Below are 110,873 nucleotides of genomic sequence, written 5' to 3'. Positions count from 1 at the left end.
AAATGCCGATGAAGCTCGCACCTCGTTTTCTCGCTGTCGCCTTGGGTCTTGGTCTCGCCGGCCAGGTACTCGCCACCGAACTCAAACACTGGCCGGCGGAACAGGCCAGGGCACTGGACGCGATGATCGCGGCCAACGCCAACAAGGGTAATTACGCGGTGTTCGACATGGACAACACCAGTTACCGCTATGACCTTGAAGAGTCGTTGTTGCCGTTCATGGAAAACAAGGGCCTCATCACCCGGGAAACCCTGGATCCCTCCCTGAAGCTGATGCCATTCAAGGACACGGCCGATCACAAGGAAAGCCTGTTCAGTTACTACTACCGCCTGTGCGAAGTGGACGACATGGTTTGCTATCCGTGGGTCGCCCAGGTGTTTTCCGGCTTCACCCTCAAGGAACTCAAGGGCTACGTCGACGAGCTCATGGCCTCCGGCAAGCCCGTCCCGACGACGTATTACGACGGCGACAAGGTGGTCAACTACAACGTCAACCCGCCAAAGATCTTCACCGGCCAGACCGAGCTCTACCAGAAGCTGATGGAAAACGGCATCGAGGTCTATGTCATGACCGCGGCGTCGGAAGAGCTGGTGCGCATGGTCGCCTCCGATCCCAAATACGGCTACAACCTCAAGCCGCAGAACGTCATCGGCGTGACCACCTTGCTCAAGGACCGCAAGACCGGCGAATTGACCACCGCGCGCAAGCAGATCACCGCCGGCAAGTATGACGAAAAGGCCAACCTCGGCCTGGAGTACACGCCCTATCTGTGGACCCCAGCGACCTGGATGGCCGGAAAGCACGCGGCAATCCTGACGTACATCGACGAATGGAAGAAGCCGGTGCTGGTAGCCGGTGATACCCCCAGCAGCGACGGCTACATGCTGTTCCATGACGTGGACGTGGCCAAGGGGGGGATTCACCTGTGGGTCAATCGCAAGGACAAGTACATGACCCAGATAAACGGCATGATGGCCAAGCACGCTGCCGCCCAGGCCAAGGAAGGCCTGCCGGTCACGGCGGACAAGAACTGGGTGATCGTCAAGCCGGAAGATATCCAGTAAGGCCAGGTAAACCGCCACGCGACTGTGGGAGCGAGCGGGTTCGCTCCCACAGTTGATAACCGTTTTATCACGCAATACCAGACAAAAAAATGCCCCGCACCTGGCGGGGCATTCTTGTTGCACGAGGGATGTTTATAGCCCGTCGAGCATCGCCTTGTTGCGCACCGCGCCCTTGTCGGCGCTGGTGGCGAGCAGGGCATAGGCCTTGAGCGCAGTGGTCACCTTGCGGGGACGCAGCTCCACCGGTTTCCAGCCTTTCTTGTCCTGCTCGACGCGGCGTTCGGCCAGTTCTTCGTCGCTGATCAACAGGTTGATCGAGCGGTTCGGAATATCGATCAGGATCTTGTCGCCGTCCCGTACCAGGCCAATGGCACCGCCTGCGGCGGCTTCCGGCGAGGCGTGGCCGATGGACAGGCCCGAAGTGCCGCCGGAAAAACGGCCATCGGTCAGCAGGGCACAGGCCTTGCCCAGTCCTTTGGATTTCAGGTAGGAGGTGGGGTAGAGCATTTCCTGCATGCCCGGACCGCCTTTCGGACCTTCGTAGCGAATGATCACGATGTCGCCGGCCTTCACCTCGTCAGCGAGGATCCCGCGCACGGCGCTGTCCTGGCTCTCGAAGATCTTCGCGTTGCCTTCGAAGACATGGATCGACTCGTCGACGCCAGCGGTTTTCACCACGCAGCCGTCCAGGGCGATGTTGCCATAGAGTACCGCCAGGCCACCTTCCTTGGAGTAAGCGTGCTCGACGCTGCGGATGCAGCCGTTTTCGCGGTCGTCGTCCAGGGTTTCCCAACGGGTCGACTGGCTGAATGCCGTCTGGGTCGGAATGCCTGCCGGGCCGGCCTTGAAGAAATGGTGCACGGCTTCGTCGTCGGTCTGGGTGATGTCCCATTTGGCGATGGCTTCGGCCATGGTCTTGCTGTGCACGGTCGGCAGGTCGGTGTGCAACAGGCCGCCACGGGCCAGGGAGCCCAGGATGCTGATGATCCCGCCGGCACGGTGCACGTCTTCCATGTGGTACTTCTGGATGTTCGGCGCGACCTTGCACAGTTGCGGCACGTTGCGGGACAGGCGATCGATGTCGCGCAGGTCGAAATCGACCTCGGCTTCCTGGGCGGCGGCCAGCAGGTGCAGGATGGTGTTGGTGGAACCGCCCATGGCGATGTCCAGGGTCATGGCGTTCTCGAACGCCTTGAAGTTGGCGATGTTGCGAGGCAATACCGATTCGTCGTTGTCGGAGTAGTAACGCTTGCACAGCTCGACGATGGTGCGACCCGCCTGCAGGAACAGCTGTTCGCGATCGCTGTGGGTGGCAAGGGTCGAGCCGTTGCCCGGCAAGGCCAGGCCCAGGGCCTCGGTCAGGCAGTTCATGGAGTTGGCGGTGAACATGCCGGAGCACGAACCGCAGGTGGGACAGGCGCTGCGCTCGTACTCGGCGACCTTCTCGTCAGAGGCGCTGGAGTCGGCGGCGATCACCATGGCGTCAACCAGGTCCAGGCCGTGGCTGGCCAGTTTGGTCTTGCCGGCTTCCATCGGACCGCCGGACACGAAGATGACCGGGATATTCAGGCGCAGCGCAGCCATGAGCATGCCGGGGGTGATCTTGTCACAGTTGGAAATGCACACGATGGCGTCGGCGCAGTGAGCATTGACCATGTATTCGACGGAGTCGGCGATGATCTCGCGGCTCGGCAGCGAATAGAGCATGCCGTCGTGGCCCATGGCGATGCCGTCATCCACCGCGATGGTATTGAATTCCTTGGCGACGCCACCGGCGCGTTCGATTTCGCGGGCGACCAGTTGGCCCAGGTCCTTGAGGTGAACGTGACCGGGGACGAACTGGGTGAAGGAGTTGGCAATGGCGATGATCGGCTTCTTGAAGTCGTCATCCTTCATCCCCGTGGCGCGCCACAGAGCGCGGGCGCCGGCCATGTTGCGGCCATGGGTGGATGTTTTCGAGCGGTATTCGGGCATGGAGCACTCCGGGCGGCTAATCAGTACTAATCAGGTATCAATGGGAAGTGAGCTTCTGTTGACGTCTGGAACACTCGGGAGTGGCTGTGTGTCCGGAAGCGGCCGATGACTTTGCAGGATCACTGCTTGCCTCAGCTTGAGCTCATAAACCCGCCGGGGATGAATGGCGATGAATGCCCCGATTCTACACCGCTGGCGTCAGGATGAAATGACGCAAAGCGCCGATTGGACGCCAATGTGGCGCCCGGGATGACGACTGGCGGCATTCAACCGGTCAGCAACCCCCTGTGGCGATGCCGGATCAGCCCATTGAGTGCCAGCCCCAGGAGGCTGAGCAGTACCAGGCACAGGGCCAGGGTGGTTTGCAGGCCCAGCGGGGTGAGGCTGATCACGGCACTGGTCAGTCCGCCGACGACGAAGATCAACACGCTGCCGGCCGAGGCCGACGTACCCGCCTGCTCGGGAAACCGGTTCATCGCCCGGGTGTGGGCCGCCGCCCGGGCAATGGTGGTTCCGGCAGTGCAGACGATCATGGGCAGCAAGAGGGTGGTGATCGACAGGCCCAGGTGGCTGGAGAGCCCGAGCATCATCACCCCTGCCGTCAGGATCAGGCCCAGGCCAGTGAAGATTTGCGTCTGGGAGTCGATTCGGTTGCTCAATACCGTCGCCAGCGCTCCGCCGCCGATATAGGCCAGCCCGTAGCCCAGCAGGGCCAGTGAAAACGCCTCGGGTGACAGCCCCAATTGGTCGATGAAGACCAGTGGCGAGATGACGATGAAGGAAAAGTGGCAGGAAAAGGCCAACGCAGAAGTCAGCCAATAGGCCATGAAGCTGAAGTCGCCGCAGACCTTTCGATAGGCGCTGATAAAGCTCAGGCGCTGCGGATGGGAGGTTGCCGCAGAAGACGGCAGCAAAAGGCAAGCGCCTGTAAATACCGCTATTGCCAGGGCGATGAACACCAGGAAGCTGCCCTGCCAGCCCATCCAGGCTTGCAACCCGGTGCCAGCCAGCGGGGATACGGAAATGAAGACACCGCCGCAGGTCACCAGGAATATGCGCAATCGTTGCTGTTCCTGCCCGGTAAAGAGATCCTGGATCAAGGCCTGGGAGAGGACGAAACAACCGCACCCCAATGCCTGGACGACTCGGGAAAACAGAAAGAGCCCGTAGTCGTCAGCGATGACGCACCCGGTTGCGCCAATGGCCGCGACCGTGATGCCAACCAGCAACAGGGCCTTTCGGCCCAGGGCGTCGGAGAGAGGACCCACCAGCAGTTGCGAGAGGGCGATGCCCACCGCGAACAGGCTGACGGACAGGGCGATGTCCGAGGACGAACGCTGGAAGTGCTCCGACAGCGCAGGGAACGAGGGCAGTACCACATCGATGGGAAACACGCCCAGCAGGGTCAGTGTGAGCAATAGAGCCACAGTGGCTGGCTTGCGGGTGTGGCGTGGGGACCTGGCGTCAACCATCGATAAACCCCGCCTGGCTGAACAGCTGCCGGTAATGGCCGTTGTCGAAGAAGCCCGCGTCGCTCATGGCCGCGAATGTCGACACCGCACCGCAACGGACACGCCGGGCGTGGGCGCCTGGCAGCAGTAGGCCGGAAACGATCTGGCGCGAGCTTTGGTTATCGAAGCCGACACTGGCGAGGCTGCGCAGCAGCCAGGAGTCATCGGGCTCGAAATAGAGCCCGATGATATGCAGCAGCATCCCGGCGGCGAGGTCGCGCTGCGTGGAATCGAGGACGGACCACAGGTACTGGAACACCTCGCTGAAGTAGCGACTGTGCCGTGCCTCGTCCTCGAGGTGGTTCCTGAGCATCCGGTACACCGTGCAGACCAGGGTGTTGCGGGTGATGGCGAGCAGTTCCCGGGCAATGATGGTTTCGGAAACGAACCCCAGCAGCAGCCAGGCCAGGGGGCGATCCATCGGCGAAGCGGCGTCGATCGTGCTCAGCAAACGGTTGATGCGCCTGGGCGGCTGGCGGTCGTCGATGCCATAGAGGTTCGCGATCTGCTCGGCCACTTCGTTGGAAAAAAGCGCGTGGTAGCCCTCATCGGTGTAGAGCTGCAGGGCCGCGGTTTTCATTCTTCGGGGGATCGGTACGGCCAGTTCGCCATGGATGATGGTTTCTACCGAGCGATTGACGACCCGGTGTTCGAGCATCGTGGTGTAGTCGAGGAAATACAGGAGGTGGTTGGCAGCCAGGCGCTGGGCAACGGCGCGGCCTGCCTGGCGGACCAGCGGATGTTCGACATAGGGGATGAAGGCCGGTGGAAACCAGTCCCGGCTGGAAAGCTGCTGCTCCAGGTCGTCGGGCAATCGATAGTGGTCCCTGCGGGTACGCACTGCGGCCTTGTTGTCCCAATCGCCAAGGGTGTAGCGGGGCGACTGCCCAAAGGAAATGTTGGTCATGACACAGCGTCCTGGCGTTCGATCAGGGCTGTCAGCTCTTTGCAATGCACCTGCCCGTCGCCATGGCCGCAGCCGACAAAAAACAGCGGTTGCTCACAGGAGTCCTCAAGCCCCAGCAACCGTTCGACCTCACGATCGCTCAACGCGCCGGTCAACCAGGTATCGAGGCCGAGCGCCGTGGCGACCATCAGGAATGTCTGGGAAACGTGGCCCGTTTCGACGAATGCCATGCGGTAGGCGCGGGAGTGTGCGTATTTCCACCAGAGCTTGTCGAAGCGTGAGGTGATGAACAGCCCGAACGGCAAAGGGTTGATGAAATGCTGGCCGCACAGCAGCCGACCCAGGGGAGCCTCCGGCAGGGAGGCGGTCAGGCTCAGGGCATGTTCGTCCGGAAGATAGGCGTAGAGGCCTGGCGCGAGGCCTGTCACGTCGCGTACGTAAAGATAACCTTCGCAGGCATTCAGGCCGCCGCCTGACGGGCTGCTGCGTCTTGCGCCCAGTGATTCGGGGCCGGCTGCCCCATGGATGTCCCGGCGTTCGTTCAGGTAGCCCAGGGACAGGTAAAGCAGTGTGCTGACCTGCTCGATCGAGATGGGCTGGTCGCGAAATGAACGGGACGTGCTGCGGCCGACCAGGGTTTGGATCAGCGAAGCGTCCTGCAAGTCGGTGAGCAGGGGGCGGGCCAGGGCGATCCGGTCGGCTTGAGGGTTGCTGATCCTGGCTGAGGGCATGGGTGAAGCGAGCACCTCGTTGCAGTGTTGCAGATACAAAGCTGCCCACTCATTTACATCTTGGGGGATATCGGCGCACGGAATGTTCTTGGTGCCGATATGAAATATTCTGGATAGCTCATCCCATTCCCATTTGGTGGGGGTTCTTGCTTCCTTGATAAGGATTTCTGCGTCCAGCAGGTCGGCGTCAATGGGATAATTGATATCAAACGTGGATGGGTCTTGTATAAGTTGCGCCAATCGTGTCGAGTAGCGAAGTTCCAGTTCGAACTGGGTATGGCGCTCGTAGTTCCAAACGACCTGATGCGGCGGGCGGGCAAGTATGAACAGGCACGGATTTATATGCATGAGGGTGGGTTCCGCTGGTGTGACGAGCCAGGGCAGGGCCGGGGTGCCGGCATTCCCCGGCCCTGGTTACTTCTTACTTACTTGGTGGCGGCTTTTGGAACAACCAGGCCGGCCAGGTTTGCGATTTTGTCAGCTTCCAGATTGATTGCTTTCATGATACAGCTCCTTTGTTTTGAATAAGTGTGTTTGAACAAGTTGTGTTTTCTAGTGCAGGTCACTTTTGAAGTGACTGTTCAATCATAGTTTTTAATGAATGCTTGGCAAGCGGAGATTGAGTAGGAAAGCTCCAGTAATAATGTGGGAGAGTTCATACAGAATTTAACTGTGTCGTTATTAACTTCGGTATGAGGTAACTTTTCAGACATGCAAATAAAAATCGCAGCCCAAGGCTGCGATTTTTATTTAACCAATGCGGGCCGAAGCGCCGACCGCGCCGGGGGAACTCAGCTGTTAGGCAGCAGCCGGCAGATGATGCTCTTGATGTAGCGGGTTTCGGCAATGGCCGGATGCACCGGGTGGTCGGGTCCCTGGCCGCCGCGTTCAAGCAACTGGATGTTGCGATCCAGATGACGGGCACTGGTCAACAGGATGTTCTGCAGGTCATCTTCGGGCAGGTGCATCGAGCACGAGGCACTGACCAGGATGCCGTCCTTGGTCAGCAGGCGCATGGCCTGTTCGTTGAGGCGACGATAGGCGCCTTCGCCGTTCTTCAGGTCTTTCTTGCGTTTGATGAAGGCCGGAGGGTCGGCGACGATCACGTCGAAACGTTCTTCGCTGGCCTTGAGCTCCTTGAGGGCTTCGAACACGTCGCCTTCGATGCAGGTCAGCTTTTCAGCGAAGCCATTCAACGCTGCGTTGCGTTCGACACCGTCGAGGGCAAAGCTCGAAGCGTCCACGCAAAACACTTCGCTGGCGCCGAATGCCGCGGCTTGCACGCCCCAGCCGCCAATGTAGCTGAACAGGTCGAGCACGCGCTTGCCTTTGGCATAGGGTGCCAGGCGTGCACGGTTCATGCGGTGATCGTAGAACCAGCCGGTCTTCTGGCCTTCCATGACCGGCGCTTCGAACTTCACGCCGTTCTCTTCCAGGGCGACCCATTCCGGCACCAGGCCGAACACGGTTTCGACATAGCGTTCCAGCCCTTCGGCATCGCGGGCGGCGGAATCGTTCTTGAACAGGATGCCGCTGGGCTTGAGCACCTGGGTCAGGGCGGCGATCACATCGTCCTTATGGGCTTCCATGGTGGCAGATGCGATCTGCACCACCAGGATGTCGCCGAAGCGGTCGACCACCAGGCCTGGCAACAGGTCGGAATCGCCATAGACCAGGCGATAGAACGGTTTGTCGAACAGTCGTTCACGCAGCGACAGCGCCACGTTCAGACGGTGTACCAGCAGGGATTTGTCCAGCGGCAGCTTCGCGTCGCGGGACAGCAGCCGGGCGCAGATGAGGTTGTTCGGGCTCAGCGCGACCACGCCCAGCGGCTTGCCACCGGCGGCTTCGAGGATTGCCTGGTCGCCGGCCTTGAAACCGTGCAGCGGGGTGGCGGCCACGTCGATTTCGTTACTGTAGACCCACAGATGACCGGCGCGCAGGCGGCGGTCGGCATTGGCTTTGAGGCGCAGGCTGGGCAGGGACATGACGTCGCTCCGGAAAAAAGAGCGGGAGTATACCGTGTCGGAGCGAGCGGCGGGCCAGGTGGGCGATGAAACGCGGGGCGCCTGGTGGGCGCGCCTTGCCCGGATAAAGGACGGGGCCCGCGAGCCGTGGTGTAAAAAACTCCTCAAGCTGATTGGGTTGGCTGCCGACCTAGGCCTGTATCTGAATGAAAGTTTCGTCGATCGACCCCGGCGGTGTGTCGAGCCCGTCCTGAAGGGGTAGAATCCTCGCCTGTCCCAGAGTGTGTGCAGCCATGTCCAAAGAGCTTTCCGCCGAACAGATCCAACAATCCCTGCAAGGCATCAGCGTCCCGCCCCAACCGCAGATCATGGTGGATCTGCAGATGGAGCAGTACATGCCTGACCCGGATCTGGAGACCATCGCCAAACTGATCTCCCAGGACCCCGGTCTGTCGGGAGCCTTGCTTAAAATCGTCAATTCGCCGTATTACGGCCTGCGCAACAAGATCACCTCGATCCAGCGCGCCGTGAACCTGCTGGGCAGCCGCTCGATCATCAACCTGATCAATGCGCAGTCGATCAAGGGCGAACTGCACGACGATACCATCGTCACCCTCAACCGATTCTGGGATACGGCCCAGGACGTGGCGATGACCTGCCTGACCCTGGCCAAGCGTGTCGGCCTGGAGAATGGCGACGAGGCCTATGCCCTGGGCCTGTTCCATGACTGCGGCGTGCCGCTGATGCTCAAGCAGTTCCCCAACTACATGAGTGTGCTGGAGCAGGCGTATGCCAGCGCCAGTGCCGAATGCCGGGTGGTGGACACTGAAAACCGCCTGTTCAATACCAATCACGCGGTGGTCGGTTACTACACGTCCAAGTCCTGGCGCCTGCCGGACCATGTCAGCCAGGCCATTGCCAACCACCACAACGCCCTGGCGATCTTCAGCGACGAATCCTCGCGCAACAACAGTCAGTTGAAGAATCTGCTGGCGATCCTGAAAATGGCCGAGCACATCTGCGCTTCCTATCGGGTACTGGGTAACCAGGCCGAGGACCACGAATGGGCCTGTGTCGGTGATCTGGTGCTCGATTACATCGGCCTGTCGGAATACGATTTCCAGACCCAGAAGCAGGAAATCCGCGATCTTGCCACCCGCTGAGGCCCGATAGCGCCGTACCATCGTCCATTCGAGAAATCCATGCCAGAACTGCCCGAAGTCGAAACCACCCGCCGCGGAATTGCCCCGCACCTGGAAGGGCAGCGGGTCAGCCGCGTGATCGTGCGCGATCGTCGCCTGCGCTGGCCGATTCCGGAAGATCTGGATGTGCGGCTCTCGGGCCAGCGGATCGTGCAGGTGGAGCGGCGCGCCAAGTACCTGCTGATCAATGCCGAGGTGGGCACGTTGATCAGCCATCTGGGCATGTCCGGTAATCTGCGTCTGGTGGAAGTGGGCATGCCTGCCGCCAGGCATGAGCATGTGGATATCGAACTGGAGTCCGGCCTGGCCTTGCGCTACACCGATCCTCGGCGTTTCGGCGCGATGCTGTGGAGCCTCGACCCGCTCAACCATGAACTGCTGATTCGCCTCGGGCCGGAACCGTTGACCGATCTCTTCGACGGTGAGCGCCTGTTCCAGCTCTCCCGTGGGCGCTCCATGGCAGTCAAGCCGTTCATCATGGACAACGCCGTGGTGGTGGGCGTGGGCAATATCTATGCGACCGAAGCGCTGTTCGCCGCCGGGATCGACCCGCGTCGAGAGGCCGGGGGCATCTCCCGGGCGCGTTATCTGAAACTGGCGATCGAGATCAAACGCATCCTCGCCCATGCCATCGAACGCGGCGGTACCACGCTGCGTGACTTCATCGGTGGCGATGGCCAGCCCGGCTATTTCCAGCAGGAACTGTTCGTGTACGGCCGGGGTGGGGAGCTGTGCAAGGTCTGTGGAACCGGGCTGAGGGAAATCCGCCTGGGGCAGCGTGCGAGTGTCTGGTGCCCGCGCTGTCAGAGATGATCCGTCCCCAGGGTCTATAGTCAGTAGTCATATTGGCTAGCCGAAGGACCGCCCCCATGAATCTGCTTCGCCCCGTCGTTCTTGCGTTGCTGCTGAGTGTCGGTTTGCCTGCCCTGGCGAACACCGGCAGCGGTGATCCGCGCTACACCATCCAGAACCCGCCCGCCTACGCCATGATCGGCGACTTGCTGATCGCTCGCCCGCTGTTGCTCGCCGCCACAGTGATCGGCGCCGGGGCATTCGTGGTGTCGTTGCCCTTTACCGCGCTGGGCGGTGGGGTTGGCGATGCAGGAAAGGCATTGGTGGTAGACCCGGCGAAAGCCACGTTCGTGCGCTGCCTGGGCTGTGTCGGGGAGGGGTTCGAGAGTCAGGACTGAGGCGCGACCGGGTTGCCGCGCCGTGGCTGATGGCCTTGTCGCCAGGCGCGGCTGGCGCCCTGTGGGCGTGAGCCTGCTCGGGCACGGATGCTACGAGCCTCCAGCTCAAGCCTTGCCGGTGATCCTGCGGTACTTGGCCATCAACTGTTCTTCGGTTTCCGGATGGGCTTCGTCCAGCGGGATGCAATCCACCGGGCAGACCTGCTGGCACTGGGGCTCGTCGTAATGGCCGACGCATTGGGTGCACAGGTTCGGATCGATGACGTAGATCTCTTCGCCTTGGGAGATGGCCTCATTCGGGCATTCGGGTTCGCAGACGTCGCAGTTGATGCAATCGTCGGTGATGATCAGGGACATGCAAGCTCCTGCCGGGGCGCTGGGCCCGGGCATCTGAAAACGGATGTGCGCAATTGTGCCGCATTGACGAGCTCAGTGCACGCGGCCGCGATGGACTGCACTGTCACCCAAGGCGAGGCTGCGAGGCGAGTCGCAGCCAGGGGCTTACTTCTTGAAGCGCTCGGTCAGCGCATCGGCCACGACCGGGTGGACGAACTTGCTGATATCGCCGCCCAGGGCTGCGATTTCCCGCACCAGGGTCGATGAAATGAAGGAGTAGCGCTCCGAGGGTGTCAGGAAAAGACTTTCCACGTCAGGTGCCAGCTGACGGTTCATGTTGGCCAGCTGGAATTCGTATTCGAAATCCGAGACGGCCCGCAGGCCACGCAGGAACACGTTGGCATTCTTTTCCTTGGCAAATTGCGCCAGCAGCGTCGAGAAACCGACCACTTCCACGTTGGGCAGATGCCGGGTCACCTCGCGGGCCAGCTCCACGCGTTGCTCCAGGGAGAACAGCGGGTTTTTCTTCGGGCTGGCGGCGACGGCAATGATCACATGGTCGAACAGGCGCGAGGCGCGTTCGACCAGATCGCCATGGCCCTTGGTAATCGGGTCGAAGGTACCTGGGTACAACACTCGGTTCATCGCGTCGTCCTGGCGGGAGTCCGTTGGGGAGTCGGATGGTATCGCAGCCGACTCGGTCGGCCAAGTCGCCTGTAGGATAAGACAGCACTATAGACGTCGCGAATAATCCGGATCTTCATGGGTTTTTCAGGCGTTCGGCCAGGGAATTCGCCAGTTTCGCCGTCAGCCCGTACACCGACAATTGTGGGTTGGCACCGATACTGGTGGGAAACAGGGAGCCATCGTGGACCGACAGGTTGCTCAGTTGGTGATGACGACCGAGGCTGTCGGTGACGGCGGTTTTCGGGTCCTCCCCCATGGCGCAGCCGCCCATGACATGGGCGCTGCCCAGGCGCGTACGGAACAGGGCAAGGTCCAGGCCGTCGATCAGCGTCCGGGCTTCGGCCAGGGTCTTCACATAGCGGGCATCGCCGTGCATCGGCATGACCGCCCGGGCGCCGCCGGCGAACTGAATCTCGGCCATGCTGTGGAAAGCCCGGCGCAAGCCATCCCAGGTGTAGGCGGATACCGGATAGTCGAGTACTGGCGTGCCGTCGCCGCGCAATTCCACGCTGCCGCCGGGGCTGTCCGGGTGAAAACCGTCCCGTAGCAACGCCAGCATCGCGTGGGTGTAGGGCAGTTGGGCCATGTGCCGGGCATTCTCCGGGCCGTAGCCGCCCAGCAACGTGGCGGCAAGGGCGGGGTGCAGGGGTGGAACTTCGAGTTTGTAGGACATTTTGCCAGTGACGCCGTCCTGCCATTGGAAGTGATCCGAGTAAATCGATTGCGGTGCTCCGTAGAACGGGTTGATGACCTCATCGAACTGGCCGGCCGACATATTCACCAGGTGCAGGAAGGTACGCTTGCCCAGGCGCTCGTGGGGGTCCGGCGCATCGGAGCGCAGCAGCAAGGCCGGGCTGTTGATCGCGCCGCCGGCCAGTACGTAGTGTCGCGCCTTGACCGTGATGCGCCGTCCGGTCGGAGCCACGCACCGCTCATCCATCGCCACGCATTGCAGATCGATGACCGTATCGTTGCGCAGGGTCAGGCGTTCGGCCCGCGCCAGGTAAAGCAGCGCGCCACCCTGGTCCAGGGCGGCCGGAATGCTGGTTACCAGCATCGACTGCTTGGCGTTGGTGGGGCAGCCCATGCCGCAATAACCCAGGTTCCAGCAGCCACGCACATTGCGCGGGATCACGTGCCAGCTGTACCCCAGCCGTTCACAGCCCTTGCGAATCACGTCGTTGTTGGCATTGGGCGGCATCAGCCACGGCGCCACGCCCAGGCGCTGCTCCATGCGTTCGAACCATGGGGCCATGTCGGCGGGACCATGCCCCTTGACGTCGTGCTCCGAGGCCCAGTGTTCCAGCGTCTGTTCCGGTGTGCGGAAGCAGGAAGTCCAGTTGATCAGTGTCGTGCCGCCCACCGCCCGGCCTTGGAGGATGGTGATGGCGCCGTCCTTGCTCATCCGTCCGAGGCCTTCCTGGTACAGGCTGGTGTAGGCCTGGTCTTCGAGCAGCTTGAAGTCGTTACTGGTCTTGAGCGGGCCTTCCTCGATCAACAGGACCTTGTAGCCCGCGGCGCTGAGGATTTCCGCGGTGGTGGCGCCCCCGGCGCCGCTGCCGATGATTGCCACGTCGGCGTCCAGGGTCAGGTCCTGGGTCAGTTCGGCACCGTTGTAGGTGGTCCAGCCACGGGCAAGGCCTTCGCGAAAAGGATCGGGTACGGGCATGTCGGGCTCTCTCTTGTTGTCATGAAACTGCGATGAAGGTCCCCGTGGCGCGGCCTTCGAGTGGCTTCAGACAGCGGGAGGGCCCGGATAGCCACAGTTCGCCCAGGCCTCGGCCCGGCTGTACCACGCCATCATCACCATTTGCAGCAACGAACAATGGCCTTGGCGCAGGAGGTCCAGCGAACTGTTTTCCCACCGCTGGAGAAAGTGTCGGATTTCATCGGCGCTGGCGTTTTCCCACGCACCCCAGACACCGGTCAGCGGCCCTCGGGTAATGCCCAGCGTAAGCACGTCGAACAGCTGACGGGCGAGCCTGAGCGTGGCCGGGGAAAGATGAGCCAGGCCGGTGTCCAGGCTTTGCAGGGTGGCGGTCGTGGCGGTCGGGAGCGCCTCGACGCTCACGGCGTCCTCCAGCATGACCGGAATCACCGCACGCAGAAACGGCAGGTCGCTGTCGCGCAGCGCCGCCAGGCCGTTTCCTGGGTGGCCGGGTGAACACGCGCCCAGGCTGACGGTGCTCAGGAAGAGACTGGCACCGAGGCTGAATTTCAGCAGGCCGCGCCGGGACAGCGCGGGTGTATCGGTCAGGCTTGGGTTCATTGTTGTTTTTATCCGGCAAGGCGCTGTCAACGGACAAACAGCTTCTGGATCAGTTTCTGAAGCGGCTTGCCATAAGGCGGGTAGATCAGTTTTGCGGCGTTGAAGCGCTGCTTGGTCAGCACGCCCTTGGCCTTGCTGAACGTCAGGAAACCTTCGTGCCCGTGGTAATGCCCCATTCCCGAGGGGCCGATGCCACCGAATGGCAGGTCATCCTGGGCCACATGCAACAGCGTGTCGTTCAGGCAGACGCCACCGGAATGGGTTTCGTCGAGCACGCGCTTGTGTTCGGCCTTGTTGTAGCCGAAATAGTAGAGCGCCAAAGGGCGAGGGCGCTGGTTGACGTAGGCAAGTGCCTGGTCAAGCGTCTCATACGGCACGATAGGCAGCAGCGGGCCGAAGATTTCGTCCTGCATGACCGTCATGTCGTCACTGACGTTGAGCAACAGGCTATGGGCCATGCGTCGCCCCTGGCCCTGGTCGAACAGCTCGATCAGCAACCCGCCCTTGCTCGTGGCATCGCTGATGTAGCCATTGAGCCGCGCCAGTTGTCGTTCGTTGATGATTGCGGTGTAGTCCGGGTTGTCTGCCAGTGTCGGATAAAACCCGCGAACCGCTTCGCGATACGCTTCGACGAATCCGCCGACTCGATTTTGCGGGACCAGTACGTAGTCTGGCGCAACACAGGTTTGCCCGGCGTTGAGCATCTTGCCGAAGGCTATTCGCTCGGCGGCGTCCTTCAGGGGCACGTCGGTGGACACGATGGCCGGTGATTTTCCGCCGAGTTCCAGGGTGACGGGGGTCAGGTTCTCCGCCGCGGCCCGCATCACGTGCCTGCCGATACTGGTGGCGCCGGTGAACAGCAGGTGGTCGAAGGGCAACCTGGAAAACGCCACACCAACGTCGGCCTCGCCCAGCACGACGCAAACCAGGTCCTCGGGAAAGATACGGGCCAGCAGCTGCTTGAGCAGCAATCCGGTGGCCGGGGTCGATTCGCTGAGCTTGAGCATCACCCGATTGCCCGCCGACAACGCCCCGACCAACGGTCCGATGGCCAGGAACAACGGATAGTTCCAAGGCACGATGACCCCGACCACGCCCAGCGGCTGGTAGACCACTTTGGCCGAAGCTGGCTGGAAAGCCATGCCTACCTTGCGCCTCGACGGTTTCATCCATCCCGGCAGGTGTCGGCTGGCGTAGTGGATGCCATGCAGGCTCGGCATCAGCTCGGCCAGTAGCGTTTCATCGGCGCTGCGGTGACTGAAATCCTGGCTGATGGCTTCGATCAAGGCTTGTCGTTCGTCGCTCAATACCTCACGCAGCGCCTTGAGCCACTGTCGGCGCTGGGCTGCCGGAGGCAACGGATGGGCGGCGTAGGCCCGACGCTGTGCCTCGAAGAGCGACCGCAGCTCATCCAGGTTCTGTTGGGATTCGTGCAGATAAGCGATGTCGGCAGGCATTGGCAGGCCCTGATTATTATGGGAGTGAGTGTTTTTAGAGTTTATGCTCTAAAAAGTCAAATGACATCCGGTGCGGCTATGGGTTTGTCCCGAAGACGATAGATCGTAAGATGCCGATCAATGCCTTCGTCGAAGTAAAGCCCAAGCCATGGCCCCACGAATGAAAACCAGCGAGCGCATCGTTCAAAACAGCCTCGAGCTGTTCAACCAGCAGGGCGAGCGCAGCGTCAGCACCAACCATATCGCTGCCCACATGGACATGTCCCCGGGCAACCTGTACTACCACTTCCCCAACAAGCAGGCGATCATCGCCGTGCTGTTCAGTGAATACGAAAACCTGGTGGACAGCTTCCTGCGCCCGCCCCAGGGCCGGGCTGCCACAGTGGAAGACAAGCGTTTCTATCTGCAGGAACTGCTGTCGGCGATGTGGAGCTATCGTTTCCTGCACCGGGACCTGGAGCACCTGCTGGACAGCGATCCAGACCTCGCGGCCCGTTATCGACGTTTTTCCCAGCGCTGCCTGATCCACGGCACTGCCATCTACGAAGGCTTCGTCGCGGCCGGCATCCTGAAGATGGACCGTGTGCAGATCGAATCCCTGACCCTCAACGCCTGGATCATCCTGACGTCCTGGGTGCGATTTCTGTGCACCACGAGGGAAAATTCCAGTCATTTGAGCGAGCAGGCCATCAAGCGCGGGGTGTACCAGGTGCTGGTGCTGGAGGCCGGCTTCGTGACCGACGAGGCGCGTGAGGCGGTGGATGCACTGTTCAAAGAGTATTACGTCCCGCTGGCCCAGACCCTGGAGGAAGGGCAGTAGGATTCGGACCTCGATTCAGCCATAGGAGCTTCAGCATGCCCATCGCGCAAGTCATCAGCCCTCAAGCCCTGGAGCAGAGGAGGTCGCAGCCCGGGCTGGTGATCCTCGATTGCCGCTTTGCCCTGGAAGACCCCGATTACGGCCAACGTAGTTACGCGGAGGGGCATATCGCCGGGGCTTCGTTCGCGGACCTCGAACGGGACCTGAGCGGGCCGGTGATCAAGGGTATGACCGGGCGCCATCCATTGCCGGAGCCTGAAGCCTTGATCGAGCGCTTCCGGGCCTGGGGCATCGATCATGACAGCGACATCGTGCTGTATGACGATGGCCCCGGAGCCTATGCCGCCCGGGCCTGGTGGCTGCTGGTCTGGCTGGGCAAGCGCGATGGTCTCTACATCCTCGATGGCGGGCTCAAGGCCTGGCATGCCGCCGGTCTGCCCTTGAGCCTCGATCCACCGGCAGCGGGACGCGGATCCTTCAGCGGTTCGCCGGATATGACCTTGCTGCTTGGCGCCCAAGAGCTGGAAAAACGCCTGGGCCAGCCGGAGATGACCTTGCTGGATGCCCGGGCCTTGCCGCGATTCAAGGGCGAAGTCGAGCCGATCGACCCGGTGGCCGGCCATATCCCGGGGGCTCAGTGTGCTGCGTTCACCGACAACCTGGACGCGCAGGGACGTTTCCTGCCCGCCGGTCGGCTCAAGCAGCGTTTCGCCGATCAACTGGGCGAGCGATCGCCCGCCGGGCTGGTGGCCTACTGTGGCTCCGGCGTAACGGCGTGCCACAACCTGTTCGCCTTGTGCCTGGCGGGTTATCCGTTGGGCAGGTTGTACGCCGGCTCCTGGAGCGAATGGATCAATGATCCGCAGCGAGGCGTGGCCAAGGGCGAGTGACTCGCCTGCCGCAAGATTGAAAGGGAATCGGCAGAGGGCCCGGGCCGCGACGGATCATGTCTGGCCCAGACTCGCCAGCCAATGAGGAATGCGTCGTTCCAGATAGTATCCGGGACGCCGCAAGGTTCCGTCGACGAACCCTACGTGTCCGCCCTGGGCGTGCAGTTCAAGGCGGGTGGAAGCTGACAGCTCGCCGGGCTCGGGCAGGCTGTGGGGAAATACGAAGGGATCGTCGGCGGCCTGGATCACCAGGGTTCGCGTACGAATCCCGCCCAGGAAATAGCGACTGGAAGCACGACGGTAATAATCGGAGGCGTCGGAAAAACCATGCAGTGGTGCCGTCACCCGTCCGTCAAAATCCCAGAAGGTGCGCATGTTTTCCAACGGGCCCAGCGCCGACAGGGCCGCCAGCCCCTCATGATGTCCGTCGTGCTTGAAGCGGCGTTCCTTGTTGCGCACATAGGCCACCATTTCACGCATGAAATGCGCCTGGTAAAACCTGGAGAACCCCTGGCCGATGCGGTCTGCGCACTGGTCAAGGCGAAACGGCACCGAAACCGCCACCGCTCCCAGCAACTGGCTGTCGTTGCCGGTTTCCCCCAGATGCTTGAGCAGTACGTTGCCGCCCAGGGAGTAGCCTACCGCGAAGAGGGGCGCCAGGGGACGTCGGGTTCGCAAGTGGGTGATGGCGGCGGCCAGGTCTTCGCTGACACCGGAATGATAACTGCGGGGCAGCAGGTTCGGTTCCCCCGAGCAGCCGCGCCAGTTCAGCGCGACACTGGCCCATCCCTGTTGGCCGAGAGCGTGTTGCAAGCCGGCTACGTAAGGCGAATTGGAGGAGCCGGTCAGCCCGTGAAGCACCAGCACCAAGGGTGCCTTGGCACTGTGGGGGCCATGCCAGTCCAGGTCGAGAAAATCGCCGTCCTCGAGCCAAAGGCGTTCGCGCTCGCGCTGGATGGGGACGCTCTTGCGCCATAGTGGTCCCCACAAGGTCTGCAAGTGCGGATTGCCCAGGCCCCGGGCGGGCATGAAACGTTCGGATGCGGCGGACACGATCATTCTCGATACACGGGCCAGCCGTTCAGCCAACGGCGGCTGCCATACGTTGCCACAATGCGTAAAACACCCGTCCGGACTTCTGTTCGCGATGCAAGCGCCAGTTGGCTGGTAAGCCCAGGGTTGAAGGGGCGGTCTCGCTTTCAGTGTAGACCCAGGCATCCTCGGCCAGCCATTGGCGTTCTTCGAGCAGGGCACACACGCTCGGCAGCAGGTTCTGGTTGAACGGCGGATCGAGGAATACCAGGTCGAATGGCGTGGCCGGTTGGCTCTCCAGGTAACGCAATGCATCGGCCGTCTGCACCTGGCCGACGGTGCAGCGCAGGGTGCCCAGGTGTTCCTTGAGGCTGGAGACGGCCAGGCTGCTGGCGTCCAGCGCCTGGCCCATGGCCGCGCCACGGGACAGCGCTTCGAGGAACAAGGCGCCGCTGCCGGCGAACGGATCGAGCACCCGGGCTCCCGGCACATAGGGTGCCAGCCAGTTGAACAGGGTTTCGCGTACCCGGTCCGGCGTCGGGCGCAAGCCTGGCGCGTCGGGAAAGCTCAAGCGGCGGCTGCGCCACTCGCCGCCGATGATGCGTAGCTGGTTGATCCCGTTATGAACGGGTTTCTTGCTGGAATTCGATGGGCGGGCCATTAGTGCTCCGGAACCCCGAGCGGCTGCTCGGCGGGTTTGTCATTGGGGGCTGGCAGCGGCTTTTGCGGCACGGTCGGGCCGGCGGTGACGATGACCATTTTGTCGATGCTCAGGTGTCTGTTCAACGCGGCCTTGACCTCTTCGACCGTCAACGCCTGGGTCTGGCGCATGAAGTCCTCGAGGTAACTCAATGGCAAGTCATAGAAGCCCATGGCGCCGAGCTGACCGACGATATCCTCGTTGCTGGCGGTAGACAGCGGAAAACTGCCGGCCAGCTCGCGCTTGGCATCGTCGAGTTCTTTCTGCGTCGGGCCGTTCCTGAGGTAGTCGGCGAACACGTCCTGCACCAGTTTCAGCGTACCTTCGCTCATCTCGGCACGGGTCTGCAGGTTGATCATGAACGGACCGCGAGCCTGCATGGGAGTAAAACCGGAATACACGCCATAGGTCAGGCCGCGCTTTTCCCGGACCTCAGTCATCAACCGGGTGCCGAAACCGCCGCCACCAAGGATCTGGTTGCCCAGGGACACGGCCGCGAAGTCCGGATCGTCCCGGTCGATGCCCAGTTGCGCCAGCATCAGGTTGGTTTGCTTGGACGGAAATTCGATGTGCCCGAGGCTCGCTTTCGGCTCCACTGGTGGCGGCGTTTTCGCCAGGGCCGGGCCCTTGGGCAATGCGGCGGACACCTGGTTGGCAATCGCCTCGGCCTCGGCGCGGGACAGGTCCCCCACCAGGGCGATCACCGCGTTGCCGGCTGCATAGGCCCTGGCGTGAAAGGCGCGGGCCTGGGCCAGGGTGATGGACGGAATGCTTTGGGCGGTGCCATCGCTGGAATGGGCATATGGATGATCGCCATAGAGTCGTTTCATCAGTTCCAGGCCCGCCAGTTTGCCCGGATTCTGTTTCTGATACTCGAAGCCGGCCAGCAGTTGGTTCTTGATGCGTTCGAAAGAGTCGGCTGGGAAGGTCGGTTTGCCGACGACTTCGGCGAACAGCTTCAGCGCCGGCTCTCGCTTGTCCAGCGCACTGAGACTGCGCAGCGACACCAGGGCCATGTCCCGGTGGGCGCCATTGCCGAAGTCCGCGCCCAGGCTTTCGAAGCCTTGGGCAATGGCACTGACATCCTTGCCGGCCACGCCTTCGTTGAGCATGGCGTTGGTCAGCGTCGCCAGGCCAGGCGCATCGCCATCCTGGCCGCTGCCGGCAGCGAACGTCACGCGCAGGTCGAACATCGGCAATTCCCGGGCTTCGACGAACAATACCTTGGCGCCGTCGGCGGTTTTCCAGGTCTGTACGTCAAGCTGACGGCGGCTGGGTGCCTTGTCATCGAGTTCGGACAGCGATTGCAGTTTGTTACCGGACCTGGCCTTGTCCAATGCCTGGCTGGCGTCCGTACTGCTCGATGGTGACAGATAAAAGGCCAGGGCGCCGACCAGGGCGATCGACACCAGGCCGATCAGCAGCAGGCGGGATGGTTTGCGCTCACTCATGAGCTTTCTCCTCGGGCAGGACGTGCGCGACGCTCAGGCGCGAGCGGGTGAAATACAGCTGGGCTGCCTTCTGGATATCTTGCGGGGTCACGCTTTGCAGTTCGGCAAGTTCGGTGTCCATCAGCTTCCAGGACAGGCCGACGGTTTCCAGCTGGCCGATGGCGGTCGCCTGGCTGGTGATCGAGTCGCGCTCATACACCAGGCCGGCGATGACCTGGGCACGGACGCGCTCCAGTTCGTCGGCGGTCGGCGCGGTGGTTTTCAGTTGTTCAAGCAAGCGCCACAGACCCGCTTCGGCCTGGGCCAGGGTCTTGTTCTTCTGGGTATTGGGTGTGGCCGACAGGGTGAACAGCGTGTCGCCCCGGGTGTAGGCGTCGTAGCTCGACGAGCCTCCGGACACCAGCTCCTCGCCGCGCTCCAGTTGGGTCGGGATCCGACCGCTGTAGCCGCCGTCCAACAGGGCCGAGATCAGACGCAACGCATTGACCGAACGTTTGTCCGTCGCGGTGGCGATGCTGGGCACATTGAAGGCCATCATCACGCTGGGCAGTTGGGTCTGCACATGCAGGGTGATCTGGCGCTCGCCGGGTTCGCCCAGCTCCAGGGGGATTTTCGCCACAGGGACGTCGCGTCGTGCAATCGGGCCGAAATAACGCTGGGCCAGTGACTTGACCTCATCCGGTGTCACGTCGCCGACCACCACCAGGGTCGCGTTGTTCGGGGCGTACCAGGATCGGTACCAGTGTCGCAGTTCCTCGACCTTCATCCGGTCCAGATCGGCCATCCAGCCGATGGTCGGCGTGTGGTAGCCGCTGGCCGGGTAAGCCATGGCCTTGAAGCGCTCATAAGCCTTGGACATCGGCTTGTCGTCGGTGCGCATGCGACGTTCTTCCTTGATGACCTCGATCTCGCGGCTGAACTCCTCCGGTGGCAGGCGCAGGCTGGCCATGCGGTCGGCTTCCAGCTCGAAGGCCACGCCCAGGCGGTCCCGGGCCAACACCTGGTAGTACGCGGTGAAGTCGTCGCTGGTGAAGGCGTTCTCTTCGGCGCCCAGGTCCCGCAGGATCAGGGAGGCTTCGCCCGGGCCGACTTTTTCGCTGCCTTTGAACATCATGTGTTCCAGGGCATGGGACAGGCCGGTCTGGCCCGGTGTCTCGTAACTGGAGCCGACCTTGTACCAGACCTGGGACACCACCACCGGAGCCCGGTGATCTTCGCGCACCACGACCTTGAGGCCGTTGTCGAGCATGAATTCATGAGTGGGTTGTGGATCGGCAGCCAAGGCTGAAAAGGGCAGGCAGACTGCGCTGAGCAGCAGGCCTGCGGCGCGGCGGGCGAGAGCATTCATTCGTGTTTAAACCTGTTGGGTTGCCCGCCATGTCTTAGCGTCGGCGGGCGAGAGGGTGCTAGGATACTGGTCCGTTTTACTGGCGGCCACGCCTATTGGGCCTTTTGTCGGGTGGACGTACCGACGAAGTGTCGGGTTTGATCGTTGATCGCAGCGTTTTCGCCGACGATGCCTTGCCAGTCCTTCGAAAAAATCAAGGTCGAGGTGTTCCGGGAACACTTGGACAAAATGTTGCGCGTGAACAAGCTGGACGAAACACAGTCTGTTCAGCATCGAATATTTATCACCGAGGCGCCCTCGTGGCGCGTCGCTACCGTGAGATAGCCGTCCTCCATGTTTGGTTCCAACGACGACAAGAAGACCCCAGCTGCGGCTGGCGAGAAAAAAGGCCTGTTCGGATGGCTGCGCAAGAAGCCGCAGGAAACCGTCGTCGAACAGCCACAACCCGAGCCTGCCGCCGAAGCCGTGGCCGAGGAAGCCGCGCCCATTGTTCTGCCATTGGCCGAGCCGGTACTGCAACCGGTCGAGACTGAGCCTGAGCCCGTCGCCGAGCCGGTGGCCGAGCAGCCACTGGCGCCACCTGCCGGACAAACCCCCTGGTTGACCTTGCCGGTGGCCGAAGAGCCGGTAGGGCTGGTGGAGGATGTACAGGCTCCGCACGTCACGCCGCCGATCCCCGCGCCAGTCGCCGCGACCCCGGTCGTGGCACCGGTTCCCGAAGTTGCCGAGGTTGCGGTAGTCGCCCCAGCGCCCGCTGTCGCCCAGCCTGTTCCTGAGCCGGTACCCGCTCCGGCTGAAGCGCCGGTTCTCGTCGAGCCGGCACCCGTCACCGAGCAGAGCAAGGTCGGCTTTTTCGCCCGCCTCAAGCAAGGCCTGTCCAAGACCAGCGCCAGTATCGGCGAAGGCATGGCCAGCCTGTTCCTGGGCAAGAAGGTCATCGATGACGATTTGCTGGACGATATCGAGACCCGCCTGTTGACCGCCGACGTGGGCGTCGAGGCGACGTCGGTGATCATCCAGAGCCTGACCCAGAAGGTCGCCCGCAAGCAGTTGACCGATGCCGACGCGTTGTACAAGTCCTTGCAAGGCGAGCTGGCCAACCTGCTCAAACCGGTGGAACAGCCGCTGGTGATCGCTTCGCAGAACAAGCCGTTCGTGATCCTGGTGGTGGGCGTCAACGGCGCCGGCAAGACCACCACCATCGGCAAGCTGGCCAAGAAGCTGCAGCTGGAGGGCAAGAAGGTAATGCTCGCCGCCGGCGATACCTTCCGCGCCGCTGCGGTCGAACAGCTGCAGGTCTGGGGCGAACGCAACAGGATCCCGGTGATTGCCCAGCACACCGGTGCCGATTCCGCTTCGGTGATCTTCGATGCCGTGCAGGCCGCCAAGGCTCGTGGCATCGATGTACTGATCGCCGACACCGCCGGTCGCCTGCACACCAAAGACAATCTGATGGAAGAATTGAAGAAGGTTCGCCGGGTGATCGGCAAGCTCGATGCCGACGCGCCCCATGAAGTGCTGCTGGTACTGGACGCCGGTACTGGCCAGAACGCAATCAGCCAGGCCAGGCAGTTCAACCAGACCGTCGAGCTGACCGGGCTGGCGCTGACCAAGCTGGACGGCACCGCCAAGGGCGGGGTGATCTTTGCCCTGGCCAAGCAGTTCGGCTTGCCCATCCGCTACATCGGTGTGGGTGAAGGCATCGATGACTTGCGCACCTTTGAAGCCGAGCCCTTTGTCCAGGCGCTGTTTGCCGAGCGGGAGCATTCATGATTCGTTTCGAACAGGTCGGTAAACGCTATCCGAACGGTCACGTCGGCCTGCATGAGCTGAGCTTTCGGGTACGTCGAGGCGAGTTTCTGTTTGTCACCGGCCATTCCGGCGCCGGTAAAAGTACCCTGCTGCGCCTGTTGCTGGCGATGGAGCGGCCCACCAGCGGCAAGTTGTTGCTGGCCGGCCAGGACCTGAGCACCATCAGCAATGCCCAGATTCCGTTCCTGCGGCGGCAGATCGGCGTGGTATTCCAGAACCACCAGTTGCTGTTCGATCGCACTGTATTCAACAACGTTGCGTTGCCGTTGCAGATCCTGGGCCTGTCCAAGGCCGAAATCAGCAAGCGCGTGGATTCGGCCCTGGAGCGCGTGGCCCTGTCGGACAAGGCCGAGTTGTATCCCGGCGACCTGTCCACCGGCCAGCAACAGCGCGTCGGCATTGCCCGCGCCATCGTTCACCGTCCGGCGTTGCTGCTGGCGGACGAACCCACCGGTAACCTCGACCCGCGACTGGCGGCGGAAATCATGGGCGTATTCGAAGATATCAACCGTTTGGGCACCAGTGTGCTGATTGCCAGTCACGACCTGGCTCTGATTGCGCGCATGCGTCACCGCATGCTCACCTTGCAGCGTGGCCGCCTGATCGGTGACGGGGAGGCTGGCGTATGAGTGCGACCCGCAGCCCCAAAGTGGCCGAGCGCGTGGCACCAAAAGCCTCCGAGCCTGCGCCGCAAAAGAAAAAACACGATGACGACGGTCCGGATTTCGCCACGCTGCTGCATGCCTGGATCGAGAGTCACCGCGCCAGCCTGCTCGACAGCCTGCGGCGCCTGGGCAAGCAGCCAATCGGTAGTTTCTTTACCTGCATGGTCATGGCCGTCGCCCTGAGCTTGCCCATGGGCCTGTCGTTATTGCTCAGCAACGTGGAGCGTCTCGGAGGCTCCTGGCAGCGCGCGGCGCAGATTTCCCTCTACCTTCAACTGGAGGCGACGCCGGCCGAGGGCGAGGCGTTGCGCGAACAGATCAAGGTCATGCCGGGGGTCGCCGATGCCGAGTACATCGGCCGCGAACAGGCACTGGAAGAGTTCCAGCAGCAGTCCGGCCTGGGCGAAGCCCTCAGGGAACTGCCGGAAAACCCGTTGCCGGGTGTGGTGCTGGTGACGCCGAAAGAGGTCGATAAACCGACCCTTGAAGCATTAAGACAAAGACTTTCCGAATTGCCGAAGGTACAACAGGCGCAACTTGATCTAGTCTGGGTCGAGCGTCTTGCGGCGATACTCAAGCTCGGCGACCGGTTTGTCTTCGGCCTGACGGTGCTTCTGGTTTCTGCATTACTTTTGGTGATAGGCAATACCATTCGTCTTCATATTGAAAACCGCCGCACCGAGATAGAAGTGATTAAACTCGTCGGCGGTACGGACAGTTATGTACGCAGGCCCTTCCTGTACATGGGCGCGCTATATGGCTTCGGCGCCGGGATTCTGTCCTGGGGAGTATTGGCGTTCGGCCTGGACTGGCTGAACGATGCGGTAGTGGGACTGGCCGGTTTGTACGGCAGTGATTTCGCGCTGGCCGGAGTGCCAGTCGCCGACGGTCTGTCGCTCTTGCTTGGCGCGGTGCTGTTGGGTTATATCGGTGCATGGATTGCGGTCGCACGCCACTTGCGTGAGCTTGCGCCAAAATAGTGTTTTTTGCGCGTATTGACCTTTCAGTTTTTGTGGGAACTTGTCCTACGGTTCCCGGTCAATTTTCGCAGTGCTGAACTGCACGAGTTATGTGAGTCGGAGGTTTTTTCGTATGACCACTTCTTTGCAACCTGCTTATGCTCTGGTCCCGGGTGCGAACCTGGAGGCCTATGTGCACACGGTGAACAGCATTCCGTTGCTGACGCCCGAGCAGGAGCGTGAACTGGCCGAGAGTCTCTACTATGAGCAGGATCTTGAGGCGGCTCGGCAAATGGTGCTCGCCCACCTGCGTTTTGTCGTACATATCGCCCGCAGCTATTCCGGCTACGGGCTGGCCCAGGCGGATCTGATCCAGGAAGGCAACGTCGGCCTGATGAAAGCGGTCAAGCGCTTCAACCCTGAGATGGGCGTGCGCCTGGTGTCGTTCGCGGTTCACTGGATCAAGGCGGAAATCCACGAGTTCATCCTGCGCAACTGGCGCATCGTGAAAGTGGCGACCACCAAGGCCCAGCGCAAGCTGTTCTTCAACTTGCGCAGCCAGAAGAAACGCCTGGCCTGGCTGAACAACGAGGAGGTCCATCGCGTCGCCGAGAGCCTGGGTGTCGAGCCCAGGGAAGTGCGCGAGATGGAAAGCCGGCTGACCGGACAGGACATGGCCTTCGACCCGGCTGCCGAAGCGGACGACGACAGTGCCTTCCAGTCGCCGGCCAACTATCTGGAAGACCACCGGTATGACCCGGCGCGTCAACTGGAAGACGCCGACTGGAGCGACAACTCCAACACCAACCTGCACGAAGCCCTGGAAGTGCTGGACGAGCGCAGCCGTGACATCCTCTACCAGCGTTGGCTGGCCGAGGAAAAAGCCACGCTGCACGACCTGGCGCAGAAGTACAACGTGTCGGCCGAGCGGATCCGCCAGCTCGAGAAGAGCGCGATGAACAAGCTCAAGGTGTCGATCGCGGCTTGATCTGCAGCTGCGGCCAAAAAAACGCCCCGATCAGTGATGATCGGGGCGTTTTTGTCCGGGGCGATAATTTGAATTCACTGCTGATCCTGTGGGAGCGAGCTTGCTCGCGATGAGGCCATTGCATTCAACATCGGTGTAGGCTGTCGAACCGTCATCGCGAGCAAGCTCGCCCCCCCTACAGGGACAGTGCGTGGGTTACTGCGCCCAAGGCGCTCGCCGCGAATCATTGAGCCCCAACAAATAACTGTCGCCTCCCAACTGGTTCATCTGCTGGCGAATCCAGCTCGCTCGCCGCAACACATAGGGGCTCGGTCGGCTGGCGCTCCATGCCCTCGGATTGGGCAGTACCGCCGCCAGCAGGCTGGCCTGTTGCCGGGACAAGGATTGCGCGCCAGTGCGGAAGTGATGCCGCGCCGCCGCTTCGGCCCCGAACACACCGTCATCCCACTCGACACTGTTGAGGTACACCTCGAGGATCCGCTGTTTGGGCCAGAACACCTCGATCAATGCCGTGAACCAGGCTTCGAGCCCTTTGCGCAGCCAACTGCGGCCCGACCACAGGAACAGGTTCTTGGATACTTGCTGGGAGAGGGTGCTGGCGCCGCGAATCGAGCCGCCGCGTCCATTATGAGCAAACGCTGCCTGGATCGCGCTGATGTCGAAACCCCAATGCTCCGGGAATTTCTGGTCTTCGCCGGCGATGACCGCCAGCTTGAGGCTGTCGGAGATCCGGTCCCAAGGCTGCCAGGTGCGTTGCAGGTCGATCGGTTCGCCGCCAAACCAGGATTCGATCTTGCGCTCGATCATCAGCGCCGTGAACGGTGGAGGCACTACCCGAAACAGCAGCACCAGCACGACGCTGCCGATGGCGAACCAGAGCAGGGCTTTAAGGAATCGTCGAAAGAATGAACGCAGCATAGGGATGGCTTGGCCGAACCGGTCGAGCGGGCCATTATACAGACCCTGCCCACCGAGTCTGACTGGAGTTCTCATGCTGCGTAGCTTTCTGATGCTGGCCGCCTTTTTCGGCTTCACCGGCGTGGCGCTGGGGGCGTTTGCCGCCCACGGCCTGAAGAATCGCCTGAGCGCCGATTACCTGGCGATCTTCCACACCGGTGTCACCTACCAATTGGTGCACACCCTTGCATTGCTGGGCGTTGCGTTGCTGGCCACGCATATTCCCGGTCGCGTCGTGACCTGGGCTGGCGTGTCATTCGTGGTCGGTATCCTGCTGTTCTCCGGCAGTCTGTATCTGCTGACCCTCACCGGCATCAGCAAGCTGGGCATCATCACGCCGTTCGGCGGCGTGGCGTTCCTGATCGGCTGGCTGTGTCTGGGGCTGGCCGCCTGGCGGCTGGGCTGACCGCCCGGTCCATTTCATGACGAATGGCTTGGGTCGCCCAGACTGATCGGGCTAGAATGCCAGCCCCTAAAAATGATGACGGCATCCGGCATGCGCATTCAGTTGAACGGCGAACCCTTTGAATTGCCCGACGGTGAAACCGTTGCGGCCCTGCTGACCCGCCTGGATCTTGCCGGGCGTCGCGTCGCGGTGGAACTCAACCTGGATATCGTCCCGCGCAGCCAGCATGCCGACACGACCCTCAACGAGGGTGACCAGGTCGAAGTCGTCCACGCCATCGGCGGCGGCTAGCACCAGGCAGCGTGCAAATCCGTTCGCGGCGTTTCACGGCGTCTGGTCAGTCAAATTTCGCAAGAACCTCACCCCAACAGAGGATTTCCCATGAGCATCGTTCGTAGCGACAAGCCCTTCGTCCTGGCCGGTCGTACCTACCAGTCGCGCTTGCTGGTAGGCACCGGCAAATACCGCGACATGGAAGAGACCCGCCTGGCCATCGAAGCATCGGGCGCCGAAATCGTCACCGTCGCCGTGCGCCGGACCAACATCGGCCAGAACCCGGGCGAACCGAACCTGCTGGATATCCTGCCGCCGGACCGCTACACCATCCTGCCCAACACCGCCGGCTGCTTCGACGCCGTCGAGGCCGTGCGCACCTGCCGCCTGGCTCGTGAGCTGCTCGACGGGCACAACCTGGTCAAGCTGGAAGTGCTGGCCGACCAGAAAACCCTGTTCCCCAACGTGATCGAGACCCTCAAGGCCGCCGAAACCCTGGTCAAGGAAGGTTTCGACGTGATGGTGTACACCAGCGATGACCCGATCATTGCTCGTCAACTGGCGGAAATCGGCTGCATCGCGGTCATGCCGCTGGCTGGCCTGATCGGTACGGGGCTGGGCATCTGCAACCCATACAACCTGCAGATCATCCTCGAAGAAGCCAGGATCCCGGTGCTGGTGGATGCCGGTGTCGGTACCGCTTCGGATGCCACTATCGCCATGGAACTGGGTTGCGAAGCGGTGCTGATGAACTCCGCCATCGCCCATGCCCAGCAGCCGGTCCTGATGGCCGAAGCCATGAAGCACGCCATCGTTGCCGGTCGCCTGGCTTACCTGGCCGGCCGCATGCCGAAGAAACTTTACGCCAGCGCCTCCTCGCCGCTGGATGGTCTGATCAAGTAAGAGCCATTGATGACTGAATCGAACGACACGCCTGTCCTGCCGGAAGAAGGCGAAGAACGCCAACACCGCCGTATCAAGAGTTTCGTGATGCGCGCCGGGCGCATGACCGAAGGCCAGCAACGCGGCCTGGAACAGGGCGCCCCTCTGTTCGTCCTGCCCCTGGCCGATGCGCCGGTGGATTTTGACCAGGTGTTCGGCCGCTCGGCCCCGCGCTCGCTGGAGATCGGTTTCGGCATGGGCCATTCGCTGCTGGAAATGGCCGCTGCCGCGCCGGAACAGGATTTCATCGGCGTGGAAGTGCACCGTCCCGGTGTCGGTGCGCTGCTCAATGGCGTGCTGACCCAAGGGCTGACCAACCTGCGGGTCTATGATTGCGACGCCATCGAGGTGCTGAACCGCTGCGTGGCCGACAACAGCCTCGACCGGCTGATGCTGTTCTTCCCCGACCCCTGGCACAAAAGCCGCCATCACAAGCGCCGCATCGTCCAGGCGTCGTTCGCCGAGCTGGTGCGCAGCAAGTTGAAGGTTGGCGGTGTGCTGCACATGGCCACCGACTGGGAACCCTACGCCGAGTACATGCTGGAGGTGATGAACGTCGCCCCGGGTTACCGTAACCTGGCCGAAGACGGTCGCTATGTGCCGCGCCCGGCCGAACGACCGATCACCAAGTTCGAACGCCGTGGCGAACGGCTGGGGCATGGGGTCTGGGACTTGAAGTTCGAGAAGGTGGCGTAAGACGAAGTCCTGCTGAAATGGGATCCCCTGTGGGAGCGAGCTTGCTCGCGATGAGGGCATGACATCCAACGTCAATGTTGACTGTCATACCGCCATCGCCAGCAAGCTCGCTCCCACATTTGTTTTGTGCAGGTCGAAATCAGCGCCGATCCGCGACTACGCCTATCAACACCAGTACCACCAGTAGAACCGGCGCCAGGCTGTAGTTGTTGAACTGGCTCAATCCCTTGACGATCCATGGAGTGGCATAGATCAGGGCCGCACCGCTGCCGATCATGCACAGCAGGGCGATCAGCGGGACGCGCAAGGCGCCGGCGATGCTGCCCAGGCGCTGTTCGACCCAACCCTTGATGTCCGCGCCAAACAGCACCAGCAGGCAGCCTACCAGCGCCAGGGAGATCTCCGAGAGATTGCTGCGGCTCCAGCGGGACACGGTGGCAAGCAGGTCGAGTACCAGATCCATTCGATTTCCTTGTGTTGATCAGCTCAGAAATTTCTGCAGCAAGTCATTGAGAAACAGCTGTCCGCGCTCGGTGGCCGCCAGACGTGACGGTTCGACCTGCAACAACCCGCTTTGTTCGGCCTCGCGCCGGCCTTCGGCCAGGCTTTGCAGGGGCAGCCCTGTCCGCTCCGGGTACAGCCGCGCGTCCACGCCTTCGGTCAGGCGCAGGGCGTTCATCAGGAACTCGAAAGGCAGCTCTTCGTTGGGCAAGGCTTTTTCGCCGGCCAGGAAGCGCTTGGCCGGGTTGAGATAGTCCTTGGGCAGGCGGGTCTTCCAGGTGCGCACGATACGCCCGTCCGGATGGCTGAGCTTGCCATGGGCGCCGGCGCCGATGCCGATGAAATCGCCGAAGCTCCAGTAATTGAGGTTGTGTCGCGCTGCCCGGCCAGGCTGGGCGTAGGCCGAGACTTCGTATTGGGCATAGCCATGCTCGGCCAGCAATGCCTGCCCTGCCTCCTGGATGTCCCACAGGGTATCGTCTTCCGGCAGGGTTGGCGGCTGGTTCCAGAACACCGTGTTCGGCTCCAGCGTCAGCTGGTACCAGGACAGGTGGGTGGGCTTCAGAGCGATGGCCTGGCGCAAGTCGCCCAAGGCGTCGTCGAGGGACTGGTCGGGCAGGCCATGCATGAGGTCCAGGTTGAAGTTGTCGAACCCGGCCTGGCGGGCCATGCCGGCGGCGCGCACCGCTTCGTCACCGTTGTGGATCCGCCCCAGCGCCTCGAGCTTGGCCTGCTGGAAGCTCTGGACGCCGATGGACAGGCGATTGATGCCCAGGGCACGGTATGCGACGAATTTCTCTTGTTCGAAGGTGCCGGGGTTGGCTTCCAGGGTGATTTCGATGTCGGGGGCGAAGGCAATCCGCGCCGCCACGCCTTCGAGCAGCCGGCCCAGGGCCCTGGCGCTGAACAGGCTCGGGGTGCCGCCGCCAAAGAAGATCGAGCTCAGTGGCCGCCCGTATACCGCGTGCAGGTCCTGGTCGAGGTCGGCCAGCAGGGCGTCGACATATTCTTCTTCGGGCAACTGCGCACTGGCGGCGTGGGAGTTGAAATCACAATACGGGCATTTGCGCACGCACCACGGGATGTGGACGTACAGCGCCAGGGGCGGCAGCACCGGCAGCGGCGCCCTGGGCGCTTGTGCACCGCCGTGTATCAGCGGTGCGGGGGATTCATCGGTCATTGCAGGCCCAGGCGTTGACGCAGAAGGACCATGGCGCGGGCGCGGTGGCTCAGCTGGTTCTTTTCCGCAGGGCCCAGTTCGGCGCTGGAGCAGTTTCGTTCCGGTACCCAGAACAGCGGGTCGTAGCCGAAACCGTGTTCGCCCCGGGCCTCGGTGAGAATGCGCCCGTGCCACAAGCCTTCGCACAGGATCGGCAGCGGATCATCGGCATGCCGGACCAGCGCCAGGACACAGACGAATTGCGCCCCCCGCTCGGCTTCAGGTACATCCCTGAGGGCTTCGAGCAGCTTGGCGTTGTTCGCCGCGTCGCCCTTGCCGTCGGCATAACGTGCCGAATAGATGCCCGGCGCGCCGCCGAGAAAGTCCACCGCCAGCCCGGAGTCGTCGGCCAGCGCCGGCAGGCCCGAGAGGCGTGCGGCGTTGCGGGCCTTGAGGATGGCGTTCTCGACGAACGACAGGCCGGTTTCTTCAGGTTCCACCTGGCTGAACTCGCCGATGGAGCGCAGGTGCACCGAGTCGCCGAGCATGGCCTGGAGCTCCTTGAGCTTGCCGGCGTTGTGGCTGGCCAGTACGAGTTGGGTGAGGTTCATCATTGGCCCGGAAACAGTTCCTGGTTGAAGTTGATGGTGTTGATCTTGTCGCCGGTTCGCACCTTGATTTCAAAGGTGCGGGTTTCCTGCTGGGGTACTGGATACTGGGCGATGTAGTAGATCGCGCCTTGCTCGGTCACCTGCTTGAATTTCAGCGGGATGCTCTGGCTGGTGAGGTCTTTCACCGTGCCGCTGACCTGGGCCATCAAGGGCTTGCCATCCTTGAGTACCGAGACGTTGATCACACCCTGTTGCTTGCTGCGGATCAGCTCGGCGCCCTTGGCGATATCTGGCGCCAGGAAGGTGGAGTTGAACGTGTTGTAGTGCACGGTGATGTCACCGAACACTTCCTTGCGTTCGGCCTTGATGGCGTCGGCGGCCATGGCGCCAATGCTCAGGCAGGCGGTGATGAGAAACAACGCTAGACGTTTCATGTCGTGCTCCTGGTAGGGCCGGGGTTCATACCGCGATCTGGTGGTCGGCAAGGCCTGGGCTGCTGACCCGATAGATGCCTATTTCACCTAACAGATTAGGCCATAGCTTGCTGGCCCACCCGTGGCGGTGTTGCTGGTCCACCGCCAGGCGATCGATGACCTTGGCCTGGCGTTCGCGGCACAGCTCCTCGAAATCCTCGAAGGTACAAAAGTGGATGTTCGGCGTGTTGTACCAGGTGTAGGGCAGGAATTCCGACACCGGCATGCGCCCCTTGCTCGCCAGGTACCAGCGGCAGCGCCAATGGCCGAAGTTGGGGAAGGTGATGATGCACTGGCGTCCGACCCGGAGCATTTCGTCGAGAATCCTGTCCGGGTAATGCACCGCTTGCAGGGCCTGGGTCATGACCACGATATCGAAGCTGTTGCTGGCGAAGTTGCCCAGGCCCTTGTCCAGGTCCTGTTCAATGACGTTGATGCCCTTGGCCACGCATTCGGCGATGTTGTCCGGGTCGTTTTCCAGGCCGTAGCCGGTGACTTGCTTGTTGTCCCGCAGCCAGGTCAGCAGTTCGCCGTTGCCGCAGCCCAGGTCGAGCACGCGGCTGCCGGCGGGGATCCATTCCTGGATGATTTCCAGATCGGCTCTCATGGCGTCCTCACAGCGTAATACGGTTCATATAGTTGCCGAACGCCTGCAGGTAGCGCGGGATCGGGATCAGAAAGGCGTCGTGGCCCTGGGGGGCGTCGATTTCCAGGTAGCAGACGTCCTTGCGCGCCGTCATCAGCGCATCCACCAGCTCCCGGGAGCGGGCCGGGGAAAAGCGCCAGTCGGTGGTGAACGACATCACGCAGAACTTGGCGGTGGCGCCGGCGAAGGTCTTCGCCAGGTCATTGTCGAAGTTCGCCGCTGGATCGAAGTAGTCCAGGGCCTTGGTCATCAACAGGTAGGTGTTGGCATCGAAGCGCCCGGAGAACTCCTCGCCCTGGTAGCGCAGGTAGCTTTCCACCTGGAACTCGACGCTGTGGAAGTCGTAGTTGAGCTTTTCGCTCTTGAGGCCCCGGCCGAATTTCTCGCCCATGGAGTCATCGGATAGGTAGGTGATATGCCCGACCATCCGCGCCAGCATGAGCCCGCGCTTGGGAATCACGCCGTGTTCCTGGAACGAGCCGCCGTGGAACTCCGGATCGGTGAGGATCGCCTGGCGCGCCACTTCGTTGAAGGCGATGTTCTGTGCCGACAGCTTGGGAGCCGAGGCGATTGCCAGGCAATGACGCACACGGTCCGGGTAGGTGATGGTCCACTGTAGGGCCTGCATGCCCCCCAGGCTGCCGCCGATGACCGCTGCCCACTGGTCGATGCCGAGGCGATCTGCCAGGCGGGCCTGGCTGTGGACCCAGTCTTCCACGGTCAAGACCGGAAAGTCGGCGCCGAAGGGCTTGCCGGTTTCAGGGTTGAGGCTGCTGGGGCCCGTGGAGCCATTGCAACCGCCGAGGTTGTTCAGGCTGACGACGAAGAACCTGTCGGTGTCGATGGGCTTGCCGGGGCCGATGCAACTGTCCCACCAGCCTGGCTTGCGATCGTCGACGCTGTGGTAGCCGGCGGCATGGTGATGCCCGGACAAGGCGTGGCAGATCAGCACGGCATTGCTGGCCGTGGCGTTGAGGGTGCCGTAGGTTTCATAGATCAGGTCATAGGCTGGCAACGAACGGCCGCAGGCCAGGGCCAGGGGCTCGCTGAAATGCGCCATTTGCGGCGTCACCAGACCAACGGAATCGGGGGGAAAGACAGCTGGCATCGACCCTGCTCTCGTTGAAATGAGGCGTAAGTCTAAAGACCGCTGGGGTTAGCGGCAAGCAAAGGCGGGGGTGTGTCTTATGGCACGGGTATTTATCTGTGGCGAGGGGGTAAATCCTCTCGCCACAGAGGAGGTGCGCCCCATCAGATCAGCAGGCGCAGGATTTCCGGCATCATGGTCACCGCCGCCAGGTTGTTGATCACCAGCATGTCGATCAGCTTGAGCACCATGAATGCCAGGATCGGCGAAATATCCAGGCCGCCCAGGTTCGGCACGATACGGCGGAACGGTGCCAGGGCCGGTTCGCAGATCTGGTTCACCAGCTCGGCGCCCGGGTTATGGCTGCCCGGAGCGACCCACGACAGGATCACGCTGATGATCAGCGCGAAGAAGAAAATCTTCAGGAACAGCGCGGTCACGCCAATGATCGACCAGATCAGCAATTGCAGTGGATTGCCGGTGGTGCCGTAGGTCAGCAGCAGCGTCAGGGCCATCAGGGCCATCTGCAGGAGGATCGCCAGTACCAGCGACGACATGTCCAGGCCGAACAGGCTCGGAATGATGCGACGCAGCGGCTTGAGCAGTGGCTGGGTGGCCTTGACGACGAACTGGCACAGCGGGTTGTAGAAGTTGGCGCGTACCAGTTGCAGCACGAAACGCATCAGTACGATCAGCAGGTACAGGCTGCCGAGGGTTTGCAGCACGTAGACCGCTGCGGTGTTCAATCCGATCATGAATGGCTCCTTATTGGCCCAGTTGTTCGGCCATCTCGGCCGAGCGATGCGCGGCGGCGCCGAGTGCTTTTTCCACCAGGGCTTCGAAGCCTCCGGCCTGGAACGATTTGATCGCCGCTTCGGTGGTGCCGGCGGGAGAGGTTACGCGACGCCGCAGTTCGGCGGCATCGACATCGCTGGACACTGCCATGTGGGCGGCGCCCAGTGCCGTTTGCAGGGTCAACCGGGCGGCGGTTTCCCTCGGCAGGCCAAGCTTCTCGCCGGCGGCGGTCATGGCCTCGATCAACAGGAAGAAATACGCCGGGCCCGAGCCGGAGACAGCGGTGACCGCGTCCAGCTGTTGCTCGGTCTCCAGCCATAACACCAGGCCCACGGCCGACAGCAGCGTTTCGGCCTGCTGGCGTTGCTCGGTGGAGACCTGGGCAGTGGCGAACAGACCGCTGACGCCCTGGCGCAACAGCGCCGGGGTGTTGGGCATGCAGCGCACGATCGGCTGGGCGCCGAGCCAGTTGCTCATGCTGTCGCAGGTGATGCCCGCGGCAATCGATACCACCAGCTGATGAGGCTTGAGGCTCGGGCGGATGGCCTGGCACACGGCTTTCATCGCTTGGGGCTTGACCGCCAGCACGACGACGTCGGCGCCGTCGATGGCCTGGGCGTTATCGGCGAAGGTTTCAATGCCGTGCTCGGCGCTCACCCGGGCACGTGTCTCTTCGCCCGGATCACTGGCGCGGATCTGCGCGGCATCCAGGCCCTTGGCCCGCAGGCCACCGATCAGGCTGGCGGCCATGTTGCCGGCGCCGATGAAGGCAATACGCGTGTTGCTCATGACAGGTCCTTGATTAGAGAGAGTGGAGTTGGCATGGCTAGGGTCAGTGACCGCCATAATCGCGGGCGCCGAACAGGGCAGTGCCGATACGTACCCAGGTTGCGCCCTGGGCAATGGCGGATTCGAGATCATGGCTCATGCCCATGGACAGGGTGTCCAGAGGCAGGTCCAGGCTCGCTTGAAGGCGTTGGACCGCGGCGAAGGCCGCGTCCTGGGCGGCGCGATCCTCGGTTGGCTCGGGGATGGCCATCAGCCCGCGCAGCTTGAGGCGTGGCAGGGCGTCGATGGCGTGGGCCAGGGCCGGCAGGTCGGCCGGGGTGCAGCCGGACTTGCTGGCTTCGCCGCTGACGTTGACCTGGATGCAGATGTTCAGGGGTGGCAACCCGGACGGGCGTTGCTCGGACAGGCGTTGTGCAATTTTCAAGCGATCCACGGAATGCACCCAGGCGAAATGTTCGGCGATAGCGCGCGTCTTGTTCGACTGAATGGGGCCTATGAAGTGCCAGATCAAGGACAGGTCGGTCAGTTCAGCCTGTTTGCCCAGCGCTTCCTGGAGATAGTTCTCGCCGAAGTCCCGCAGGCCCGCGGCATAGGCTTCCCGCAGGGCCTGGGCGGGTTTGGTCTTGCTCACCGCCAACAGTTGGACGCTGTGCTCGGGGCGTCGGGCGGCCTGCTCCGCAGCGCGGATCCGTGAAACTACCAGGGCGATGTTGTCTGCTATCGTGGACATAAAGAAGCGCCAGCGGGTCTGAGGTTCGCGGCATTCTACTGGAATTGAGGAGCGCTATGGATATCACCGAACTGCTGGCGTTCAGCGCCAAACAGGGGGCGTCGGACCTGCATCTGTCCGCCGGGCTGCCGCCGATGATCCGCGTCGACGGCGACGTGCGCAGGATCAACCTGCCGGCCCTGGACCACAAGCAGGTTCATGAGTTGATCTACGACATCATGAACGACCGGCAACGAGTAGATTACGAAAAGTTTCTGGAAACCGATTTTTCCTTCGATGTGCCGGGTGTGGCGCGGTTCCGGGTCAACGCTTTCAACCAGAATCGCGGGGCGGGGGCGGTGTTCCGGACCATTCCGTCGAAAGTCCTGACCATGGAAGACCTCGGGATGGGCGATGTGTTTCGCAAGGTGACCGAGGCGCCCCGAGGGCTGGTACTGGTGACCGGGCCGACCGGCTCGGGCAAGTCCACCACCCTGGCGGCCATGATCGACTACCTCAATACCCACAAGCATCACCACATCCTGACCATCGAAGACCCCATCGAGTTTGTCCACGAGCCGCGCAAGTGCCTGATCAACCAGCGTGAGGTGCACCGCGATACCCAGGGTTTTTCCACGGCCCTGCGCTCGGCCCTGCGGGAAGACCCGGACGTGATCCTGGTGGGGGAGATGCGCGACCTGGAGACCATTCGCCTGGCGCTGACCGCCGCTGAAACAGGGCACCTGGTGTTCGGCACCCTGCACACCACCTCGGCGGCCAAGACCATCGACCGCGTGGTGGACGTGTTTCCCGGGGATGAGAAATCAATGGTTCGCTCGATGCTGTCGGAGTCGCTGCAGGCGGTGATCTCCCAGACGCTGGTCAAGAAGATCGGTGGGGGCCGCGTCGCCGCCCACGAGATCATGCTGGGCACGTCGGCGATCCGTAACCTGATCCGCGAGGACAAGGTGGCGCAGATGTATTCTGCCATCCAGACCGGTGGATCCCTGGGGATGCAGACGCTGGACATGTGCCTGAAGGATCTGGTGAACAAGGGGCTGATCAGCCGCGAGCATGCGCGGGAGAGGGCGCGTACGCCGGATAACTTCTAGGGGAATCGGCCAGGGACGTTCGGCGCGGCCCCCAACAAAGGCTTGCATCCTTATTTCTGGCTCGCCATCCGGGGGCTGCTTCGCAGCCCGGCGGGGCGGTACGACGTTTCGCTGAATCCCCCTCGCCACGAGGGGGCTTGAATCAGCGCTGAGCCACTCGCAACCCAGCCTGTTCTTTCGGCAAGACCCGCTTGGCAACCACGTAGTGGGTGTTCCAATAAGGTTTGTTCAGGGTGTCGATGGTCACTGACTTGCCACGCCGCGGAGCATGGATGAAACGGTCGTTGCCCAGGTAGATCGCCACGTGATTGACCCGGCGGCTCTTGAGCTTGAAGAAGATCAGGTCGCCGGGCTTGAGGTCCTTGCGGTCGACTTTCTCGCCGTGGCCGCTGGCCATTGCATTGGATGTGCGCGGCAGGTTGAACGTGGCATCGTTGAAGGCGTATTTCACCAGGCCGCTGCAATCGAATCCCTTGCTTGGGCTGCTGCCGCCCCAGCGATAAGGCGTGCCGAGCACGTTCACCGCACGGCTCAGCACGTTGCTGCTGGTCTTGGGCGCCATGGGCGGTACCAGCTTGCTGTTGGCGGTGCTCACACGCTGGGACTTTTGCCGGTTCTTGCTCGATGGAGCAGAAACATGGGCCTTGGGTGTGAAGCCATTGATATTGGGAAGACGTTGCTCACGGTTGGTGGCGTGGGCGGCCAGGGGCAATAATAGGCAAAAGGTCAGCCATGTCTTGATAAATGGACGCATTAGGCAGGGCTCTTAAAGGTTAGCGCGCAACTTTATAACAGCTTTTCTGATGATCCCGAGGCCGTTTGTCGATTGAAAAGGGTGCGAAAAAACCGCTAATTGCGACACTTTGTCCGGATTGTCCTACACAAGCCCCGTATTACGGGGCTTTCCCGGACACGATTCGTCCGGAACCGCTTGTCGGCTCGACACGAAAAAGTCACAAAAGGTTCGAACAAATTTATCTATCGAGGCAAAAGAGGCCATTCATGAACAGCTATCAGCAGGGTGCGACTCACGATACCCACAGCAAACTCATCGGGTATCTGCTCTGGATCTTCGGATTCACCGGTGCCCACCGTTTCTACTATGGCAAGCCGGTCACCGGCACGATCTGGTTCTTCACCCTGGGGCTGCTGGGCATCGGCTGGTTGATCGACCTGTTCCTGATTCCATCCATGGACCGCGAGGCCGACCTGCGTTTCACCCCGGGACCGATCGAATACAGCGTGGCGTGGATCCTGCTGACGTTCCTCGGCGTATTCGGCGTGCACCGGATGTACCAGGGCAAATGGATCAGCGCGATCGTCTATCTGTTGACCGGGGGGGTGTTTTTCCTGGGCGTGCTGTATGACTTCTGGACATTGAACGATCAGGTGTCGATTCGTAACGCGCAGAAGCGTGGGGCTTTTCAGTAGGACCGAGTCGCCTGCATTCGCGAGCAGGCTCGCTCCCACATGGATCGAAGTGTTCACATATCATGTGTGCACCGGAAATCCCCCTGTGGGGAGCGAGCCTGCTCGCGATAAGGGCGCCGCGGTTTCAGGCCTGGTGGGTAATCCGCCCGTCCATCAGGGTATAGCGCACCACCCCCGGCAGGCTGTGGCCCAGGAACGGGCAATTGTCACCCTTGGAGCGCCAGGCTTCGCCGGCCACGGTGGAGGCCGCAGGGTCGAACAGCACCAGGTCTGCCGCCGCGCCGACCGCCAGCTTGCCCGCCGGCAACTCCAGCGCCTGGGCCGGGCCGGTGCTCAGGCGGGCCAGCAGGGTCGGCAGGTCGAGCAAGCCGTCTTCCACCAGTGTCAGGGCCAGTGGCAACAGCAATTCGACGCTGCTGATACCCGGCTCGGTGGCGCCGAATGGCGCCAGCTTGGCATCCCGCTCGTGAGGCTGGTGATGGCTGGCAATGGCCGAGATGACGCCGGACCTCACTGCTTCGCGCAGCCCATCGCGGTCGGCGCGGGTGCGCAGCGGCGGCTGGACGTGATAGACGCTGTTGAAGTCGATCAGGGCTTCGTCGGTCAGGATCAACTGGTACAGCGCCACGTCGGCGGTGACAGGCAGGCCGCGGGCCTGGGCCTGGGCGATCAGCGCCGCGCCACGGGCGCTGGTCAACTGGCTGAAGTGCGCGCGCACGCCGCTCTGTTCCACCAGCAGCAGGTCCCGGGCCAGCGCCACGGTCTCGGCGGTTTCCGGGATGCCCGGCAAACCGAGGAAGCTGGCGGTGGGGCCTTCGTGGGCCAGGCCGCCTTCGGCGAGGTCGTGGTCCTGGGAATTGAAGATCACCGTCAGGCCGAACGTCGCTGCGTATTCCAGGGCCCGGCACAGGGTGCGGGTGTTACGGAAATTGTTCAGACCGTTGCCGAATGCCACGCAACCGGCATCGCGCAGGGCGATGAGTTCGGCCAGTTGCTCGCCTTCCAGGCCCTTGCTCAACGCACCGATGGGAAAGACCTTGGCGTTACCGGCTTCCCGGGCGCGGTCGAGGATCAGTTCGGCCACGGCCGAGGTGTCCAGCACCGGCCTGGTCTGCGGTGGGCAGCACAGGCTGGTTACGCCACCGGCCGCGGCGGCCTGGGTTTCGCTGACGATGTTGCCTTTGCGGCTGTAGCCAGGCTCGCGCAGGGCGACGTTCAAGTCCACCAGGCCGGGGGCGGCCACCAGGCCCTGGGCTTCGAGGGTCTGGACGGGAATGAAGCCGGCCGGAGCGGCGCCCAGGGCGACGATCTTGCAGGCATCGATATGGATATCGGTCACTTGATCCAGGCCGGTGGCCGGATCGATCACGCGTGCGCCGAGAATGCTGAGCTTCACTGGGCGTTCTCCTGGTCGAATTGGCGCTGGGCCGTTTGTCCGCTCATGGCCATGGACAGCACGGCCATGCGGATGGCGATGCCGTAGGTCACCTGGTTGAGGATCACCGAATGCGGACCGTCGGCCACGGCCGATTCGATCTCCACGCCCCGGTTGATCGGCCCCGGGTGCATGACGATGGCGTCCGGCCTGGCGCCGGCCAGGCGCGCGGTGGTCAGGCCGAACAGGCGGTAGAACTCGCCTTCGCTGGGCAGCAGGCCGCCGGTCATGCGCTCGCGTTGCAGGCGCAGCATGATCACCACGTCCACGTCCTTGAGGCCCGCGGCCATGTCGGTGAAGACCTTCACGCCGTATTGCTCGATGCCGATGGGCAGCAGGGTCTTCGGCGCGATCACCCGGATGTCCGGGCAGCCGAGGGTCTTGAGGGCCAGCATGTTCGAGCGGGCTACCCGCGAGTGCAGGATGTCGCCGACGATGGCCACCGAAAGGTTCTCGAAGCCGCCCTTGTGCCGGCGGATGGTCAGCATGTCCAGCATGCCCTGGGTCGGGTGGGCGTGGCGGCCATCACCGCCATTGATGATCGCCACCTGCGGGCAGACGTGCTCGGCGATGAAATGTGCCGCCCCGGAATCGCCATGGCGCACGACGAACATGTCCGCGGCCATGGCTTCGAGGTTGCGCAGGGTATCGAGCAGGGTTTCGCCCTTGCTCGCCGAGGACGTAGATACGTTGAGGGTGATCACGTCCGCCGACAGCCGCTGGGCCGCCAGTTCGAAGGTGGTGCGGGTGCGGGTGGAGTTTTCGAAGAACACGTTGCATACGGTCTTGCCGCGCAGCAACGGGACTTTCTTCACCGCCCGGGCGCCGACCTCGAGGAATGAGTCGGCGGTGTCGAGGATTTCCGTCAACAGCTCGCGGCGCAGGCCATCGAGGGACAGGAAGTGCCGCAGCTGGCCCTGATCGTTGAGCTGCAGCGGGCGCTTGGTTTCGAGAGGCGTCATCGCAATGGACTCTTTACAAGGGCAGTTAAAGGGCGAGGTCTTGCAGTTCGAGCTGCAGCGGGGTCGGGCCGGAGAGCTTGACCCGCTCGTGAGCGGCAAGGGCCAGTGTCGCGCCGACCACGTTCGGGCGGATCGGCAGCTCGGCGGCGTCCAGGTCCAGCAGGCACACCAGGGTCACGCTGGCCGGGCGACCATAGTCGAACAGCTCGTTCATGGCGGCGCGGATGGTCCGGCCACTCATCAGCACGTCGTCGATCAGCACCAGGTGCTGGCCTTCGATCTCGAAGGGCAGGGCCGAAGGGCGCACTTGCGGATGCAGGCCGTTCTGGCTGAAGTCATCGCGGTAGAAGGACACGTCCAGGGTGCCCAGGGGCGACTGGCTGCCGAGTTCTTCGAGCAAGGCCTGGGCGACCCAGACGCCACCTGTGCGAATGCCGATGTAGCGTGGTTCGCTGATGCCGCGTTGTTCCAGGTGTGCCGTGAGACGGATCGCCATCTGGCTGATCAGTTCGGCAGGATTGGGCAGGCTCATGCTGGCTCCTTCAGGTTTCCGGGCCGGTGTGCGTGGCGCGGTTCATCGCTAAAAGAAAGCGCCTTGGCGGCGCTTTCGGAAAATCAGGTATCGAACAGGGCGGCGTTGGCATCGAGCCAGCCCTGCAGCAGCAGGGCCGCGGCGATGGCGTCCACCGGGTTGTCACGGTAACTGCCTTTCTGCCCGCCGCGCCCGAGGCGCTCACCCTTGGCTTCGAACGTGGTCAGGCGTTCGTCGTGGGTATAGAAGGGCAGATTGAAGCGGCCATTGAGCCGGCGGGCAAACTTTTCCGCGCGCAGGCACATGTCGCTGGGAGTGCCGTCCATGTTCAGCGGCAGGCCGACCACCACGGCGTCGGGTTTCCACTCCTTGATCAGCGCTTCGACCTGGTTCCAGTCCGGAACGCCGTTCTGGGCCTTGAGGGTACACAGTTCGCGGGCCTGGCCGGTGACGACCTGGCCGACCGCAACGCCGATCTGTTTGGTGCCGTAATCGAAGCCCAGCAGCAAGCGCAGGGCCATCAGGCGTGTCCCGCCTGGCTGGTGAGCAGGCTGAGGTTGATTCCCAGGCGGCTGGCCGCCGCTTCCAGGCGCAGTTCGCTGCTGGTATTGAACAGGATGTCGGCATCGAACGGGCAGGTCAGCCAGGCGTTGTCGGCCAGTTCGGCTTCCAGCTGCCCGGCTTCCCAGCCGGCATAGCCGAGGGCAATCAGGCTCTTTTCCGGGCCGACACCGTCGGCGATGGCGAACAGGATGTCCTGGGACGTCGACAGCGATACGCCATTGAGGTCCACGGTCGCCTGGTAGCTGGGACCCGACGGATGGAGCACGAAACCACGATCGGTCTGCACCGGGCCACCGATGAAAATCGGTACGTGCTGGCACAGTAATGGCGGCTCCACCTCGGGGCGCAGCTGTTCGAGAATGTCCGCGAGGTTCAGTTCCTGCGGTCGATTGATCACCAGCCCCATGGCCCCATTGGCCGTGTGCTCGACGATGTAGGTCAAGGTATGGGCGAAGTTCGGATCGGCCATGTGCGGCATGGCGATCAGGAAGTGATGCTTGAGGTAGGTGGGGCTGACATTTTTCATAGGCGCTAGTGTGGCGGCGCAGGGCCGAACTGACAAGCTGGGAAATGCCTGAGACTGTCACCAATCCCCTGTGGGTGCGAGCTTGCTCGCACAAGGGGATTGGGGTGGTTATCAGTTACTGGACAGCCGGTCGCCGCGGGCAAATTTCCAGGTGCGGATGATTTCCAACCGGTCGATGTCCGACAGGTCCCCGGTAAACGGCGCGAACGGCGCCGCCAGACGCACGATCCGCTGGGCGGCCTGGTCCAGCAGCGGCTGGCCGGAGGATTCGAGCACCAGCACTTCATACAGGGAACCGTCGCGGTTGATCGAGACCATCAGTCGCAGGTTGCCGTAGATCTGCTTGCGCCGCGCTTCGTCAGGGTAGTTGAGATTGCCGATGCGCTCGACCTTCTTGCGCCATTCGTCTTTGTACCAGGCGCCCTTGTCGCGCATGGTGGAGGCGGCGCTCAGGCGGTGGATACGCGGGCGCTTGGCATAGAGTTGCTGCTCCTGGGCCAGTTCGGCTTCCAGGCTGGCGATGTCGCTGGACAACTGGGCGCTGTCGAAGGTCGGCACCGGGGTCTTGGGCTTGGGGTCGGGCTTGACCTCTTCCTTGACCGGGGCCTTCTTCGGTTTCGGCGCCACGGTGGTCACGGCCGCCTTGGGCGCTGTTTCCTGCACCTCTGGCTTGGCCGCCGGCGGCGGGGTGGTTTTCTGTACCTGGTTGTCCTGGAAGGGGGCGATCTCGGTGGTCTTGGGAATCGCCTTCTTTTCCAGGGTACCGCTGCCCTGCTGGTTTTCCTGGGCGAGGAAGTCCGCTTTCGCCGGCTTGGTCTCGCTCTTGAAAGTGGCCAGGGTAATTTCCAGGGTCTGGCTGATCTGCTTGGGTTCGACCGTGGCAAAGCCGACACCCAGCAGCAGGGCCAGGTGGATCAGGGCCGCCAGGAACAGGGTAAAACCGAGGCGATCGGCCGGGCGCACGCCACGATGGGCGAGCTCTTGGGGCAGATCGGACGGGAGGGTCATGACAAGGAAACCAACATCGCGTTTTTTTCAGGCCGGGCATGATAACGCAATGTCGGTTTCCTTCATCAGATCCCGATCAACGAGTCTTGAGCTTCTGATCGATGGCATCCATCAGCATCCCGCCGATGTCGGTGCCAAACGCATTGTCGATCTCGCGGATGCAGGTCGGGCTGGTGACGTTGATTTCCGTCAGGTGCTCGCCGATCACGTCCAGTCCTACGAACAGCAGGCCTTTTTCGCGCAACGTCGGGCCGACCTGGGCGGCGATCCAGCGGTCCTTCTCGGTCAGCGGGCGCGCCTCGCCACGGCCGCCGGCTGCCAGGTTGCCGCGGGTTTCGCCGGCTGCGGGAATACGGGCCAGGCAATAATCCACCGGTTCGCCGTCGATCATCAGGATGCGCTTGTCGCCATCGACGATGGCCGGCAGGTAAGCCTGGATCATGATTTGCTGCTTGCCGTGCAGGGTCAGGGTTTCCAGGATCACCGACAGGTTGGGATGGCCGGCGGTGTGGCGGAAGATCGAGGAGCCGCCCATGCCGTCCAGCGGCTTGAGGATCACGTCGCCGTGATGATCGGCGAACTCGCGCAATACATCCGGGCGTCGGCTGACGATGGTCGGTGGCGTGCAGTGCGGGAACAGCGTGGCGAACAGCTTTTCGTTGCAGTCGCGCAGGCTCTGGGGCTTGTTGACCACCAGCACGCCGGCGTTTTCGGCCTGCTCGAGCAGGTAGGTGGAATACACGAACTCCATGTCGAAGGGTGGATCCTTGCGCATCAGGATCACGTCCAGGTCGCTGAGCAGTGCATCGCTTTCCTCGCCCAGTTCAAACCACTTTTGCGGGTCGGCGAAGACTTTCAGCGGCTTCATCCGCGCCCGCGCCTGGCCTTCGGCCTGGTAGAGGTCGCGCTGTTCCATGTAGAACAGCTCCCAGCCGCGCTTCTGGGCGGCCAGCAACATGGCCAGCGAGCTATCCTTTTTATAGGAAATGCTGGCGATAGGGTCCATGACAATGCCGACGCGTACGCTCATGGCTTGGTTCCTCGAAAAAACTGATGGGCATGAATGCCGTGAAAAAGTGGCGTCAGAGTGGCGCCCGGCGAATTGTCGGTCAAGGAAAAACCATCGCGCCGAGCGGCCGATAGCCCGGCGCTGGAGACTGTGCTAAAAAGGCTGCCATGTGGCGCGCGGGCCTTGAACATCAAGGGCTTGCGCCGTCGGTCGCATTTACGCGTTAAAAACCGGTTCGCAGTGGCAATGGCAGAGCATCTTACGCAACAGCAACCCAGCGCCTTGAAGGTCATGGTCATCGATGACTCGAAGACCATTCGCCGCACCGCCGAAACCTTGCTGCGCAACGTGGGTTGCGAAGTGATCACGGCTGTCGACGGTTTCGATGCCCTGGCCAAGATTGCCGACCATCATCCAGGCATCATCTTCGTCGACATCATGATGCCGCGCCTGGATGGCTACCAGACCTGCGCCTTGATCAAGAACAACAGCGCCTTCAAGGCCACGCCGGTGATCATGCTGTCTTCCCGCGACGGCCTGTTCGACAAGGCCAAGGGACGTATTGTCGGCTCCGATCAATTTTTGACCAAGCCTTTCAGCAAGGAAGAACTGCTGGGCGCGATACAGGCCCATGTCCCGGGCTTTGCCGCTGTCCAGCCGCACCAGGCACATTAAATGACGCTCGGCCACGGGGCCTGGGGGTCGACAAGAATGGGGAACACCATGGCACGAATTCTGATCGTCGATGATTCGCCGACCGAAATGTACAAGCTGACCGGCATGCTGGAAAAGCACGGTCATCAGGTCCTGAAGGCCGAGAACGGCGCCGACGGCGTGGCCCTGGCCCGCCAGGAAAAACCCGACGCGGTACTGATGGACATCGTCATGCCCGGCCTCAATGGTTTCCAGGCGACCCGCCAGCTCACCAAGGACCCGGACACCGGCCATATCCCGGTGATCATCATCACCACCAAGGACCAGGAAACCGACAAGGTCTGGGGCACGCGCCAGGGCGCCAAGGATTACCTGACCAAGCCGGTGGACGAAGAAACCCTGATCAAGACCCTCAATAACGTGCTGGCGGGTTGATGACGCGGCCATGAGCCCATCCCTGACCGCGTTCGAACTGCTGTTGCAGATCGATCGGCGCTGCCGGTCCCTGGCGGCGGACTTGCCGTCCCAGCCGACCCTGCACCACAGCTGGAGCGGCATCGGTTTTCGCCTGGGAGAGAACTGGTACGTGGCGCCCATGGGAGAGGTCAGCGAAGTGCTGCATGAGCCGCGCCACACGCACCTGCCCGGGGTCAAGCCCTGGGTGCGCGGCGTGGCCAACCTGCGCGGGCGGTTGTTGCCCCTGATGGACCTCTGCGGCTTTTTCGGTCATGAACTGTCGGCGGTGCGCAAACAACGGAGGGTGCTGGTGGTGGACCACGACGAGATATTCGCCGGGTTGCTGGTAGATGAAGTCCTGGGGTTGCAGCATTTCGCCCAGGACAGCCTGGAGCCGACGCTGGCGGACGACTGCGACGGCCCGGAGGCGGCCTTCGTCAAGGGCCGGTTTCGCGGCGAGCGGCAGTGGCAGGTGTTCAGCCCTTTCGCCCTGACGCGGTCGGCGGGTTTCATGGATGTGGCGATTTGACGAGATGCAGCGCAGGCCCTTGTAGGAGCGAGCTTGCTCGCGATAGCGGTGGGTCAGCCAGAACTGACTGATCCAAGGCTATTGCGAGCAAGCTCGCTTGCACATGGGACCACGGTGAGTGAGTTGGACTGGGTAGCACAGGCGAAAATCGATGATCAAAGCAAACACAGGCAAGCCACTGGAAGCATCGCGCAGTCGTTCGCAGATCATCGTGCTGTTCGTCGCGCTGATCGTCTTCATCATGCTGCTGTTCGCCAATTTCGCCTACCTCAACACCCAGTCCACCTACGACAAGCAGTACATCGGTCATGCGGGAGAGTTGCGGGTGCTGTCCCAGCGCATCGCCAAGAACGCCACCGAGGCCGCCGCCGGCAAGGCTGCGGCGTTCAAGTTGCTGAGCGATGCACGCAATGATTTCGCCCAGCGCTGGGGCTATCTCAAGCAAGGTGACCCGGTGACGGGCCTGCCTCCGGCACCTACCACCCTGCGCCCCCAGATGCGCGCCGTGCAGCTGGATTGGGAGCGCCTGCTCAAGAACACCGACGCCATCCTGTCCAGTGAACAGACGGTGCTGTCGCTGCACCAGGTGGCGGCGACCCTGGCTGAAACCGTGCCGCAACTGCAGGTCGAATACGAAAAGGTCGTCGAGATCCTGTTGCAGCGCGGCGCGCCAGCGTCCCAGGTGGCCATGGCCCAGCGTCAGTCGTTGTTGGCCGAGCGCATTCTCGGTGCGGTGAACACGGTGCTGGCGGGCGACGAAAACGCCAGCCAGGCCGCCGACACGTTCGGCCGCGATGCCGCGCGTTTCGGCCAGGTGCTCAACGGCATGCTGCAAGGCGACGCGGCCTTGAAGATTTCCCAGGTCCAGGATCGCGACGCCCGGGCCCGCCTCAGTGAAATCAGCGAGCTTTTCGAATTCGTCTCGGGCTCGGTGGACGAAATCCTCGAAACCTCGCCGGAGCTGTTCAAGGTTCGGGAGTCGGCGGGCAACATCTTCAACCTGTCGCAGACTCTGCTCGACGAAGCCTCGCACCTGACCACGGCTCTCGAGAACCTGGCCGGAGGCCGCTCGGTCCATGCCATCGGCGGTTATGTGCTGGGCCTGCTGGCGTTGGCCTCGATTATCCTGATCGGCCTGGTCATGGTCCGGGAAACCAATCGGCAGTTGCGCGAAACCGCGGAAAAGAACGAGCGCAACCAGAACGCGATCATGCGTCTGCTGGATGAAATCGCCGACCTGGCTGATGGCGACCTGACCGTCACGGCCTCGGTGACCGAGGATTTCACCGGCACCATCGCCGACTCCATCAATTATTCGGTGGACCAGTTGCGCGATCTGGTCGCCACCATCAACCTCACCGCCGGCCAGGTCGCCGCGGCGGTGCAGGAAACCCAGGCCACCGCCATGCACCTGGCCCAGGCTTCCGAGCACCAGGCCCAGCAAATCAGCGAAGCTTCGACTTCAATCAATGAAATGGCCCAGTCCATCGACCAGGTATCGGCCAACGCCGCCGAGTCGTCGGCGGTGGCCGAACGCTCGGTGGAAATCGCCAACAAGGGCAACGAGGTGGTGCACAACACCATTCATGGCATGGACAACATTCGCGAGCAGATCCAGGACACCGCCAAGCGCATCAAGCGCCTGGGCGAGTCTTCCCAGGAAATCGGCGACATTGTCAGCCTGATCGACGACATCGCCGACCAGACCAACATCCTGGCCCTCAATGCTGCGATCCAGGCGTCCATGGCCGGTGATGCCGGGCGTGGTTTCGCGGTGGTGGCCGATGAGGTGCAGCGGTTGGCGGAGCGTTCCTCGGCGGCGACCCGACAGATCGAAACGCTGGTGCGGGCGATCCAGGCCGACACCAACGAGGCGGTGATTTCCATGGAGCAGACCACCAGCGAAGTGGTGCGCGGTGCCCGCCTGGCCCAGGATGCCGGGGTGGCCCTGGAGGAAATCGAAGGGGTGTCCAAGACCCTCGCGGCGCTGATCCAGAGCATTTCCAACGCCGCGCGGCAACAGACCACCTCGGCGGGGCAGATTTCCCTGACCATGAACGTGATCCAGCAGATCACCACGCAGACTTCATCCGGCTCAACCGCCACGGCTGAGAGCATTGGCAACCTGGCGAAAATGGCCAGCCAGCTGCGCCGTTCGGTGTCGGGGTTTACCTTGCCGGCGGCACCTGTGGTTGAGGAGGACAAGGGGTGACTGAGCGCACTTTCCTGGCCGCAGAGATCTTCTGTGGCGAGGGGATTTATCCCCGTTGGGCTGCGCAGCAGCCCCAAAAAAGGTCATCCTGAAACACAGGTTGATATCGGTATCGTCAGGGGCCGCTTGGCGCCCCAACGGGGATGAGTCCCCTCGCCACAGGGTTGATTTGTACCCTTGGCCTGTCACGGGTTGATTTGGAGTGGTTATGGGTGATCGGCACGACTATGTGGCCCTGGAGTGGGTCAAGGGCGAGATTGCCGAAACGCTGAAGCAGGCCCACCTGGCCCTCAACCGCCTGGTGGAGGATCCGCAGGCGTCGGATGCCCTCGGCCAATGCCTGGCTTGTATTCATCAGGTCCACGGCGGCCTGCAGATGGTCGAGTTCTACGGCGCGGCGTTGCTGGCCGAAGAAATGGAGCAGCTGTGCGCCGCCTTGCGGGACAACCTCATCGCCCATCGTGACGAGGCCATCAGCCTGCTGAGCCAGGCCCTGGGACAACTGCCGATGTACCTGGACCGTGTCCAGAGCGCGCGCCGGGACTTGCCGCTGGTGGTGCTGCCGCTGATCAACGATCTGCGCAGCGCCCGGGGCGAGGGCCTGCTGTCGGAAACCAGCTTGTTCAGCCCGGAACTGCCAGAGATCGCCCCGCTCAGCGAAGCGGCCCTGAAGCGGCTCGAACCGCCGGAGTTGCCCAACACCCTGCGCAAGTTGCGCCAGACCCTGCAAATGGCCCTGGTGGGGCTGTTGCGCGAACAGGACGACGCCACGCACCTGGGTTACCTGACCAAAGTCTTCCACCGCCTCGAAGGGCTGTGCGCCGGGGCGCCGCTCAATGCGCTGTGGCAGGTGGCGTCGGCGCTGGTCGAAGGCATGCGCGATGGACGCATCGCCAACAGCCCGGCCCTGCGCAGCCTGTTCAAGGAAGCCGACAAGGAGCTCAAGCGTCTGCTGGAACAGGGTATGCCGGGGATCAATCAACCGGCACCGCCTCATTTGCTCAAGAGCTTGTTGTTCTATATTGCCAAGGCCGAACATCCCAGCGGGCAGATGCAGATCATGAAAGAACGCTACTCACTGGACGACGCGCTACCTGACAGCGCCATGGTCGACGAAGAACGCGCGCGCCTGGCCGGGCCCGACCGCGATGCCATGCGCTCGGTGCTCACCGCGCTTTGCGAAGAGCTGGTGCGGGTCAAGGAGCGGCTCGACCTGTTCGTACGCAGCGATCGCCAGCACGCCTCGGAGCTGGACAGCCTGCTGGCCCCCCTGCGACAGATCGCCGACACCCTGGCGGTGCTGGGTTTCGGTCAGCCGCGCAAGGTCATCATCGATCAACTGGCGGTGGTGCTGAGCCTCGCCCAGGGGCAGCGCGAGCCGGACGACGCGACCCTCATGGATGTGGCCGGTGCCTTGCTCTATGTCGAAGCCACCCTGGCCGGCATGGTCGGCACCGTCGAGCCCGAGAGTCCGGAAGACAACCACCTGCCCACCACCGACCTGACCCAGATCCACCAGATCGTCATCAAGGAAGCCCACACCTGCCTGCAACAGGCCAAGGACATGATCGTCGACTACATCGAGGCCGACTGGAACAGCGAGCAACTGCAGGCCTTGCCCGCCTTGCTGACCCAGGTGCGCGGCGCGCTGGCCATGATCCCCCTGGGGCGCGCCGCCGGCCTGGTGGAGGCCTGCAATGGCTTTATCCGCGACCATCTGCTGCTGGAACGGGCCCAGCCGGGCTGGGAGGAACTCGACCATCTGGCGGATGTGATCAGTGGCCTCGAATATTATCTGGAGCGCTTGAGCGAGGACCCGCAGAACCCCGGTGAGTCGCTGCTCGATGAGGTGGAGCGAAGCCTGGCGGCCCTCGGTTATTTCCCCGACGAAGCGCGGGTGCCATTGCTTGACGATGTGCTGAGCCCCAACGAGGCGCAGCTCATGCAGGACTTGCAGGAGCTGGATGACCCGCAGACCGTGCAGTCCCTGGCCGAAGTGCTGGCCAGCCCGGTCTCGGCGGTCAATCCCCCGGCACGCAGTACGCCGGGCAGCCTGCTGCCACCGCCGATGGACGAACATCCGGTGGACGACGAATTGCGCGAAGTCTTCCTTGAAGAAGCCGAGGAAGTGCTGGATGTGCTGCGCGAATATCTGCCCCGCTGGACGGCCCGTCCCGACGATCATGGCGCCCTGGGCGAACTGCGCCGGGCCTTCCATACCCTCAAGGGCAGTGGTCGCATGGTGCGGGCGCTGGTGCTGGGGGAGTTGGCCTGGGCGGTGGAAAACCTGCTCAATCGCGTTCTGGAGCGCAGCGTCGAACCGGGAGCATCGGTGCAGCAGTTGATCGACGACACGGTGCGACTGCTTCCCGCCCTGGTGGCCGAATTCGCCGCCCATCGCCAGCGCCAGCGCGACGATGTCGACCGTCTGGCTGCCCGCGCCCATGCCCTTGCCAGGGGCAGCGACGAAGAGGATGAAGACGAGCGGGACGTGACCGCCCTCGACCCTTTGCTGCTGAAAATCTTCGACAACGAAGCCCAAGGCCATCTCGCCAGCCTGCAGCGTTTCCTCGACCAGGCCGCCGAGCATTTGCCGTTGCAGGCCGGCGACGAATTGCAGCGGGCCCTGCACACCCTCAAGGGCAGTGCGTTCATGGCTGGCGTGTTGCCCATCGCCGAACTGGCCGGGGCGATGGACCAGCTCGCCCGGGAATATCGGGCGCACCTGATTGCCCTCGACCTGGATGAGGTGGAATGCCTGCTGGAGGCCGAGGGGCTGCTGCGCGTGGGGCTGCGCCAGTTGCAGAGCGACCCGCTGGCGCCGATACCCGGCGCCGAGGACCTGATCCAGCGCACCCAGGCCCTGTTGGCCGAGCGCCTGCAAGCGGCCCTCGACGCACCGGACAAAGGCCTGCGGCCCAAGCGGGATCCGCAACTGATCAACGATTTCCTCGCCCAGGGCATGGACATCCTGCTGGATGCCGAGAGCCTGTTGCAGCGTTGGCAGGAACACCCCGGCCAAGGCCAGGAACTGAGCGCGCTGCTGGATGAGTTGACCACCCTCGGTGAAGGTGCGCACCTGGCTGAGCTGCATTCGATGGATGAGCTGTGCGAAGCCTTGCTCGACCTCTACGGGGCAGTGGAGGAAAGCAGCCTGGCGGTCAGCGATGAGTTTTTCCAGGAAGCTCAACGGGCTCATGAGGCATTGATCGACATGCTCGACGAGTTGGCCGCCGGGCAGCACGTCCACCCGCAACCCGAGCGGGTGCAGGCCCTGCGTCGCTTGCTCGAAGCCGGCCTCGACCCGTCGGCCACGGGCCTGATCCGCAGCGATGGCAGCCGGACCCTGAGCATCCGCGAACTGGGCGATGCGACGGCCGCCCTGGAGCGCGATGACGCGGCCATGGACGACGACATCACCTCGATCTTCCTCGAAGAGGCCCAGGACATCCTGGAAAGTGCCGCCCAGGCCCTGCAACGCTGGCTGTCCGACCCGGACAACGGCGCGCCACTGTCCTCGCTGCAACGGGACCTGCACACCCTCAAGGGCGGCGCCCGGATGGCCGATGTCCGGCCGGTGAGCGACCTGGCCCAGGAGCTGGAAAACCTTTACGAAGGGTTGGTGGACCGCCGCTACAGCTACAGTGAAGAGCTGGCGCAACTGCTCAACAGCAGCCATGAGCGCCTCGAATTGCTGCTCGGGCAATTGCAGCAGGGCCAGGCGCTGGGCGACCCCGTTTCGTTGATCGATGCCATCCGCAGGTTCCGCCAGGACAAGCCGAACGCCATCGAGTCGGGCGCAGCGATCCAGGGCGACGGCGCCCCTCATGATCCCGAATTGCTGGAGATCTTCCTCGAGGAGGGCTTCGATATCCTCGACAGCTCCGGCGCGGCGTTGCTGCGCTGGCAGGCCGAGCCGTCGAACCGCCAGGCCGTGGAAACCCTGCTGCGCGACCTGCATACCCTCAAGGGTGGGGCGCGGATGGTGGAAATCGGTCCTATCGGCGATCTGGCGCACGAGCTGGAAAATCTCTATGAAGGCCTCTCGGCGGGCCTGCTGCAACCGACCCCGACGCTGTTCACACTGCTGCAAAGCAGCCATGACCGGCTGGCGCACATGCTCGACGCGGTGCGTGCCGGCCAGCCCTGCCCGCCGGCGGACCGGCTGATCGCACAGATCCAGGCGGTCAACCAGCCCCAGGAAAGCCCCGCGCCCGAAGCCACCGTCGCGCCGGTTCCTGCCCCGGTCCCGGTGCCAGCCAAGCCTGAGCCGGCTGCATCGGGCGAAGGTGCGGACATGGTCAAGGTCTCCGCCGAGCTGCTGGATGACCTGGTGAACCTGGCGGGGGAGGCGTCGATCTTCCGTGGCCGTATCGAACAGCAAGTCAATGACGCCCGCGTGGCCCTGGGCGAGATGGAAACCACCCTGGAGCGCATGCGCGACCAACTGCGGCGACTCGACACCGAAACCCAGGGGCGAATTCTCAGCCGCCAGCAGGTGGAAGCCGAGCGGCTGGGCTATGAGGAGTTCGATCCGTTGGAAATGGACCGTCACTCCCAGCTGCAGCAGCTGTCCCGGGCGCTGTTCGAATCCACCTCGGACTTGCTCGACCTCAAGGAAACCCTCGACCGCAGCAATCACGACGCCGAGAACCTGCTGCAGCAGCAGGGACGGATCAACACCCGGCTCCAGGAAGGTCTGATGCGCACGCGCATGGTGCCATTCGAGCGCATGCTGCCGCGCCTCAAGCGCATCGTCCGGCAAGTGGCCCAGGAGCTGGGCAAGGACGTGGAGTTCGTGGTCGATAACGCCGAAGGCGAGATGGATCGCAATGTGCTGGAACGCATGGCTGCGCCGCTGGAGCATATGCTGCGCAACGCCGTCGACCACGGCCTGGAACCCGCCGATGTGCGCATCGCCGCGGGCAAGCCGGCGCGGGGACGCATCAGCCTCGACCTGTCCCGCGAGGGTGGCGACATCATATTCGACATCCGCGACGACGGTGCCGGCGTGCCCCTGGAAGCGGTGCGGCGCAAGGCGATCAAGCGTGGACTGCTGGCGCCGGACAGCGACATCAGCGACCGGGATGTCTTACAGTTCATTCTCCAGCCGGGGTTCTCCACGGCGGAAAAAATCACCCAGATCTCCGGGCGCGGCGTCGGCATGGACGTGGTCCACGAAGAAGTCCGGCAACTGGGTGGCAGCATGGTCATCGACTCCACGCCGGGGCAGGGCGTGCATTTCCGCATCCGCCTGCCCTTTACCGTGGCGGTCAACCGGGCGCTGATGGTGCAGTGTCACGAAGACCAGTACGCGATCCCGTTGAACACCATCGAAAGCATCGTTCGGGTGCTGCCGGCCGAGCTGGATGCCTATTATCAACTCGACCCGCCGGTGTACACCTACGCCGGCCAGCGACATGAACTGTGTTACCTGGGCGAACTGTTGAAGACCGGTCCCAGGCCGAAATTACTGGGGCAGAGCCAACCCTTGCCCCTGCTGTTGATGCAATGCAACGAGCGGCATGTGGCGGTGCAGGTGGACGCCACCCTCGGCACCCGGGAAATCGTGGTCAAGAGCCTCGGCCCGCAGTTCTCGGCGGTGCAGGGATTGTCCGGGGCGACGATCCTGGGGGACGGCCGCGTTGTGCTGATCCTGGACCTGCTGGCGCCGATCCGCGCCTTGTCCCATCAGGTGGCGCGTCGCCCGGTATCTGAAGCCGAGGGCGAGCATCAGCGGCCGTTACTGGTGCTGGTGGTGGACGACTCGGTGACGGTCCGCAAGGTCACCAGCCGCCTGCTGGAGCGCCATGGCATGCACGTCCTGACCGCCAAGGACGGGGTGGATGCCATGGCGCTGTTGGCCGAGCATTCGCCGGACCTGATGCTGCTGGACATCGAGATGCCACGCATGGACGGCTTTGAAGTCGCTGCCCAGGTGCGCAACGACCCTCGCCTGGCACACCTGCCCATCATCATGATCACTTCCCGCACCGGCCAGAAACACCGCGATCGCGCCATGGCCCTCGGCGTCAACGATTACCTGGGCAAGCCGTACCAGGAGTCGGTCCTGCTGGACAGCATCGCGCATTGGAGCAAAACCCATGCATGAGCACCTGACCCGCTACCTCACCGGGTTGCTGCTGCCCCTGGCCGACCGTCACCTGATCCTGCCCAACGTGGCCGTGGCCGAGCTGATCGACTACCAGAGCAGCGCCTTCGATATGGATACCCCGCCGTGGTTCCTGGGCTGGGTGAGCTGGCGCGAACGGCAGATCCCGCTACTGAGCTTCGAATCGGCCTGCGGCCAGAAAACCGTGATCGGCGAGCGCGCGCGCATCGTCGTCCTCAACGCCCTGGGCGGACGGCCGGAGTTGAGGTTCATTGCGCTGTTGGTGCAGGGCATCCCGCGCTCCTACAAGCTCGACAGCCAGCTGAGCTATGTCGACGTGCCGCTGTGCGGTTTGGAGCAGGCGGCGGTGCAAGTGGGCGAACATGTGGCGAAGGTGCCGGATTTGTTGGCGTTGGAGGAGTTGGTGGTGGCTGCGGGATTGGTGAAAGCCTGAATCCGCTAAACCATGAAGTAGTCATCCGCTGTTAGATCGGACCACCGGCATCCTGTGGCAAAGGGAGCTTGCTCCCGTTATCCAATTGTAGGAGCGAGCTTGCTCGCGATGGCGGCAGAACAGTCAGCATTGATGTTGCCTGACACGCCGCCATCGCGAGCAGGCTCGCTCCCGATGGGCCGCATAGTTGTCCCAGGAAGTGACTGTGGTCCAAGCGTTTCTATTTACTTATCGGGAACTCTCTCTACTTTAATCTCGTCGATGTCTACCTTGCGGGACAAACCGTCTCCGAAATCCGTACCGATCAAGACATGGGCTCTGCTACCGGAGTAGCGAACTCCGATGGGACTACTGTCCAGCCACTTACCGGTTTGAGTTCTTCCGTCTATAGGAAAAGCGGCATAGCCCAGCGATACATTCGCTGTAACAACGATTGCGGTTTCTCTTGCTTCCCCCGGTTCCGGTGGGTGGACGCGGTATTTGAAGGATGTGAAAAGGAACCCTCTCTCTTGCTCTCCACCCGGAAGGGTAAACATCTTGGCGAGAGATGGCTGAAATATGTATGGGGGTCTCCATTCCAGCTTGCCAGACCAGAACGTATTCGGCCCTTCTTCCGTTTTAAGTATTCCATCCAAAGAACCTACATCGTTTTCCCACCCGTTCCTTTCTCCATCCTCAAAATCGGTCCAATCGTCGTTCATGTTTTCTCTCCAGTTACAGCGCTTTTGACCTTGTTCAGAAACCGGTCATTGAAGATCGCGGTGCAACTTATTCAGCGCTGTAACGGGTGGATTGGCTACTGTCAACATTGACAGGTCGAAGCAGCTAACCGATCAGCGGTCTTGCGTTGATCCGCCTTCAGGGCCGCTTCGCGTCCCAACGGGGATAAATCCCCTCGCCACAAAATTGGATCTGGCGCATGCCAATGTGGGAGCGAGCTTGCTCGCGATAGCGCAGTGTCAGCCAGATCACTGTTGACTGATCCACCGCCATCGCGAGCCTGCTCGCTCCCGCATGGAACTGGGTTCGTTTTTCTTACCGTTACTCCAACCGTAACGATCCAGCGCTGAGCTTGATTGATGCATCTGCCACGACGCTCCTAATGTGACCCCCACGACAGCGAACCCGTGGAGTGGTCATGACAACAACAATATCCCCCGACTCGCGCTGGACGCGGCGGCGCGGCGAAAAGCAGCGGCGTCTCGAACTGGTGAAGGGGCTTGCCGACGGTGTGGTGTTGCCCACCGACAAAATCGTCGCGGCGCTGGAGGCGTTGATCCTGCCGGGCGATCGCGTGGTACTGGAGGGCAATAACCAGAAGCAGGCGGACTTTCTGTCGCGCTCTCTGGCCAGAGTCGATCCGGTGAAGCTGCACGACCTGCACATGATCATGCCCAGCGTCGGCCGTTCCGAGCACCTCGATCTGTTCGAACGAGGTATCGCCCGAAAGCTGGATTTCTCCTTCGCCGGCACCCAGAGCCTGCGCATCAGCCAGTTGCTGGAAGACGGCCTGCTGGAAATCGGCGCCATCCACACCTACATCGAGCTGTATGCGCGACTGGTGGTGGACCTGATCCCCAACGTGGTGCTCTCGGCCGGTTTCATGGCTGACCGCGCCGGCAATATCTACACCGGCCCCAGCACCGAAGACACCCCGGCATTGATCGAGCCGGCGGCCTTCAGCGACGGCATTGTCATTGTCCAGGTCAACCAGTTGGTGGACGACGTCAGCGACCTGCCGCGAGTCGATATCCCGGCGTCCTGGGTCGATTTTGTGGTGGTGGCCGACAAGCCGTTCTACATCGAGCCGCTGTTCACCCGCGACCCACGGCACATCAAGCCTGTTCATGTGTTGATGGCGATGATGGCGATCCGTGGCATCTATGAAAAACACAACGTCCAGTCCCTCAACCACGGCATCGGTTTCAACACCGCCGCCATCGAACTGATCCTGCCGACCTACGGCGAGTCCCTCGGCCTGAAGGGCAAGATCTGCCGTAACTGGACCCTCAATCCTCACCCCACCCTGATTCCGGCCATCGAAAGCGGTTGGGTCGAAAGCGTGCATTGCTTCGGCACCGAGCTGGGCATGGAAAACTATATCGCTGCGCGACCGGATGTGTTCTTCACCGGCCACGACGGCTCGCTGCGTTCCAACCGCATGGTCTGCCAACTGGCCGGGCAATACGCGGTGGACCTGTTCATCGGCGCGACGCTGCAAGTGGACGGCGACGGCCATTCCTCAACGGTGACCCGCGGCCGGTTGGCCGGGTTCGGTGGTGCGCCGAACATGGGCCATGATCCGCGTGGTCGCCGCCACGGCACGCCGGCCTGGCTCGATATGCGCCACGGCGATGGCGAGGCACCGTTGCTCGAACGTGGCAAGAAACTGGTGGTGCAGATGGTCGAGACGTTCCAGGAGGGCGGCAAGCCGACCTTCGTCGAGACCCTGGACGCGGTGGACGTGGCGAAGAAAGCCGGCATGCCTCTGGCGCCGATCATGATCTATGGCGATGACGTGACCCATCTGCTCACCGAAGAAGGCATCGCCTACCTGTACAAGGCTCGCTCCCTGCAAGAGCGTCAGGCGATGATCGCAGCCGTGGCCGGGGTCACCGCCATCGGCCTGCGCCACGACCCGAAAGACACCGCGCGCCTGCGTCGCGAAGGGTTGGTCGCCTTGCCCGAAGACCTCGGCATCCGTCGCACCGACGCCACCCGCGAGTTGCTCGCAGCCAAGAGCGTGGCCGACCTGGTGCAATGGTCCGGTGGCCTCTACAACCCGCCCGCCAAGTTCAGGAGCTGGTAAATGCACGCACTCGACTGGCAACCCAAGACACTTTCGCTACCTGAGCGTCTTGCCGATCTGGCGGTGGACGCGCTGATCGACGAGGCCGACCTGTCACCCAAGCCGGCCCTGGTGGATCGGCGCGGCAATGGCGCCCATACCGATCTGCACCTGGGGATGATGCATGCTTCGGCGCTGTCGCTGTGGCCGTTCTTCAAGGAAATGGCCGAAGCCGCCATCGATTGCGGCGAGGTCGGCCTTAACCTGCGCGAAGCCCTCGGGCAGATCGGGCGGGACGGTGAAACGGCGATGCTCGCCACCACGGGCGGCGTGAACACCCATCGTGGCGCGATCTGGGCCTTGGGCCTGTTGGTCGCTGCGACGGCGCTGGAGCCCGGTTCCAATGGGCCGGGCGCAGTCACGCTCAGGGCCGCCCGCCTGGCCTTGCTCGACGATCGCTACGCGCCCAGGCCGTTGAGCCATGGTGCTCAAGTAGCCCAGCGCTACGGCGTGCGCGGGGCTCGGGAGGAGGCGCAACTGGCTTTCCCAGCCGTCACTGGCCTGGGCCTGCCGCAACTCAAGCGCAGTCGCGCAGCAGGAACCGGCGAGCAGAACGCCCGGCTCGATGCCTTGCTGGCGATCATGACCACCCTGGCCGACACCTGCGTGCTCTATCGCGCTGGCGAGTCGGGCCTGCGGGCCATGCAGCAGGGTGCCCGGGCGGTGCTCGATGCCGGGGGCAGCGCGAGCCTGGGTGGCCGTCGCCAGTTGCATCGGCTGGATCAACAATTGATTGCGTTGAATGCCTCGCCGGGGGGCGCAGCGGACCTGCTGGCCGCCTGCCTGTTCCTTGACCGCATCGAGCGCGGCGATGGCTTCTACCGGGGAGTGTGCTGATGGAAACCTTATCCTTTGAATTCCCCGCCGGGCAGCCGCCACGGGGCCGCGCGCTGGTGGGCTGTGTCGGTTCCGGCGACCTGGAGGTGCTGATCGAGCCCGGGATGGCGGGCAAGCTGACCATCCAGGTGCAGACCTCGGTCAACGGTAGCGGGCAACGCTGGCAGCACCTGTTCGCTCGCATGTTCGACGGCCAGATGCCGCCGGCGATGACAATCGACATCCATGACTTCGGCGCGACGCCTGGTGTGGTACGCCTGCGCCTGGAACAGGGCTTCGAGGAGATCGGCCATGAGTGACAGCGCAGCGTTGCTGAATAAACACAGTTTCGTCGAGCTCGGTGCGCGGCAACGAGCCAAGGCCCTGCTCGATGACGGTACGTTCCGTGAACTGCTCGACCCGTTCCAGCGAATCATGTCGCCGTGGCTGCTGCGCCAGGGTGTGGTGCCGCAAAGCGACGATGGCGTGGTGATCGCCAAGGGTTGCCTCGATGGCCTGCCGGTGGTGATCGCCGCCATCGAAGGCGCGTTCCAGGGCGGCAGCCTCGGCGAGGTCGGCGGGGCGAAAATCGCCGGTGCGCTGGAGCTGGCGGCCGAAGACAACCGCAAGGGCATCCCGACTCGCGCGGTGCTGCTGCTGGAAACCGGTGGCGTGCGTTTGCAGGAGGCCAACCTCGGGCTGGCTGCCATTGCCGAGATCCATTCGGCGATTGTCGACCTGCGCCAGTACCAGCCGGTGGTGGGTGTGGTGGCCGGCAGCGTCGGTTGTTTTGGCGGCATGTCCATCGCCGCCGGGTTGTGCAGCTACCTGCTGGTGACCCAGGAAGCGCGGCTGGGCCTCAATGGCCCGCAAGTGATCGAGCAGGAAGCGGGGATCGATGAATACGACTCTCGCGACCGGCCGTTCATCTGGAGCCTGACCGGCGGCGAACAGCGTTTCGCCACGGGCCTGGTAGACCGTTACGTGGCCGATGATGTGGCGCAGATTCGCCAGCAGGTCGGTCAGCTGCTGCACCTGGGAGTGCCCGCCGAATACCGCAGCGGCCAGGCCGAGCTGTTCCTGCAACGCCTGGCGCGGCTGGACACTGAAGTGCAAATCGAGCCGGCGACGGTTCGTCAGCTGTATCAGGGAGAACGCCCATGAGTTCGTATTCATTGAGAGGCTTGCGCTGGTTCGAGGCCCTGAGTGGCGGTGCCGAGCCGCTACAAGGCCTGCCTGCTTCATTGAAAGTGGCCGATGTCAGGCTGGCTGGGCATGACGTTCGCCTGCTGGCGGTGGTGGCCGATCCCGACAGTCGCTTTCCCCGTGCTCGCAGCGGTGAGGTCGGTTTGCTGGAGGGCTGGGGGCTGGCCAAGGCAGTGGATGACGCCATCGCCGCGGACCGCGATGCGTCCGGCAAGCGTGCCTTGGTCGCCATTGTCGACGTGCCCAGCCAGGCCTATGGCCGGCGCGAAGAAGCCCTTGGCATTCATCAGGCCCTGGCGGGGGCGGCGGACAGCTATGCCCGTGCCCGGTTGGCCGGGCATCCGGTGATCGGCCTGCTGGTGGGCAAGGCAATGTCCGGAGCCTTCCTGGCCCACGGTTATCAGGCCAACCGGCTGATCGCCCTGCGCGATCCGGGGGTGATGGTCCATGCCATGGGCAAGGCATCCGCGGCGCGGGTGACGCTGCGCAGCGTCGAAGAGCTGGAAGCCCTGGCCGCCAGCGTGCCGCCTATGGCCTATGACATCGACAGCTACGCCAGCCTGGGGCTGTTATGGGAAACCCTGGAAGTCGAGCGTATCGAACAGCCATCGGCGGCCGATCTGGCGCGGGTGAGCGATTGCCTGCAGCAGGCGATCAATGATCTTGCCGGTGCGCCTCGAGACTTGAGCAGCCGTCTGGGGGCGCCTCATCGGGCGGCCTCCAGTATGGTTCGCCAGTTGTTGAGAGCGCAGTGGTGAGCCACCTCATGGCCCACGACCTGCTCTGGGGGATGACCCCGCAGCGGTTGCCTGCGGATGCACCAGCCTGGGTTGTCGAGATCCTGGGCCTCGGGCAGCCGGTGGTGGTGCGCAGGGCGACGAGCGCTGCGGGATACGTCGCGGTAGGCGTGCGCGGGCAATCCCGGGAGCAACGTTATGCCACGACTATGCCGGTGGCGGCGATCCAACGCCGGGTGCGCCCCGAGGACCTGTGTCACATCGAAAGCCGTCGCGACCTGCCTGCCTTGCAGGCACTGTCCCGACTGCGTCCGTTGCTCGACGCCAGCGGTTGGACCTGGGGCATCGGTGGTAGCGCCGGGTTCGAGCTCGCCAGCGGCGTCGAGGCATTGCATGAGGGCAGCGACCTGGATTTGATCCTGCGCACACCAAGCCCCTTGGATCGCCTTCGGGCCAGGGAACTACTGGCGCAACTGGACGGCTCGGCATGCACCGTGGACATGCAATTGCAGACCCCCTGCGGTGCCGTCGCCTTGCGCGAGTGGGCGGGCGTGTCGCGCCGGGTCTTGCTCAAGGATGACGTTCAGGCACGGCTGGTGAGCGATCCCTGGCAGTCGACGCGGGAGCAGGTCGCATGAGCAGCCTGTTGGTGTTTCCCGGCCAAGGTGCGCAACGAGCCGGCATGCTCCACGGGCTGTCGCCGCAAGTCTTGGATGAGGCGAGTGATGCCCTCGGCGAAGACGTGTTGCAACTGGACAATGCCGAGGCGTTGAAATCGACCCGCGCCGTGCAACTGTGCCTGTTGATCGTCGGCGTGGCGGCTTCCCGGCGCTTGCTGGAGCAGGCGCCTGCGCCGGACTACGTGGCGGGGCTTTCCATCGGTGCCTATCCGGCGGCGGTGGTGGCCGGTGCGCTGGGGTTCGAGGATGCGTTGCGGCTGGTCAGCCTGCGCGGCGAGCTGATGCAACAGGCGTTTCCCCAAGGCTATGGCATGACCGCCATCATCGGCCTGGACCTCGCCGCGGTGGAGGCATTACTGGCAAGGGTACACAGCGAGCGGACACCGGTTTACCTGGGCAATATCAATGCCGACAACCAGGTGGTCATCGCCGGCAGCGACGAGGCCATGAGTATCGTTGCCCGGGAGGCGCGAAGCCAGGGAGCCGCCAAGGCATGTCGTCTGGCGGTAAGCGTGCCGTCCCACTGCCCGCTGTTGGAGGCGCCGGCCCGCGCCCTGGCCCAGGCCTTCGCCGACGTACCCTTGAAAGCGCCCAGCCTGGGTTATCTCAGCGGCAGTCGCGCCCGGCCGATGGCCAATATCGAGGCCTTGCGCGACGACCTGGCGTTCAACATGTGCCGCGTCGTCGATTGGCGCGGCACGGTGCAAAGCGCCTACGAGCGAGGCGTGCGGCTACAGATCGAACTGCCACCCGGCGCGGTGCTCACCGGCCTGGCGCGCCGGGTGTTCGAGCAGGGCACTGTCATTGCTTTCGACGGGGCTCGGCTCGATACCTTGCAGGCGCTACTGCGTGAGGAGGGCCGCCGCCGACCCTAGACACCGACTCAAGCTGGCGAAGCACAAAAACAACAACTTCGACGATGCACTTTGAGGATTACAACAATGATTATCTACGGTGTGGCATTTCTGGCTTTTTGTACCCTGGCGGGCATCTTCATTGGTGAGCTACTGGGTAAATTGATTGGTGTGCCGGCCAACGTCGGTGGCGTCGGCATTGCGATGCTGCTGTTGATCGGCCTGGGCAGTTACCTGAGCAAACACGGCTTTTTCAAAGGCAAGACCGAAGCCGGCGTCGAGTTCTGGAGTGCGGTCTACATTCCCATCGTGGTGGCCATGGCGGCCCAGCAGAATGTCTACGGAGCGCTCAAGGGGGGGCCGATGGCGGTACTGGCGGGCACCCTGGCCGTGGTGATCGGCTTCGCGATGGTGCCGGTGCTGGTGCGCATTGGCAACAAGGGGCCTGAAGCCAACGTTTCCGTCAAGACGCTCGGGTGATCGCCATGTACGAATCCATGATGAAGGTGATTACCGGGTACGGTCTGATCAGCGGTTTTGCGATTGTCGGCATCACGATGTGGGTGTCGTACTGGATCAGCGACACGTTCACCAGGGGCCGCCTGCACGGCTCGGCCATTGCGATCCTGCTCGGCCTGGTGCTGTCGTACATAGGCGGTGCAATGACCGGTGGACAGAAGGGCGTGGTGGACATCCCGCTGTTATCGGGGATCGGGTTGCTGGGTGGAGCGATGCTGCGGGACTTCGCCATTGTCGCCACGGCGTTCGGCGTGAGTGTCGAGGAACTCAAGCGCGCCGGTTTCGTCGGCGTCCTTGCGCTGTTCGTCGGGGTGGCCACCTCATTCATCGCCGGCGTCGGCGTGGCGATGGCTTTCGGGTACACCGATGCGGTAAGCCTGACCACCATCGGTGCCGGCGCGGTGACCTACATCGTCGGCCCCGTTACCGGCGCCGCCATTGGTGCCAGTTCCGAAGTGATGGCCTTGTCCATCGCCGCAGGCCTGATCAAGGCGATCCTGGTCATGGTGGCGACGCCTTTCGTGGCGCCCCTGATCGGTCTGAACAATCCCCGCAGCGCGGTGATCTTCGGCGGCCTGATGGGCACTTCCAGTGGCGTGGCCGGCGGCCTGGCCGCCACGGATCCGAAGCTGGTGCCCTATGGCTGCCTGACGGCGGCGTTCTATACGGCCCTTGGATGCCTGCTGGGGCCTTCGTTGCTGTTTCTGGTCATGCGGGGATTGATGGGGTAGGGCTTTGGATTTTCGCTGAGCGGGCAGCCCTTGTTGCGAGCAAGCTCGTTCCCACATTGGATCGGCGTTCACATATTCCTTGTGGGAACGAGCTTGCTCGCGATGGGGGACGGCGCGATTTCAGGCCTGGCGATTGGCATACATCCGGCACTCGGCCAATAGCGCCAACAGGTTCGGATCGCGCTCCTTGGCCTTGAGGAACACCAGGCCGATATGTTGCTGCAACCGGTACTTTTCCTGCAAAGGGATCAGCTTCACCCGGTTTTCGTATACCGCTGCGATCCGCCCCGGCAGCAAGGCGTAGCCCACGCCCGAACTGACCATGCTCAACAGGGTGAAGATATCGTTGACCTGCATCGCCACCTTCGGCTCGAAGCCCGCCTGCCTGAACACCCGCACCCCGTCCTGATGAGTGGCGAAACCCTGGGTCAAGGTGATGAACGTCTCGTCGCGCACCTCGGCCAGATCGACTTCGCTGCGTTGGGCAAAGGGAGAATCCGCTGGCGTAGCAAGAAAGATGTCGTCGCAAAACAGCTCGATATGTTCGCAGTCGGGGTCGTTCACGCTGTCGTCCAAGGAGATCAGGATCGCGTCCACCTCCATGTTCTTGAGCTTGTACAACAGGTCGATGTTCGAGCCCAGGATCAGGTCGATATTGAGTTCACTGCGACGGATCTTCAGGCCCATGATCAACTGCGGGACGGTCTTGACCGTCAACGAATACAGCGAACCAAGCTTGAAGCGCTCGGCGGAGAACCCGGCGGCCTCGCGGGTCAGGCGCACGCTGTCGACCACATCCTGGATCAGTTTCTGTGCCCGCTCCTCCAGTACATAGGCACTCTCCAGCGGCGTGAGGTTGCGCCCCTCATGCTTGAACAGCGGACAACGCAGGGCGCTTTCCAGGGAATGAATGGCCCGGTGCACACTGACATTGCTGGTCTGCAGCTCGGCCGCCGCCCGGGCCAGGTTGCCGGTGCGCATGAAGGCCAGGAACACCTCGAGTTTCTTCAGGGTCAATTCTTCGTCGATCAGCATGGGGCGGACTCTTATTCGTATCGCCTGATTGTGCCCCAATTGGCTTCTTTTTAGAGGGAGTCTGTGTGGCGCGGGGATTTATCCCCTCGCCACAGGGGTTCCAACCGGTCCAGACAGCTCGGGCCCAGGGGGAAGCAGCAAACCATTGCACTTTGCAGCGCCAGGCCTGAGCCTTGGCGTCTGTTTTGGAATGTGAGGGGGGATTGGATGTATCACGGGGAACGACTCAACGCCTGGACGCACCTGGTGGGGGCGGTGGCAGCGTTCATCGGTGCGGTGTGGTTGCTGGTGATCGCCGGAATGGCCGGCGATCCCTGGAAGATCGTCAGCGTGGCGATCTATGGCTTTACCTTGCTGGTGCTGTACAGCGCCTCGACCGTCTACCACAGCGTGCGCGGGCGCAAGAAAGCGATCATGCAGAAGGTCGATCATTTTTCGATCTACCTGCTGATCGCTGGCAGTTACACACCCTTTTGCCTGGTGACCCTGCGCGGGCCATGGGGCTGGACCTTGTTCGGGATTGTCTGGGGGCTGGCGCTGATCGGGATCCTGCAGGAGATCAAGCCGCGCTCCGAGGCACGGATCCTGTCCATCGTGATCTATGCCGTGATGGGTTGGATCGTGCTGGTGGCGGTCAAGCCGTTGTTGGCGGCCCTGGGCGGTGCCGGATTCGCCTGGCTGGCCTCGGGTGGAGTGTTGTACACCGTGGGCATTATCTTTTTCGCCCTCGACAGCCGGCTGCGGCATGCCCATGGCATCTGGCACCTGTTCGTGATTGCCGGAAGCCTGCTGCATTTCGTGGCGATCCTGTTCTACGTGCTCTAGGTCCTGTACGAAGTGTCTTGAGACGAGCCCGAGGGGCAAGGCTTTTCGCACAGGGCCTAGGACAAACGATCCAGCTGCTCCTGCGCCCGAGTGGCGAAAATCTCCAGCAGCGCGCCCAGGGCATGTGCCGGCGCCTCGTTGGCCCGGGTCACGGCATACAGCGAAATGGGCAGCGCTGGCGACAGCGGCCGGATGGCCGTGCGACTGGCCGAAGCGCCCAGGGCCGTGAACGGATCGATCACCGCCAAGCCGGTGCCGGCCTCCACCATGGCCCGGGCCAGGGAATAGGTCTGCACGGCGATGCTGACACGTGGTGGCGGCTGGACGGCTTCGAGGTAGTTGTCCAACCGGGCTGACAACGGGTCGGCGCTGGACAGGCCGATCAGCGGCGCGCCTGCCAGCTCCTGCAGCGGCATTGGCCTGCCCAGCGCCGCCTCGGCCCAATGTCCTTTCGGTGCCAGGGCCACCAGCACGCCGCTGGCCAGGACCTGGGCCTTGAATCCGGGATGATCGGGCGGTTGCAGGGTCAGGGCGACATCGATTTCGCGCATCAGCAGGTTCTGCACCAGTTCGCGGCTGTGGGCGCTGGACAATTCACAGGCGATGTCCGGGTAGCGGCCGGTCCACTGGTGGATCGCGGTGGGCAACAACGACAGGGCCAGGGCCGGCGTCGCGCCGATGCGCAAGCGCTGGCCGGGCGCGCGACGCAGGCTCTGGGCCAGCCGACGGACGCCCTGCAGGCTCTCGCTGACCTTGTCGACTTCACGTTCCAGTTCCAGCGCTTCGGGCGTGGGCTGCAGTTTGCCGCGCACTCGCAGGAACAGGGCAAACCCCAGTTGCTGCTCGGCGTGCTGCAAGACCTTGGTCACCGCCGGCTGGGATACGTGCAGCAATTGCGCGGCGCCGCTGATGGTGCCGGCCTGGCGGATGGCCTGGAAAATCTCGATGTGGCGAAGGCGCATGGCGAGCCCATAACCTTTGTCTATAGGTGGTCCATCTTTATTCATTGTCCCGACCCTGTCACCTGCTCCTACTCTCGGGCCATTGGAAACCGGGGCGAGACAGATATGGTTCAGCGGGTTTGTATCATCGGGGGCGGAGTGATCGGGTTGGCGACAGCCTACGCACTGGTGCGCGACGGCATCGACGTGACGCTGGTGGAGGCGCGGGAGACGCTGGGTCGTGAAACCAGTTTCGCCAATGGCGGCCAGTTGTCCTACCGCTACGTCGCGCCCCTGGCGGATGCCGGCGTGCCCTGGCAGGCGCTGGGCTGGATGCTGCGCGGTGATTCGCCGCTCAGGCTGCGACCGCGCCTGGACCCGGCGCAGTGGCGCTGGATGGCCTCGTTCCTGGCCGCCTGCCGGACGTCGATCAACCGTCGCAACGGTGGCCACCTGTTGCGCCTGGCGCTGTTGAGCCAGGCCACGTTGCAGGGCTGGCGCGAGGAGGATCACCTCGACGGTTTCCACTGGCGACGCAACGGCAAGCTGGTGACATTTCGCAATGGCGGACATTTCCAGCGCGCTCGCCAACGGATAACGCAGACGGCCTGTCAGCAGGTGCTGGACGCTGCCGAATGCGCGCGCCTGGAGCCGGCACTGAGCGGCGTGCCCTACGTGGGCGGCATCTACACACCGGATGAGGAAGTCGCTGACTGCCATGCCTTCTGCCTGAGACTGGCGGAGCGTTTGCGCTCATCGGGGCGCTGCGAGTTCCTGCTGGGCCGACCGGTGACCGGCATTCGCCATGCCGGCGACCGGGTGCAGGCCCTCGAGCGGGGTGGGCAATGGCTGCCGGTGGACAACCTGGTGATCGCCGCCGGCCACCGCAGTGGGGCGCTGGGGTTGCCGGGAGTGCCGATGCCCCTTTATCCGCTCAAGGGCTATAGCCTGACCGTGCCGATCGGCGCGCAGCATCGGGCGCCAGAATTGAGCATCACCGATTACGACCGCAAGGTGGTCTACGCTCGCATCGGTGAGCGATTGCGGGTGGCGGCCATGGTGGACATCGTCGGCTTCGACCCGGCGCCGGATCCCCGGCGCCTGGCCCTGATCAGGCGCCAGGCCCGGGAAACCTTCCCCCGGGCCGGCGACTACGAGCACGCCATCGAGTGGGCCGGCATGCGCCCGGCCACGCCCAGTGGCGTGCCGCTGATCGGGGCCACCCGCTACCGCAACCTGTGGCTCAACCTCGGCCATGGCGCGCTGGGTTTCACCCTGGCGTGCGGCAGTGCTCGCCTGCTCAGCGAACTGATTCGCCAGCGCACACCGTCCATCGATTTGCAGGGCCTCACGCCCCGCGCCGCCTGACCCACCCGCAACGGAGAATAACAATGCGAAGAATCACGTTGATCGGCTGCACCCTGAGCCTGCTGTTGGGCGTCCAGGCCCAGGCCACGCAAGCGCCTTCGGGCACCCTGGAAAAGATCGCCAGCAGCCAAGGCATCACCCTGGGCTATCGCGATGCATCGGTGCCGTTTTCCTACATAGGCGACAGCAGCGGTAAACCCATGGGGTATTCGGTGGAACTGGCGAACAGGATCGTCGAGCGCATCAAGACACAGCTGGGGTTGTCGCGACTGGACGTGAAGTACAACCTGGTCACGTCCCAGACCCGTATCCCGCTGGTGCAGAACGGCACTGTGGATCTGGAATGCGGCTCCACCGGGGTCACCGCCGAGCGGCAGAAGCAGGTGGCCTTCTCCTACGGCTTCATCTACGTCAAGGGCCAGTTGCTGACGGCCAGGGACAGTGGCATCCAGCGTTTCGCCGACCTGCGCGGCAAGAACGTGGTCACCACCGCCGGCACCACCAACGAACGTTTCCTGAAAAACTACAACCAGGATAACAAGGCCGAGATGTTCGTCATCAGCGCCAAGGACCATGGCGAAGCGTTCCAGATGCTGGAGACGGGCCGGGCGGCGGCGTTCTACATGGACGATGCGCTGCTGTACGGTGAACGGGCCAAGGCCCGCGATCCGCACAAGTGGGTGGTGGTGGGAGAAGAGCAATCGCGGGAAATCTACAGCTGCATGGTGCGCAAGGACGATCCGCAATTCCTGGCCCTGGTCAACGCGACCCTGGGGGACTTGTACAAGTCAGGCGAGATCAACGCCATCTACGACCGCTGGTTCCAGCAACCGATTCCGCCCAAGGGCCTGAACCTGGAATTCCCGATGACCAATGAGTTGAAGGCGATTATTGCCAGGCCGACCAGTGATCCGGTGCAGTAGGTCGTCCGGATCCCCACGGCTCCACTGTGACTGATCGTTCCCACGCTGGCGCCCGGGAACGCCGCCAGGGAGGCCCCGCGTTCCGCTTCTGGAACGTGGCCCAGAGCCTTGCGGGATGCATTCCCACGTAGAGCGTGGGCGATCGACAGAGGTCTGTCAGAAGTCCCCCCACAACTGCTGTGCCACCGCAAGGGCCACCACCGGCGCGGTTTCGGTGCGCAGCACGCGGGGGCCGAGGCGGGCGGCGTGGTAGCCGGCGGTCTTGGCTTGTTCGACTTCGGCATCCGACAGGCCGCCCTCGGGGCCGATCAGGAATGCCAGTGCCTGCGGTCTGGCGTGGCTGACCAGCGGCTCGGCCACCGGGTGCAGGACCAGCTTCAGTTCGGCCGCGGTCTGCTTCAGCCAATCGGCCAGCAGCAGCGGTGGATGGATCACCGGCACGGTGGAGCGCCCGCACTGCTCGCAAGCGCTGATCGCCACCTGGCGCCAGTGCAGCAGGCGCTTGTCGGCGCGTTCGTCCTTGAGGCGCACTTCGCAGCGCTCGCTGAAAATCGGCGTGATCTCGCTGACCCCCAGTTCCGTGGCTTTCTGAATGGCCCAATCCATGCGCTCGCCCCGGGACAAGCCCTGGCCAAGGTGAATATGCAACGGTGACTCCACCTGGCCGGCGAATTGTTCGTCCAATTGCACCCGCACGCGTTTCTTGCCGACTTCCACCAGGGTGCCGCGAAATTCCTGACCGGAGCCGTCGAACACCTGCAGCGCATCGCCTTCGGCCATGCGCAGCACCCTGCCGATGTAGTGGGCCTGGGCTTCGGGCAGTTCGTGGTCACCGAGGCTCAAGGGGGAGTCGATGAAGAAGCGGGACAGTCTCATTTCGAATCTCTGCAAAAGTTAACGGTGCCATGGGGGCGGCACCTGTGGCGAGGGGATTCATCCCCTCGCCACCACGGTGTTCTCGCCAATGGAATCGAGGGCTCAGCCCGGGTCACGGAACCCAGGGTGGAAGTCCTTGGGCACCGCCACGCTGACCGTGTCCCGGGTGGCGATGTCGATGCCTTCGCTGGCGACCTGCGCCAGGAAATCGATCTGCTCCGGGGTGATGACATACGGCGGCAGGAAATACACCACGCTGCCCAGCGGACGCAGCAACGCACCGCGCTCCAGGGCATGCTGGAACACTGTCAGGCCGCGCCGCTCCTGCCATGGGTAGGCGGTCTTGCTGGCCTTGTCCTTGACCATCTCGATGGCCAGCACCATGCCGGTCTGGCGTACTTCGGCCACGTTCGGGTGGTCGGCCAGGTGCGCGGTGGCACTCGCCATGCGCTGGGCCAGCACCTTGTTGTTTTCGATGACGTTGTCTTCTTCGAAGATGTCCAGCGTCGCCAGGGCAGCCGCGCAGGCCAGGGGGTTGCCCGTGTAGCTGTGGGAATGCAGGAAGGCGCGCAGGGTCGGGTAGTCGTCGTAGAAGGCGCCGTAGACGTCGTCGGTGGTAAGACACGCCGCCAATGGCAGGTAGCCGCCGGTCAGGGCCTTGGACAGGCAGAGGAAGTCCGGGGTGATACCGGCCTGTTCACAGGCGAACATCGTCCCGGTACGGCCGAAGCCGACGGCGATCTCGTCGTGGATCAAGTGGACGCCATAACGATCGCACGCTTCGCGCAGCAGCTTCAGGTACACCGGGTGATACATGCGCATGCCGCCGGCGCCCTGGATCAGCGGCTCGACAATCACCGCGGCCACGCTGTCGTGGTGCTCGGCGAGGGTCTGTTCCATGGCGGCGAACATTGCCCGTGAATGTGCTTCCCAGCTCATGCCCTCGGGCCTGTGATAGCAGTCGGGGCTCGGCACCTTGAGGGTGTCCAGCAGCAATGCCTTGTAGGTTTCGGTGAACAGCGGCACATCGCCCACCGACATCGCCGCGATGGTTTCGCCGTGGTAGCTGTTGCTCAGGGTCACGAAGCGCTTCTTGCCGGGCTGGCCACGATTGACCCAGTAGTGAAAGCTCATCTTCATCGCCACTTCGATGCAGGACGAGCCGTTATCGGCGTAGAAGCACCGCGTCAGGCCTTCAGGTGTCATGCCCACCAGGCGTTCGGACAGCTCGATCACCGGCTGATGGCTGAAACCGGCGAGAATCACATGCTCCAGCTGATCGACCTGATCCTTGATCCGCTGATTGATCCGTGGATTGGCATGGCCGAATACATTGACCCACCAGGAGCTGACGGCGTCGAGGTATCGCTTGCCTTCGAAGTCTTCCAGCCACACGCCCTCACCACGCTTGATGGGGATCAGCGGCAGTCGTTCGTGGTCTTTCATCTGGGTGCAGGGATGCCACAGCACCGCGAGATCGCGTTGCATCCACTGGTTATTCAGGCCCATGTACAGTCTCCTCGAGGCGGCTCGCGGCGGGCGCGGGCAAAACAATCGGGCAAGCCTATGCAATGGCGGCCCTGCGGACAACCCATTGTGTCGTTGCCGCTACTTTGTGCGAGGCGATAGACGCCGCTGGCGGCGCTTTGATGGCTGACGTATTCTTCGCCGTTCTCTGAGCCGGCTGGCTCGTAAACAGAAGTTTTCCCTGGTTTTTATTCCGGAGTTTGCAGAATGTCTGCTGGTTGGCTGCGCGCGTGTGCGTTGATGATGCTGGTGATGGTGGGGCTGGGGCTGGGCAGCGTTTCGGCGTCGGCCAAGGATAAACAACCGACGGCCATCGTCATCGGCGGCGGCCTGGCGGGGTTGACCGCAGCTTATGAACTGCAGAACAAAGGCTGGGGCGTAACGCTGCTGGAGGCCCGGCCGAGCCTGGGCGGTCGTTCGGGCATGGCCACCAGCGAGTGGATCGGCAACGACAAGACCCAACCGGTGCTGAACAACTACGTGTCGACCTTCAAGCTGGGCACCACGCCGGCACCCGAATTCGTGCGCACTCCCAGCTACCTGATCGACGGCACTTATTTCACCGCTGCGGACCTTGCGACCAAGCAGCCGGCCACCGCCGAAGCCCTCAAGCGCTACGAGAGCACCCTGGACGACCTGGCGCGCTCCATCGAAGATCCACAAAACCCGACGGCCACCAGTACGTTGCATTCCCTGGACCAGATCACCGTGTCCAACTGGCTCGACCGACTGCAGTTGCCGGCCACCGCGCGGCAGTTGGTGAACCAGCAGATCCGTACTCGCTATGACGAACCGTCGCGCCTGTCCCTGCTGTATTTCGCCCAGCAGACCCGGGTCTATCGCGGTGTCTCCGACCGTGACCTGCGCGCATCGCGCCTGTTGGGCGGTAGCCCGGTACTGGCCCAGGCCTTCGTCAAGCAGCTGAAAACCATCAAGACCAACTCGCCCGTATCGGCGATTTCCCAGGACAAGGATGGCGTGACCGTCAAGGTCGGCAGCGTCGGCTACCAGGCTGACTATGTGGTGCTGGCGGTGCCGCTGCGGGCCCTGAACAAGATCCAGCTGACCCCGGCCCTGGACGCCCAGCACCTGGCTGCGATCAAGGGCACCAACTACGGCTGGCGCGACCAGATCATGCTCAAGTTCAAGACTCCGGTCTGGGACAGCAAGGCACGTATGTCGGGCGAGATCTACAGCAACACCGGCCTGGGCATGATGTGGATCGAGCCGGCCCTCAAGGGCGGCGCCAACGTGGTGATCAACCTGTCCGGCGACAATGCCCGGGTAATGCAGGCCTTTGGTGACAAACAGATGGTCGACCAGGTGCTGATCCGCCTGCATGCGTTCTACCCGCAGGCCCGCGGGGCGTTCACCGGCTACGAGATCCGCCGCTACAGCACCGACCCTTCTACGGGCGGCTCGTACCTGGCCTATGGCCCGGGACAGATCAGCAAGTTCTGGCGCTTGTGGGAAAAGCCATTGCAACGCGTAGCCTTTGCCGGCGAACACACCGATGCCCTGTATCCGGGCACCCTGGAAGGCGCGTTGCGCAGCGGCCAGCGGGCGGCCAGCCAGGTGCAGGACCTTGCGGCGGGCAAGTCGTTTGAACCGGCCAAGGTCGCACCGGCTGCGACGGCGGCAGCAGCGGCAGGTGCGGTGGCAGCGAAGAAAGGCAACTTCTTCACCAACCTGTTCGGTGGCTCGGATGACGAGAAGAAACCAGAGCCGGTCAAGGCGCCTGAGCCGGTAGCGCCTGCTCCAACGCCTGCGCCGGCACCCGTCCCAGCACCTGCACCGGCGGAGCCACCAGCGCCTGCTCCGGCGAAAGTTGAGCCCAAGAAATCAGCGACCAAACCGGCAGCAAAAAAACCAGCCACCAAAGCCCCCGCCAAAAAAGCCCCGGCCAAGGCTCCGGTGAAAAAGACTGAACCGGTGAAGAAACCCGCAACGAAGCCAGCAGCGACTACTGAGACGAAGGTTCAGTAATGGTCAGGTAGAGAGAACGCGACTCAAGGACCCCATGTGCTTCACTTAAGGTGATCGATAAACCCATGGCGAGGGAGCTTGCTCCCGCTGGGCCGCGAAGCGGCCCCAAAACCTGGCAAATGCGGAGCATCAGATACCCCGCACCCGCCGGTTTACGATTGCTTCACAGCCAAGCGGGAGCAAGCTCCCTCGCCGCAGGCCCATCATTTTCCTTAAGTGAACCGCATTGGGGTCATGGGCGCTTTTTTTTTTCCAGGTCTAGCGTACCGGCGCCGCTCAATAAGCACTACCTCCTACACGCCTTGGTGATATTTCGGAAACTTCCCACTCTTTAAACAGAAGCAGGCGATAGAGTGCACCAAGACTATAATTCTAGGCTCCTCGAAAAACAGGAGTGCGTATGAAAATACTAATGGCGAGGGCCGTTAGCTCAATGTACGGGTGCGTGTATGGCGAATGTCGGATCCACTTATGATTCCGGTTATTCCAAAACAAGACCCTAAAGTGGCGTACAGATGAACGTTTCCCCCCTATGAGCACGAATGCTCGGTGAGCTAATAATTAAAATTTTTGGTCTCGTGAAGGAGTAAGGCATGAAACCGATGGCGACTTTATTATTGTTTCTAATTCTCTCCGGTAGCGGCTGTACTGATGGTCGTATGATACTTAAGAAACACGACCCTCAATTGAAATACAGATGCGATATGGATCCTTATAGACCTGAATGCGCCGCCACTTGAGGTTTAGGGTAGGATTCTACAAGGGCGGTAGCGAAAAAGACCAAGTATAGACTTCCACATCCTCGAACCAAATCTTGACCCGTTTAGGCTTTGAGAAACGTCCCGGGACGAAGCCAAAGCGAGCCCAGCAAAGATTCCCTGTTCGCTTGTCAAAAATGACAAGGTTGCCATCATCCTGCATGTTCATACAGGAGTTGTACCAAAGAGATTTGTCTGTGCTGTGGGTGCTTTCGGCGATCCATAATCGCCGTCTAGACGGATCATAAAGAAAGCCGCTGTTGCTGACGACGAATTGTAAAGATTCACGCATTCTCCTTGGATATAACGTAATGCTGTAAGGTTGTTTATCACCAGCGGTCCAAATAATTGCTTCGCGATCCTTGATTACCAGATTTCCATCGGCCTGTAATATCAATCGGAAACGCCCATTGTTGGATTTTAGGTATTGTCCCGGCGACATCGTTTGATTAGGAGGTAGTTGCGGCGAACCGCTAGCTTTGAAAGGGGTATAACGAACAGCCATTTTGCTCACCTTGTTCAATGAGTTGTTGAGCGCTCATTTGATCAAGCGCAGAGGTGGAAATGGCGATACATATATATTGCGTGGTAAAAATAGCTGGGCGGTGATGGCCCCCGACGCGCTCTGCTGCAGGAGCGAGCCTGCTTGCAGTGAGGCCTTGCAGACCTCCAACGGTTGCTTGATCCCCTCACCATAACCTGCCGTTTCTCCCTTTAATCTTTCCTTAACCCACCCCACCCAGACTCATGATCGTATTTCTCGATATTTCAAAGCAAAAATTTCCGCTTTAAATCGATAGATAACTCGCTAGTCTTGGTAACAGTTCTTACAGGATATGAGCAATGCAGCTACGCAACTCTTCTTCTCGCTATGGCTGGGTCAGCATCGTCATGCACTGGGGTGTAGCGCTGGTGGTGTACGGATTGTTCGCCCTGGGGCTGTGGATGGTTGGACTGGACTACTACAGCAGCTGGCGTAAAGACGCACCGGACCTGCACAAGAGCATTGGGCTGGTGCTGCTGGCGGTGATGCTGCTGCGGGTGGTCTGGCGTTTTGTCAGCCCACCGCCACCGACCCTGGACACCTATGGGCGCATGACCCGTATTGGTGCAAAGCTCGGTCATAGTGCCCTGTATCTCGGGTTGTTTGCCGTGATGTTTGCCGGTTACCTGATTTCCACCGCAGACGGTGTCGGGATTCCGGTGTTTGGTTTGTTTGAAGTTCCCGCGCTGGTGTCCGGACTGCCCGATCAGGCAGACGTCGCCGGCCAGATCCACCTGTACCTGGCATGGGCGCTGGTAATTTTTTCCGGCCTCCATGCGTTGGCAGCATTGAAGCACCACTTTATCGACCGTGACGCGACCCTCAAGCGCATGCTGGGACGCCAAGCCTGATGTTCAACCTCGACTCCAAAGGAATAGAAAGCATGTTGAAAAAGACGCTCGCCGCCCTGGCAATCGGTTCCGCTCTGCTGACCGCCGGTCAGGCCATGGCTGCCGACTACGTGGTCGACAAGGAAGGCCAGCACGCCTTCGTCGACTTCAAGATCAGCCACCTGGGCTATAGCTACATCACCGGTACCTTCAAGGATATCGACGGCAAGTTCAGCTTCGACGCCGCCAAGCCTGAAGACAGCAAGATCGAGTTCAACGTCCGCACCGCCAGCGTGTTCACCAATCACGCCGAGCGTGACAAGCATATCGCCAGTGGCGATTTCCTCAATGTGAGCAAGTTCGGCGATGCCAAGTTCGTCTCCACCAGCGTCAAGCCCACCGGCAAGAACGCCGATGGCAAGCAAACCGCTGACGTTGCCGGCGACCTGACCCTGCTGGGCGTGACCAAGCCGATCGTGGTCAAGGCCACGTTCCTGGGTGAAGGCAAGGATCCTTGGGGCGGCTACCGTGCCGGCTTCGAAGGCACCACCAGCATCAAGCGTTCCGACTTCGGCAAGCAGAAGGACCTGGGTCCATCTTCCGATGTGGTCGAGCTGTACGTGACGTTCGAAGGTGTCAAGGCGAAGTAAGATTCGCATGCGATAAAAAAGCCCCTGATCTCGCGATCAGGGGCTTTTTTTCGGCCTGGGAAAACTCAGCGATTGCGGGTCAGCAACGCAGGTTTTTCGCCCCGTGGGCGGCTTGGCAACTGGTCCAGCTGTTCAGGCGTCGGGAAGCGATCGAGCTTCGATTCCTTGTGCATGATTTTCGGCTGGTTGCTGCGAGGGTTCTGCACGGCAGGTTCCTGGCGGGCCTGGTCATCGCGGGCCGGGCGGCGCGGGCGGGAGTCTTCGCGACGGGCCTGACCATCACGGGAACCGCCGCTACGTGGGCCGCTGCGCTTGCCCGACGGGTTGCCGCTGGAAGGGCCGCTGCCATTGCGCGGACCGTTCTGGCGGCCCTGGGACTGGCCGCGTGGGGCGCCTGCGCCAGCGCCTTGGGCCGGTGCGCCCGGACGGCGACCGCGACCCTGGGCCGGTTTCTGCTGAGGCACGTAGTCGACGCGGTTGCCGAAGTTATCGATTTCGTCGTCCAGGAACTCGTCCGGGGCACGATCGGCAGCGGCGCGAGGAACCTGGCGCTGCGGCTCACGGGCCGGGGTGCCTTCGCGAGGCTTCTGCTCGCGGGCCGGACGTTCGCCACGACCATTGCTGGCCGGTTTTTCCTTGCCCTTGTCCTTGCCTTTATCCTTGCGACCGCCACCGCCGCCATTCGGGCCGTCGCCCCGCGGGCCGCGTGGATTGCGTGGGTTGCGTACGTCAGGACGCTCGCGCACTTCAGGCTTCTCGGCCTCGATGGTGCTGGCATCGAAGCCCATCAGATCACCGTCAGGGATCTTCTGCTTGGTCATGCGCTCGATGCTCTTGAGCAGCTTCTCTTCGTCCGGGGCGACCAGCGAAATCGCTTCGCCCGAACGACCGGCCCGGCCGGTACGACCGATACGGTGCACATAGTCTTCATCGACGTTCGGCAGCTCGAAGTTGACCACGTGGGGCAACTGGTCGATGTCCAGGCCGCGGGCGGCGATGTCGGTGGCAACGAGGATGCGTACTTCGCCGGCCTTGAAGTCGGCCAGGGCCTTGGTGCGGGCGTTCTGGCTCTTGTTGCCGTGGATCGCCACGGCGGGCAGGCCATGCTTGTCCAAGTACTCGGCCAGGCGGTTGGCGCCGTGCTTGGTGCGGGTGAACACCAGGACCTGTTCCCACGCCCCCGTGGTGATCAGGTGTGCCAGCAGCGCACGCTTGTGGCTGGCGGGCAGGCGGAACACCCGTTGCTCGATACGCTCGACCGTAGTGTTCGGCGGCGTGACTTCGATGCGCTCCGGGTTGTGCAGCAGTTTGCCGGCCAGGTCGGTGATGTCCTTGGAGAACGTCGCCGAAAACAGCAGGTTCTGGCGCTTGGCGGGCAGGCGGGCCAGGACTTTCTTCACGTCATGGACAAAGCCCATGTCGAGCATGCGGTCGGCTTCGTCCAGTACCAGGATCTCGACGTGGGACAGGTCGACGCTGCCCTGGCCAGCCAGGTCCAGGAGGCGGCCGGGGCAGGCCACCAGTACGTCGACGCCACGGGCCATGGCCTGGACCTGAGGGTTCATGCCGACGCCGCCGAAAATGCAGGCGCTGACGAATTTCAGGTCGCGAGCGTAGATCTTGAAGCTCTCGTGCACCTGGGCGGCCAGTTCGCGGGTTGGGGTCAGGACCAGTACACGCGGTTGGCGCGGACCGTGACGCTGGGATTTGTCTGGGTGACCGTTGGGAAATAGCCGCTCCAGGATCGGAAGGGCGAAACCGCCAGTCTTACCAGTACCTGTCTGTGCTGCGACCATCAGGTCGCGACCTTGCAACACGGCGGGGATGGCCCGCTGTTGCACCGGGGTAGGCTGGGTGTAGCCGGCGGCCTCGATGGCGCGGACTAAAGCCTCGGAGAGACCGAGGGAAGCAAAGGACATGAGCAATCCTGTATTAGTGAGGGCCTGGCCCAAGGGATGTCTTGCCTGGCGCGAATGACGTTCAACAAGAAGACGTCATCCCGTCCGGTCCTGCCGGGTCTGGAAGACAGCTCCGGACAAGGCTCGCGCGGGCTGGAAGCTGCGCTGTAGCGGTGTCGGGATGCCTTTCGCAAGACCGGGCGTCCGGGCGTGAGCCTGGCGGGAAGGGGCGAGTATAACAGAGCAATCGCCGTGCGTTGCTTTCCTGCTGCTCAACGGCTGATTTCAGCGTCGCACCGGTTGTGGCGGTGCGGCCTGGGGCGCAAGGGCGGTGTCATAACGGGCGCTCAGTTCGGCGTAGCCCGGTTCGCGCTTGAAGCGCTTGAGCTCGGCACTGAAGCGTTGCACCAGTAAATCCATCCCGGCCTTGCGGCGCACCGCCAGGTATTGGCTCTGGCGGCTCACCACTGTCGGGTTTTCGCTGATCTGGTCACCCAGTTGCATCTGCTTGAGCAGGTGGCGGCCCACTCGACGGTCAGTAATGAGCAGGTCGATCCGGCCCAGCTGCAACTTGCCGAAATTGGCTTCGTGGGTGGGCGCCGTTTCACGCCTGAACTGGGTCGACTCCCGGAAGGCCTGGCTGTAGAGATAGCCGGGAGAGGTGCCGACAGTGAGGCCGTTCAGGTCATCGAGCGTGCGAAACGGATGGGGCCGGGCGTTGGCATGGAATATCACGAATTCGACTTCCGACAACGGTTCACTGGGGTATAGCAGAAGGGCATCGCGTTCGTCGCTGCGAAAGATGTCCAGCGCACCATCGGCCAGCCCCTGCTCCAGCATCGCCAGGCAGCGTTTCCAGGGAAGGAGCTGCCATTCGACATCGATCCCCAGCCGCTTGAATACGATGGCGGTGGTTTCGTAGTCCAGGCCCATGAGCTTGCCACCTTCCTCATAGACATAAGGCGCCCAGGGCTCGGTGACAATGCGCAACTTCTCGGCCCGGACAGCCAGGCTCAGGCAGGAGAGAAAGAGGACGGTCAGCAGCTGGGCAATGACGGGCATGGCCTGAGGTTACGACGAGTGCCTATCAAATAGCTAGAGCGCTCTGGCACGAGGGTTGGGCTTTCGTTCAGGACAGGTCGTGGGCGTTGGAAGTCATCGGATGAAAAAGGCCCTGGTGTTCACCAGGGCCTGTCACAGCGCCACTTCGTCGTATCAACGCGGCAGCTTGAGGTTGTTCCAGATGGCGAGGCTGGGCTCGGCCTGGTTCAGGGTGTAGAAGTGCAGCCCCGGCGCCCCGCCTTGCAGCAGACGCTCGCACATTTGCGTGATGACTTCCTCGCCGAAGCTTTGGATGCTCGAAGAGTCGTCGCCGTAGGCTTCCAGCTGCTTGCGAATCCAGCGTGGGATTTCCGCACCGCATGCGTCGGAGAAGCGCGCCAGCTTGCTGTAGTTGGTGATAGGCATGATTCCCGGTACGACAGGAATATCCACGCCCAGTCTGCGCACGCGCTCGACGAAGTAGAAGTAGCTGTCGGCGTTGAAGAAATACTGGGTGATCGCACTGTTGGCGCCGGCGTTGGCCTTGCGCACGAAGTTGAGCAGATCGTCTTCGAAATTGCGTGCCTGTGGATGCATCTCCGGATAGGCGGCCACTTCGATGTGGAAGTGATCGCCGGTTTCTTCGCGGATGAAGCTCACCAGGTCGTTGGCATGGCGCAGTTCGCCGCTGGCCATGCCCATGCCCGAGGGCAGGTCGCCGCGCAGGGCGACGATACGCTCGATGCCGGCAGCCTTGTACTGGGTCAACAGGCTGCGCAGGTCATCCTTGCTGTCACCAACGCAGGACAGGTGGGGGGCGGCGGGGATTTTGACTTCGCTTTCGAGCTGCAACACGGTGTTCAGGGTGCGGTCGCGGGTCGAGCCGCCGGCGCCATAGGTGCAGGAGAAGAAGTCGGGGTTGTAGCTGGCCAGCTGGCGCGCAGTGGCGATCAGTTTTTCATGCCCAGCATCGGTCTTCGTCGGGAAGAACTCGAAGCTGTAGCGACGTTCTTGGGACATGGTCGGGCTCCCAGCGACAAGCTGCAAGCGACAAGCTGCAAGAGGGCGGGGCGCCGTATTCTTGTGCTTTAGACTTGCAGCTCATGGCTGCGTAATAGCGATGAAGAAGTAAGCTCCAAGCCCCCAGTCGCAAGTAAACACACCGCTCTTACTTGCCGTTTGGGACTTGAAGCTTGCAGCTGCTGTCAGTACCTGTAAGCGTGCGGCTTGAACGGGCCTTCGACGGTGACGCCGATGTAGTCAGCCTGTTGCTTGGTCAGCTTGGTGACCACGCCGCCGAAACCGCGGACCATTTCCAGGGCCACTTCTTCGTCGAGTTTCTTGGGCAGCACTTCCACGGTCAGGCGTTCGGCTTTCTGGGCCGGCGGCAGGTCGGCGTACTTCTGGCCGAACAGGAAGATCTGGGCCAGGACCTGGTTGGCGAACGAGCCGTCCATGATGCGGCTTGGGTGGCCGGTGGCGTTGCCCAGGTTGACCAGGCGGCCTTCGGCCAGCAGGATCAGGTAGTCGTCGTTCTGCGGATCGAAGCTACCGGCGCCGGTGCGATGAACCTTGTGCACCTGTGGCTTCACTTCTTCCCATGCCCAGTTCTTGCGCATGAAGGCGGTGTCGATTTCATTGTCGAAGTGGCCGATGTTGCAGACCACGGCGCGCTTCTTCAGAGCCTTGAGCATGTTGGCGTCGCAGACGTTGACGTTGCCGGTGGTGGTCACGATCAGGTCGATCTTGCCCAGCAGTGCCTTGTCGATGCTGGCCTCGGTGCCATCGTTGTTGCCGTCGATGAATGGCGAGACCACTTCGAAACCGTCCATGCAGGCTTGCATGGCGCAGATCGGGTCCACTTCGGACACCTTGACGATCATGCCTTCCTGGCGCAGGGACTGGGCCGAACCCTTGCCCACGTCACCGTAGCCGATCACCAGGGCCTGCTTGCCCGACAGCAAGTGGTCGGTGCCGCGCTTGATGGCGTCGTTCAGGCTGTGACGGCAGCCGTACTTGTTGTCGTTCTTGCTCTTGGTCACCGAGTCGTTGACGTTGATGGCCGGGATCTTCAGCTCGCCCTTGGCCAGCATGTCCAGCAGGCGGTGCACGCCGGTGGTGGTTTCCTCGGTCACGCCATGGACCTTGTCCAGTACGGCTGGGTATTTCTTGTGCAGCAGCTCGGTCAGGTCGCCGCCGTCGTCGAGAACCATGTTGGTGTCCCATGGCTGGCCATCCTTGAGGATGGTCTGCTCCAGGCACCATTCATATTCCTGCTCGGTCTCGCCTTTCCAGGCGAACACCGGGATACCGGCTGCGGCGATGGCGGCAGCGGCCTGGTCCTGGGTCGAGAAGATGTTGCAGGACGACCAGCGCACTTCGGCACCCAGGGCTACCAGGGTTTCGATCAGCACGGCGGTCTGGATGGTCATGTGGATGCAGCCGAGGATCTTCGCGCCCTTGAGCGGCTGTTCGCCGGCATACTTGCGACGCAGGCCCATCAGGGCTGGCATTTCGGATTCGGCGATGATGATTTCGCGACGACCCCAGGCGGCCAGGGACATATCGGCGACTTTGTAATCGGTAAAAGCTGCAGGCGTGATGACAGCGCTCATGAAGAGCCTCCATTCGTAATGTATGCGAATGGGCGCCGTTGTGCGTTTTAGTGTCTGCGCGGGGTGCCCCGTACAAACAACGCCCCATCCGAGCCTGACAGGTCGAGCCTGCTGCAGCGCCCCTCGGACAGGTGGCGGGAACGGCCCAGTGGGTGGGCCGGATAAAACGGGGCGATTATAACGGGCTAATCGGATCTTCCAAAGGGTTTCTGTCGGCAAATCGAAATTGCTGATGAGCGTCATTGAACCAGCGGCATAGAGCGCTGCCCGGCCAATCTGCCATGATGCGGGCATCCATCGGCCAGACACTCAAGGAGTGATCATGAATTTCCACACCCGCAAATGGGTCAAGCCCGAAGACCTCAATCCCAATGGCACGCTGTTCGGCGGCAGCCTGTTGCGCTGGATCGACGAAGAAGCGGCGATCTATGCCATCGTCCAGCTCGGCAACCAGCGTGTGGTGACCAAATACATCTCCGAGATCAATTTCGTCAGCGCCTCTCGCCAGGGCGACATCATCGAGCTGGGCATTACCGCCACCGAGTTCGGCCGCACCTCCATCACCCTGACCTGCGAAGTGCGCAACAAGATCACCCGCAAGAGCATCCTGACCGTCGAGAAGATGGTCTTCGTCAATCTCGGCGAAGATGGCTTGCCGGCGCCCCATGGCCGGACCGAGATCAAGTACGTCAAGGATCAGTTCAAGGATGCCGTTGTCGAGTGAGAGGGTGGCGGTTTCAAGTTCCGGGAACTTCAGTGCACCACTGAACAGCTCCGGACGCCGCGTGTCGTAGCTACATCACGCCACCGGTTCAGGAGCTGTATGGACACCCACGAAGAAGGCAAGACCCCTGACCTGTCGGCTCAGGAGCAACACGATGTGGACCGCAACCAGCCCCCGCGGGCGGCGGTGCTGCACGAAATCATCCGTACCCAGGGCAACCAGGAATTGGAGCGCAGTATTGCCGCGCTCTGGTGGTCGGCCCTGGCGGCGGGGTTGACCATGGGCCTGTCGTTGATGGCGATGGGGTTGCTCAACTCCCGGCTGCCGGACCACGAAGGTTTCAAGGTGATCGCCAGTCTCGGCTACTGCGCCGGTTTTCTCGCGGTCATTCTTGCGCGCCAGCAGCTTTTCACGGAAAACACCCTGACTGCCGTGCTGCCGATCATGAGCAAGCCCACCCTGGGCAATTTCGGCCGTTTGTTGCGGCTGTGGGGAGTGGTGCTGGTGGGCAACCTGTGCGGCACCCTGCTGGTGGCCTACGTGATGTTGCACCTGCCGATCTTCGACCGCCGCACCGACCTGGCTTTCCTGGAAATCGGCCGCAAGGTCATGGAAAACGACACGGGCCAGATGTTCGCCAAGGGCATCATTTCCGGGTGGATGATCGCCACCATGGTCTGGATGATCCCCTCCATGGAGAGCGCCAAGATGTGGATCATCATCCTCATCACCTACCTCATGGCGCTCGGGGACTTCACCCACATCGTCGTCGGCTCGGCCGAAGTGTCCTACCTGGTCTTCGCCGGCCAGTTGTCATGGGAGGACTTCTGGCTGGTGTTCGCCGCGCCGACCCTGGCGGGGAACATCATCGGCGGCAGTTGCATCTTCGCGCTGATCAGCCACGCACAGGTGCGCAGCGAGAGCGGCACGCCTAGTCGGCCGCGCCCAGCGGGACCTCCTGGCGACGCTGGCGATAAATGAAATACACCGCGGTCAGCACGGTCAATCCGCCGACCAGGGCGCCGGTCCACGGCAGATCGGCCAGGTTGACCCCGCTGGCCACCACCAGGCCGCCGATCCACGCACCAGTGGCATTGCCGAGGTTGAACGCGCTCTGGTTCAGGGTCGAGCCGAGGTTCGGCGCTTCGTGGGCCTGATCGATGATCAGCAACTGCAGGATCGGGCACAGGGCGAAGGCGAAGATTCCCCACAGCACCAGCGTGATCGCCGCTGGAATCACCGATTGACTGGTCTGGCTGAATGCCGCCAGTACCAGCACCACGGCCAGGGCCATGCCCACCAGTGACGGCAGCAGGCGTCGGTCGGCCAGGCGCCCGCCAAGAAAACTGCCGGCGGTCAGGCCGACGCCGAACAACAGCAACATGATCGTGATGCCGTGGGGGCTGACGCCGGTGATGTCCTGCAGGATGGGCGCGATGTAGGTGAAGACGCTGAAGAGACTGGTGGACGCCAGCACGCTCATGCCCAGGGCGAGCAACACATTGGCCTTGCCCAGGACCTTGAACTCACTGGCCAGGTCGGCTTTCTCCATGGGAATTTCCTTGGGCAACCAGGCCCATTGGGCAATGGCGGCGATCACTCCGATCACCGATACCGCCCAGAACGTCGAACGCCAGCCGGCGTATTGTCCCAACGCCGTGCCCAGCGGGACGCCGAGTACATTGGCCAGGGTCAGGCCGGTGAACATCATCGCAATGGCCTGGGCCCGCTTGTTCGGCGCCACCAACCCGGCCGCCACCACGGAGCCGATGCCGAAAAAGGCGCCGTGGCATAACGCAGTGATGACCCGCGCGGCCATCAGCGTCAGGTAGTTCGGGGCCAGGGCGCAGAGCACGTTGCCCAGGATGAACATCAGCGTCATGCCCAGCAGCGTGGCCTTGCGCGGCATGTTGGCGGTGCCCACCGCGAGCACGGGCGCGCCGAACACGACGCCCAGGGCATAGCCTGTAATCAGCAGTCCGGCCTGGGGAATGCTCACGGCCAGGTCGCGGGCGACATCGGGAAGCAGCCCCATGATGACGAATTCGGTGGTGCCGATGCCGAAAGCGGCAACGGCCAGGGCAAGCAAGGCGAGTGGCATGCGCAAGGTCTCTGTCTGTAGTCTTGACGCTGTGATCAGGCATACGCACGCCGATGCCTTTCAAGGAAGCGGGCAACAGCGAATTTTATTGGAATTGATTTATGCGCAACTGAGTGCGGCGTGGTCGCTTGCAGTATAAACGTCAGCCGGCGGATCGCGAAAAATTCATCAGCCTCAAGGGGTGCAGGCGTTGCCTGGGCAGCGCCCGCTGGAGCGGGGCAGGAAAAGGAGTATGCCGTGCTTGCAACGGCCTTGGTGCTGGTGGCTGCGCTGCTGCATGCGGCGTGGAATACATTGATCAAATTCAGTGGCGAACGTCTGCTGGTGGTGGCTTGCATGGACAGCGTGGCCTTGCTGTTCGCGGCGCTGGCCCTGGGTTTCGTGGCGCTGCCACCGATGGAAATCTGGCCATGGATCCTGGCATCGGCGGCGTTCGAGCTGTTGTATCGCTATTTGCTGATCCAGGCTTACCGGGTCGGTGACCTCGGGTTGGTCTACCCCTTGATGCGCGGCCTGTCGCCCTTGGTGGTGCTGGCCCTGACGCTGATCTTTGCCGGGGAGGTACTGACGACCCAGCAGGTCCTCGGCATCCTGTTGATTCCGTTTGGCATGCTGTGCCTGTTATGGCAAGGCGGGGGCGGCGAACGATTGCCCTGGTCGATGTTGCCAGTGGTGGCGCTGATCGGGCTGTGCATCGGTTGCTACACCTACATCGACGGCCAGGCCCTGCGGCGCTGGTCCCACCCGTTGGATTACCTGGTCTGGATCACGTTGTTCTGTGCCTGGCCGTTTCCGTTGCTGGCCTGGGTGAGCAAGCGCCCAGCGTTCATGCTGTTCTGGCGCCAACAATGGCGGCTGGGCCTGGCAGTCGGATTCTGCGTATTGTTCAGCTACGCTCTGGTGCTATGGGCCATGCAACTGGGGTCGATCGCCGAAGCGGCGGCGCTGCGGGAGATCAGCGTGATCCTGGTGGTGCTGTTCGGCATGCGCTACCTGAAAGAACCTTTCGGCCGGCCACGGCTCTTAGCCTGCGGGCTGGTGCTGATCGGCATGCTGGTGATGAAATTCTGACCAGCCCCCGAATTCACGATTCTCGATAAAACTCAAAGAAGGAACTGCCTCATGACGGTTGCCCTGTGGTGTATTTTGATTGCTTTTCTCCTGCCTTACCTATGTGTCGGCATCGCCAAGGCCGGCGGGAAATACCGGTTGCGGGATAATCACGATCCGCGGGACTTTCTCGACTCGCTCGAAGGCGCACCGCGGCGCGCCTACGCCGCACAACTGAACAGCTTTGAAATCTCCCCGTTCTTTGCCGCCGCGGTGATTGTTGCGCACCTGGCCGGCAATGCCGAGCTGGTCACCATCAACGTCCTGGCCGTGCTGTTCATCACCAGTCGCCTGCTCTACATCATCTGCTACCTGGCGGACTGGGCGATCCTGCGTTCGCTGGTGTGGTTCGTGGGGGTGGGGCTGGTGGCGAGCTTCTTCTTCGTTTCCATCTGAGCCTGGCGGTTGGGTCATGGCCGACCCCATCGCGAGCTGGCTCGTCCTGCATCGGGTCTGGCTCTGCAAGAGATCAGTTGCGGGAGCTAGCCTGTTAGCGATGGGGTGGGGCAATCACCCCCCTTAGGGGTTGGTGGTCACTGCATTCGCCACCTGTGGCACTTGCGGCAATGCCATGCCCTTGGGCCAGAGCATCCAGATCTGGCCTTGTTGCTTCATGTCTCCGGCCAGTTGCCCTGCGGCCTCGCCCGTGCCCCAGAACAGGTCCGCACGGACTTCGCCGGCGATGGCGCCGCCGGTGTCCTGGGCGGCGACGGGTCGATGCAGCGGGCTGCCATCAGGGCGTGTGGTGGACAGCCATAACAGACTGCCCAACGGAATCACCTTGCGATCCACCGCCACGCTGTAGCCCGCAGTCAGGGGCACATTCAGCGAACCGCGCGGGCCTTCGTTGCTGTCTGGGTTGCGGTTGAAGAATACGTAGCTCGGGTTGCTGGCCAGCAACTCGGGTATCCGGGTCGGGTGTGCCTTGGCCCAGGCGCTGATGCTGCCCATGGTCACGTCTTCTTTCTTCAACTCGCCCTGTTCCACCAGCCAGCGTCCGATGGGGCGGTAAGGATGACCGTTCTGGTCGGCATAGCCGATGCGCAGCAGGCGACCGTCATCGAGCCGGATGCGGCCCGAGCCCTGGATTTGCAGGAACTGGAGGTTCATCGGGTCCGTCAGCCAGGCGATCACCGGTGCCTTCACCCCATTGGTTTCGATGGTGGCCGCGTCGTCATAGGGCTTGAGCACCCGACCTTCGAGGCGACCGCGCAGGCGTTTGCCCTTGAGTTCGGGATAGATACTGTCCAGCGACACGATGATCATGTCTTCAGGCACGCCGTACACCGGCACGTTGGCAACGGCGGTCCGGGTCAGGCTGCCCGGGTAGACCGGCTCGTAGTAACCGGTGATCAGGCCGTTGGGGCTGTTGTCCCCGGAGCGCAAGCCGTAGACCTCCAAATTCTGCTTCAGGAAGTTGCGCACATCGGAGGCGGCCTGCGGCACGTTGGCCGCCGCCGCGCAGGTCGAACCCCAGGTCGCATCGGCCTTGAGCCGGGTGCACGCGCTGCGCCAGGCGCCAAAACCGGCCAGCAGGTCTTCATCGGAGACCGCCGGCAAGGCTTCCCAAGGTGCGCTGACATAGGTGGCGAGCGCGTGGGTCTTGGGCTCCTCGGTCTTTTCGCCGGGGTTGCAACCACTCAGCAGGGCAATCAGAGAGAGGGGCAACGCCAGGCTTTTGTGCCAGGTTTTGAAGCGGTTCATGAGATTTCCTTCGCGGGTCGTATGCGTGCCAGGGCGTGCGCACAACCCTTGTTGTGAATAGGGCTATTGGTCTTTGCCGGCGACACGAGGATACTGGCTGCCGTTTCCTGACCCGAGGCCAAGATGTTTGCAAAACGTTTTTTCATGGCAGTGCTGGCTTGCCTGACGTTGTCCGCCTGCGGCGGTGTCGACCCCAATTCTCCCTTGGGCCAGCGCAAGGCGATCTTCAAGCAGATGCTCAAGACCAATGAAGAGCTGGGCGGCATGTTGCGCGGTCGCATCCCGTTCGATGGGGCGCGTTTCGCCGAAGGCGCGGTGCAACTGGACCAACTGTCCCGCGAGCCGTGGAAACATTTCCCGCAGGTGCGGGAGGAGGACCACACCAGCGCCCGGGATGAGGTCTGGCAAAAACAGGCGCGCTTCCAGGAGCTGGCGCGCAGCCTCGAGGCGGCCACCGCTGAGTTGGTGACTGCCAGCAAGGTCCAGCCTTACAGGGCCAGCTACCTCGGGCCGGCGGTGCAGAAGGTCGAAGACGCCTGCAGTGCCTGTCATAAAGAGTTTCGGGACTACTGAGAACGGTTGCTTATTTATCCAGCTCCTCCACGGCTTCCTGCAATTCCTTGCGGGAGGCCGCCAACTTGTCCTTGCGCTTGTTGATCCGCTCCGGGTCGCCTTTTTTCATGGCCTTTTCCAGGTCGGCCTGACGCTGGCTGACTTCGTGCTTGGCTTCAAGCACTTTGTTCTCACGTTCCTTGCGCAAGGAAGCGTCGGTGCAATGGGTGGTGACTTCGTTCAGCGCCGTTTCGAGGCCGGCCTGCTGCTCCTGGTTGCCCCGGGACTTGGCCAGTTCGATCTGATTGATGATGCCTTGACGCTTGGCCGCGCAGCCGGTGAGTTCCGGTGCCTGCTCGTCCGCCCAAAGAGGGGCGGTCATGAGGCTGCATAAGGCCAGCAGGACGGGGGGCAGGAAATTCATAGCAACTCCAAAAAAGGCAAATCCGTAAAAAACTCGCAAGCCAGCGGTGCAGCTGCGCTGTTGGAACGCATGCCAGCCCCTTGGGTTCAACCGCGCGGCCTGATCAGAAACCGTCGATCCCGGCAGCACGCAATATCTCGCTTAACGCCAGCACGTGCGGGTCGCGGAAAAAAGCGCTCAGTTGCGCGGCGCGCCCCGGCCCGATACCGGCCTCGGCTTGCCATTGTACGGTGTCTCGTTCGGCCAGCACCTGCCAAGGGCCCTCCAGCCGGGCCCCGCCAGCAGGTGGCAGGCCCAGGGCCTTGAGCCACTGCTCGAAAGGACGTTGTCTGGCACTGTGCAGGCCGGCGAGCAGGCGGTCGCGGCTGCGTTCGCCGAAGCCGGACATGTTAGCAAGCTCGGCGGCATCGAGGGTCATCCAATCCAGCAATCCGTCGAGTCGGCCCGCGGCCAGGAGTTTTTCCCAAGTGCCAGGACCAACATGGGGCAGGGCGAGCCCATGTTTGCCGCTCAGCCAATTCAGGCGCGCGAGAAACTGGCTTTCGCAGCCGGGTGTCGGCTCCCAGCAACTGAGGAAGTGATAGTCGGCTGCCACCGGAGCATCGATGTCCTGCCGCACGACGCTGCGCAGCACGACGCTGTCGAGGCGAGGAATGGTCAGCCCGGCCAGGCTGATGGCGACCTGGTCGCCGGGGCGGATATCCATTTCTTCCCATTGCTTGAGGGAGCTGACACTCACCCGACGGATTCGTCGATCGTCAAGCATGACGGGCTCGAGCTCAAGAACCGGGGTGATACGTCCGGTCCGACCGACGTTGAAGCGGACCTTGCGCACCCCGGCCAGGGCTTGGGCGTAGGGGTATTTCCAGGCCACGCTCCAGAAAGGCGCCCTGGCTTGCCAGCGGTTGGCCGGTGGGCGGCGGCTCTGGCGCAGGACGATGCCATCGCTGACGAACGGCAATGGTGTGCGATACCAGTGGTCGCGCCAATGTTCGACATCGGCCAGCGCCTGGACCGGCTGGTTGTAGTCGATGGTGTCAGCGAAGCCCAGTTCCTTCAGCATGGCCGTCCGCTCGGGCAGGGTCTGCGGCCCTGCCGGCCATTCCCAGACAAACAGGCCGATGTCTGCGGCTTCCTGTGCGGTCAGGTTGCTGCGGGCCACCAGGCCCGACACGGTGGCGCGGGCGTTGAGGCTACCGCTGCTGGCCTGGACATGCTCGCCCAGGCGCCAGTACAACTCGCCCTGCACCAGCAGGTCCACAGGTTGGCGCAGCTGTCGTGGAATGGCGCCGATCTTGCGCGCGTTCGCAGTCCAGTCCTGCCCCTTAATGCCATCCCCACGGCTGATTGCCCGATGCAGGCGCCCCTCGCGGTAGACCAGGGTCACCGCCACGCCATCGACTTTCGGTTGCACCCAGACGTCCTGGCGGCCATTGAGCCAGGCCTGTACGGCCGAGGCGTCCTTGAGCTTCTCCAGGCCTGTATGAATGACTGGATGCGGTACTTTCCCGCGAGCCGTGCGCAACGGATTGGCTGGCGCAGGAAGGTCGAGACAGTTGCGCCATCGCTCCAGTTGCGCGCGGGACTGGTCGTAAAGCTCATCGGCCACCGGCGACCGGCCGAGGCGGTGGTAGCTGTCGTCCCAGGCGTCGATCTGGCGTTGCCGGGCGGCGATTTCCGCCTGGGTTCGTTCGGCCGGCCAGTCGGGACAGGTCGCTGCATTAACGGAGGCGGCTACGAACAGGGAATAAACGAGTACATGAAATAACGCTGGCATCGAAGCATCCTTGCTTGGTTGGGTCTTTCAAGGCTAGCCACGCTCGCGCAAGCTGCGAGGCCTGGAGCGTTACCGGGCGTTGCGGCGGCGGTACAGTGTGGTGCGATCTAGCTGTGCAACTGTCCCTTGAACCCAGCCTGGGGCGGGGCACAATGGTGCCTCGATCCGCCCAGCCAGGAGTGCCCCTCGATGGACCTGACGACACTCGCCGTTTTCATTCCGGCCTGCTTCGCGCTGAACATGGCGCCCGGGCCCAATAACCTGTTATCCATCAGCAACGCCTCGCGTTATGGCTTTGTCCGGGCGTGCAGCGGAGGCATCGGTCGACTGGTGGCATTTGCAATCATGATCGCCCTGGCAGCGGTGGGGCTCACCGCCGTGCTGCATACCTCGGAAGTGCTGTTCCTGGGAATCAAGCTTGTCGGTGCCGGTTATCTGTTCTACCTCGCCGTGCAGTTGTGGCGCGCTCAGCCTGAGGCCGGTAGCGAAGCGGCGATCACGACGATCAGCATGACCAGCCTGGCACGCCAGGAATTCCTGGTGGCGATCGGTAATCCGAAGGCGATCCTGTTGTTTACCGCGTTCCTGCCGCAGTTCGTCGACAGGGCGGGCACCGTTACCCAACAGTTCGCGGTGCTGGGCGGTTTGTTCCTGGCGCTGGAGTGCATTGCCATCGGGTTGTATTGCTACATGGGCATCCATGCGCGGCGGCTGTTCGCCCAGCCCAGTGGCAAGCGTCTGTTCAACCGGATGTGTGCGGGGCTGCTGGCCGGTGCGGCGTCGTTTTTGCTGGTGGCACGCAGGACTTAGATCACCTGAGGGCCCTATTTGGGCCGGGGACTTGTCCCTCGCCACAGGAACGGCGCCTGATTTTGATTTTTTGATGAAAAAGCCCCTGGCGACCGGATCGCCAGGGGCTTTTTCATGGCTGCGGGGTATTACAGGCCGGCAGCGGCGCGCAGAGCGTCGGCGCGGTCGGTCTTTTCCCAGGTGAAGGTGGTGAAGGTATCGCCATCGACTGTCTTGGTCTGCGGCGTGCGGCCGAAGTGACCGTAGGCCGCAGTCTCCTGGTACATCGGATGCAGCAGGTCGAGCATTGTGGTGATGGCGTATGGACGCAGGTCGAACACTTCGCGTACCAGCTTGATGATCTTGTCGTCGCCGATCTTGCCGGTGCCGAAGGTGTTCAACGAGATCGAAGTCGGCTGGGCGACGCCGATGGCGTACGACACCTGGATCTCGCAGCGCTCGGCCAGGCCGGCGGCCACGATGTTCTTGGCCACGTAGCGACCGGCATAGGCGGCAGAGCGGTCAACCTTCGAAGGATCCTTGCCGGAGAACGCGCCGCCACCGTGACGGGCCATGCCGCCGTAGCTGTCGACGATGATCTTGCGACCAGTCAGGCCGCAGTCGCCCACCGGGCCACCGATGATGAAGTTGCCGGTCGGGTTGATGTGGAACTGGGTGTCCTTGTTCAGCAGCTCGGCAGGCACTACGTGCTTGACTATCAGTTCCATCACGCCTTCGCGCAGGTCTTTGTAGGAGACTTCCGGGTTGTGCTGGGTCGACAGCACGATGGCGTCGATGCCGACCACCTTGCCATTTTCGTAGCGGCACGTGACCTGAGACTTGGCATCCGGACGCAGCCATGGCAGCAGGCCGGACTTGCGTGCCTCGGCCTGGCGTTGCACCAATTGGTGCGAGAACGTGATCGGGGCGGGCATCAGCACGTCGGTTTCGTTGCTGGCGTAGCCGAACATCAGGCCCTGGTCGCCGGCACCCTGGTCTTCCGGCTTGCTGCGGTCCACGCCCTGGGCGATGTCCACCGACTGCTTGCCGATGATGTTCATCACGCCGCAGGTCGCGCCGTCGAAGCCGACCTCGGAGCTGTTGTAGCCGATGCCCAGGATGACGTCGCGAACGATCTGTTCCAGGTCGACCCAGGCCGAGGTGGTGACTTCGCCAGCGATGATCGCCACGCCCGTTTTCACCAGAGTCTCGCACGCCACGCGGGCGAACTTGTCTTCAGCAATGATGGCGTCCAGCACCGCATCAGAAATCTGGTCGGCGATTTTGTCCGGATGCCCTTCAGACACGGACTCGGAGGTGAAAAGGGAGTATTCGCTCATCTCGATGTTTTCCTACAAGTTACCGATGGTGAGTGTCACCAGCCGGCCGCTGAAAATGGCGGACCTGGATCTGGAAACCATTTCGTAAGCCTACATAGAGGCTTTCCCCGGGCACGAGGCCCGCAGTGGTGGCCCAACGGGCCAGGTCGTCCTGTTCGAACCCCAGCCAGAGATCACCGCAGGCCTCCCTGGCCCAGCTCTGGTTGTGGCTGCATAACTCTGTCACCAGCAGGCTGCCGCCTGGTTGCAGCAGGCCGGCCATGTGCTTGAGGGCATCGGCCGGCGCGGCGAAATGATGAAGTACCATGTTCAATACGACGCAATCGGCCTGCAGGTTCACACCATTCAAGGCATCGGCCAATTGCAGGCTGACATTAGTCAGGGTTTCGCGCTCGCATACCTGGCGAGCCAGCTCGAGCATGGCCGGGCTGTTGTCCAGCGCCGTGACCTGGCTGAAGCGTCTTGCCAGTTCCGGCAGGAAGGCGCCATCGCCAGGACCCACCTCGATGGCGGTGGCGTCGGCCGCAAAGCTAAGTTTGTCCAGCAGCGCCAAGACACTTTCACGGTATTGCGGCAATCCTGCGATCAGGTCCTGCTGGGCGCGAAATTTCTCCGCGACCCGGGCAAAAAAATCCTGGCTGGCGGCGGCCCGTTGCCCATGGACCTGGGCAATGCGAGCCTGCACGTCCGTCGGCAGGCTCAGCTCGTCCACTTCTTCCAGCAATGCCGCGTGCAGCTTGCCACCCAGAAGGTCGGTGTGGGGCAGGGCGCGACGGTAGAAAATTGCATTGCCTTCACGGCGGGTCGCCACCAGGTCGGCCTGGGCGAGGACCTTGAGGTGATGGCTCATGCCGGACTGGCCGATGCCGAAGATCTGTGCCAGCTCCAGCACGCCGAACGAATCGTTGGCCAGGGCACGCAACACATTGAGGCGCAACGGGTCGCCACCGGCCTTGCAAAGGGCCGCCAGTTCATCGCTATCGTTATGCTGAAGGGAAGGCGCACGTAAGTTCATAGGGCGGCAGTCTAGACAGGGGGTTATGTCATCGCAAGTTCAATATCAAAAAGTTTTGATATTGAACGATAAATGGCACTTCCCGGAGCGCGCTCGACTCTACAGCTCATCAGCGGAAAGGTTTCACCTGGCGAAAGCGACTTTATCCACCGGAAAAACCGCTCTGGATGACTATCTGTCATTGCCCCCGGGCGGGTGGGTGAGGGAAAATGCTCGCCTTTTTTCAGTTTCGTCTATTCAAAACCCAGGAGATCAGCGATGCCCAGCCGTCGTGAGCGTGCCAATGCCATTCGTGCCCTCAGCATGGATGCCGTGCAAAAAGCCAACAGCGGCCATCCAGGTGCCCCGATGGGCATGGCGGATATCGCCGAGGTGCTGTGGCGCGACTACCTCAAGCACAATCCGAGCAATCCGTCCTTCGCCGACCGTGACCGCTTCGTGCTGTCCAACGGTCACGGTTCGATGTTGATCTACTCGCTGCTGCACCTGACCGGTTACGACCTGTCGATCGATGACCTGAAGAACTTCCGCCAGTTACACAGCCGCACCCCGGGCCATCCGGAATACGGCTACACCCCGGGCGTCGAAACGACCACCGGCCCGTTGGGCCAGGGCCTCGCCAACGCGGTGGGTTTTGCCCTCGCCGAAAAAGTTCTGGCGGCCCAGTTCAACCGTCCTGGCCATAACGTGGTCGATCACCATACCTACGTATTCCTGGGCGATGGCTGCATGATGGAAGGTATTTCCCATGAAGTCGCCTCCCTGGCCGGCACCCTGGGCCTGGACAAGCTGATCGCTTTCTACGATGACAATGGCATTTCCATCGACGGCGAAGTCGAGGGCTGGTTTACCGACGACACCCCCAAGCGCTTCGAAGCCTATAACTGGCTGGTGATCCGCAACGTCGACGGCCATGACCCGGAAGAAATCAAGACCGCCATCGAGACCGCTCGCAAGAGCGCCCAGCCGACCCTGATCTGCTGCAAGACCACCATCGGTTTCGGCTCCCCCAACAAGCAAGGCAAGGAAGACTGCCACGGGGCCCCGCTGGGCGCCGAGGAAATCGCCCTGACCCGCGCCGCGTTGAAGTGGGAGCACGGTCCGTTCGAAATCCCTGCCGACATCTATGCCGAATGGGACGCCAAGGAAAAAGGTCGTGCGCTCGAAGCCGATTGGGATCAGCGTTTCGCTGCCTATTCCGCCGAGTTCCCTGCGCTGGCCAATGAACTGGTCCGTCGCCTCAGTGGCGAGCTGCCAGCCGACTTCGCCGAAAAGGCCTCGGCCTATATCGCCGAAGTCGCAGCCAAGGGCGAAACCATCGCCAGCCGCAAGGCCAGCCAGAACACCCTCAATGCCTTCGGCCCGTTGTTGCCCGAGCTGCTGGGCGGTTCGGCCGACCTGGCCGGTTCCAACCTGACCCTGTGGAAAGGCTGCAAGGGCGTCAGTGCCGAAGATGCCAGTGGCAACTACATGTACTACGGCGTGCGTGAGTTCGGCATGAGCGCCATCATGAACGGCGTAGCCCTGCATGGCGGCCTGGTGCCTTATGGCGCGACCTTCCTGATGTTCATGGAGTACGCCCGCAACGCCGTGCGCATGTCGGCGCTGATGAAAAAGCGCGTGCTCTATGTGTTCACCCACGACTCCATCGGCCTGGGCGAAGACGGCCCGACTCACCAGCCGATCGAGCAACTGGCCAGCCTGCGCTGCACTCCGAACCTCGATACCTGGCGCCCATGCGATGCCGTGGAGTCGGCGGTGGCCTGGAAATACGCCATCGAGCGCAACGATGGCCCATCGGCCTTGATCTTCTCCCGTCAGAACCTGCAGCACCAGGCCCGTGAAGCTGGCCAGATCGACGACATTTCCCGTGGCGGCTATGTGCTCAAGGACTGCATCGGTGAGCCCGAGCTGATTCTGATTGCCACCGGTTCCGAAGTCGGCCTGGCCGTCCAGGCCTACGACAAGCTGACCGCCCAAGGCCGCAACGTGCGTGTGGTGTCCATGCCATGCACCAGCGTGTTCGATGCCCAGGACGCCGGCTACAAGCAGTCGGTATTGCCACTGCAGGTCAGCGCCCGGATCGCCATCGAGGCCGCTCACGCCGATTACTGGTACAAGTACGTTGGCCTGGAAGGCCGCGTGATCGGCATGACCACCTACGGTGAATCGGCACCTGCCGCAGCCTTGTTCGAAGAGTTCGGTTTTACCCTGGAGAACATCCTGGGTCAGGCTGAAGAGCTGCTGGAAGACTGATCCGCAAACAGGTTGTCTGTTCTGACGCCATCGCGAGCAAGCTCGCTCCCACAAGGGTTTTCACCGACCCTGTGGGAGCGAGCTTGCTCGCGATAGCGGTGGCCCAGACGACACTGCCTCAATGGATTCAACCAGGTCAGAGAACCCCATGCCCCAACCGCGTCCCTACAGAGTTGCACTCAACGGCTACGGCCGGATTGGTCGTTGCGTCTTGCGTGCGTTGTTCGAGCGAGGAGCCAAGGCCGGGTTCGAGATTGTGGCCATCAACGATCTGGCCGACATGGCCAGCATCGAATACCTGACACGCTTTGACTCCACCCACGGCCGGTTTCCCGGCGAAGTGCGGGTCGAGGGCGATTGTCTGCATATTAACGGCGACTGCGTGAAGGTCTTGCGCAGTGCCACCCCCGAAGGCATCGATTGGGCGTCCCTGGATGTCGATCTGGTGCTCGAGTGCTCTGGCGCCTACCACACCCGCGAAGACGGCCAGCGTTTTCTCGCTGCCGGCGCGCCACGGGTGTTGTTCTCCCAGCCGATGGCCAGTGAAGCGGACGTGGACGCCACCATCGTCTACGGCGTGAACCAGGATTGCCTGACCGGCGAAGAGCTGCTGGTGTCCAACGCGTCCTGCACCACCAACTGCGGCGTGCCGCTGTTGCGCTTGCTGGACCAGGCCGTCGGCCTGGAATATGTGTCGATCACCACCATCCACTCGGCGATGAACGATCAGCCGGTGATCGACGCCTATCACCATGAAGACTTGCGCCGCACCCGTTCGGCGTTCCAGTCGGTGATTCCGGTGTCCACTGGTCTGGCGAGAGGCATCGAACGGCTGCTGCCGGAACTTGCGGGACGAATTCAGGCCAAAGCCGTGCGGGTGCCGACGGTCAACGTGTCCTGCCTCGATATGACGATGCAGACCGTGAGCGATACCGACGCCACCGAGGTCAACCGGATCCTGCGCGAAGCCGCCACCAGCGGCCCGCTCAAAGGCTTGCTGGCCTATACCGAGTTGCCTCATGCCAGTTGTGACTTTAACCATGATCCTCATTCGGCCATCGTCGACGCCAGCCAGACCCGCGTTTCCGGGCCTCGGCTTGTGAACATCCTGGCCTGGTTCGACAACGAATGGGGATTTGCCAACCGAATGCTGGACGTTGCCGGGCACTACCTGCAGGCGGCGACTTCGCTTTCTGATTCCCAGCGTTCTGTTTCAAAAAAACCTGCTCTCTAAACAGTTATCCAGGAATTGCGACCCATGACCGTGTTGAAGATGTCCGACCTCGATCTGCAAGGTAAGCGCGTACTGATCCGCGAAGACCTCAACGTCCCCGTCAAGGACGGTGTCGTCACCAGCGACGCGCGCATCCTGGCTTCGCTGCCGACCATCAAGCTGGCCCTGGAAAAAGGCGCGGCCGTGATGGTCTGCTCGCATTTGGGCCGTCCAACCGAGGGCGAGTTCTCGGCCGAGAACAGCCTCAAGCCAGTGGCCGACTACCTGAGCCGCGCCCTGGGCCGTGAAGTGCCGCTGGTGGCCGACTACCTGGGTGGCGTGGACGTGAAGGCCGGCGACGTCGTGCTGTTCGAGAACGTGCGCTTCAACAAGGGCGAGAAGAAGAACGCCGACGAGCTGGCGCAGCAATATGCCGCCCTGTGCGACGTGTTCGTGATGGACGCCTTCGGTACCGCGCACCGTGCCGAGGGTTCGACCCATGGCGTGGCGAAGTTCGCCAAGATCGCGGCGGCGGGCCCATTGCTGGCCGCCGAACTGGATGCGCTGGGCAAGGCCCTGGGCGCTCCCGCCAAGCCGATGGCCGCCATCGTGGCCGGTTCCAAGGTCTCCACCAAGCTCGACGTGCTGAACAGCCTGAGCCAGATCTGCGATCAGTTGATCGTCGGCGGTGGTATCGCCAATACCTTCCTGGCGGCCGCCGGTCATCCGGTCGGCAAATCCCTTTACGAGCCGGACCTGCTGGATACCGCCCGTGAAATCGCCGCCAAGGTCAGCGTGCCGCTGCCGGTGGACGTCGTGGTCGCCAAGGAATTCGCCGAAAGCGCCAAGGCCACCGTCAAGGCGATCGCCGACGTGGCTGAAGACGACATGATCCTGGACATCGGTCCGCAGACCGCGGCCAATTTCGCCGAGCTGTTGAAGGCTTCCCAGACTATCCTGTGGAACGGCCCGGTGGGCGTGTTCGAATTCGATCAGTTTGGCAACGGCACCAAGGTCCTGGCCCAGGCTATCGCCGAAAGCCCGGCGTTCTCCATCGCAGGTGGCGGCGATACCCTGGCGGCCATCGACAAGTACCGCGTGGCTGACCGGATTTCCTACATTTCGACCGGTGGCGGTGCGTTCCTCGAATTCGTCGAGGGCAAGGTGCTGCCGGCGGTGGAAATCCTCGAAAGCCGGGCCAAGGCCTGAGGTTAGGTTGACCGGGCAAAGGAGTGTTCTGATGGTCAAGACGTGGGCGCTTTTGTTTTCGACCGTGGCCCTGGCCGCTTGCGGGAGTCAACCGCAGGCTACGTCGGAGCCGGCTCCCCGTGAGCCGGAGCCAGGCTGCTACCAGGCGGAATGGCAGGCGGAAACCAACCCGGTGCTGAACAAGCGCTCCGGGCCGGACGGTCTGGACAAATACGAAACGCAAACCCCGGCCAAGGAACATGGCTGTCCTTGACGGGTCTGACCCTTTAACTCATGGCTGGCGGCCTGTGCCGTCAGTCGAGGAACACGGATGAAAGGCTTTATCGCCATCATGGCGTTGGCATTGCTGGCCGGTTGCGCGCAGTTGAACCTGTTGCATTCGTCCGAACCGGTGGCGGGTTGGACGACCTGGACTTGCGACAGCGAGGCCAAGGTCATCTGGCGCTATACCGACGATACCCGCAATGCTGTCGAGGTGCGCCTCGGCGGCGCCGAGCAGGTGTATCGCCTGAAGCAGGAACCGGGTGCGTCGGGTGCGCTGTACAGTGACGACATGCTGGCGTTCCATATCAAGGGTGAGGAAGGCCTGGCGTATTGGGTCGCCACCAATGATCTGATCGGACGCGGTTGCAAAGCCCAGTAATACGATTGAACCGACCACGAAAATCCAAATGTGGGAGCGGATCCAGTGTGGGAGCGAGCTTGCTCGCGATAGCGGTGTACCAGGTAACAGTAATGTTGAATGTACCCTCATCGCGAGCAAGCTCGCTCCCACAGGGATCGCGTCAGTATTTGGGTTTAGCGATACCGAACACGCAGGCCGGGGACAAACCCCGACCCGCAATGACTTGAATAGCCGCCGCCGCTCCGGCAGGCTGGCACGATTAACGACCCTCGACCGGGAGAGACACACAAATGGCACTTATCAGCATGCGTCAGATGCTGGACCACGCAGCCGAGTTCGGCTATGGCGTTCCAGCCTTTAACGTCAACAACCTTGAGCAGATGCGCGCCATCATGGAAGCCGCTGACAAGACCGACTCTCCGGTGATCGTCCAGGCTTCGGCCGGTGCTCGTAAATACGCCGGCGCCCCGTTCCTGCGCCACCTGATCCTGGCGGCGATCGAAGAATTCCCCCATATCCCGGTGTGCATGCACCAGGACCACGGCACCAGTCCTGACGTCTGCCAGCGCTCCATCCAGCTGGGCTTCAGCTCGGTCATGATGGACGGTTCCCTGGGCGAAGACGGCAAGACCCCGACCGACTACGAATACAACGTGCGCGTCACCCAGCAGACCGTGGCCATGGCCCACGCTTGCGGCGTTTCCGTGGAAGGCGAACTGGGTTGCCTGGGCTCGCTGGAAACCGGCATGGCCGGCGAAGAAGACGGCATCGGCGCCGAAGGCGTGCTGGACCACAGCCAGATGCTGACCGACCCCGAAGAAGCCGCCGATTTCGTCAAGAAAACCCAGGTCGATGCCCTGGCCATCGCCATCGGCACCAGCCACGGCGCCTACAAGTTCACCAAGCCGCCTACCGGTGACGTGCTGGCGATCGACCGCATCAAGGAAATCCACAAGCGCATCCCCAACACCCACCTGGTGATGCACGGTTCGTCCTCGGTGCCGCAGGAATGGCTGGCGATCATCAACCAGTACGGCGGCGACATCAAGGAAACCTACGGCGTGCCGGTTGAAGAGATCGTCGAAGGCATCAAGCACGGCGTGCGCAAGGTCAACATCGACACCGACCTGCGCCTGGCCTCCACCGGTGCCATGCGCCGCCTGATGGCAACCAATCCGAGCGAATTCGACCCACGCAAATTCCTCGGCGCCACCGTCACCGCCATGCGTGACGTGTGCATCGCCCGTTACGAAGCGTTCGGCACCGCCGGCAATGCTTCGAAGATCAAGCCGATCTCCCTGGAAGGCATGTACCAGCGTTACCTGAAGGGTGAGTTGAACGCCAAGGTCAATTGAGGCTTCAGTGGTGAGAAAACCCGCAGTGATGCGGGTTTTTTTATGATTGCTGGCTTAGCTGCAGGTAAAGCCTTTGATCTTGCCTTCCTGATCCACCGTGATGCTGAGACGATTCTTGTTTAAATCCTTGGTGAAAAAGATGCCACCTGGAGTGGTGCTTCTTACAGCATCTGCCCCGGCTTTGGCTTTGGCGTCATTCTCTGTGCTGGAATCGAATGTCTTGCCGACAAGATCCTTGACCAGCGTTTCATCGCAAGCGGCTTGGGCATGAGCGGCGGTGCTGAGCAGCAAGGCCGATACCAGGTTGAATAATCTGTGGCTCATGGTAGCTAAACTCCTTTTTATGGGGCCTCCATCGAAGGAATGCCCCAGGCGTTATATGGTCTGTACGACGCGATAGTCATGCTGCGTTGAACAACATGACCTCGGTTTTCGATGACTTTCCGTACAAATCTAAGCTACTGCGCTCAGTTGTTTGAAACTACTGTCATAGATGACAGTTTTTTAAGGGGATTTGGGCTTTGCGTCTGTGGTACCCGCCCGGGTGATTACAGTATTAGGAGGGGCGTGTCCTCAGGCTACTGTAGGAAATGACAGTTTTTTATAACTTTTCAGATGGATTGATTCTTCTTGTTCCCCATTTGCAGCGTATAGCCGCTCCAGCTTTACTTTGGGCGTTAATCTTGGTGCCCGTTAACCACGTTGGCCGAACGCAGGCTTTGTGCAGTGGGCATCCGGCCATGGATGATGGGATAGCTGCGCTGGGCCATGGATGGCCCTTCGCAGCGGGTCCTCGGAGCAAGGTCGGAGTGAGGGCGCACCGAGCCTGGGCGAGGTGCCGAGTGGTGGACCAAAAGCGCTTTGGTTGCTTTCGCGCTTTTCGAAAGTGAACCGCTGTAAGAACGGAACCGTCAGCAGCCCCGTTATCGCGGCAATGGACATACGCACGGTACCTGTCTATCGAAAGCACCCGATCAAGTGTTGTGATCGATATCCAGCTTGCTGAACGTCACTTTTCCGCCTTCGCTGGTATAGCCCGTGTTGTCCTGCACGTAGACGCCGGCCTTGAAATACAGCGGTTTGACGCGCCAGGCGCCGCCGACGGTGGTGTACCAGCTATACCCGGCGGCGGTGATGCCAAGGTCGCCGGTGCGGTCGAGGTGCAATCGGTAGGAAAAGGACCGATCGAGGGCTATGCCCGTGGCAATGGTGATGACCCGGCCCTCGTCGTCATCGGGGCGCATGCGCACCTTGGCGACAATATTCCCGGTTTTGCTGTCGTCCTTGTATTGGTATTCCAGCTTCACCATGGGCTTGTTGCTGTCCTTGGCGTGGATCTGGCCAATCACGACCTTGCCGCTGCTGGGGACCTGGTTGACGGCCAGCGTCGCGCTCAATTTATTGTCGGCCTCGGGGAACAGCCAGTTGCGCAAGGTGCCGTCTCTATAGGTCTCTCGCAATTCGCTGCGCGGATAGACGGCATTTTCAGTCTTGGTGCCGGTGACGGGCGACCAGAAATACACCGTGCTGCCTTCGGAGTTGAAGTACTTATTCTGGAACCCATCCACCAGCCGTGGTGTTTCGATGGTTTTCGGCGGGCTGCCTTCGGGAATGCTCAAGTTCCAGGTTGCAAGATCGACCATGTGCGGATCCCTCTACAGAGTAAAAAAGTTGCAAGACCTAGCCGAAGCCTCTAATTCGAGCTTTTCAGATGACTGGATGATGCGCGGGGTGACTTTTTCCTGTCCGTCAGAGTGGCCCTGGCCGATTTTGTGCCCGAGAAGCATGACCGTTGGTCGGCCAGGCTGAAAATTTTTTGAACGATGGCCCTATGGCATCTGTCGCTTGGTCGCCTCGCACAGGCAGCGTTCCCTGCTGCTGTGCCCCGTGAAAGTCAGATGTTGTGTTGGATTTCCAGCAGGCTGAACGTCACTTTTCCGCCTTCGGTGGTGTAGCCGGTGTTGTCCTGGACATACGCGCCGGCCTTGAAATACAGCGGTTTGACTTTCCAGCTCGGGTCGATGGTGGTTCGCCAGCTATAGCCCGCTGCGCTGATCCCCAGTGCACCCTTCGGGCTGAGGTGAATCTGGTAGGAAAAGTTGCGGTCGAGCTTTACGCCCGTGGCAATGGTGATGACCTGGCCTGTTTCGTCGTCGGGACGCATGCGTACCTTGGCGACGATGTTGCCCGTGGAGCTGTAGGTCTTGTACTGGTATTCCAGCTTGACCATGGGGCTGTTGCTGTCCTTGGTATGGATCTGGCCGATCACGATCTTGCCGGTGCTGGGCACCTGGTTGACGGCCAGGGTCGCGCGCAGCTTGTTATCCGCCGCCGAGTACAGCCAGTTGCGCAAGGTGCCATCGCTGTAGGTTTCCCGCAGTTCGCTGCGCGGGTAGATCGCGTTGGCGGTCGTGCTGCCGGTGACCGGAGCCCAGAAGAACGCAACACCGGTTTCGGCGTTGAAGTACTGGTCCTTGAACCCTTGCGCCAGGCGTGGGGTTTCGATGGTGATTGCTGGGCTACCTTCGGGGATGCTCAGGTTCCAGGTGTTAAGGTCAATCATGTTCAGATCCTGTCGTTAAAAAAAATGTGCACGCCACCGCGAAGGCTCTAACCCGCGCGTTCGGGGCGCCCTGATAACACCGGAATGAGCTTTTTGTGGTTTGTTCGGCGGATGCTTGACGTCAATAGTGCGTCGCTGAGGTCTATTGCAGTTTCTGTGCCTGAGGCGGGTGACCGTTAGTCGGCTATTTCGGGCTTTGTCAGGATGATGGCGTGATGACAGCTACTGCTTTTCATAAACCCGGTCTAGAGTGAGATCACAGTAATTTGTCCGTTTTGCTACTGAAAACGGACATGGCGCCCCGATAAGAGAAGCAGCATGGAATGCGTGCAACCTACGCTTGGTGAAGAGAACTCTGTCCTTCTGGTTGTTGATGATTACCCTGAAAACCTGATCAGCATGCGTGCATTGTTGCAGCGTCAGGATTGGCAGGTCATGACCGCGTCCTCGGGTGTCGAGGCCCTTAATCTGCTGCTTGAACACGACATCGATCTGGTGCTGCTGGATGTGCAGATGCCGGACATGGACGGGTTCGAGGTGGCGCGCCTGATGCGTGGCAGCCAGCGTACGCGGCTTACGCCGATTATCTTCCTGACCGCCAACGAGCAGTCCCAGGATGCGGTGATCAAGGGTTACGCCAGTGGCGCCGTGGACTACCTGTTCAAACCCTTCGACCCGCAGATCCTCAAGCCCAAGGTTCACGCCTTGCTGGAGCACCAGCGCAATCGACGGGCCTTGCAGCGCTTGAGCCAGGACCTGGAGGCGGCCCGGGCATTCAACGCCTCGGTGCTGGATAACGCCGCGGAAGGTATCCTGGTGGTGGATGAAGACGGCTGCATTCGCTTCGTCAATCCGTCGGCCTGTCGCCTGCTCAATGCCACCGCCGAGCAATTGCAGGGCACGCCGTTCCTGGACTATCTGCAGAAGCCGCACATTCCCCAGTGGGCCGATTCCGACATCCACGTCGCATATTGCCGAGGCCAGACCTGGCGCCTGCACGATGCGGTGTTGCGTACGGCGCCCGGCCAGCAGGTGTCGGTGGCGTTGTCCTGCGCACCGTTGCCTTCGGAGCAGAAAGCCATGGTGGTGACTCTCCAGGACATGTCGGTGGTCCGCCACTTGCACCAGCAACTCGAATTCCAGGCCGTCACGGACCCGTTGACCGGTCTGCTCAACCGCAGAGGGTTCTATCAGACCGCCGAGAACCTGCTGATGCGCAGCGAGCGCCTGGAGAGCAACTGGGTGCTGCTATACCTGGATCTCGATGGCTTCAAGCGCGTCAACGATTCCCTGGGCCACGATGCCGGTGACCGGGTGCTGCGCTGGGTGTCGGAACAGTTGAAGGCGTGCCTGCGGCCGTTCGACATCCTGGCGCGGCTCGGTGGCGATGAGTTCACGGCCTTGCTGGACCTGGAGCACCCGGAGCAGGCCGCCAAGATTGCCGAGAAGCTCATCGAGCGTGTCTCGATCTGCCAGCAGATCGAAGGCATGGATGTGACCCTGGGAGCCAGCATCGGTATCGCGACGTACCCGGACTGCGGTGCCAACCTGGATGGCCTGTTGCGGGCTTCCGACATCGCCATGTACGAGGCCAAGCGTGCCGGTCGCCAGCAATACCGTTTCTATGATCATGAAATGAACGGGCGCGCCCGGTCCCGGCTGATGCTCGAGGAAAGCGTGCGTTCGGCCATCGAGAACCGTGACTTCAATATGGTCTACCAGCCCCAGGTCAGCATCGGCGATGGACGTATCCGCGGCTTCGAGGCGTTGTTGCGCTGGCAGCACCCGAGCGTCGGCGATGTTCCGCCGGGCCTGTTCCTGCCGTTGCTGGAGGAGGCGCGACTGATCAGCCGGCTGGGCAGCTGGATCTACCATCGCAGCGCGGCCCAGCGCAAAGTCTGGGAGCGGCTGTTCGCCGATGACCTGGTGCTGGGGGTGAGCCTGAGCAGCACCCAGTTCGGCATGCCGAACCTGGTGACCGAGTTGCGCCAGGTGCTGGAGCGCCATGCCTTGAAACCCCGGCAACTGGAAGTCGAGGTGACCGAAGACGCGCTGATGCGCAACCCTGACGAAACCAACAAGCAATTGCGCCTGCTGCGTCATCTCGGCGTGCGGGTGGCGCTGGATGACTTCGGTTCGGGCCCCTGCTCGTTGACCCACCTGCGCGACCTCGAACTCGATACGCTCAAGCTGGATCGGCACCTGATCGCCCGATTACCGGACTCACCCCGGGATGCGGCCCTGGCTGCCTCGGTGATCGACCTGTGCTCGCAGTTGGGCTTGCGGGTGATCGCCGAAGGCGTGGAAACCGTGGAACAATATCGCTGGCTGCAAGCCCACGGCTGTGAATATGTGCAGGGCTTCCTCGTAGCGCGGCCCTTGATGGCCGAAGACACCGACGTCTTCGCCAAACCGTTCGACTGGAGCGCGGTGCAGGCTTGAATTCGCTACACTGACGGCCTTTTTCGACTGTCTTGCCACCGATGATTTCGCTCAAATACCTCCAGGCCTACCCCGCGGCCCTGCAAGCCCAGGTGCAGCAATTGATTGCCCAGGATCGCCTGGGGGATTACCTGCACCAGCGCTATCCCGGCCGGCATCAGATCCAGAGCGACAAGGCCCTTTACGGCTACGCGCTGGACCTCAAGCAGCAATATCTGCGTAATGCGCCGGCCATCGACAAGGTGCTGTTCGACAATCGCCTGGATCTCACCCACCGTGCCCTCGGGCTGCACACTACGGTGTCCCGCGTGCAAGGCAGCAAGCTCAAGGCCAGGAAGGAAATCCGCATCGCTTCGCTGTTCAAGGAGGCGGCGCCCGAATTCCTGAAAATGATCGTGGTGCACGAACTGGCTCATTTCAAGGAGTCCGACCACAACAAGGCGTTCTACCAGCTCTGTGAATACATGTTGCCGGGTTACCATCAGTTGGAGTTCGACTTGCGGGTATACCTGACCTGGCGCGACCTGCAATCAGCCAAGGAATGACCGGATGGACGTCAGCAAGACCAAAAGCAGTTTCTATCGCCGCCTGTATGTGGCCTACCTGATCGATAGTGGGGTGGCCAGCAACATTCCGGCGCTCACCGACGCCACCGGCATGCCGCGACGCACCGCCCAGGACACCGTCGCAGCGCTGGCAGACCTGGACATCGTGTGTGAGTTCGAACAGGAGAAGGGCGCCCGCAACCATGCCGGGCATTATCGGATCCGTGATTGGGGGGCGATTGATCGGCGCTGGATCGAGGCGAACCTGCAGCGGATCAAGGCGGTGCTCGAGTATCCCTGATGGTGGTGTGATGTCTTGGGCTGGCCCTATCGCGAGCAAGCCCTTCACATTGATCTTCAGACGCACGATCGAGGTACAACGTAGACCCCCCGTGGGCTTGCTCGCGAAGAGGTCAGCAGGGACGATGCATCCCGATGTGTGGAATACCATCCTCCAGATACTCCACGCCCACCACTTCAAACCCGTACCGTCCGTAATACCCCTGCAAATGCGCCTGGGCCGATAATGAGATCGGGATGCCGGGCCAGTGTTTCTCGGCGTGTCTGAGGCCCTGTTCCATCAGTTGATGGCCCAACCCCCTGCCCCGTGATTCTGGCGCGATCACTACGCGTCCGATCACCACGTCGCTGTTCTGCGAGTGGGGGTCGAGCAAGCGCAGGTAGGCCACCAGGTGGTTTTCCTGCCAAGCCATCAAATGACAGGTGTCACCTGCCAGGTCCAGGCCGTCAACGTCCGGATAGGCGCAATTCTGCTCGACCACGAACACGTCGGCGCGCAGTTTCAAGATGGCGTACAGCTGTTCCTTGCTCAGGTCACTGTGGTGTTTGCAGACCCAATCGATATCCATTTTTTTGAATTTCCTGAAGAAGCCGATGCCGATATTAAGCGCCCTTTCTTCGGAAGTCGCTTATCGGTGCGACCGAAAAAACTGTGATAAAGGCCAAAATGCCACCATTCATTTATCACGGCGTTGTCGCCTTTATGTAATCTTTTGGCAAGGCCTGCGCAGCGGCTTCAATGAGCTAATGTTAGGACGCAGGTTTCTGACTGTTCCTGAGTTTCGGCTAAAAACACGGGCTTTGCACCCTTCAAGGATGTCTGGCATGCCGCGATTGCATCAAGCTCTTGTTTTGATCGGGTTGCTGTGGGTGGGCCAGGACGCCTTTGGGCAGAAACTGCGCCTGGTCGGCGATGGCTGGCCCCCCTTTACCGATTCCACGCTGGTCAATGGAGGACTGGCGACCGACATTGTCAGCACCGCGCTGGCGCGTGCCGGCTATGCCAGTGAGTTCGAGCAGGTGCCCTGGGCCCGGGCGATGCTGGGCATCAGCGAGGGTCGTTATGACGTGCTGGTCAACGCCTGGTACAGCGAGGAACGCACCCATATCGGCCGGTTCTCGGCCGAATACCTGGTTAACCGGGTGCGCTTTCTCAAGCGCAAGGACGCTGCGGTCCAGTTCGACACGCTGCAACAGCTCTACGCCTATCCCATCGCCGTGGTTCGTGGTTATGCCTACTCGAAGGCGTTCGACGAGGACTCGCAGATGCAGAAAGTCCCCGTGCACAACTTCGCGATGGCGGTGCGCATGCTGGCGGCCGACCGTGTGAAGCTGACCCTGGAAGACGAATATGTCGCCCGTTATTACCTGGCCCACGAATCCGCCAAGGTGCGTAACGCTGTCGAGTTCCTGCCCAAGCCACTGAGCGAGAACAGCCTGCATATCCTGGTCAGCCTGAAGAACCCGAACCATGAGCAGATCGTGGCGGGGTTCGATCGGGAGATCGCGGCGATGAAGGCGGATGGCAGTTACGCGCGGCTATTGAAGCAACATGGCATGTAGTGACGGGCTACTGATGGCTTGTCCCAAGCAGGCTCGCTCCCGCATCTGGAATGCATACCGTTGTAGGAGCGAGCTTGCTCGCGATGAGGCCCGCTCAGACACCGTATGCCTCAAGCCTCGTCAGTTTCCTTGATCAGATGCGCCGCCAGGGTCCGCAGAGGGCCCAACTGACGACAGATCAGGCCCAGTTGGGTTTGTACCAGCCGCTGGCCTTCATCGATTTCATCGGGCATCTGCTCCAGCTCATTGGCCAGGGCTTCTTCCTCGTCGCTCTGGACCACGATCGGGGTTTTGCTCGCCAGGCCTTGGGCGATTTCATCGATGCTGGTCGCCAGCTTCGCTCCCGCTCCGTCGATCAACTGTTCGCGTACCTGCGCCGGCAGTTCGGTTCCCCGATGGGCGCCCAGGCCGGACAGATAGCTAAGCAAGGTGTGCGAGAGCACCAGGAAGCGGAACCCGACATCGGCTTCCTTACGAAAGTGCCCCGGCTCCATCAGCATGTTGGCCAGTGTGGTGGACAGCGCGGCATCGGCGTTATGGGCATTGCGGCGGGCCAGGCGATAGGCCAGGTCGTCCCGTTTGCCGGCGGCGTATTGCTGCATGATCTGGCGCAGGTAGATGCTGTTGCAGGTCAGCGTGTTGGCCAGCACCTTGTTCAGCCGGCGGCCCTGCCAGTCCGGCAGGAACAGGAACACCGCAAGTCCGGCGATCAGGCTGCCGAGCAGGGTATCGAACAGCCGCGGCAGCAGCAGGCCATAGCCGTCGCCCACCTGGTTGAAGCAGAACAGCACCATGATCGTGATCGCGGCTGTCGCCAGGGTGTAGCGGGTGGTGCGGTTGGTGAAGAACACCACCCCGGCGGCAATGGCGAAGCACGATTGCACCAGCGGGTTGGGGAACAGATCGAACAGTGCCCAGGCCACGATCAGGCCAATGGCGGTGCCGATGATCCGCTGGCCGAGCTTGCGTCGGGTGGCGCCATAGTTGGGCTGGCAGACGAACAACGTGGTGAGGATGATCCAATAGCCTTGTGACGGGTGGATCAGATGCACCATGGCGTAGCCGACGCTCAACGCCAGGGGCAGGCGCAGGGCGTGCCGGAACAGCAGCGAAGTGGGCGTGAGCTGGGTGCGCAGGCGCAGCCAGACGTCCTTGAGGCTGCGTGGCGAGCGATCCAGCAGGCTGCTGTCGGTGGCGTCGGCCAGGGCGTCGGGGTTGCTGGCATCGCTGAGCAGGCGATCCATGGTGCCCAGGTTCGCTGCCAGTGCCCGCAACGAACGCAGCAGGCCGCGCCAGGCCGGGTTGCTCTGGATTCGCAGGTGTTCCAGGGAAGCGTGCAGATCGTCGAGGGCTTCGGCAAAGGTATCGTCGTAGATGAACGGCTGGCGCATCTGGATCGATTCGGCAAGGGCCTGGCAAGCCTTGCCTTGCTGGCGCAACAGGCGCTGGCAGCGGAACAGTACGTCACTGTGGAAGAAGGCTTCGGCCAACGCGTTATAGGGGTAGTGGGACGAACTGGCGCGTTCGTGGATGTCCTGGGCGAGGAAGTACAGCTTCAGGTAGCGGCTGACCTTCGAACCCGGTCGACCATTGCCCACGCGGTGCAGGATGATCTCCTTGGCCGAGTTGAGCGCGGCCACCACACGGCCGTTCTGCTGCGCCAGTTCCAGGCGCCGGGCTTCCACGTCCAGTTGCCGGATCGGTTCGAGCAGCGACGACTTGAGCTTCAGGTAACGCCCCAGTTCGCGAAACAGCCGCGCCAGGCTCTGCTGCACCGGCTGGTTGGAAAAGAGCATGTGCCACAGCACCGAGAGCATGCCGTACCACGCCGCACCCGCCACCAGCAGCAAGGGCTCATGCCAGAAGTCGTTGACCGCGCCGCCGCGCTGGTCCACGCCGATCATGGTGTAGACCGAAAGAATCAGGGTGGCCGAGGCGATCGCGCCATAGCGCTCGCCCAGGGCGCCGAGCATGGTCAGGCCGAAGCTCGCCAGGGCCAGGGCGATGACGAACAGCACGGGATAGGGAAACAGCAGCTCCACCGATAATGCGGCGACGCTGAAGCAGACCAGGGTAACGGCCAGTGCGTTGAGGCGGCCCTGCCAGTTGTCGTCGGTCTCGGCCAGGGCACTGGCGATGATGCCCAGGAACAAGGGAATCAGCAGGGCCATTTCGTCCAGGTACCAGCACAGCGCCATGCTGCCGGTCAGGGCGATGAATACCCGCACGCTATAACTGAATTTATCCAACGCCCAAAGGCGACGCAGAGACTGACGGAACGAGGTCGATGACATGAAATGCACGGGCCTGACGGGCAATGACACTAAATTGAGGCAGTAATGACGCCGACGCAATGGCGGCGATCACATCTGACAGCAAAAAGTGTTCCGGGAGCCATCACCAGCCGCTGTGGGAGCGAGCTTGCTCGCGATGGCGGCAGTCCTGTCACATCGATGTCGACTGAACCGCCACGATGGCGAGCAAGCTCGCTCCACAGGGTTATCGCGTTCAAATCGTGTCGGATCAGACGTACTGCGCGGCGGCGTACCCCGAAGCCCAGGCCCACTGGAAGTTGAATCCGCCCAGATGACCGGTGACGTCCAGTACTTCGCCAATGAAATACAGCCCCGGGCTTTTCAGCGACTCCATGGTCTTGGACGAAACCTCCCGGGTGTCGACGCCGCCCAGGGTGACTTCGGCGGTGCGATAGCCCTCGGTGCCGGCCGGGACGACATTCCAGCTCGCCAGTTTCTCGGCAATGTCCGCCAGCTCCGCATGGGTGTATTGCTTCATGGGTTTGGAGACGAACCAGGTGTCGGCCAGCAGGTTGGCCATTTTCTTGGTGAACAACTCACCCAGCAGGGTTTTCAACTCACTGTTGGGGCGTTCGGCCTGTTGCTGTTGCAGCCATTGCGGCACGTCATGGTCGGGCAGCAGGTTGATCTGCACCGTGTCCCCCGGTTCCCAGAACGACGAGATCTGCAGGATCGCCGGACCGCTGAGGCCGCGATGGGTGAACAGGATGTTCTCGCGAAAGCTCTGGTCGTTGCAGCTCACCAGGCAGTCCACCGACGTCCCCGACAGCTCGGTGCATAGCGCCTTGAGCTGATCGGTGATGGTGAACGGCACCAGTCCGGCGCGGGTCGGCAGCAGTTGGTGGCCGAACTGCTTGGCCACCTGGTAACCGAAACCTGTGGCTCCCAGGGTCGGGATCGACAATCCGCCGGTGGCGATCACCAGGGATTGACAGGCGATGGCGCCGAGCGTGGTTTGCAGCAGGTAGCCGCCGTCGGTTTTTTCGATCTGGGTGATGGACGTATCCAGGTGAAGGCTGACGCCGGCCTGGTCGCATTCGTCCAGGAGCATGCCGAGGATGTCGCTGGACTTGTTATCGCAGAACAGCTGGCCGAGTTTTTTCTCGTGATAGGGCACACCGTGCTTGGCCACCAGGGCGATGAAATCCCACTGGGTGTAGCGCGCCAGGGCCGATTTGCAGAAATGCGGGTTCTGCGAGAGAAAATTGCCCGGCTCGGTGTACATGTTGGTGAAATTGCAGCGCCCGCCGCCGGACATGAGGATTTTCTTCCCGGCCTTGTTGGCATGGTCCAGCAACGTGACCTGCCGCCCGCGTCCAGCGGCGGTCAGCGCGCACATCAAGCCCGCGGCGCCAGCGCCAATGATCACGACTTCGGTAGAGCGCAAAACGGTGTCCTCTCAACTTTCTCGCATACTGAATGTGGGAGCGAGCTTGCTCGCGATGGCGGCGTGTCAGGCAGCATCAATGCCGCTGATCCACCGCTATCGCGAGCAAGCTCGCTCCCACAGTTTGATCTGTGTCGGGTTGCAGATCGCTTTACAGGATCCGCACCCGCAACGAGCGCCCCTTGATCTTGCCGCTGTTCAAGCGCTGCAGCGCCTGTTTGGCGATACCGCGCTCCACGGCCACGTAGGCCTGGAAATCGAAGATCGCGATCTTGCCGACCTGGGTGCCGGGAATGCCGGCTTCGCCGGTCAGCGCGCCTAGGATGTCACCGGGACGGACCTTGTCCTTGCGCCCG

At 62.3% G+C, this 110,873-nt stretch carries 108 protein-coding genes and 1 riboswitch (1 of these 109 cut by a window edge); of the genes, 53 read left to right on the top strand and 55 right to left on the bottom strand.

Going from position 1 to position 110,873, the window contains the following annotated elements:
• The first annotated feature begins 8 nt into the window (after positions 1 to 8).
• Entirely contained in the window at positions 9 to 1,064 is a 1,056-nt protein-coding gene (locus AC1M7R_RS09665) for an HAD family hydrolase (RefSeq protein ID WP_490610379.1), read from the top strand.
• A gap of 132 nt (positions 1,065 to 1,196) precedes the next feature.
• On the opposite strand, the gene ilvD is transcribed toward AC1M7R_RS09665, so the two are convergent.
• The 5 genes from ilvD to AC1M7R_RS09640 form a co-directional block, all read right to left on the bottom strand.
• A complete protein-coding gene (ilvD, locus tag AC1M7R_RS09660; RefSeq protein ID WP_072390325.1) occupies positions 1,197 to 3,038 on the bottom strand; it encodes a dihydroxy-acid dehydratase in 1,842 nt (613 codons plus the stop codon).
• A gap of 266 nt (positions 3,039 to 3,304) precedes the next feature.
• Positions 3,305 to 4,510, bottom strand: a complete 1,206-nt coding sequence (locus AC1M7R_RS09655) for an MFS transporter (RefSeq protein WP_072390322.1) — start codon at positions 4,508 to 4,510, stop codon at positions 3,305 to 3,307.
• Complete coding sequence (locus AC1M7R_RS09650) at positions 4,503 to 5,456, bottom strand: diiron oxygenase (protein WP_072390319.1); 954 nt, start codon at positions 5,454 to 5,456, stop codon at positions 4,503 to 4,505. The genes AC1M7R_RS09655 and AC1M7R_RS09650 overlap by 8 nt, the downstream gene beginning before the upstream one ends.
• Positions 5,453 to 6,535, bottom strand: coding sequence for a SagB family peptide dehydrogenase (locus AC1M7R_RS09645; protein WP_072458564.1), 1,083 nt, complete (start codon positions 6,533 to 6,535; stop codon positions 5,453 to 5,455). The genes AC1M7R_RS09650 and AC1M7R_RS09645 overlap by 4 nt, the downstream gene beginning before the upstream one ends.
• 443 nt (positions 6,536 to 6,978) lie before the next feature.
• The gene (locus tag AC1M7R_RS09640; protein WP_072430907.1) at positions 6,979 to 8,175 is read right to left on the bottom strand and encodes a class I SAM-dependent rRNA methyltransferase; all 1,197 of its coding nucleotides are present in this window, start codon (positions 8,173 to 8,175) and stop codon (positions 6,979 to 6,981) included.
• Between the two features lie 272 nt (positions 8,176 to 8,447).
• On the opposite strand from AC1M7R_RS09640, the gene AC1M7R_RS09635 reads away from it, so the two are divergent.
• Genes AC1M7R_RS09635 through AC1M7R_RS09625 form a run of 3 tightly spaced genes read left to right on the top strand, consistent with a single transcriptional unit; the run spans position 8,448 to position 10,546 of the window.
• Positions 8,448 to 9,317 carry an HDOD domain-containing protein gene (locus tag AC1M7R_RS09635; protein ID WP_072390306.1) on the top strand — a complete coding sequence of 290 codons (870 nt, stop codon included), beginning with the start codon at positions 8,448 to 8,450 and terminating at the stop codon, positions 9,315 to 9,317.
• Between the two features lie 39 nt (positions 9,318 to 9,356).
• Positions 9,357 to 10,169: a bifunctional DNA-formamidopyrimidine glycosylase/DNA-(apurinic or apyrimidinic site) lyase gene (mutM, locus tag AC1M7R_RS09630; RefSeq protein ID WP_072390303.1), complete on the top strand. Its 813-nt coding sequence runs from the start codon at positions 9,357 to 9,359 to the stop codon at positions 10,167 to 10,169.
• A gap of 56 nt (positions 10,170 to 10,225) precedes the next feature.
• Entirely contained in the window at positions 10,226 to 10,546 is a 321-nt protein-coding gene (locus tag AC1M7R_RS09625) for a multidrug transporter (protein WP_072390300.1), read from the top strand.
• 105 nt (positions 10,547 to 10,651) lie between these two features.
• Here AC1M7R_RS09625 and AC1M7R_RS09620 read toward each other — a convergent pair whose 3' ends face one another.
• The 5 genes from AC1M7R_RS09620 to AC1M7R_RS09600 all read right to left on the bottom strand — a co-directional run bounded on the left by AC1M7R_RS09620 (position 10,652) and on the right by AC1M7R_RS09600 (position 15,295).
• Positions 10,652 to 10,903, bottom strand: coding sequence for a YfhL family 4Fe-4S dicluster ferredoxin (locus tag AC1M7R_RS09620; protein WP_009683359.1), 252 nt, complete (start codon positions 10,901 to 10,903; stop codon positions 10,652 to 10,654).
• Positions 10,904 to 11,047: 144 nt separating this feature from the next.
• Positions 11,048 to 11,527 (bottom strand): pantetheine-phosphate adenylyltransferase, encoded by a 480-nt coding sequence (gene coaD / locus AC1M7R_RS09615; protein WP_072390296.1) that lies wholly within the window; start codon positions 11,525 to 11,527, stop codon positions 11,048 to 11,050.
• 115 nt (positions 11,528 to 11,642) lie between these two features.
• The gene (locus AC1M7R_RS09610) at positions 11,643 to 13,238 is read right to left on the bottom strand and encodes a GMC family oxidoreductase (protein WP_165888079.1); all 1,596 of its coding nucleotides are present in this window, start codon (positions 13,236 to 13,238) and stop codon (positions 11,643 to 11,645) included.
• A gap of 66 nt (positions 13,239 to 13,304) precedes the next feature.
• Positions 13,305 to 13,838 carry a twin-arginine translocation pathway signal protein gene (locus AC1M7R_RS09605; RefSeq protein ID WP_072390290.1) on the bottom strand — a complete coding sequence of 178 codons (534 nt, stop codon included), beginning with the start codon at positions 13,836 to 13,838 and terminating at the stop codon, positions 13,305 to 13,307.
• Positions 13,839 to 13,864: 26 nt separating this feature from the next.
• Positions 13,865 to 15,295, bottom strand: a complete 1,431-nt coding sequence (locus tag AC1M7R_RS09600) for a coniferyl aldehyde dehydrogenase (protein ID WP_490610378.1) — start codon at positions 15,293 to 15,295, stop codon at positions 13,865 to 13,867.
• A 148-nt stretch (positions 15,296 to 15,443) separates the two neighbouring features.
• Between AC1M7R_RS09600 and AC1M7R_RS09595 the strand changes: the two genes are divergently transcribed.
• On the top strand, positions 15,444 to 16,115 hold the full coding sequence (locus tag AC1M7R_RS09595) for a TetR/AcrR family transcriptional regulator (protein ID WP_072390284.1): 672 nt from the start codon (positions 15,444 to 15,446) through the stop codon (positions 16,113 to 16,115).
• Positions 16,116 to 16,150: 35 nt separating this feature from the next.
• Positions 16,151 to 17,005 carry a sulfurtransferase gene (locus AC1M7R_RS09590; protein WP_072430902.1) on the top strand — a complete coding sequence of 285 codons (855 nt, stop codon included), beginning with the start codon at positions 16,151 to 16,153 and terminating at the stop codon, positions 17,003 to 17,005.
• A gap of 54 nt (positions 17,006 to 17,059) precedes the next feature.
• On the opposite strand, the gene AC1M7R_RS09585 is transcribed toward AC1M7R_RS09590, so the two are convergent.
• The 4 genes from AC1M7R_RS09585 to AC1M7R_RS09570 are packed head-to-tail and all read right to left on the bottom strand — an operon-like array spanning position 17,060 to position 21,536.
• Positions 17,060 to 18,058 (bottom strand): hydrolase, encoded by a 999-nt coding sequence (locus AC1M7R_RS09585; RefSeq protein WP_490610377.1) that lies wholly within the window; start codon positions 18,056 to 18,058, stop codon positions 17,060 to 17,062.
• Positions 18,059 to 18,086: 28 nt separating this feature from the next.
• Positions 18,087 to 18,698, bottom strand: a complete 612-nt coding sequence (gene rsmD, locus AC1M7R_RS09580; protein ID WP_072390280.1) for a 16S rRNA (guanine(966)-N(2))-methyltransferase RsmD — start codon at positions 18,696 to 18,698, stop codon at positions 18,087 to 18,089.
• Positions 18,698 to 20,188, bottom strand: coding sequence for a M16 family metallopeptidase (locus AC1M7R_RS09575; RefSeq protein ID WP_490610376.1), 1,491 nt, complete (start codon positions 20,186 to 20,188; stop codon positions 18,698 to 18,700). The genes rsmD and AC1M7R_RS09575 overlap by 1 nt, the downstream gene beginning before the upstream one ends.
• A complete protein-coding gene (locus AC1M7R_RS09570) occupies positions 20,181 to 21,536 on the bottom strand; it encodes a M16 family metallopeptidase (protein WP_072390264.1) in 1,356 nt (451 codons plus the stop codon). Before AC1M7R_RS09570 ends, AC1M7R_RS09575 begins: the two co-directional genes overlap by 8 nt.
• Positions 21,537 to 21,869: 333 nt before the next feature.
• On the opposite strand from AC1M7R_RS09570, the gene ftsY reads away from it, so the two are divergent.
• From ftsY to rpoH, 4 genes are all read left to right on the top strand, one after another.
• Positions 21,870 to 23,309, top strand: coding sequence for a signal recognition particle-docking protein FtsY (ftsY, locus tag AC1M7R_RS09565; RefSeq protein ID WP_072390260.1), 1,440 nt, complete (start codon positions 21,870 to 21,872; stop codon positions 23,307 to 23,309).
• The gene (gene ftsE, locus AC1M7R_RS09560) at positions 23,306 to 23,977 is read left to right on the top strand and encodes a cell division ATP-binding protein FtsE (RefSeq protein WP_053148274.1); all 672 of its coding nucleotides are present in this window, start codon (positions 23,306 to 23,308) and stop codon (positions 23,975 to 23,977) included. The genes ftsY and ftsE overlap by 4 nt, the downstream gene beginning before the upstream one ends.
• Positions 23,974 to 24,993 (top strand): permease-like cell division protein FtsX, encoded by a 1,020-nt coding sequence (ftsX, locus tag AC1M7R_RS09555; protein WP_072390257.1) that lies wholly within the window; start codon positions 23,974 to 23,976, stop codon positions 24,991 to 24,993. The genes ftsE and ftsX overlap by 4 nt, the downstream gene beginning before the upstream one ends.
• Before the next feature lie 112 nt (positions 24,994 to 25,105).
• Positions 25,106 to 25,960, top strand: a complete 855-nt coding sequence (rpoH, locus tag AC1M7R_RS09550) for an RNA polymerase sigma factor RpoH (protein ID WP_072390254.1) — start codon at positions 25,106 to 25,108, stop codon at positions 25,958 to 25,960.
• Positions 25,961 to 26,155: 195 nt separating this feature from the next.
• Here the strand turns inward: rpoH and mtgA are convergent, their stop codons facing one another.
• On the bottom strand, positions 26,156 to 26,878 hold the full coding sequence (gene mtgA, locus AC1M7R_RS09545; protein WP_072390251.1) for a monofunctional biosynthetic peptidoglycan transglycosylase: 723 nt from the start codon (positions 26,876 to 26,878) through the stop codon (positions 26,156 to 26,158).
• A gap of 73 nt (positions 26,879 to 26,951) precedes the next feature.
• On the opposite strand from mtgA, the gene AC1M7R_RS09540 reads away from it, so the two are divergent.
• The 4 genes from AC1M7R_RS09540 (at position 26,952) to trmB (ending at position 29,234) form a co-directional block, all read left to right on the top strand.
• Positions 26,952 to 27,323: a DUF423 domain-containing protein gene (locus AC1M7R_RS09540; protein ID WP_072390248.1), complete on the top strand. Its 372-nt coding sequence runs from the start codon at positions 26,952 to 26,954 to the stop codon at positions 27,321 to 27,323.
• A 90-nt stretch (positions 27,324 to 27,413) separates the two neighbouring features.
• Positions 27,414 to 27,614, top strand: a complete 201-nt coding sequence (thiS, locus tag AC1M7R_RS09535; protein ID WP_072390871.1) for a sulfur carrier protein ThiS — start codon at positions 27,414 to 27,416, stop codon at positions 27,612 to 27,614.
• Positions 27,615 to 27,704: 90 nt separating this feature from the next.
• A complete protein-coding gene (locus AC1M7R_RS09530; protein WP_053148263.1) occupies positions 27,705 to 28,499 on the top strand; it encodes a thiazole synthase in 795 nt (264 codons plus the stop codon).
• Between the two features lie 9 nt (positions 28,500 to 28,508).
• On the top strand, positions 28,509 to 29,234 hold the full coding sequence (trmB, locus tag AC1M7R_RS09525) for a tRNA (guanosine(46)-N7)-methyltransferase TrmB (RefSeq protein WP_072390243.1): 726 nt from the start codon (positions 28,509 to 28,511) through the stop codon (positions 29,232 to 29,234).
• 139 nt (positions 29,235 to 29,373) lie between these two features.
• Here trmB and AC1M7R_RS09520 read toward each other — a convergent pair whose 3' ends face one another.
• The 9 genes from AC1M7R_RS09520 to AC1M7R_RS09480 form a co-directional block, all read right to left on the bottom strand.
• A complete protein-coding gene (locus AC1M7R_RS09520; protein WP_072390240.1) occupies positions 29,374 to 29,697 on the bottom strand; it encodes a DUF3392 domain-containing protein in 324 nt (107 codons plus the stop codon).
• 18 nt (positions 29,698 to 29,715) lie between these two features.
• The gene (hemW, locus tag AC1M7R_RS09515; RefSeq protein WP_072390237.1) at positions 29,716 to 30,915 is read right to left on the bottom strand and encodes a radical SAM family heme chaperone HemW; all 1,200 of its coding nucleotides are present in this window, start codon (positions 30,913 to 30,915) and stop codon (positions 29,716 to 29,718) included.
• Positions 30,912 to 31,508: an RdgB/HAM1 family non-canonical purine NTP pyrophosphatase gene (gene rdgB, locus AC1M7R_RS09510; RefSeq protein WP_072390234.1), complete on the bottom strand. Its 597-nt coding sequence runs from the start codon at positions 31,506 to 31,508 to the stop codon at positions 30,912 to 30,914. Before rdgB ends, hemW begins: the two co-directional genes overlap by 4 nt.
• Entirely contained in the window at positions 31,505 to 31,939 is a 435-nt protein-coding gene (locus AC1M7R_RS09505; RefSeq protein WP_072390231.1) for a DUF4426 domain-containing protein, read from the bottom strand. Before AC1M7R_RS09505 ends, rdgB begins: the two co-directional genes overlap by 4 nt.
• A 25-nt stretch (positions 31,940 to 31,964) precedes the next feature.
• Complete coding sequence (gene metW / locus AC1M7R_RS09500) at positions 31,965 to 32,585, bottom strand: methionine biosynthesis protein MetW (protein WP_072390228.1); 621 nt, start codon at positions 32,583 to 32,585, stop codon at positions 31,965 to 31,967.
• A gap of 7 nt (positions 32,586 to 32,592) precedes the next feature.
• Entirely contained in the window at positions 32,593 to 33,732 is a 1,140-nt protein-coding gene (metX, locus tag AC1M7R_RS09495; protein WP_072430897.1) for a homoserine O-succinyltransferase MetX, read from the bottom strand.
• 143 nt (positions 33,733 to 33,875) lie between these two features.
• Entirely contained in the window at positions 33,876 to 34,466 is a 591-nt protein-coding gene (locus AC1M7R_RS09490; protein ID WP_072390222.1) for a YggT family protein, read from the bottom strand.
• Between the two features lie 10 nt (positions 34,467 to 34,476).
• Positions 34,477 to 35,295, bottom strand: a complete 819-nt coding sequence (gene proC, locus AC1M7R_RS09485) for a pyrroline-5-carboxylate reductase (protein WP_072390218.1) — start codon at positions 35,293 to 35,295, stop codon at positions 34,477 to 34,479.
• A gap of 43 nt (positions 35,296 to 35,338) precedes the next feature.
• Positions 35,339 to 36,025 (bottom strand): YggS family pyridoxal phosphate-dependent enzyme, encoded by a 687-nt coding sequence (locus tag AC1M7R_RS09480; protein WP_072430895.1) that lies wholly within the window; start codon positions 36,023 to 36,025, stop codon positions 35,339 to 35,341.
• A gap of 56 nt (positions 36,026 to 36,081) precedes the next feature.
• Here AC1M7R_RS09480 and AC1M7R_RS09475 point away from each other — a divergent pair, with 56 nt between their 5' ends.
• Positions 36,082 to 37,116 (top strand): type IV pilus twitching motility protein PilT, encoded by a 1,035-nt coding sequence (locus AC1M7R_RS09475; protein ID WP_072390212.1) that lies wholly within the window; start codon positions 36,082 to 36,084, stop codon positions 37,114 to 37,116.
• A gap of 142 nt (positions 37,117 to 37,258) precedes the next feature.
• On the opposite strand, the gene AC1M7R_RS09470 is transcribed toward AC1M7R_RS09475, so the two are convergent.
• A complete protein-coding gene (locus AC1M7R_RS09470; RefSeq protein WP_072430894.1) occupies positions 37,259 to 37,870 on the bottom strand; it encodes a C40 family peptidase in 612 nt (203 codons plus the stop codon).
• Between the two features lie 248 nt (positions 37,871 to 38,118).
• On the opposite strand from AC1M7R_RS09470, the gene AC1M7R_RS09465 reads away from it, so the two are divergent.
• Complete coding sequence (locus AC1M7R_RS09465; protein ID WP_072390206.1) at positions 38,119 to 38,547, top strand: NINE protein; 429 nt, start codon at positions 38,119 to 38,121, stop codon at positions 38,545 to 38,547.
• Positions 38,548 to 38,671: 124 nt separating this feature from the next.
• Here the strand turns inward: AC1M7R_RS09465 and AC1M7R_RS09460 are convergent, their stop codons facing one another.
• The 7 genes from AC1M7R_RS09460 to gshB all read right to left on the bottom strand — a co-directional run bounded on the left by AC1M7R_RS09460 (position 38,672) and on the right by gshB (position 44,604).
• Positions 38,672 to 39,943 carry a dihydroorotase gene (locus AC1M7R_RS09460; protein ID WP_490610375.1) on the bottom strand — a complete coding sequence of 424 codons (1,272 nt, stop codon included), beginning with the start codon at positions 39,941 to 39,943 and terminating at the stop codon, positions 38,672 to 38,674.
• Positions 39,940 to 40,944, bottom strand: a complete 1,005-nt coding sequence (locus AC1M7R_RS09455; protein WP_072390200.1) for an aspartate carbamoyltransferase catalytic subunit — start codon at positions 40,942 to 40,944, stop codon at positions 39,940 to 39,942. Before AC1M7R_RS09455 ends, AC1M7R_RS09460 begins: the two co-directional genes overlap by 4 nt.
• Positions 40,945 to 40,969: 25 nt before the next feature.
• Entirely contained in the window at positions 40,970 to 41,476 is a 507-nt protein-coding gene (gene pyrR / locus AC1M7R_RS09450; RefSeq protein WP_072390196.1) for a bifunctional pyr operon transcriptional regulator/uracil phosphoribosyltransferase PyrR, read from the bottom strand.
• A gap of 83 nt (positions 41,477 to 41,559) precedes the next feature.
• On the bottom strand, positions 41,560 to 41,997 hold the full coding sequence (gene ruvX / locus AC1M7R_RS09445) for a Holliday junction resolvase RuvX (protein ID WP_072390193.1): 438 nt from the start codon (positions 41,995 to 41,997) through the stop codon (positions 41,560 to 41,562).
• Positions 41,997 to 42,566: a YqgE/AlgH family protein gene (locus AC1M7R_RS09440; protein ID WP_072390189.1), complete on the bottom strand. Its 570-nt coding sequence runs from the start codon at positions 42,564 to 42,566 to the stop codon at positions 41,997 to 41,999. The genes ruvX and AC1M7R_RS09440 overlap by 1 nt, the downstream gene beginning before the upstream one ends.
• Before the next feature lie 111 nt (positions 42,567 to 42,677).
• Positions 42,678 to 43,574 carry an energy transducer TonB gene (locus AC1M7R_RS09435; RefSeq protein ID WP_072430891.1) on the bottom strand — a complete coding sequence of 299 codons (897 nt, stop codon included), beginning with the start codon at positions 43,572 to 43,574 and terminating at the stop codon, positions 42,678 to 42,680.
• A 76-nt stretch (positions 43,575 to 43,650) separates the two neighbouring features.
• Entirely contained in the window at positions 43,651 to 44,604 is a 954-nt protein-coding gene (gshB, locus tag AC1M7R_RS09430; RefSeq protein WP_072430890.1) for a glutathione synthase, read from the bottom strand.
• A gap of 225 nt (positions 44,605 to 44,829) precedes the next feature.
• Here gshB and AC1M7R_RS09425 point away from each other — a divergent pair, with 225 nt between their 5' ends.
• The 6 genes from AC1M7R_RS09425 (at position 44,830) to AC1M7R_RS09400 (ending at position 55,000) form a co-directional block, all read left to right on the top strand.
• Complete coding sequence (locus AC1M7R_RS09425; protein WP_003206467.1) at positions 44,830 to 45,258, top strand: response regulator; 429 nt, start codon at positions 44,830 to 44,832, stop codon at positions 45,256 to 45,258.
• A gap of 48 nt (positions 45,259 to 45,306) precedes the next feature.
• Positions 45,307 to 45,672 carry a twitching motility response regulator PilH gene (gene pilH / locus AC1M7R_RS09420; RefSeq protein WP_072390179.1) on the top strand — a complete coding sequence of 122 codons (366 nt, stop codon included), beginning with the start codon at positions 45,307 to 45,309 and terminating at the stop codon, positions 45,670 to 45,672.
• Positions 45,673 to 45,682: 10 nt separating this feature from the next.
• Positions 45,683 to 46,222 (top strand): chemotaxis protein CheW, encoded by a 540-nt coding sequence (locus tag AC1M7R_RS09415; RefSeq protein WP_072390176.1) that lies wholly within the window; start codon positions 45,683 to 45,685, stop codon positions 46,220 to 46,222.
• 151 nt (positions 46,223 to 46,373) lie between these two features.
• Complete coding sequence (locus tag AC1M7R_RS09410) at positions 46,374 to 48,434, top strand: methyl-accepting chemotaxis protein (protein WP_072390173.1); 2,061 nt, start codon at positions 46,374 to 46,376, stop codon at positions 48,432 to 48,434.
• A 208-nt stretch (positions 48,435 to 48,642) separates the two neighbouring features.
• Complete coding sequence (locus AC1M7R_RS09405) at positions 48,643 to 54,546, top strand: Hpt domain-containing protein (protein ID WP_490610374.1); 5,904 nt, start codon at positions 48,643 to 48,645, stop codon at positions 54,544 to 54,546.
• Entirely contained in the window at positions 54,539 to 55,000 is a 462-nt protein-coding gene (locus tag AC1M7R_RS09400; protein WP_072390167.1) for a chemotaxis protein CheW, read from the top strand. The genes AC1M7R_RS09405 and AC1M7R_RS09400 overlap by 8 nt, the downstream gene beginning before the upstream one ends.
• 224 nt (positions 55,001 to 55,224) lie before the next feature.
• Here AC1M7R_RS09400 and AC1M7R_RS09395 read toward each other — a convergent pair whose 3' ends face one another.
• Positions 55,225 to 55,701, bottom strand: coding sequence for a hypothetical protein (locus AC1M7R_RS09395; protein WP_072390163.1), 477 nt, complete (start codon positions 55,699 to 55,701; stop codon positions 55,225 to 55,227).
• A 437-nt stretch (positions 55,702 to 56,138) separates the two neighbouring features.
• Between AC1M7R_RS09395 and mdcA the strand changes: the two genes are divergently transcribed.
• From mdcA to madM, 9 genes are all read left to right on the top strand, one after another.
• Positions 56,139 to 57,809 carry a malonate decarboxylase subunit alpha gene (mdcA, locus tag AC1M7R_RS09390; protein WP_165888089.1) on the top strand — a complete coding sequence of 557 codons (1,671 nt, stop codon included), beginning with the start codon at positions 56,139 to 56,141 and terminating at the stop codon, positions 57,807 to 57,809.
• Positions 57,810 to 58,685: a triphosphoribosyl-dephospho-CoA synthase gene (locus AC1M7R_RS09385; protein ID WP_072390157.1), complete on the top strand. Its 876-nt coding sequence runs from the start codon at positions 57,810 to 57,812 to the stop codon at positions 58,683 to 58,685.
• Positions 58,685 to 58,984, top strand: a complete 300-nt coding sequence (locus AC1M7R_RS09380) for a malonate decarboxylase subunit delta (RefSeq protein WP_072390154.1) — start codon at positions 58,685 to 58,687, stop codon at positions 58,982 to 58,984. The genes AC1M7R_RS09385 and AC1M7R_RS09380 overlap by 1 nt, the downstream gene beginning before the upstream one ends.
• A complete protein-coding gene (locus tag AC1M7R_RS09375) occupies positions 58,977 to 59,828 on the top strand; it encodes a biotin-independent malonate decarboxylase subunit beta (RefSeq protein WP_490610373.1) in 852 nt (283 codons plus the stop codon). Before AC1M7R_RS09380 ends, AC1M7R_RS09375 begins: the two co-directional genes overlap by 8 nt.
• Positions 59,825 to 60,628, top strand: coding sequence for a biotin-independent malonate decarboxylase subunit gamma (gene mdcE / locus AC1M7R_RS09370; protein WP_072390148.1), 804 nt, complete (start codon positions 59,825 to 59,827; stop codon positions 60,626 to 60,628). Before AC1M7R_RS09375 ends, mdcE begins: the two co-directional genes overlap by 4 nt.
• A complete protein-coding gene (locus tag AC1M7R_RS09365; RefSeq protein WP_256327608.1) occupies positions 60,622 to 61,245 on the top strand; it encodes a malonate decarboxylase holo-ACP synthase in 624 nt (207 codons plus the stop codon). Before mdcE ends, AC1M7R_RS09365 begins: the two co-directional genes overlap by 7 nt.
• The gene (mdcH, locus tag AC1M7R_RS09360) at positions 61,242 to 62,162 is read left to right on the top strand and encodes a malonate decarboxylase subunit epsilon (RefSeq protein ID WP_490610372.1); all 921 of its coding nucleotides are present in this window, start codon (positions 61,242 to 61,244) and stop codon (positions 62,160 to 62,162) included. Before AC1M7R_RS09365 ends, mdcH begins: the two co-directional genes overlap by 4 nt.
• A gap of 66 nt (positions 62,163 to 62,228) precedes the next feature.
• Positions 62,229 to 62,621 carry a malonate transporter subunit MadL gene (gene madL, locus AC1M7R_RS09355; protein ID WP_072430883.1) on the top strand — a complete coding sequence of 131 codons (393 nt, stop codon included), beginning with the start codon at positions 62,229 to 62,231 and terminating at the stop codon, positions 62,619 to 62,621.
• 5 nt (positions 62,622 to 62,626) lie between these two features.
• Positions 62,627 to 63,391, top strand: a complete 765-nt coding sequence (madM, locus tag AC1M7R_RS09350; RefSeq protein ID WP_072458594.1) for a malonate transporter subunit MadM — start codon at positions 62,627 to 62,629, stop codon at positions 63,389 to 63,391.
• Positions 63,392 to 63,511: 120 nt separating this feature from the next.
• Here madM and AC1M7R_RS09345 read toward each other — a convergent pair whose 3' ends face one another.
• Positions 63,512 to 64,426 (bottom strand): LysR family transcriptional regulator, encoded by a 915-nt coding sequence (locus AC1M7R_RS09345; protein ID WP_072430882.1) that lies wholly within the window; start codon positions 64,424 to 64,426, stop codon positions 63,512 to 63,514.
• Between the two features lie 207 nt (positions 64,427 to 64,633).
• On the opposite strand from AC1M7R_RS09345, the gene trhA reads away from it, so the two are divergent.
• Positions 64,634 to 65,251: a PAQR family membrane homeostasis protein TrhA gene (trhA, locus tag AC1M7R_RS09340; RefSeq protein WP_072390132.1), complete on the top strand. Its 618-nt coding sequence runs from the start codon at positions 64,634 to 64,636 to the stop codon at positions 65,249 to 65,251.
• Positions 65,252 to 65,307: 56 nt separating this feature from the next.
• Here trhA and AC1M7R_RS09335 read toward each other — a convergent pair whose 3' ends face one another.
• Entirely contained in the window at positions 65,308 to 66,213 is a 906-nt protein-coding gene (locus tag AC1M7R_RS09335) for a LysR substrate-binding domain-containing protein (protein WP_490610371.1), read from the bottom strand.
• Between the two features lie 105 nt (positions 66,214 to 66,318).
• On the opposite strand from AC1M7R_RS09335, the gene AC1M7R_RS09330 reads away from it, so the two are divergent.
• Positions 66,319 to 67,560, top strand: coding sequence for a D-amino acid dehydrogenase (locus AC1M7R_RS09330; RefSeq protein ID WP_072390126.1), 1,242 nt, complete (start codon positions 66,319 to 66,321; stop codon positions 67,558 to 67,560).
• 23 nt (positions 67,561 to 67,583) lie between these two features.
• Complete coding sequence (locus AC1M7R_RS09325) at positions 67,584 to 68,483, top strand: transporter substrate-binding domain-containing protein (RefSeq protein ID WP_072458583.1); 900 nt, start codon at positions 67,584 to 67,586, stop codon at positions 68,481 to 68,483.
• A 156-nt stretch (positions 68,484 to 68,639) separates the two neighbouring features.
• Here the strand turns inward: AC1M7R_RS09325 and AC1M7R_RS09320 are convergent, their stop codons facing one another.
• Positions 68,640 to 69,359 (bottom strand): 16S rRNA (uracil(1498)-N(3))-methyltransferase, encoded by a 720-nt coding sequence (locus AC1M7R_RS09320; protein WP_072390120.1) that lies wholly within the window; start codon positions 69,357 to 69,359, stop codon positions 68,640 to 68,642.
• 102 nt (positions 69,360 to 69,461) lie between these two features.
• Positions 69,462 to 70,868, bottom strand: a complete 1,407-nt coding sequence (locus AC1M7R_RS09315; RefSeq protein ID WP_072390117.1) for an adenosylmethionine--8-amino-7-oxononanoate transaminase — start codon at positions 70,866 to 70,868, stop codon at positions 69,462 to 69,464.
• 225 nt (positions 70,869 to 71,093) lie between these two features.
• Here AC1M7R_RS09315 and AC1M7R_RS09310 point away from each other — a divergent pair, with 225 nt between their 5' ends.
• Positions 71,094 to 72,872, top strand: coding sequence for a flavin monoamine oxidase family protein (locus AC1M7R_RS09310; protein WP_490610370.1), 1,779 nt, complete (start codon positions 71,094 to 71,096; stop codon positions 72,870 to 72,872).
• Between the two features lie 756 nt (positions 72,873 to 73,628).
• Here AC1M7R_RS09310 and llpB read toward each other — a convergent pair.
• Entirely contained in the window at positions 73,629 to 74,135 is a 507-nt protein-coding gene (gene llpB, locus AC1M7R_RS09305) for a lectin-like bacteriocin LlpB (protein WP_072390111.1), read from the bottom strand.
• A 338-nt stretch (positions 74,136 to 74,473) separates the two neighbouring features.
• On the opposite strand from llpB, the gene AC1M7R_RS09300 reads away from it, so the two are divergent.
• Positions 74,474 to 75,025 (top strand): cytochrome b, encoded by a 552-nt coding sequence (locus AC1M7R_RS09300; protein WP_072390108.1) that lies wholly within the window; start codon positions 74,474 to 74,476, stop codon positions 75,023 to 75,025.
• A gap of 32 nt (positions 75,026 to 75,057) precedes the next feature.
• Positions 75,058 to 75,654, top strand: coding sequence for a YceI family protein (locus tag AC1M7R_RS09295; RefSeq protein WP_072390105.1), 597 nt, complete (start codon positions 75,058 to 75,060; stop codon positions 75,652 to 75,654).
• 65 nt (positions 75,655 to 75,719) lie between these two features.
• Here AC1M7R_RS09295 and rhlE2 read toward each other — a convergent pair whose 3' ends face one another.
• The 4 genes from rhlE2 to ahcY form a co-directional block, all read right to left on the bottom strand.
• Positions 75,720 to 77,573: an RNA helicase RhlE2 gene (rhlE2, locus tag AC1M7R_RS09290; protein WP_072390102.1), complete on the bottom strand. Its 1,854-nt coding sequence runs from the start codon at positions 77,571 to 77,573 to the stop codon at positions 75,720 to 75,722.
• A gap of 264 nt (positions 77,574 to 77,837) precedes the next feature.
• The gene (locus tag AC1M7R_RS09285) at positions 77,838 to 78,614 is read right to left on the bottom strand and encodes a substrate-binding periplasmic protein (RefSeq protein ID WP_072390099.1); all 777 of its coding nucleotides are present in this window, start codon (positions 78,612 to 78,614) and stop codon (positions 77,838 to 77,840) included.
• 153 nt (positions 78,615 to 78,767) lie between these two features.
• Positions 78,768 to 79,613: a methylenetetrahydrofolate reductase [NAD(P)H] gene (metF, locus tag AC1M7R_RS09280; RefSeq protein ID WP_072390096.1), complete on the bottom strand. Its 846-nt coding sequence runs from the start codon at positions 79,611 to 79,613 to the stop codon at positions 78,768 to 78,770.
• A 185-nt stretch (positions 79,614 to 79,798) separates the two neighbouring features.
• Positions 79,799 to 81,208 (bottom strand): adenosylhomocysteinase, encoded by a 1,410-nt coding sequence (gene ahcY / locus AC1M7R_RS09275; protein ID WP_072390093.1) that lies wholly within the window; start codon positions 81,206 to 81,208, stop codon positions 79,799 to 79,801.
• 23 nt (positions 81,209 to 81,231) lie between these two features.
• Positions 81,232 to 81,339, bottom strand: a riboswitch (S-adenosyl-L-homocysteine riboswitch).
• Between the two features lie 191 nt (positions 81,340 to 81,530).
• Here ahcY and AC1M7R_RS09270 point away from each other — a divergent pair.
• Positions 81,531 to 81,932 (top strand): acyl-CoA thioesterase, encoded by a 402-nt coding sequence (locus AC1M7R_RS09270; protein WP_003206420.1) that lies wholly within the window; start codon positions 81,531 to 81,533, stop codon positions 81,930 to 81,932.
• Between the two features lie 99 nt (positions 81,933 to 82,031).
• Positions 82,032 to 82,913, top strand: a complete 882-nt coding sequence (locus tag AC1M7R_RS09265; protein ID WP_072390090.1) for a formate/nitrite transporter family protein — start codon at positions 82,032 to 82,034, stop codon at positions 82,911 to 82,913.
• Here AC1M7R_RS09265 and AC1M7R_RS09260 read toward each other — a convergent pair.
• Positions 82,864 to 84,033 (bottom strand): MFS transporter, encoded by a 1,170-nt coding sequence (locus tag AC1M7R_RS09260; RefSeq protein WP_072390087.1) that lies wholly within the window; start codon positions 84,031 to 84,033, stop codon positions 82,864 to 82,866. The genes AC1M7R_RS09265 and AC1M7R_RS09260 overlap by 50 nt on opposite strands.
• Before the next feature lie 237 nt (positions 84,034 to 84,270).
• Here AC1M7R_RS09260 and AC1M7R_RS09255 point away from each other — a divergent pair, with 237 nt between their 5' ends.
• A complete protein-coding gene (locus tag AC1M7R_RS09255) occupies positions 84,271 to 85,104 on the top strand; it encodes an EamA family transporter (RefSeq protein WP_072390085.1) in 834 nt (277 codons plus the stop codon).
• Positions 85,105 to 85,155: 51 nt separating this feature from the next.
• On the top strand, positions 85,156 to 85,539 hold the full coding sequence (locus tag AC1M7R_RS09250) for an MAPEG family protein (protein WP_072390081.1): 384 nt from the start codon (positions 85,156 to 85,158) through the stop codon (positions 85,537 to 85,539).
• A 123-nt stretch (positions 85,540 to 85,662) separates the two neighbouring features.
• Here the strand turns inward: AC1M7R_RS09250 and mltA are convergent, their stop codons facing one another.
• A complete protein-coding gene (gene mltA, locus AC1M7R_RS09245; RefSeq protein ID WP_072390078.1) occupies positions 85,663 to 86,847 on the bottom strand; it encodes a murein transglycosylase A in 1,185 nt (394 codons plus the stop codon).
• A 123-nt stretch (positions 86,848 to 86,970) separates the two neighbouring features.
• Here mltA and AC1M7R_RS09240 point away from each other — a divergent pair, with 123 nt between their 5' ends.
• The gene (locus AC1M7R_RS09240) at positions 86,971 to 87,420 is read left to right on the top strand and encodes a c-type cytochrome (RefSeq protein WP_072390075.1); all 450 of its coding nucleotides are present in this window, start codon (positions 86,971 to 86,973) and stop codon (positions 87,418 to 87,420) included.
• Between the two features lie 10 nt (positions 87,421 to 87,430).
• Here the strand turns inward: AC1M7R_RS09240 and AC1M7R_RS09235 are convergent, their stop codons facing one another.
• Positions 87,431 to 87,823, bottom strand: a complete 393-nt coding sequence (locus AC1M7R_RS09235) for a DUF1090 domain-containing protein (protein WP_072390072.1) — start codon at positions 87,821 to 87,823, stop codon at positions 87,431 to 87,433.
• Between the two features lie 103 nt (positions 87,824 to 87,926).
• A complete protein-coding gene (gene ligB / locus AC1M7R_RS09230) occupies positions 87,927 to 89,600 on the bottom strand; it encodes an NAD-dependent DNA ligase LigB (protein WP_490610369.1) in 1,674 nt (557 codons plus the stop codon).
• 189 nt (positions 89,601 to 89,789) lie between these two features.
• Between ligB and AC1M7R_RS09225 the strand changes: the two genes are divergently transcribed.
• On the top strand, positions 89,790 to 90,410 hold the full coding sequence (locus tag AC1M7R_RS09225) for a LysE family translocator (RefSeq protein ID WP_072430876.1): 621 nt from the start codon (positions 89,790 to 89,792) through the stop codon (positions 90,408 to 90,410).
• A gap of 128 nt (positions 90,411 to 90,538) precedes the next feature.
• Here the strand turns inward: AC1M7R_RS09225 and metK are convergent, their stop codons facing one another.
• Together metK and AC1M7R_RS09215 are read right to left on the bottom strand one after the other, a co-directional pair.
• On the bottom strand, positions 90,539 to 91,729 hold the full coding sequence (gene metK, locus AC1M7R_RS09220) for a methionine adenosyltransferase (protein WP_072390063.1): 1,191 nt from the start codon (positions 91,727 to 91,729) through the stop codon (positions 90,539 to 90,541).
• 19 nt (positions 91,730 to 91,748) lie between these two features.
• A complete protein-coding gene (locus tag AC1M7R_RS09215) occupies positions 91,749 to 92,744 on the bottom strand; it encodes an ArsR/SmtB family transcription factor (RefSeq protein ID WP_490610368.1) in 996 nt (331 codons plus the stop codon).
• A 258-nt stretch (positions 92,745 to 93,002) separates the two neighbouring features.
• On the opposite strand from AC1M7R_RS09215, the gene tkt reads away from it, so the two are divergent.
• The 6 genes from tkt to fba all read left to right on the top strand — a co-directional run bounded on the left by tkt (position 93,003) and on the right by fba (position 99,402).
• Positions 93,003 to 95,000: a transketolase gene (gene tkt, locus AC1M7R_RS09210; protein WP_490610367.1), complete on the top strand. Its 1,998-nt coding sequence runs from the start codon at positions 93,003 to 93,005 to the stop codon at positions 94,998 to 95,000.
• A gap of 148 nt (positions 95,001 to 95,148) precedes the next feature.
• Positions 95,149 to 96,234 carry an erythrose-4-phosphate dehydrogenase gene (gene epd, locus AC1M7R_RS09205; protein WP_072390054.1) on the top strand — a complete coding sequence of 362 codons (1,086 nt, stop codon included), beginning with the start codon at positions 95,149 to 95,151 and terminating at the stop codon, positions 96,232 to 96,234.
• 24 nt (positions 96,235 to 96,258) lie between these two features.
• On the top strand, positions 96,259 to 97,422 hold the full coding sequence (locus tag AC1M7R_RS09200) for a phosphoglycerate kinase (RefSeq protein WP_072390051.1): 1,164 nt from the start codon (positions 96,259 to 96,261) through the stop codon (positions 97,420 to 97,422).
• A gap of 31 nt (positions 97,423 to 97,453) precedes the next feature.
• Positions 97,454 to 97,675, top strand: a complete 222-nt coding sequence (locus tag AC1M7R_RS09195; RefSeq protein ID WP_072390048.1) for a hypothetical protein — start codon at positions 97,454 to 97,456, stop codon at positions 97,673 to 97,675.
• Positions 97,676 to 97,732: 57 nt separating this feature from the next.
• Positions 97,733 to 98,065, top strand: a complete 333-nt coding sequence (locus tag AC1M7R_RS09190) for an MliC family protein (RefSeq protein WP_072390045.1) — start codon at positions 97,733 to 97,735, stop codon at positions 98,063 to 98,065.
• A gap of 272 nt (positions 98,066 to 98,337) precedes the next feature.
• The gene (fba, locus tag AC1M7R_RS09185) at positions 98,338 to 99,402 is read left to right on the top strand and encodes a class II fructose-bisphosphate aldolase (RefSeq protein WP_053156043.1); all 1,065 of its coding nucleotides are present in this window, start codon (positions 98,338 to 98,340) and stop codon (positions 99,400 to 99,402) included.
• Between the two features lie 54 nt (positions 99,403 to 99,456).
• Here fba and AC1M7R_RS09180 read toward each other — a convergent pair whose 3' ends face one another.
• The 3 genes from AC1M7R_RS09180 to AC1M7R_RS09170 all read right to left on the bottom strand — a co-directional run bounded on the left by AC1M7R_RS09180 (position 99,457) and on the right by AC1M7R_RS09170 (position 101,965).
• Positions 99,457 to 99,726, bottom strand: coding sequence for an I78 family peptidase inhibitor (locus tag AC1M7R_RS09180; RefSeq protein WP_072390042.1), 270 nt, complete (start codon positions 99,724 to 99,726; stop codon positions 99,457 to 99,459).
• Positions 99,727 to 100,376: 650 nt separating this feature from the next.
• On the bottom strand, positions 100,377 to 101,045 hold the full coding sequence (locus tag AC1M7R_RS09175; RefSeq protein ID WP_072390039.1) for a polysaccharide lyase family 7 protein: 669 nt from the start codon (positions 101,043 to 101,045) through the stop codon (positions 100,377 to 100,379).
• Between the two features lie 251 nt (positions 101,046 to 101,296).
• Positions 101,297 to 101,965: a polysaccharide lyase family 7 protein gene (locus AC1M7R_RS09170; RefSeq protein ID WP_072390036.1), complete on the bottom strand. Its 669-nt coding sequence runs from the start codon at positions 101,963 to 101,965 to the stop codon at positions 101,297 to 101,299.
• Positions 101,966 to 102,283: 318 nt separating this feature from the next.
• On the opposite strand from AC1M7R_RS09170, the gene AC1M7R_RS09165 reads away from it, so the two are divergent.
• Genes AC1M7R_RS09165 through AC1M7R_RS09155 form a run of 3 tightly spaced genes read left to right on the top strand, consistent with a single transcriptional unit; the run spans position 102,284 to position 105,253 of the window.
• Positions 102,284 to 104,407, top strand: a complete 2,124-nt coding sequence (locus AC1M7R_RS09165) for a putative bifunctional diguanylate cyclase/phosphodiesterase (RefSeq protein WP_072390033.1) — start codon at positions 102,284 to 102,286, stop codon at positions 104,405 to 104,407.
• 41 nt (positions 104,408 to 104,448) lie between these two features.
• Positions 104,449 to 104,952: a M48 metallopeptidase family protein gene (locus tag AC1M7R_RS09160; RefSeq protein WP_072430872.1), complete on the top strand. Its 504-nt coding sequence runs from the start codon at positions 104,449 to 104,451 to the stop codon at positions 104,950 to 104,952.
• A gap of 4 nt (positions 104,953 to 104,956) precedes the next feature.
• Positions 104,957 to 105,253, top strand: a complete 297-nt coding sequence (locus AC1M7R_RS09155; RefSeq protein WP_072390027.1) for a winged helix-turn-helix domain-containing protein — start codon at positions 104,957 to 104,959, stop codon at positions 105,251 to 105,253.
• A 112-nt stretch (positions 105,254 to 105,365) separates the two neighbouring features.
• Here AC1M7R_RS09155 and AC1M7R_RS09150 read toward each other — a convergent pair whose 3' ends face one another.
• Positions 105,366 to 105,821 (bottom strand): GNAT family N-acetyltransferase, encoded by a 456-nt coding sequence (locus tag AC1M7R_RS09150; RefSeq protein WP_072390024.1) that lies wholly within the window; start codon positions 105,819 to 105,821, stop codon positions 105,366 to 105,368.
• 256 nt (positions 105,822 to 106,077) lie between these two features.
• Here AC1M7R_RS09150 and AC1M7R_RS09145 point away from each other — a divergent pair, with 256 nt between their 5' ends.
• The gene (locus tag AC1M7R_RS09145) at positions 106,078 to 106,815 is read left to right on the top strand and encodes a substrate-binding periplasmic protein (protein ID WP_072390021.1); all 738 of its coding nucleotides are present in this window, start codon (positions 106,078 to 106,080) and stop codon (positions 106,813 to 106,815) included.
• 110 nt (positions 106,816 to 106,925) lie between these two features.
• Here the strand turns inward: AC1M7R_RS09145 and yccS are convergent, their stop codons facing one another.
• The 3 genes from yccS to dbpA form a co-directional block, all read right to left on the bottom strand.
• Positions 106,926 to 109,109, bottom strand: coding sequence for a YccS family putative transporter (gene yccS, locus AC1M7R_RS09140; RefSeq protein WP_072390016.1), 2,184 nt, complete (start codon positions 109,107 to 109,109; stop codon positions 106,926 to 106,928).
• A 229-nt stretch (positions 109,110 to 109,338) separates the two neighbouring features.
• Entirely contained in the window at positions 109,339 to 110,517 is a 1,179-nt protein-coding gene (locus tag AC1M7R_RS09135) for a BaiN/RdsA family NAD(P)/FAD-dependent oxidoreductase (RefSeq protein WP_072390013.1), read from the bottom strand.
• 151 nt (positions 110,518 to 110,668) lie between these two features.
• A protein-coding gene (dbpA, locus tag AC1M7R_RS09130; RefSeq protein WP_231991124.1) for an ATP-dependent RNA helicase DbpA crosses the window boundary here: on the bottom strand, positions 110,669 to 110,873 show its 3' portion. The gene runs 1,133 nt beyond the window's last position; only the last 205 of its 1,338 coding nucleotides appear in the window; the start codon falls outside the window, past its right edge; it ends in the stop codon at positions 110,669 to 110,671.

The sequence above is a fragment of the Pseudomonas sp. MS01C9 genome, from assembly GCF_058202755.1.
This window is presented reverse-complemented; position numbering and strand designations above follow the sequence as displayed.

Bases quoted from the DNA above. Each gene is read 5' to 3' on its own strand.
- AC1M7R_RS09665 (WP_490610379.1), top strand. From the start codon at position 9: ATGAAGCTCGCACCTCGTTTTCTCGCTGTCGCCTTGGGTCTTGGTCTC.
- ilvD (WP_072390325.1), bottom strand. From the start codon at position 3,038: ATGCCCGAATACCGCTCGAAAACATCCACCCATGGCCGCAACATGGCC.
- AC1M7R_RS09655 (WP_072390322.1), bottom strand. From the start codon at position 4,510: ATGGTTGACGCCAGGTCCCCACGCCACACCCGCAAGCCAGCCACTGTG.
- AC1M7R_RS09650 (WP_072390319.1), bottom strand. From the start codon at position 5,456: ATGACCAACATTTCCTTTGGGCAGTCGCCCCGCTACACCCTTGGCGAT.
- AC1M7R_RS09645 (WP_072458564.1), bottom strand. From the start codon at position 6,535: ATGCATATAAATCCGTGCCTGTTCATACTTGCCCGCCCGCCGCATCAG.
- AC1M7R_RS09640 (WP_072430907.1), bottom strand. From the start codon at position 8,175: ATGTCCCTGCCCAGCCTGCGCCTCAAAGCCAATGCCGACCGCCGCCTG.
- AC1M7R_RS09635 (WP_072390306.1), top strand. From the start codon at position 8,448: ATGTCCAAAGAGCTTTCCGCCGAACAGATCCAACAATCCCTGCAAGGC.
- mutM (WP_072390303.1), top strand. From the start codon at position 9,357: ATGCCAGAACTGCCCGAAGTCGAAACCACCCGCCGCGGAATTGCCCCG.
- AC1M7R_RS09625 (WP_072390300.1), top strand. From the start codon at position 10,226: ATGAATCTGCTTCGCCCCGTCGTTCTTGCGTTGCTGCTGAGTGTCGGT.
- AC1M7R_RS09620 (WP_009683359.1), bottom strand. From the start codon at position 10,903: ATGTCCCTGATCATCACCGACGATTGCATCAACTGCGACGTCTGCGAA.
- coaD (WP_072390296.1), bottom strand. From the start codon at position 11,527: ATGAACCGAGTGTTGTACCCAGGTACCTTCGACCCGATTACCAAGGGC.
- AC1M7R_RS09610 (WP_165888079.1), bottom strand. From the start codon at position 13,238: ATGCCCGTACCCGATCCTTTTCGCGAAGGCCTTGCCCGTGGCTGGACC.
- AC1M7R_RS09605 (WP_072390290.1), bottom strand. From the start codon at position 13,838: ATGAACCCAAGCCTGACCGATACACCCGCGCTGTCCCGGCGCGGCCTG.
- AC1M7R_RS09600 (WP_490610378.1), bottom strand. From the start codon at position 15,295: ATGCCTGCCGACATCGCTTATCTGCACGAATCCCAACAGAACCTGGAT.
- AC1M7R_RS09595 (WP_072390284.1), top strand. From the start codon at position 15,444: ATGGCCCCACGAATGAAAACCAGCGAGCGCATCGTTCAAAACAGCCTC.
- AC1M7R_RS09590 (WP_072430902.1), top strand. From the start codon at position 16,151: ATGCCCATCGCGCAAGTCATCAGCCCTCAAGCCCTGGAGCAGAGGAGG.
- rsmD (WP_072390280.1), bottom strand. From the start codon at position 18,698: ATGGCCCGCCCATCGAATTCCAGCAAGAAACCCGTTCATAACGGGATC.
- AC1M7R_RS09575 (WP_490610376.1), bottom strand. From the start codon at position 20,188: ATGAGTGAGCGCAAACCATCCCGCCTGCTGCTGATCGGCCTGGTGTCG.
- AC1M7R_RS09570 (WP_072390264.1), bottom strand. From the start codon at position 21,536: ATGAATGCTCTCGCCCGCCGCGCCGCAGGCCTGCTGCTCAGCGCAGTC.
- ftsY (WP_072390260.1), top strand. From the start codon at position 21,870: ATGTTTGGTTCCAACGACGACAAGAAGACCCCAGCTGCGGCTGGCGAG.
- ftsE (WP_053148274.1), top strand. From the start codon at position 23,306: ATGATTCGTTTCGAACAGGTCGGTAAACGCTATCCGAACGGTCACGTC.
- ftsX (WP_072390257.1), top strand. From the start codon at position 23,974: ATGAGTGCGACCCGCAGCCCCAAAGTGGCCGAGCGCGTGGCACCAAAA.
- rpoH (WP_072390254.1), top strand. From the start codon at position 25,106: ATGACCACTTCTTTGCAACCTGCTTATGCTCTGGTCCCGGGTGCGAAC.
- mtgA (WP_072390251.1), bottom strand. From the start codon at position 26,878: ATGCTGCGTTCATTCTTTCGACGATTCCTTAAAGCCCTGCTCTGGTTC.
- AC1M7R_RS09540 (WP_072390248.1), top strand. From the start codon at position 26,952: ATGCTGCGTAGCTTTCTGATGCTGGCCGCCTTTTTCGGCTTCACCGGC.
- thiS (WP_072390871.1), top strand. From the start codon at position 27,414: ATGCGCATTCAGTTGAACGGCGAACCCTTTGAATTGCCCGACGGTGAA.
- AC1M7R_RS09530 (WP_053148263.1), top strand. From the start codon at position 27,705: ATGAGCATCGTTCGTAGCGACAAGCCCTTCGTCCTGGCCGGTCGTACC.
- trmB (WP_072390243.1), top strand. From the start codon at position 28,509: ATGACTGAATCGAACGACACGCCTGTCCTGCCGGAAGAAGGCGAAGAA.
- AC1M7R_RS09520 (WP_072390240.1), bottom strand. From the start codon at position 29,697: ATGGATCTGGTACTCGACCTGCTTGCCACCGTGTCCCGCTGGAGCCGC.
- hemW (WP_072390237.1), bottom strand. From the start codon at position 30,915: ATGACCGATGAATCCCCCGCACCGCTGATACACGGCGGTGCACAAGCG.
- rdgB (WP_072390234.1), bottom strand. From the start codon at position 31,508: ATGATGAACCTCACCCAACTCGTACTGGCCAGCCACAACGCCGGCAAG.
- AC1M7R_RS09505 (WP_072390231.1), bottom strand. From the start codon at position 31,939: ATGAAACGTCTAGCGTTGTTTCTCATCACCGCCTGCCTGAGCATTGGC.
- metW (WP_072390228.1), bottom strand. From the start codon at position 32,585: ATGAGAGCCGATCTGGAAATCATCCAGGAATGGATCCCCGCCGGCAGC.
- metX (WP_072430897.1), bottom strand. From the start codon at position 33,732: ATGCCAGCTGTCTTTCCCCCCGATTCCGTTGGTCTGGTGACGCCGCAA.
- AC1M7R_RS09490 (WP_072390222.1), bottom strand. From the start codon at position 34,466: ATGATCGGATTGAACACCGCAGCGGTCTACGTGCTGCAAACCCTCGGC.
- proC (WP_072390218.1), bottom strand. From the start codon at position 35,295: ATGAGCAACACGCGTATTGCCTTCATCGGCGCCGGCAACATGGCCGCC.
- AC1M7R_RS09480 (WP_072430895.1), bottom strand. From the start codon at position 36,025: ATGTCCACGATAGCAGACAACATCGCCCTGGTAGTTTCACGGATCCGC.
- AC1M7R_RS09475 (WP_072390212.1), top strand. From the start codon at position 36,082: ATGGATATCACCGAACTGCTGGCGTTCAGCGCCAAACAGGGGGCGTCG.
- AC1M7R_RS09470 (WP_072430894.1), bottom strand. From the start codon at position 37,870: ATGCGTCCATTTATCAAGACATGGCTGACCTTTTGCCTATTATTGCCC.
- AC1M7R_RS09465 (WP_072390206.1), top strand. From the start codon at position 38,119: ATGAACAGCTATCAGCAGGGTGCGACTCACGATACCCACAGCAAACTC.
- AC1M7R_RS09455 (WP_072390200.1), bottom strand. From the start codon at position 40,944: ATGACGCCTCTCGAAACCAAGCGCCCGCTGCAGCTCAACGATCAGGGC.
- pyrR (WP_072390196.1), bottom strand. From the start codon at position 41,476: ATGAGCCTGCCCAATCCTGCCGAACTGATCAGCCAGATGGCGATCCGT.
- ruvX (WP_072390193.1), bottom strand. From the start codon at position 41,997: ATGGCCCTGCGCTTGCTGCTGGGCTTCGATTACGGCACCAAACAGATC.
- AC1M7R_RS09440 (WP_072390189.1), bottom strand. From the start codon at position 42,566: ATGAAAAATGTCAGCCCCACCTACCTCAAGCATCACTTCCTGATCGCC.
- AC1M7R_RS09435 (WP_072430891.1), bottom strand. From the start codon at position 43,574: ATGACCCTCCCGTCCGATCTGCCCCAAGAGCTCGCCCATCGTGGCGTG.
- gshB (WP_072430890.1), bottom strand. From the start codon at position 44,604: ATGAGCGTACGCGTCGGCATTGTCATGGACCCTATCGCCAGCATTTCC.
- AC1M7R_RS09425 (WP_003206467.1), top strand. From the start codon at position 44,830: ATGGCAGAGCATCTTACGCAACAGCAACCCAGCGCCTTGAAGGTCATG.
- pilH (WP_072390179.1), top strand. From the start codon at position 45,307: ATGGCACGAATTCTGATCGTCGATGATTCGCCGACCGAAATGTACAAG.
- AC1M7R_RS09415 (WP_072390176.1), top strand. From the start codon at position 45,683: ATGAGCCCATCCCTGACCGCGTTCGAACTGCTGTTGCAGATCGATCGG.
- AC1M7R_RS09410 (WP_072390173.1), top strand. From the start codon at position 46,374: ATGATCAAAGCAAACACAGGCAAGCCACTGGAAGCATCGCGCAGTCGT.
- AC1M7R_RS09405 (WP_490610374.1), top strand. From the start codon at position 48,643: ATGGGTGATCGGCACGACTATGTGGCCCTGGAGTGGGTCAAGGGCGAG.
- AC1M7R_RS09400 (WP_072390167.1), top strand. From the start codon at position 54,539: ATGCATGAGCACCTGACCCGCTACCTCACCGGGTTGCTGCTGCCCCTG.
- AC1M7R_RS09395 (WP_072390163.1), bottom strand. From the start codon at position 55,701: ATGAACGACGATTGGACCGATTTTGAGGATGGAGAAAGGAACGGGTGG.
- mdcA (WP_165888089.1), top strand. From the start codon at position 56,139: ATGACAACAACAATATCCCCCGACTCGCGCTGGACGCGGCGGCGCGGC.
- AC1M7R_RS09385 (WP_072390157.1), top strand. From the start codon at position 57,810: ATGCACGCACTCGACTGGCAACCCAAGACACTTTCGCTACCTGAGCGT.
- AC1M7R_RS09380 (WP_072390154.1), top strand. From the start codon at position 58,685: ATGGAAACCTTATCCTTTGAATTCCCCGCCGGGCAGCCGCCACGGGGC.
- AC1M7R_RS09375 (WP_490610373.1), top strand. From the start codon at position 58,977: ATGAGTGACAGCGCAGCGTTGCTGAATAAACACAGTTTCGTCGAGCTC.
- mdcE (WP_072390148.1), top strand. From the start codon at position 59,825: ATGAGTTCGTATTCATTGAGAGGCTTGCGCTGGTTCGAGGCCCTGAGT.
- mdcH (WP_490610372.1), top strand. From the start codon at position 61,242: ATGAGCAGCCTGTTGGTGTTTCCCGGCCAAGGTGCGCAACGAGCCGGC.
- madL (WP_072430883.1), top strand. From the start codon at position 62,229: ATGATTATCTACGGTGTGGCATTTCTGGCTTTTTGTACCCTGGCGGGC.
- madM (WP_072458594.1), top strand. From the start codon at position 62,627: ATGTACGAATCCATGATGAAGGTGATTACCGGGTACGGTCTGATCAGC.
- AC1M7R_RS09345 (WP_072430882.1), bottom strand. From the start codon at position 64,426: ATGCTGATCGACGAAGAATTGACCCTGAAGAAACTCGAGGTGTTCCTG.
- trhA (WP_072390132.1), top strand. From the start codon at position 64,634: ATGTATCACGGGGAACGACTCAACGCCTGGACGCACCTGGTGGGGGCG.
- AC1M7R_RS09335 (WP_490610371.1), bottom strand. From the start codon at position 66,213: ATGCGCCTTCGCCACATCGAGATTTTCCAGGCCATCCGCCAGGCCGGC.
- AC1M7R_RS09330 (WP_072390126.1), top strand. From the start codon at position 66,319: ATGGTTCAGCGGGTTTGTATCATCGGGGGCGGAGTGATCGGGTTGGCG.
- AC1M7R_RS09325 (WP_072458583.1), top strand. From the start codon at position 67,584: ATGCGAAGAATCACGTTGATCGGCTGCACCCTGAGCCTGCTGTTGGGC.
- AC1M7R_RS09320 (WP_072390120.1), bottom strand. From the start codon at position 69,359: ATGAGACTGTCCCGCTTCTTCATCGACTCCCCCTTGAGCCTCGGTGAC.
- AC1M7R_RS09315 (WP_072390117.1), bottom strand. From the start codon at position 70,868: ATGGGCCTGAATAACCAGTGGATGCAACGCGATCTCGCGGTGCTGTGG.
- AC1M7R_RS09310 (WP_490610370.1), top strand. From the start codon at position 71,094: ATGTCTGCTGGTTGGCTGCGCGCGTGTGCGTTGATGATGCTGGTGATG.
- llpB (WP_072390111.1), bottom strand. From the start codon at position 74,135: ATGGCTGTTCGTTATACCCCTTTCAAAGCTAGCGGTTCGCCGCAACTA.
- AC1M7R_RS09300 (WP_072390108.1), top strand. From the start codon at position 74,474: ATGCAGCTACGCAACTCTTCTTCTCGCTATGGCTGGGTCAGCATCGTC.
- AC1M7R_RS09295 (WP_072390105.1), top strand. From the start codon at position 75,058: ATGTTGAAAAAGACGCTCGCCGCCCTGGCAATCGGTTCCGCTCTGCTG.
- rhlE2 (WP_072390102.1), bottom strand. From the start codon at position 77,573: ATGTCCTTTGCTTCCCTCGGTCTCTCCGAGGCTTTAGTCCGCGCCATC.
- AC1M7R_RS09285 (WP_072390099.1), bottom strand. From the start codon at position 78,614: ATGCCCGTCATTGCCCAGCTGCTGACCGTCCTCTTTCTCTCCTGCCTG.
- metF (WP_072390096.1), bottom strand. From the start codon at position 79,613: ATGTCCCAAGAACGTCGCTACAGCTTCGAGTTCTTCCCGACGAAGACC.
- ahcY (WP_072390093.1), bottom strand. From the start codon at position 81,208: ATGAGCGCTGTCATCACGCCTGCAGCTTTTACCGATTACAAAGTCGCC.
- AC1M7R_RS09270 (WP_003206420.1), top strand. From the start codon at position 81,531: ATGAATTTCCACACCCGCAAATGGGTCAAGCCCGAAGACCTCAATCCC.
- AC1M7R_RS09265 (WP_072390090.1), top strand. From the start codon at position 82,032: ATGGACACCCACGAAGAAGGCAAGACCCCTGACCTGTCGGCTCAGGAG.
- AC1M7R_RS09260 (WP_072390087.1), bottom strand. From the start codon at position 84,033: ATGCCACTCGCCTTGCTTGCCCTGGCCGTTGCCGCTTTCGGCATCGGC.
- AC1M7R_RS09250 (WP_072390081.1), top strand. From the start codon at position 85,156: ATGACGGTTGCCCTGTGGTGTATTTTGATTGCTTTTCTCCTGCCTTAC.
- mltA (WP_072390078.1), bottom strand. From the start codon at position 86,847: ATGAACCGCTTCAAAACCTGGCACAAAAGCCTGGCGTTGCCCCTCTCT.
- AC1M7R_RS09240 (WP_072390075.1), top strand. From the start codon at position 86,971: ATGTTTGCAAAACGTTTTTTCATGGCAGTGCTGGCTTGCCTGACGTTG.
- AC1M7R_RS09235 (WP_072390072.1), bottom strand. From the start codon at position 87,823: ATGAATTTCCTGCCCCCCGTCCTGCTGGCCTTATGCAGCCTCATGACC.
- ligB (WP_490610369.1), bottom strand. From the start codon at position 89,600: ATGCCAGCGTTATTTCATGTACTCGTTTATTCCCTGTTCGTAGCCGCC.
- AC1M7R_RS09225 (WP_072430876.1), top strand. From the start codon at position 89,790: ATGGACCTGACGACACTCGCCGTTTTCATTCCGGCCTGCTTCGCGCTG.
- metK (WP_072390063.1), bottom strand. From the start codon at position 91,729: ATGAGCGAATACTCCCTTTTCACCTCCGAGTCCGTGTCTGAAGGGCAT.
- AC1M7R_RS09215 (WP_490610368.1), bottom strand. From the start codon at position 92,744: ATGAACTTACGTGCGCCTTCCCTTCAGCATAACGATAGCGATGAACTG.
- tkt (WP_490610367.1), top strand. From the start codon at position 93,003: ATGCCCAGCCGTCGTGAGCGTGCCAATGCCATTCGTGCCCTCAGCATG.
- epd (WP_072390054.1), top strand. From the start codon at position 95,149: ATGCCCCAACCGCGTCCCTACAGAGTTGCACTCAACGGCTACGGCCGG.
- AC1M7R_RS09200 (WP_072390051.1), top strand. From the start codon at position 96,259: ATGACCGTGTTGAAGATGTCCGACCTCGATCTGCAAGGTAAGCGCGTA.
- AC1M7R_RS09195 (WP_072390048.1), top strand. From the start codon at position 97,454: ATGGTCAAGACGTGGGCGCTTTTGTTTTCGACCGTGGCCCTGGCCGCT.
- AC1M7R_RS09190 (WP_072390045.1), top strand. From the start codon at position 97,733: ATGAAAGGCTTTATCGCCATCATGGCGTTGGCATTGCTGGCCGGTTGC.
- fba (WP_053156043.1), top strand. From the start codon at position 98,338: ATGGCACTTATCAGCATGCGTCAGATGCTGGACCACGCAGCCGAGTTC.
- AC1M7R_RS09180 (WP_072390042.1), bottom strand. From the start codon at position 99,726: ATGAGCCACAGATTATTCAACCTGGTATCGGCCTTGCTGCTCAGCACC.
- AC1M7R_RS09175 (WP_072390039.1), bottom strand. From the start codon at position 101,045: ATGGTCGATCTTGCAACCTGGAACTTGAGCATTCCCGAAGGCAGCCCG.
- AC1M7R_RS09170 (WP_072390036.1), bottom strand. From the start codon at position 101,965: ATGATTGACCTTAACACCTGGAACCTGAGCATCCCCGAAGGTAGCCCA.
- AC1M7R_RS09165 (WP_072390033.1), top strand. From the start codon at position 102,284: ATGGAATGCGTGCAACCTACGCTTGGTGAAGAGAACTCTGTCCTTCTG.
- AC1M7R_RS09160 (WP_072430872.1), top strand. From the start codon at position 104,449: ATGATTTCGCTCAAATACCTCCAGGCCTACCCCGCGGCCCTGCAAGCC.
- AC1M7R_RS09155 (WP_072390027.1), top strand. From the start codon at position 104,957: ATGGACGTCAGCAAGACCAAAAGCAGTTTCTATCGCCGCCTGTATGTG.
- AC1M7R_RS09150 (WP_072390024.1), bottom strand. From the start codon at position 105,821: ATGGATATCGATTGGGTCTGCAAACACCACAGTGACCTGAGCAAGGAA.
- AC1M7R_RS09145 (WP_072390021.1), top strand. From the start codon at position 106,078: ATGCCGCGATTGCATCAAGCTCTTGTTTTGATCGGGTTGCTGTGGGTG.
- yccS (WP_072390016.1), bottom strand. From the start codon at position 109,109: ATGTCATCGACCTCGTTCCGTCAGTCTCTGCGTCGCCTTTGGGCGTTG.